The sequence below is a fragment of the Pseudomonas sp. GW821-FHT09H03 genome (assembly GCF_059415945.1).
The window spans coordinates 57672-173014 of sequence record NZ_JBWKOF010000007.1; the positions used below are offsets into that span (position 1 = coordinate 57672).

Consider the following 115343-nt stretch of genomic DNA (forward strand, 5'->3'; position numbering starts at 1 on the left):
GCGGGAGTATAAAGCTCCTGCGCCCTTTTTTACACATTGCACAGGTTGTGCTGGATCAGCGGACTTGTCCCGCCGCCAGCGCGATGTCCTGTTTGTCGAAGTCATCGACATCGATCACTTTGCGTCGGGCCGCTTCTGCTTCACGCAAGGTTTGCGCTTCCACCGGCTGCAATACGCCGGCCTCAAGCGCGGCATCGATCACATGCTCGCCCGCAACCGGTTTGACCTGACCACTCTTGAGCGCTACATGCAGTTTTTTCTGCAGCGGTTGTGCGGCAGTCAACAGATCACAGGCATGTTGCAGGGCGCCGACCGGATCATCGGCCGATTGTGGGCGATAGCAACCGAGCAGCATTTCTTCCAGTGCCGGATCACCCTTGGCGCGGCCAATGAGCGCAGCGACTTCGGCACCGAGTTTGTCCGACGGCCCTTTATGGCGGCGGCCGAATGGAAACACGATCACTCGCAGCAGACAGCCCAGTACCTTGTTCGGGAAGTTGCTCAGCAGTTCATCCATGGCTCGCTCGGCCTGCCCCAGGCTTTCTTCCATGGCCCAGGTGAACAGTGGCGTCATGTACTGCGGTGAGTCGAGGTCGTGGTAACGCTTGAGCGCGGCGGAGGCCAGGTACATGTTGCTCAACACATCACCGAGCCGCGCCGACAGGCGTTCGCGGCGCTTCAGTTCACCGCCCAGCAGCATCATGCTGAGGTCGGCGAGCAGGGCAAAGGCGGCGGCCTGACGGTTGAGGGCGCGGAAATAACCCTGGCTGAGTTTGTCGCCCGGAGCTGATTCCAGATGGCCGAAGCCCAGGTTCAGCACCAGGGTGCTGGCCGCGTTGCTCACGGCAAAACCGATGTGCTTGAGCAGCAGCCCGTCGAACTCGGTCAGTGCCTGATCCTTGTCCTCACGGCTGGCCAGTGCCATTTCCTTAAGCACGAAGGGGTGGCAGCGAATCGCGCCCTGGCCGAAGATCATCAGGTTGCGCGAGAGAATGTTGGCGCCTTCCACGGTGATGAAGATCGGCGCGCCGTGCCATTTGCGACCGAGGTAATTGTTCGGCCCCATGATGATCGCCTTGCCGCCGTGCACATCCATGGCGTCGCTGATGCAGTCGCGGCCGCGCTCGGTGAGGTGGTACTTGAGAATCGCCGACAACACCGACGGTTTCTCGCCCAGATCCACCGCGTTGGCGGTGAGCATTCGTGCGGCGTCCATCATCCAGGCGTTGCCGCCGATACGCGCCATGGCTTCCTGAATGCCTTCGAAAGCGGCAATTGGCACGTTGAACTGTTCGCGAATCTGCGCGTATTGGCCGGTCACCAGGCTGGTGAACTTGGCCATGCCGGTGCCCACCGCCGGCAGGGAAATGGAACGCCCGACCGACAGGCAATTCATCAGCATCATCCAGCCTTTGCCGAGCATTTCCTGGCCGCCGATGAGGAACTCCAGCGGTATGAACACATCCTTGCCGGAATTCGGGCCGTTCATGAACGCTGCGCCCAAAGGCAGGTGCCTGCGGCCGATTTCAACGCCGGGGGTGTCGGTCGGAATCAGCGCAAGGCTGATGCCCAGGTCTTCCTGGTCGCTCAACAGGTGATCGGGGTCGTAGGCTTTGAACGCCAGGCCGAGAAGGGTGGCCACCGGGCCGAGGGTGATGTAGCGCTTTTCCCAGTTCAGGCGCAGGCCGAGGACTTCGTTACCTTCCCATTGCCCTTTGCAGATCACCCCGGAATCCGGCATGCCACCGGCGTCAGAGCCGGCCAGGGGGCCTGTGAGGGCAAAGCAGGGGATTTCATCACCGCGTGCCAGCCGTGGCAGGTAATGATTGCGTTGTTCGTCGGTGCCGTAGTGCAGCAACAATTCGGCCGGACCGAGGGAGTTGGGGACCATCACGGTGGACGCCAGGTCGCCACTGTGGCTCGCCAGTTTCATTGCCACCTGCGAGTGGGCATAGGCCGAGAAACCCTTGCCGCCAAACTCCTTGGGAATGATCAGGGCAAAGAATCCGTTTTCCTTGATGAACGCCCAGGCTTCGGCAGGCAGGTCCATTGTCTGACCGATCTGCCATTCGCTGACCATGGCGCAGAGTTGCTCGGTGGGTCCATCGATGAACGCCTGTTCCTCTTCGCTCAATTGCACTTTCGGGTAGGCAAGCAACTTGTTCCAGTCCGGGCGACCGCTGAACAGTTCGCCATCCCACCATACCGTGCCGGCGTCGATGGCATCGCGTTCGGTTTGCGACATCGGCGGCAGGGTTTTCTGGAACCAGTTGAACAGCGGTGCGCTGAAGAATTTGCGCCGCAGGTCCGGCAGCAGCAATGGCGCGGCAACGGCGGCGATCAGCACCCAGAAAATCAGCAGCAGCCAGCCCGGTGCACGGCTGAACGCACCCATCGCCACGACGTAAATGGCAACGATGCCCAGGGCAGGCAGCGGGTCAATTCGGCGGTGAGCCAGATAAGCAACCCCGACTAGCAGTACCAGAATCCACAACAACAGCATATTTAATCCTCCGTGAAACCAGGGCAGACCAGCCCTCAGAGCTTAGACGGCATCCACAAAACGGGGTGGTCAGAGCGATGTGATTGAAATCGTAGGAAACCCTGGATGGTTTTCGTAGGCCCGAATGGCAGCAGGCGTGGGAAAAGCGTTGGTGGAGCGAGCGGCAAAGCGCCCATGTTTGGCCGAAATGTCGTTATCTCTGTGCTGAACCTCTCGCTAGACTCGGGGCTTCCCCAGGAGATTGTTCTCATGCACGAGTATCTGAGTCCCGGCCGCTTCATCGATAGTGACCACCCATGTGTGGTGGAGTTCGCCGAAAAACATCGTGGCGTCAGCCGCGATCCGCTTGGGCAGGCGATTAATCTCTACTACGCCGTGCGCGAGGCGGTGCGCTACAACCCTTATACCTTCAGCCTTGATCCACAGACCTTGTGCGGTAGTCATGCGCTGGCGGCGGGGGAAAGTTACTGCGTGCCCAAGGCCACGCTGCTGGCAGGTTGCGCCCGGCATTGCGGCATTCCCGCGCGGATCGGCCTGGCGGATGTGCGCAATCATTTGTCGACGCCACGCCTGCTCGAATTGCTCAAGAGCGACGTGTTCGCGATGCATGGATATACCGAGTTTTACTTGCAGGATCGCTGGGTCAAGGCGACTCCGGCGTTCAACCAGAAGCTCTGTGACCTGTTCAATGTGGCGCCGCTGGAATTCGACGGGGTCAATGACAGTGTCTTTCATCCCTTCAATCGCGATGGCGCGAAGCTGATGGAGTACGTTGCCGATCACGGCCAGTTCACCGACGTGCCGCAAGCGTTCTTTTTCGAGCACTTGAAAAAGTGCTACCCGCATCTGTTCGGTGAGCACCAGCAACCACTGCTGGGGGACATGCAGAGCGATTTGAGTCGCGCCTGATCCGGCGTATGCTGCCTGCCCACTTATCGAAAAAGAGGCGGTCATGCTGAAGATCTGGGGTCGGAAAAACTCATCGAATGTCAAAAAGCCGTTGTGGGCCGTCGAGGAACTGGGGCTTGCCTATGAAGCCATCGATGCGGGTGGTGCCTTTGGTGTCGTCGATACGCCCGAGTACCGCGCGATGAACCCCAACGGCCGGGTGCCGATGATTGAAGATGACGGCTTTGTCATGTGGGAATCCAATGCCATCGTGCGCTACCTGATGGCTCGCCACGCCCACGGCACGTCCTGGTATCCGGCGGACCCGCAAGGCCGGGCCAATGCCGACAAGTGGATGGACTGGACCTCCTTCAGCATTGCCGGCCCGTTCCGCACGGTGTTCTGGGGCGTGTTGCGCACCCCGGCCGAGCAGCAGGACTGGCCGGCGATCAAGGCGGCGATCAATGAGTGCGACATGCTGCTGGCTATGGCCGACCAGGCGCTGGCGGTCAAACCCTGGCTGTCTGGTGACGAGATTGGCATGGGTGACATTCCCCTCGGCAGTTTTATTTATGCCTGGTTCGAGATGCCGATCGAGCGTGCACCACAGCCTCATCTGGAGGCCTGGTACGAACGGCTCAAGCAGCGTCCGGCCTATCAGAAGGCGGTTATGACCGCGTTGACTTAATAATCACTATCGACACACTTGACTGTACTTGTGTGGCGGCGACAAGCACCATTGTGTGCATGCGACGTGGTTGCAATGCTCGCCGCCCGCCCTTATCTGGCCCATTCCCTCCTTCCTGGTGCGTAAATCCGATATGAGTTCCGCTCTGTCCATCCGGCAGCTAACCAAAACCTACGGCAACGGTTTCCAGGCCCTGAGTGGTATCGATCTGGAAGTGGCCGAAGGTGACTTTTTCGCCTTGCTCGGCCCGAACGGCGCCGGCAAATCCACGACCATCGGCATTCTCTCGACCCTGGTGAACAAGACCAGCGGAACAGTGAATATCTTTGGCCATGACCTGGACAAGAATCCTGCGGCGCTCAAGCGCTCGATCGGCGTAGTGCCCCAGGAATTCAACTTCAACCAGTTTGAAAAGACCTTCGACATCGTCGTGACCCAGGCGGGTTACTACGGCATCCCGGCAAAAATCGCCAAGCAGCGGGCCGAGCAGTACCTGACCCAGCTCGGCCTGTGGGACAAGCGCGATGTGCCGTCGCGTTCGCTGTCGGGCGGCATGAAGCGGCGACTGATGATCGCGCGTGCGCTGGTTCATGAACCGCGCCTGCTGATCCTCGACGAACCGACTGCCGGGGTGGACATCGAACTGCGTCGCTCGATGTGGAGCTTCCTCACCGAGCTGAACCAGAAAGGCATCACCATCATCCTCACCACTCACTATCTGGAAGAGGCTGAACAGTTGTGCCGCAACATCGGCATCATCGACCACGGCACCATTGTCGAAAACACCAGCATGCGTCAGTTGCTCAGCCAACTGCATGTCGAAACCTTCCTGCTGGACCTCAAAGGCAATCTGGCTGCCGCGCCGCAACTGCTCGGTTACCCGTCAAGGCTGCTTGATAGCCATACCCTGGAAGTCCAGGTGGACAAGTCCATGGGTATCACTGCGCTGTTCACTCAGCTCGCGCAGCAGAACATCGAAGTTCTGAGCCTGCGTAACAAAACCAATCGCCTCGAGGAGTTGTTCGTGTCCCTGGTGGAGAAAAATCTGTCGAAGGTGGCGGTATGAGTTCCGAGCTGCGCCCCAATCTCGTCGCCCTCAATACCATCGTTTACCGTGAGGTCCGGCGTTTTACCCGGATCTGGCCGCAGACCCTGCTGCCGCCGGCGATCACCATGGTTCTGTACTTCGTGATCTTCGGTAATCTGATCGGTCGGCAGATCGGCGACATGGGTGGCTTTACCTACATGGAGTACATCGTGCCGGGGCTGATCATGATGTCGGTGATCACTAACTCCTATGGCAACGTGGTCTCGAGTTTCTTCGGCAGCAAGTTCCAGCGTTCGATTGAAGAACTGATGGTATCGCCGTTGTCACCGCACACGATTCTGATCGGCTACGCCCTGGGTGGCGTGTTGCGCGGGTTGATGGTCGGGATCATCGTGACGTTGCTGTCGCTGTTCTTTACCGATCTGCAGGTGCATCACCTGGGGGTGACCGTTCTGGTGGTGGTGCTGACCGCGACGATCTTTTCGCTGCTGGGGTTCATCAACGCGGTGTTTGCGCGTAACTTTGATGATATTTCGATTATTCCGACCTTTGTGCTGACGCCTTTGACTTACCTTGGCGGGGTGTTTTATTCGATCTCGTTACTGCCGCCGTTCTGGCAGACGGTGTCTATGGCCAATCCGGTCTTGCATATGGTCAATGCGTTTCGGTATGGGATTCTTGGGGTTTCGGATATTCGGATCAGTATTGCTATCACCTTTATGCTGGTGGCGACTGTGGTGTTGTATGTGGGGTGTGCGCGGTTGTTGGTGAGTGGGCGGGGGATGCGGACTTGAGTTTCGGTTGTTTTTGACCGAGTACATATCCGTTGCTGCGGTAACGGCCGCTTATGGTTCCGCTCTTACAGCGGGTCACTTTTGGCAAACGCCCCAAAAGTAACCAAAAGGTCTTGCCCCACCATTCGGTGCCTCGCCTAGGCTCGGCATTCCCTCACTCCGGCATTGCTCCGGGGGCCCGCCGCCATCGGCCATCCATGGCCGAGGGCGGCTACCGCGGCATCCATGCCGCGGTGCCCCCTGCGCAACGCCTGCGTTCGGCCTCTGGAAACGGGGCAGGCAGATCAAAATCAAATGCCAAGCCAAAGCCAAAGCTTTTCTAACTGGGTTCGAATGCTTACGCAAAAACTGTAGGAGCTGGCTTGCCAGCGATTAGGCCGGCACGTCCAGCATCAATGTGGCCTGACCCACCGTCATCGCGAGCAGGCTCGCTCCCACAGAAAAGCTGTCGGGTGTACACCCATCCAAACAGGCCGAGCTACAGCTAGCATCGCTTTGCTTTTGCGGGAGGCGCCCCCTCACATCCGACGCTGCTTACGCCGCCGCCATTGCCGCGCCACCCACCATCGCCAATACATCATCACCAGAAAATACGCCAACGCCCCAAGGACCACGCCGGTCACTACTGACCCCAGTAGAAACGGCTGCCACAAGGTCGAGAGTTCGCCCCTGACCCATTCCCAGCTCAACTCATCCGGCAAGCTCCGGGCGGGGACGTCCATCAGCCAGGCGCCGGTCTGGTAGGTGCAATAGAACACCGCCGGCATCGTGATCGGATTGGTCAGCCAGACCAGGCTGACGGCAATCGGAATGTTGCCGCGCACCATGATCGAGAGAAAGGCGGCCAGCAGCATTTGCATCGGGATCGGCAGGAACGCCGCGAACAGGCCCACCGCCATGGCGCGGGCGACCGAGTGGCGGTTGAGGTGCCAGAGGTTCGGGTCATGCAGCAGGGAGCCAAGAAAGCGTAAGGATTTGTGTTCCCTGATGCTGGCCGGATCTGGCATGTAACGTTTGAATAAGCGCCGGGGCATAAGGCTTCTCGATCGGTGAAGGCGGCAAGTATGTCTGGATTCCATGACCTGACTATTCAGACTTTGTGACAATTGTTAACGGCAGACGTGCGATGAACCGGCTAAGCCTTGGGGGGGACTCTCAAGGACGAGCTTATGCGCACAGGGTTGATGGCGCTGGCGTTGGGTCTGCTGACCTTGCGTTTTTTGCCGGTATTACCGCCGGTCTGGTTGTTGCTGTTGCTACCGGTGATGGCTTTGATGCTATTGCCGTTCAGGACCTATCCGGTGGCGTTTTTCCTGTTCGGCTTGAGTTGGGCGTGTGCCAATGCCCAATGGGCGCTGGATGATCGCCTGATGGCGCGGCTGGACGGTGAAACACTCTGGCTTGAAGGGCGGGTTACCGGGTTGCCGCAGAACGCCGGCGCAGTGGTGCGATTCGAACTGAGCGACAGCCAGTCGCGGCGTGCGGCATTACCGCGACGCATGCGCCTGGCCTGGTATGGCGGGCCGCCGGTCATGGCCGGCGAACGCTGGCGGCTGGCGGTCAAATTGAAACGTCCCGCCGGGCTGCTCAATCCCCATGCCTTCGATTACGACGCCTGGCTGCTGGCGCAACGTATCGGTGCCACTGGATCGGTCAAGGATGGCAATCGACTGAGCGAAGCCCGATGGGCCTGGCGCGACGGTATCCGCCAGCGCCTGCAGGCTGTGGATGCCCAGGGGCGTACCGGTGCATTGATTGCGCTGGTACTGGGGGATGGCGCCGGCCTGAGCCGCGAAGACTGGCAAGTGCTGCAAGACACCGGCACTGTCCATCTGCTGGTGATTTCCGGACAACACATCGGTTTGCTGGCCGGGTTGGTGTACCTGCTGATCGCCGGGCTGGCGCGTTATGGGCTGTGGCCGGGTCGTTTGCCCTGGTTGCCCTGGTTGCCCTGGGCATGTGCACTGGCATTCGCCGCCGCACTGGGTTACGGGCTGTTGGCTGGCTTTGACGTGCCTGTGCGGCGCGCCTGCGTGATGATCGGCCTGGTGCTGCTTTGGCGCCTGCGTTTTCGCCATGTCGGCGCCTGGTGGCCACTGTTGCTGGCACTCAACGGCGTCTTGCTGATGGATCCGCTGGCCAGCCTGCAGCCGGGTTTCTGGTTGTCGTTCGCTGCAGTGGCGGTGTTGATTTTCATTTTTGGCGGGCGGCTGGGCCCTTGGCGGTGGTGGCAGTCCTGGACTCGCGCCCAGTGGTTGATCGCGATCGGTCTGTGCCCGCTGCTGTTGATTCTCGGACTGCCGATCAGCCTCAGTGGGCCGCTGGTCAATCTGCTGGCGGTGCCCTGGATCAGTATGGTGGTGCTGCCACCGGCGCTGCTGGGCACGCTGTTGTTGCCCATTCCGGTGCTAGGGGAGAGCTTGCTGTGGCTGGCCGGTGGGCTGATCGACTGGCTGTTCACCGGTCTGGGCCTGATGGCCGGACACCTTCCTGCATGGGTCCCGCCCGCAGTCCCGTTGTGGGCATGGGTGATTGGTGCGCTGGGCGCCGTTCTGCTGCTGATGCCCAAAGGCGTGCCGCTGCGCTGGCTGGGCTGGCCGATGTTGCTGCTGTTGGTTTTTCCGCCCCGACCACTGTTGCCGCCAGGCATCGCTGAAATATGGCAACTGGATGTCGGACAAGGGCTGGCTATCCTGGTGCGAACCCGCAACCACGCGCTTTTATATGACGCCGGCCCGCGTATGGGGGATTCAGATCTGGGCGAGCGAGTCGTACTACCGACCTTGCGCAAGCTGGGGGGGGACAAGTTGGACCTGATGCTGATCAGTCACGCCCACGCTGATCATGCTGGCGGTGCGCCGGCGGTGGCCCGGGGGCTGCGGGTCAAGCGGGTAATGGCTGGCGAGCCTGAGGGACTGCCGGCTGGATTGAATGCCGAGGGTTGTGACAGCGGTCGACAATGGGCGTGGGACGGGGTGAACTTCCAGCTCTGGCAATGGGCGTCGGCCGGCGACAGTAATCAACACTCCTGCGTGCTGCACATTGAAGCCGGTGGCGAGGGAATGTTGCTGGGCGGGGACATCGACGCCGCGGCTGAGCGGGCTTTGCTCGACAGCCCCCTTGGCGTCCCCACCGACTGGTTACAGGCCCCGCATCACGGTAGTCGCAGTTCGTCGTCGATGGCCCTGCTCGGGCGACTGCAACCCAAGGCAGTCCTGATTTCCCGGGGGCAGGGCAATTCATTCGGCCACCCGCACCCTACGGTTCTGGAGCGCTATCGCAGGCGTGGCGTGCAGATCTATGACAGCGCCGAGCAGGGTGCCATTCATCTGCAACTGGGGCGTTTCGAAGCGCCGTGGACAATGCGCCAGGAACGGCGCTTCTGGCGCAATCCGCCGCCTTCAAGTCCATGACCCGGTAATATTGATGCCCGACCGTATGCGACATGCCGGTCTTCGGTGCGCCGACCCCCTATGTTAGAGTGGCGAACTTTTTCGAGGGGACTGTCACTGTGTGGGAATTGGTCAAATCCGGCGGCTGGATGATGCTGCCGATTATTTTGAGCTCCATCGCGGCCATGGCAATCGTCGCCGAGCGTCTATGGACGCTGCGGGCCAGTCGCGTGACCCCGGAGCATTTGCTCGGGCAGGTCTGGGTCTGGATCAAGGACAAGCAACTCAATAAGGACAAACTCAAGGAACTGCGCGCCAACTCGCCCTTGGGCGAAATTCTGGCCGCCGGCCTGGCCAACTCCAGGCATGGTCGCGAGATCATGAAAGAGTGCATCGAAGAGGCCGCCGCCCGGGTCATCCATGATCTGGAACGCTATATCAACGCCTTGGGCACTATCGCCGCCATGGCGCCATTGCTGGGCCTGCTGGGCACGGTGCTGGGCATGATCGACATTTTCAGCGCATTCACAGGTTCCGGCATGACCACCAACGCCTCGGTGCTGGCCGGTGGTATCTCCAAGGCGCTGATCACCACGGCCGCCGGCCTGATGGTGGGTATTCCAGCGGTGTTCTTCCACCGTTTCCTGCAACGCCGGATCGACGAGCTGGTGGTCGGGATGGAGCAGGAAGCGATCAAGCTGGTCGAAGTCGTGCAGGGCGACCGTGATGTGGACCTGGCCGGGAGCAAAGCGTGAAATTCCGCCGCAAACCTCGGGAAACGGTGGACATCAATCTCGCGTCGCTGATCGACGTGGTGTTTATCCTGCTGCTGTTTTTTGTCGTGACCACCACCTTTACCCGTGAAACCCAGCTGCGCGTCGATCTTCCGGAAGCGGTCACCGGCTCACCGGCCGAAGACCAGAGCAAGCCGGTGGACATCACCATCAGCGCGGACGGCGTGTTCTCGGTGAACAACCAGATCCTGCCGAAAAGCGACCTCGCTTCGCTGATGGATGCGCTGCAAAAAGAGGCCAATGGCGATACCAGCCGGCCGCTGTCCATCAGCGCTGACGGCAAGACCCAGCATCAGTCCGTCATCACCGCCATGGATGCCGCCGGCAAGCTCGGTTTCAGCCATTTGCGCATGACCACTGTCGAGGCGGCGCCGCCCGCGCCCTGATGGCCATGTCCGATCGATTGCTCGCCGCCTGGTACGCAGGTCATCCGGCCCTGAAACTGTTGCAGCCTCTGGAGTGGTTGTACCGGCGCGTGGTCATCAACAAGCGCAAGCGCTTCCTGGCCGGTGAGGGCGAGATCTATCAGCCACCCGTGCCGTTGATCGTGGTCGGCAATATCACCGTGGGTGGCACCGGCAAGACGCCGCTGATCTTGTGGATGATCCAGCATTGCCAGCGCAGTGGCCTGCGGGTGGGGGTGGTCAGTCGGGGCTACGGCGCCAAACCGCCGCAGTTGCCGTGGCGGGTCGAGGCCCAGCAGGGCGCCGACGTTGCCGGCGATGAACCGCTGCTGATTGTCCAGCGTACCGGTGTGCCGTTAATGATTGATCCCAATCGCAGCAACGCCGTCAAAGCGCTGCTGGCCAGTGAACCGCTGGACCTGATTCTGTCCGACGACGGCATGCAGCATTACCGCCTGGCCCGCGACCTGGAACTGGTCTTGATCGACGCCGCCCGTGGCCTGGGCAACCGCCGCTGCCTGCCGGCCGGGCCCTTGCGCGAGCCGGTCGAGCGCCTGCAAAGCGTAGACGCGGTGCTCTACAACGGAGCCAACGCTGACCGCAACGATGGCTTTGCCTTCCAGCTGCAACCCACCGCGCTGGTCAACCTGAACAGTGGCGAACGCCGCCCACTTGACCATTTCCCGGCGGGACAAGCCGTGCATGCGGTGGCCGGGATCGGCAATCCGCAACGTTTCTTCAACACCCTCGAAACGCTACACTGGCAGCCTGTACCCCACGCATTTGCCGACCACGCTGAATACAGTGTGCAGGCCTTGAATTTCACGCCGTCATTGCCGTTGGTGATGACGGAAAAGGACGCGGTGAAGTGCCGTGCCTTCGCCGCCGCCGATTGGTGGTACCTGGCGGTCGATGCTGTGCCATCACCGGCCTTTGTGGCCTGGTTCGATACGCAGCTGATGCGCCTGTTGCCGAATCGTCTTTTGCCTTAAATCCGTTTTTATCCAGGGAATGCTCATGGACACCAAATTGCTCGACATCCTCGCTTGCCCGGTCTGCAAAGGCCCGCTCAAACTCAGCGCCGACAAGACCGAGCTGATCAGCAAGGGCGCCGGCCTGGCCTACCCGATTCGTGACGGCATCCCGGTGATGCTCGAATCCGAAGCGCGCACCCTGACCACCGATGAGCGTCTGGATAAATGACCACCGCCTTTACCGTCGTCATTCCGTCGCGTTATGCCTCTACCCGTCTGCCGGGCAAGCCGCTGCTGCTGATTGCCGGCAAGCCGATGATCCAGCACGTCTGGGAGCAGGCGAGCAAAAGCAGTGCCGAGCGTGTGGTCGTGGCCACGGACGATGCGCGAATAGTCGAGGCCTGCAAAGGTTTCGGCGCCGAAGTGGTGCTGACCCGAGAAGATCACAATTCCGGTACCGATCGCCTGGCTGAAGTGGCGTCGAAGCTGGGACTGGCCGCCGATGCCATCGTGGTCAACGTTCAGGGCGACGAGCCGCTGATTCCGCCGAGCGTGATCGATCAGGTGGCCGCCAACCTGGCTGCCCACACCGAGGCGCGCATGGCCACGTTGGCCGAGCCGATCGAAGACGTGGAAACCCTGTTCAATCCCAACGTGGTCAAGGTCGTCAGCGACCTCAACGGGCTGGCACTGACGTTCAGTCGCGCTACCTTGCCCTGGGCGCGGGATGCCTTCGCGAAAAGCCGCGAGCAGTTGCCGGAAGGCGTGCCGTATCGCCGCCATATCGGCATCTATGCCTACCGCGCCGGTTTCCTGCATGACTTTGTCAGCTGGGGCCCGTGCTGGCTGGAAAACACCGAATCGCTGGAGCAGCTGCGTGCCCTGTGGCACGGTGTGCGGATTCACGTCGCCGATGCATTGATCGCGCCGCCAACTGGCGTTGATACCGTTGAAGACCTCGAGCGCGTTCGTCGCCTGCTGGAGGCCTGATGCGGGTTCTGTTTGTCTGCCTGGGCAACATCTGCCGTTCTCCCACGGCCGAAGGGGTGCTGCGGCATAAGCTGCGCGAAGCGGGGCTGGCCACGCAGGTCGAAGTCGCTTCCGCCGGCACCGGCGACTGGCACGTCGGCAAGGCACCGGACAGGCGCAGCCAGGCGGCGGCAAAGCTGCGTGGCTACGATTTGTCTGCCCAGCGTGCCCGGCAAGTGAGCCGCGCCGATTTCGCCACGTACGACCTGATCCTGGCGATGGATAACAGCAACCTGCGCAACCTCAAGGCCTTGCAGCCGCCCAAGGGCAAGGCTGAGCTGGATTTGTTCCTGCGCCGTTATCAGTCGCCAATCGATGAAGTCCCGGACCCGTACTATGACGGCGACCAGGGTTTTGAGCAGGTGCTCGACTTGATCGAGCGCGCCAGCGATCTGTTGGTGATCGAATTGAAGGGACGGTTATGAGTTTGCAGGTTCGGTCACAGGTTTCGCTCAAGCCGTTCAACAGCTTTGGCGTGGACGTCCAGGCGCGCTGGTTTGCCGAGGCCCATAGCGACGCGGATGTGCGCGAAGCCCTGGCCTACGGGCTGGAACACAAGGTGCCGGTGCTGGTCATCGGTGGCGGCAGCAACTTGTTGCTGACCGCCGATATCGAAGCGCTGGTGTTGCGCATGGCCACGCGCGGGATTCGCGTATTGAGCGATGACGGCAGCAAGGTGGTGATTGAAGCGCAGGCGGGCGAGCCTTGGCATCCGTTCGTCCAGCACACCCTGGCACAGGGGTTGTCCGGCCTGGAGAATCTAAGCCTGATCCCGGGTACTGTTGGCGCGGCACCGATGCAGAACATCGGTGCCTATGGCGTCGAGATCAAGGATGTGTTCGCCGGCCTTACTGCTCTGGATCGCCATAGCGGCGAGCTTCGCGACTTCAGCCTGGAGGAGTGTAACTTCGCCTACCGCGACAGCCTGTTCAAACAGGACCCGGGACGCTGGCTGATCCTGCGTGTGCGTTTCACCCTCGACCGCGCTGCACATTTGCACCTGGAATACGGCCCGGTGCGTCAGCGCCTGACCGAGCAAGGCATCGAGCATCCCACCGCCAGCGATGTCAGCCAGGCGATCTGCAGCATTCGCAGCGAAAAGCTTCCAGACCCGGCCGTGCTTGGCAATGCCGGCAGCTTCTTCAAGAACCCCCTGGTGTCCGGCGCACTGGCCGCACGTCTGAAGGGTGAATACCCCGACCTGGTGGCCTATGCCCAAGCCGACGGGCAGATGAAACTGGCCGCTGGCTGGCTGATCGAACGGGCCGGGTGGAAAGGCTTCCGCGAAGCCGACGCAGGCGTACACAAGTTGCAGGCGCTGGTGCTGGTCAACTATGGCGATGCGACCGGTCTGCAGTTGCTGGACCTTGCGCAGCGCATACAGAAAGACGTTGCAGATCGTTTCCAGGTCGAATTGGAAATGGAGCCTAATCGGTATTGAGGCTAAGCTCTCAAGACTGATCCAAAAGCCCTGCACAAACTCAATTGTGCAGGGCTTTTTTGTTAATGCCGGGTTAATCCGGCGACCTGACGATCAAGCATTTGCTCTACCAAAGGCCCGGTCCGGACGAGTTCGTCCGTACAAGAGAGCCCATCAGCCTGAGTCGATCTGCGATAACCGAACCGCTTGGCAAAAGCGGCAGATTGCTCGACCCCATAACCTCATACTATGCGGGCGTGCCCATGATTACCCTGAAACTCAACGGTCAAGACCATTCGCTCGACGTCACCGAAGACATGCCGCTGCTTTGGGCAATCCGCGACGTGGCCGGTTACAACGGCACCAAGTTCGGCTGCGGTCTTGGTCTGTGTGGCGCCTGTACCATTCATATCGAAGGCGCTCCGGCGCGCAGTTGCATCACGCCGATCGGCTCGGTAGTGGGGCAGAACGTCACCACCATCGAAAACCTGAACGCCGATCCGGTCGGTAAAGTCGTACAGCAAGCCTGGCTCGACACGGCGGTTGCCCAATGCGGTTTCTGCCAGGGCGGGCAAATCATGTCGGCCACTGCACTGCTCAAAACCAACCCGGACCCCAGCGACGCACAGATCGAAGAGGCGATGGTTGGCAACATCTGTCGCTGCGGGACTTACAACCGCATCAAGACGGCTATCCGTCAGGCCTCCACCCACCTGAAGGAGGCCAAGGCATGAATCGGTTGCCAAATGATTTCGCCCTGAGCAATCTCAGTCGTCGCGGTTTCCTCAAAGGCGTGGGCGCTTCCAGTGCGCTGGTCATCGCCGCAAGTTGGGGTTGGCAGGATGCGTTTGCCGAAGAAAAAGACAAGAAGTTCGGCGCCGAAGGTATGCCCCATGGCTGGGTCGATGATCCCAAGGTTTACGTCAGCATCGCCGCCGATGGCACGGTGACGGTGGTCTGCAACCGTTCGGAAATGGGTCAGGGCGTGCGCACCAGCCTGACCATGGTGGTGGCCGATGAGCTGGAGGCCGATTGGGCGCGGGTCAAAGTGCAACAGGCACCGGGCGACGAGGTACGCTTCGGCAACCAGGACACTGACGGCTCGCGCAGCATGCGCCACTGGTACGAGCCGATGCGCCGCTGCGGTGCCGCTGCGCGAACCATGCTGGAGCAGGCCGCTGCCGATCAGTGGAAAGTGCCTGTCGGTGAGTGCCATGCGCAACTGCATAAAGTCATTCACAAACCGAGCGGTCGTGAACTCGATTACGGTGTTTTGGCCGCCGCTGCCGGCGCCTTGGCCGTACCGCCCCGTGACAGCTTGAAACTCAAGCAAGCCTCGGAGTTTCGCTACATCGGCAAGGAAAGCACCAAGGCCATCGACGGCGAGGACATCGTCAACGGCCGCGCGGTGTACGGCGCCGATGTGCATTTCGACGGCATGTTGTTCGCCACCATTGCCCGGCCTGCGGTGTATGGCGGCAAGGTCAAGACCTTCGATGCCAGTGCGGCGATGAAAGTCCCAGGTGTGGTCAAGGTGCTGCAGATTGAAAGTCGGCCACTGCCATCGGAGTTTCAGCCCCTGGGTGGTGTCGCCGTGGTCGCGAGCAATACCTGGGCGGCGATCAAGGGTCGCGAGGCACTGAAGATCGAATGGGATGACGGTCCCAATGCCAGTTACGACTCGATTGCCTACCGCAAGGAGCTTGAAGCCGCCTCGCTCAAGCCCGGCAAAGTGGTGCGCAACACCGGCAATATCGACGAGGCCATGGCCAGCGCGGCCAGTACGTTGGAGGCGTCCTACTATCTGCCACACCTGTCGCAATCGCCGATGGAACCGATGGTCGCCATCGCGCGGTACAAGGACGGGGTTTGTGAGGCCTGGGGTCCCAGTCAGGCGCCGCAGGTCAGCCGCACGCGCATTGGCGAACGACTGGGTATACCATTTGATAACGTAACGCTCAATGTCACGCTGCTGGGCGGCGGTTTCGGGCGCAAGTCCAAACCCGATTTCATCATTGAAGCGGCCATCCTTGCCAAGGAGTTCCCCGGCAAGGCGGTGCGGGTGCAATGGACCCGTGAAGACGACATCCACTGTTCCTACTTCCATACAGTGTCGGCCGAATACCTCAAGGCCAGCCTGAACAAGGATGGCCTGCCATCCGGCTGGTTGCACCGTACGGTGGCGCCGAGCATCACCGCGCTGTTCGCGCCGGGCATGAACCACGAGGCCGCCTTCGAGTTGGGCATGGGCTTTACCAACATGGCGTATGCGATTCCCAACATTCGCCTGGAAAATCCTGAAGCGACGGTGCACACGCGGGTTGGCTGGTATCGCTCGGTGTCGAACATTCCCCACGGCTTCGCGATTCAGAGCTTCATCGATGAACTGGCGCACAAGGCCGGGGAAGATCCGCTCAAGTACCAGATCAGACTGCTCGGCCCGGACCGCAAGATTGATCCACGTACCTTGAGCGAGGAGTGGAACTACGGCGAGTCTCCCGAGCGTTACCCGATCGATACCGCTCGCCTGCGCACGGTGTTGGAAACCGCGGCCAAAGCCGCCGGTTGGGGGCGCGAACTGCCCAAAGGTCGAGGCTTGGGCCTGGCGGTGCATTACAGTTTCGTCACCTATGTGGCGGCGGTGATCGAAGTCGAAGTCAAGGACGACGGTACCTTGATCGTGCACAAGGCGGACATCGCCGTCGATTGCGGGCCGCAAATCAATCCCGAGCGCATTCGCGCGCAATTCGAGGGCGCCTGCGTCATGGGCCTGGGTAACGCGGTGCTGGGGGAAATCAGCTTCAAGGATGGCAAGGTCCAGCAAGACAACTTCCATATGTACGAAGTGGCGCGCATGTCCCTGGCGCCAAAAGAAGTTGCCGTGCATCTGGTGACGCCGCCGGGCGACGTGCCGTTGGGGGGCGTCGGTGAGCCGGGTGTGCCGCCGATTGCGCCGGCACTGTGCAATGCCATTTTTGCCGCCACCGGCAAACGCATCCGTGATCTGCCGGTGCGTTATCAGCTGTCGGGCTGGCAAAAGGCGCAGGCTTGATGGACAGCGCCGACCTGAATGTCCTGCGCAGCGTGCTGCAATGGCGCCGTGCCGGGCAGCGCGTGATGCTGTACAGCGTGGTCGAAACCTGGGGCACCGCGCCCCGGGCGCCGGGGGCGATGCTGGCTTTGCGTGAAGACGGTGTGGTGATCGGGTCGGTCTCCGGCGGTTGTGTCGAGGATGACCTGATCGCCCGCCTGCACGACGGGCGAATTACCCCGGATGGGCCGCCGGTGGAGCTGATCACCTACGGCGTGACCCGCGAGGAGGCCGCTCGATTCGGTCTGCCTTGTGGTGGCACCTTGCGCCTGACCGAGGAGCGTATTGGCAATGCCGATTGGGTCGAGCAATTGCTGGCCCGTTGCGAGGCCCATGAAATTGTTGCCCGTGAGCTGAACCTGGCGACGGGCGAAGTGGTATTGCAGCCCGCTGGCAAAACCGACCTGTTGACCTTTGACGGCCAGACCTTGCGTGCAATCTACGGTCCGCGCTGGCGTCTGTTGCTGATCGGTGCGGGGCAGTTGTCCCGATACGTCGCCGAAATGGCACGATTACTCGATTTCGAGGTGCTGATCTGCGATCCGCGCACCGAGTTTGTCTACGGCTGGGAAGAACAGCACGGTCGTTTTGTCTCGGGCATGCCCGACGAGGCGGTGCTGAATATCCAGGCCGATGAGCGCACGGCCATCGTGGCACTGACTCACGACCCGCGCCTGGACGATATGGCGTTGCTCACGGCGCTCGACTCCAGGGCGTTCTACGTCGGCGCATTGGGTTCGCGGGTCAACAGCCAGAAGCGCCGGGAAAATCTGGTTCAACTGGGCTTGTCGCCACAGGCCATTGATCGTTTGCATGGGCCGATCGGTTTGCACATCGGCAGCCATAACCCGGCGGAAATCGCCCTGTCGCTAATGGCGGAAATCGTGGCGATCAAAAATGGTGTCGAACTGAAACAGAAGAAACCGTTGCAGGAGCGTGTATGACTGAATCCATCGGCGTCATTGTGTTGGCAGCGGGGCAGGGCAGTCGCTTTCGTCGGGTTGCCGGAGCCGACAAGGACAAATTACTGGCCGATTGCCCCGGTCGCGACGGTGCAGTTCGATCTGTCATCGAGCACGTTCTGAGGAATCTGCCACCCGCTCTCGACAAGCGTGTGCTGGTAACCACTGCTGACCGCCCTCAGGTCATTCGCATGGCCCAGGCCTATGGCTGCGAGATTGTGTTGATCGAATCGTCCGGCATGGGCGACAGCATTGCTGCGGGCATCGCTGAGTGCGCGCAACTCGATGGCTGGTTGATGGTGCTGGGGGATATGCCATTTATTCTGCCGTCCAGCGTCGAGCAAGTGCTGGTGGGGATTAGCCACGACAGTATCAGCGTGCCGGTACAGAATGGCGAGTACGGGCATCCGGTCGGGTTCGGGCGCGACTTTGCCGCAGGATTGATGGCGCTGTCGGGAGATCGTGGCGCCAAACCGCTGTTTGCGCAGGGGCGGGTGGTAGAGGTGGCAGTGGATGACCCGGGGGTGCTATGGGACGTGGATGTCCCGGAAAAGCTGACCTTCCTGTAAACACCGACTCCCTGCTCGCTCCTACAGGGGGGATTCGCGGTGAATGTGTGGACGAATTGCAGTCATAAAAAAGCCCCGCCAGGGTCACCAGGCGGGGCTTTTTAGTGGCCGATGGAATCAGACGAGAGGTTTAGGCTCGTGTTCTTTTTCCAGGGCTTGTTCCTGTTGCTCTACGGCTTCCTGAACGGAGCGAGGTGCTTCGTCGATCACCGACTCAACAGCGACTTCTGTAACCGGGGCAGGTGCTGCCTCGACCACTTCGGCAACCGGTGCTGCAGCGCCAGCCAGTTCGGCTTCCTTCTGCAGGCGTTCGGCTTCACGCTTGCGGCGACGCACTTCACGCGGATCGTTAGGTGCACGGCCGCTTGGCGTCAGGGCGCTGGCAGGGGCTGCTTCGGCCACAGGTGCTGGAGCTTCGGCAACAACCGGCGCTTCGACGACTGGCGCTTCAATCGCTGGTGCTGGAGCCGGCTCGGCAGCGGCAACCACAGGCTCGGAGACCATGGCTTGAGCTACTTCGGCCTCTGCAACCGGCGCAGGCGCTGGCGTTTCGGCTACGGCAGGCTCAGCCACCCAGTTGAACGCGGTCTGCTCTTCGCGAACTTCACGCACAGTCTCGGTCACGGTTTCAGTCACGGTCTCGACAACCGGTTCTGCAACCACGGCAGGTGCTTCAACCACTGGAGCTGGCTCGGCGGCGGCCTCGAACACAGGTTGTGCCTGAGGTGCAGGGGCGACTTCGATTTCCGGCGATGCGGTCACTTTTACCGGCGTAGTCGCTTCAACGACTGGCGCTTCGACCGGAGCGGTTTCCTGGGTAGAAGCAGTGGCGCGTTCGGCTTGCTCGTTAGCCTGGGCTTCGGCTGGCGCGCTGATCACGCTGCTGGCAACAGCGGCGGTAACAGCCAGGCCGGCGGCCAGATCGGCAGTGCTTGGCGCTTCGCTGGTGGTGGCGGTTTCGCTGGCTTCGCCGGACTCGGATTCTTCCGAACCCTCAATCACGTTGCCATTGGCATCACGTTGACGCTCGCGACGGTTGCTGCGACGACGCTGGCCACGGGAGCGGCGGCGTGGACGATCGCCTTCGGCGCTGTCCTGACCGTCTTCCTGCAGTTGCTCTTCGCTTGTGGTCAGTTCTTCTTCGGCGACGGCAGCAGCGGCTTGTTCGGCACGTGGCTGACGCTCTTCACGCGGTGGGCGTGGAGCACGTTCTTCACGTGGCTGACGGGCTGGACGCTCTTCAGCGACAACAGCGGCGGCAGCAGCAACAACGGCCGGAGCGGCATCCAGAGGCTCGCGCAGTTCGCGCACGCGCTCTTCACGCTCGCCACGTGGCTTGCGGTCTTCACGCGGGGCACGCGGAGCACGCTCTTCACGCGGAGCGCGTGGTGCGCGTTCTTCACGGGCTACTGCCGGAGTCTCTTCACGGGTCTCGCGAGGCTCGCGAACTTCCCGTGGCTGACGCTCTTCGCGTGGCTCACGTGGTGCGCGTTCTTCACGCGGTGCACGTTCTTCGCGAGGCTTGCGCTCTTCGTCGCGGCGACCGTTACGGTTGCGGCTTTGCTGACGACCGTTGCGACGCTCTTCGTTGCGGGCCGGACGCTCGCTCGCCGGTTTTTCAACCACAACCGGAGCCGCAGGCTCTTCCTTGGTGGCGAACAGGCTGACCAGGGACTTCACCAGGCCTTTGAACAGGCTTGGCTCCGGCACGGTGGCCGGTGCAGCAACCGGGGCAGCAACGACTTCAGTCGGAACAGGAGCGTTGGCGCGGGCCGGCGCGGTCTTGACCGCCGCTTCCTGGCGAACCAGGGTACGGGTCGCGGCAGCTGGCTGGACTTCTTCGACTTCGGCAGCGGCAGCGGCGATTTCGTAGCTGGACTGGTTGGTGGCAGCTTCCGGGCTGTCGTCACGCAGGCGCTGAACTTCGAAGTGCGGCGTTTCCAGGTGATCGTTCGGCAGGATGACGATACGGGCACGGGTGCGCAGTTCGATCTTGGTGATCGAGTTGCGTTTTTCGTTGAGCAGGAACGCAGCGACCGGGATCGGCACCTGGGCGCGAACTTCGGCGGTGCGGTCTTTCAGGGCTTCTTCTTCGATCAGGCGCAGGATCGCCAGGGACAGCGATTCAACGTCACGAATGATGCCGGTGCCGTTGCAACGCGGGCAAACGATGCCGCTGCTTTCGCCAAGCGATGGACGCAGGCGCTGACGGGACATTTCCAGCAGGCCGAAGCGCGAGATGCGACCGACTTGCACGCGAGCGCGGTCGGCTTCCAGGCATTCGCGGACTTTCTCTTCCACGGCGCGCTGGTTCTTGGCAGGGGTCATGTCGATGAAGTCGATGACGATCAGGCCGCCGATGTCGCGCAGGCGCAACTGACGGGCGATTTCTTCGGCGGCTTCAAGGTTGGTCTGCAGTGCGGTCTCTTCGATGTCGCTGCCTTTGGTGGCGCGCGCCGAGTTGATGTCGATGGACACCAGGGCTTCGGTCGGATCGATGACGATGGAACCGCCGGAAGGCAGCTCGACGACGCGCTGGAAAGCGGTCTCGATCTGGCTTTCGATCTGGAAACGGTTGAACAGCGGAACGCTGTCTTCGTACAGCTTGATCTTGCTGGCGTACTGCGGCATCACCTGGCGGATGAAGGTCAGGGCTTCGTCCTGGGCTTCAACGCTGTCGATCAGCACTTCGCCGATGTCCTGGCGCAGGTAATCGCGGATGGCGCGGATGATCACGTTGCTTTCCTGATAGATCAGGAATGGCGCGGAGCGATCCAGCGACGCTTCTTTGATGGCGGTCCACAGTTGCAGCAGGTAGTCGAGGTCCCACTGCATTTCTTCGCTGCTGCGGCCAAGGCCGGCAGTGCGCACGATCAGACCCATGTCGGCCGGGGCAACCAGGCCGTTCAGCGCTTCGCGCAGTTCATTGCGCTCTTCGCCTTCGATGCGACGGGAGATACCGCCGGCACGCGGGTTGTTCGGCATCAGCACCAGGTAACGACCGGCCAGACTGATGAAAGTGGTCAGGGCTGCGCCCTTGTTGCCACGTTCTTCTTTTTCCACCTGAACGATGACTTCCTGGCCTTCGCTCAGGACGTCCTTGATGTTGACGCGGCCTTCAGGGGCTTTCTTGAAGTATTCGCGGGAGATTTCTTTGAGGGGCAGGAAGCCGTGGCGCTCAGAGCCGAAATCGACAAAGGCAGCCTCAAGGCTTGGTTCGATGCGAGTAATCCGGCCTTTATAGATGTTGGCCTTCTTCTGCTCGCGTGCACCGGATTCGATGTCCAGGTCGTAGAGGCGCTGGCCGTCTACCAGTGCAACACGCAACTCTTCGGGTTGAGTTGCGTTAATCAGCATTCTTTTCATGTAGTACCGTCGGTTTCCGGGCTGCCGGATACGGCGTTCGGCACACACGACTTCTCATGGTCGGTGTCAGGTGCGTCGGGAGTGGTTGGCCATTCCCGTGTCCAGCGAAGTCCGGCCAATGTGGGCCTTCGTCGCGACGTACGCGTCCTGCTTGCTGTGGCTACTTAAGCACTCAGTCAGGAGGAGGAATCAACCGGCGGCTGTGGACGAGATGAAGCGTCTTGATAAAGCCTATTGCTACACAGTCCAGCGGTTGTGCATCTCCACCCTACACGTATCCCTGATAATTCGGGTGCTGCCGCGCGCAGAATCCGCAGCGGGTTGGCATTTACCGTGAGCTCCGAAAGGGGAGGTCACGCATCATGGCTAATTTAGGCGTTGTTTCCGAAGCATTCGCTCGGGGTCATCAGCAGCTGACTGCACTTTGTGAACTGGCCGTGAATATTGGCTCGCAAGGGAGTGGAAACTCTGCTTTACGGCTTGATTCAGGCCTCATGTCACCTGCGCTCGTTACACCTGCAAACTCCACCGTTACGTAGCGAAAGCCCCGTAGGACGGCCTCGCGTCCTGGTGAATTGCGTTGGTCAGGGTCGGTTTTTGACCGTTGTACCACTGTCCAGGCCGCTTTTGGCGGCGTTCGCGACTATAGCAGCAATGATTAAGTGCTTCAATTCCATAAAAAATTGTTATCATTCGCGGCATGACGACGACTACCCCCCCGACTCCAGGCGTACAACTGCTTGAGGTCTCGCCGGAATATGCCGGCCAACGCATTGATAACTTCCTTCTAGCCCGGCTCAAAGGCGTGCCCAAGACCTTGATTTACCGCATTTTGCGTAAAGGCGAAGTGCGCGTGAACAAGGGGCGGATCAAGCCCGAGTACAAGCTTCAGGCCGGCGACATCGTGCGCGTGCCGCCGGTTCGCGTGCCTGAGCGAGACGAGCCGGTGCCGCTGGCACAAGGCCTGCTGCAGCGCCTCGAGGCCTCGATTGTCTACGAAGACAAGGCGCTGATCGTGATCAACAAGCCTGCCGGCATCGCTGTCCATGGCGGTAGCGGCCTGACGTTCGGTGTCATCGAAGCTTTCCGTCAGTTGCGCCCTGATTGCAAGGAACTCGAACTGGTTCACCGTCTCGACCGTGACACGTCCGGCCTGCTGATGATCGCCAAGAAGCGCAGCATGTTGCGCCACTTGCACACCGCGTTGCGCGGTGATGGCGTCGACAAGCGCTACATGGCACTGGTCCGTGGCAATTGGGCAAGCTCGATCAAGCAAGTCCGTGCAGCGCTGGGCAAGAGCAATCTGCGCTCCGGCGAGCGCATGGTCGAGGTCGACGAAGAGGAGGGCAAGGAGTCCGTGACCGTGTTCAAGGTCCTGCGTCGCTTCGGCGACTTTGCCACCTTGATCGAAGCCAAGCCGATTACCGGTCGGACTCACCAGATCCGTGTGCATACCTTGCACGCCGGGCATTGCATCGCTGGCGATACCAAATACGGCGAAGAGGGTTTCAGCAAGGAGATCCGCGATCTGGGCGGCAAACGCTTGTTCCTGCACGCCTACATGCTGACCGTGCCGTTGCCGGATGGTGGCGAACTGAAGCTTTCGGCGCCAGTCGACGAGATGTGGGCCAAGACCGTGGAGCGATTGAGTGCGCCCATCTGATTACAAGCTGCTGATTTTTGATTGGGACGGCACCCTGGCTGATTCCATTGGTCGGATTGTCGAGGCGATGCACGTGGCATCCGAGCGTTCGGGGTTTGAGTTGCGCGATGATTTTGCCGTCAAGGGCATCATCGGCCTGGGTCTGCCGGAAGCCATCCGCACGTTGTATCCCGAAATCGGCGATACCGAGCTTGTAGCGTTCCGCCAGCACTATGCCGACCACTACATCGCCTCGGAGGCGGTGCCTTCGCCTTTGTTTGAAGGTGTGGTCGAGTCGCTCGAGGCGTTCAGGGAGGAGGGGTATCATTTGGCAGTGGCGACGGGCAAGGCTCGTCGTGGTCTGGATCGGGTGCTGAAATCCCATGGCTGGGAAAATTATTTCGATATCACCCGCGCGGCGGACGAAACCGCCAGCAAGCCCCATCCGTTGATGCTTGAGCAGATCCTCGCCCATTGCGAGGTTCGCCCGGAGCAGGCGTTGATGGTCGGCGATTCATCGTTCGATTTGCAGATGGCGCGTAATGCCGGCATGGATTCGGTGGCGGTCAGCTATGGCGCTCAATCGATCGAGGCGCTGAAGCTGTTCGAGCCGCGTCTGGCCATTGACCGTTTTTCACAATTGCATGCCTGGCTGAGTCAGCGGGCTTAATACGTTTTTGCAGGGGTAGATGGCATGGCCGACGAATGGAAGGCGCCCGCCGAGGCGAGCGCAGAGAGCGGTGACGAGAAAAGCTGGAAGCTGCTGGAAAAGACGCTGCTGGCCAGTGTGCAGGAGCAGCGCAGGTCTCGGCGCTGGGGGATTTTCTTCAAGTTGTTGACCTTCGTGTACCTGTTTGGCGCGCTGCTCCTGTTCACGCCGTTGATGGACATGGAAAAAGCCGCGACGCGCAGTACCAACTACACGGCGTTGATCGATATCACCGGCGTGATCGCCGACAAGGAACCGGCCAGTGCTGACAATGTCGTTGGCAGCCTGCGAGCGGCCTTCGAGGATGAAAAGGTCAAGGGTGTCATCCTGCGCATCAACAGCCCGGGTGGCAGTCCGGTGCAGTCGGGTTATGTCTACGACGAGATCCGCCGTCTGCGCGCCCTGCATCCGGACATCAAGCTGTACGCGGTGATTTCCGATCTGGGGGCTTCCGGCGCTTACTACATCGCCAGTGCGGCAGATCAGATCTACGCCGACAAGGCGAGCCTGGTCGGCTCCATTGGCGTGACGGCGGCCGGTTATGGTTTTGTCGGAACCATGGAGAAGCTTGGCGTCGAGCGCCGCACCTACACCTCTGGCGAGCACAAGTCGTTCCTTGATCCCTTCCAGCCGCAAAAGCCTGAAGAGACCGCATTCTGGCAGGGCGTGCTCGACACCACCCATAAGCAGTTCATCAACAGCGTCAAGGTGGGGCGTGGCGATCGCCTGAAGGACAAGGAGCATCCGGAGCTGTTCTCCGGCCTGGTCTGGTCGGGGGAGCAGGCGCTGCCGCTGGGGCTGATCGATGGCATGGGCAATGCCAGTTCGGTTGCGCGGGATGTGATCGGCGAGAAGGAATTGGTGGATTTCACTGTCCAGGAGTCGCCTTTCGATCGCTTCTCGAAAAAACTCGGGGCCAGCGTGGCTGAGCATCTGGCGATGTGGATGGGGTTTAACGGTCCGTCGCTGCGCTGATTCTTCGAATGTACAAAAAAACCGGCCATTGCCGGTTTTTTTTGTCATCTCACGTAACTCTGCGGGCGCTGGATTGCCGGCGATGGCGGCCTCGAGTTCGACGCAGGCTACAAGTAGGATCGCCAGCAAGCTGGCCTGCAAGGTGGGGTGATCAGGGGATTTGCACGCCCTCTGCGAGCAGCATGTCGATCAAGCGAATCAGCGGCAGGCCGATCAGGCTGGTGGCATCAGGCCCTTCGGTGCTCTGAAACAGGCTCACGCCCAATCCTTCGGCCTTGAAGCTGCCAGCGCAGTCGTAGGGCTGTTCTGCGTGCAGATAGCGCTCGATGCGCGCCGCGTCGAGCGTGCGCATGTGTACCGTGAATGGAATGCAGTCGACCTGGCAGTGGCCGGTCTGGCTGTTCAGCAGCGCCAAGCCGGTGAGGAAGGTCACGCTGGTGCCGCTGCTGGCCAGCAGTTGTTCCCGGGCTTTTTCGAAGGTGTGGGGCTTGCCGATGATGCAGTTGCCCAGTACCGCGACCTGATCGGAGCCGATAATCAGATGAGCGGTATGGCTGTCGGCCAGTGCCCGTGCTTTCTGCTCGGCGAGGCGTTTGACCAGGTCGATGGCAGACTCGTCAGGTCGATGGCTTTCATCGATGTCAGGCGAGCTGCAAGTGAATGGCAGCTGCAAGCGGGCCAGTAATTCCCGGCGGTACGCCGAGCTGGAAGCAAGTAATAAAGGCAGCATTGCACGTCTCCATAAGGCAGGCGCGAATTCTAGCGGGGCTTGCAAGTGACGGACAGGGCTGAATTTCCTTTGACATGGGCGGGGGCATCCCTATAATGCTGCGCCTATGTTGAATGACCCGATTCCACCTCACGTTGACCCGCGCAAATTGGCTGATCGTGGCACCACCCTTCAAGGTGAAATGCTGCTGGCCGATTTGGAGAGACTCTGCGACCCGCTTTCCGACAATGTCGGTACGGTGCAGGCGAAATTCGTTTTTGAACGAGATGAACGTAAATCTGTGGTCATCCACAGTTTTATCGACACTGAAGTCAAAATGGTTTGCCAGCGTTGTCTTGAGCTGGTCACCCTGCCGATCCATAGCGAATGCAGTTACGCTGTGGTGAAGGAGGGTGCGAATACCCAGTCGTTGCCGAAAGGTTATGACGTGCTGGAACTGGGCGAAGATCCATTGGATCTGCAGTCACTGATCGAGGAGGAGCTTCTGCTCGCCTTGCCCATTGTGCCTGCTCATCATCCGGAAGAATGCCAGCAGCCGGCGGGTCTCGATGAGCCCGAACCGAGCGAGGACGAGGTAACGCGGTCCAACCCGTTCAGTGTATTGGCGCAGTTAAAGCGTGACCCAAACGTTTAGGAGTTAATCAATTATGGCTGTTCAGCAGAACAAAAAATCCCGCTCCGCCCGTGACATGCGCCGTTCGCACGACGCTCTCGAGGCTAGCACCCTGTCTGTAGAAAAAACCACCGGTGAAGTTCACCTGCGTCACCACGTATCGCCAGAAGGCGTATACCGTGGCCGTAAAGTGATCGACAAGGGCGCTGACGAGTAATCACTTGTCCGCTCAAGTCATCGCGATTGACGCAATGGGCGGGGACTTCGGTCCCCGCAGCATTGTTCAGGCCAGCCTTGCTTGCCTGTCTGCTACCCCCTCGCTGCACCTGACCCTCGTCGGTCAACCCTCCCTCCTTGAAGAATTGATCGCAGGCCATCCGGCTGTGGATCGCGCACGCCTGTCGATTGCCCCCGCGAGTGAAGTCATAGGCATGGACGAAAAGCCTGCCCAGGCCTTGCGTGGCAAGCCTGATTCGTCGATGCGCGTGGCACTTGAGTTGTTGCGTGATGGCAAAGCTCAGGCCTGTGTCAGTGCTGGTAATACCGGGGCGCTGATGGCGCTGTCGCGGTTCGTGCTCAAGACTTTGCCGGGCATCGACCGGCCGGCCATGGTTGCGGCGATTCCGACAGAGAAAGGCTTCTGCCAGTTGCTCGACCTGGGCGCCAATGTCGATTGCACTGCCGAGCATCTGTTGCAATTTGCGGTGATGGGGTCGGTAGCGGCGCAGACCCTGGGCATCGCTAGCCCGCGGGTGGCGTTGCTGAACATTGGTACCGAAGACATCAAGGGCAATCAGCAGGTCAAGCTGGCGGCAACGTTGTTACAGAATGCCAAGGGCATCAATTACATCGGTTTTGTCGAAGGTGACGGCGTCTACAGGGGCGAAGCGGATGTGGTGGTGTGTGACGGTTTCGTCGGTAACATTATGCTCAAATCCAGCGAGGGCCTGGCGACCATGATTGCCGGGCGCATCGAAGCCTTGTTCAGGCAAAACCTCGCATCGCGCATGGTGGGGGCGCTGGCCTTGCCGCTGATGAAGCGCTTGCAGGCCGAACTGGCGCCTGCGCGACACAACGGCGCCAGTTTCCTCGGCTTGCAGGGGATCGTGGTGAAGAGTCACGGTGCTGCCGGCGTCCAGGGATTTCAAAGTGCCATCCAGCGCGCGCTGATTGAAATTCAGGAGAACCTTCCGGAGCGGCTTCACGGTCGTCTGGAGGATTTGTTGTCTTAGGCGTTTTTGTCGGACAATGCTTAAATGTGACCGCTCGACTGATCGGGCCATCCAACTGTCAGTTTCTTGCGTCCCCTCAAGGCGGACGTCATTTCTCCGACGACAAGATCATTAGGGGCTTGTTACATGTCTGCTTCCCTCGCATTCGTCTTTCCAGGACAGGGTTCGCAGTCCCTCGGCATGCTCGCCGAGCTGGGCGCACAACATCCGGTAGTCCTCGAAACATTCAAAGAAGCTTCCGATGCTCTGGGTTACGACCTGTGGGCACTAACCCAGCAAGGTCCGGAAGAGCAACTCAATCAAACCGATAAAACCCAGCCGGCCATTCTGACCGCCTCGATCGCCCTGTGGCGTCTGTGGCTGGCACAAGGCGGGGCGCGCCCGGCTTATGTCGCCGGTCACAGCCTGGGCGAATACAGCGCGCTGGTTGCCGCAGGCAGTCTGAGCCTGGGTGACGCGGTGAAGCTGGTCGAGCGTCGCGGTCAACTGATGCAGGAAGCTGTTCCTGCCGGGCAGGGCGGCATGGCCGCTATCCTCGGTCTGGAAGACGCTGACGTATTGGCAGCCTGCGCCGAAGCGGCGCAAGGCGAAGTGGTCAGCGCGGTCAACTTCAACTCCCCGGGCCAGGTGGTTATCGCCGGTGCCAAGGCTGCTGTCGAGCGTGCCATCGAGGGTTGCAAGGCTCGTGGTGCCAAGCGCGCCATGCCGCTGCCGGTCAGCGTGCCGTCCCATTGCGAGCTGATGCGTCCCGCTGCCGAACGTTTCGCCGAGTCGATCGCTGCGGTCGATTGGCAGGCGCCACAGATTCCCGTGGTCCAGAACGTCAGCGCCCAAGTGCCGGCCGATCTGGAAACCCTCAAGCGCGACCTGCTTGAGCAGTTGTACAAGCCCGTGCGCTGGGTCGAATCCGTCCAGGCGCTGGCCGCCAAGGGCGCGACCAATCTGGTCGAGTGTGGCCCGGGCAAGGTGCTCGCCGGTCTGAACAAACGCTGCGCCGAGGGCGTATCGACATCCAACCTCAATACCCCAGACGCCTTCGCTGCCGCTCGTGCAGCGCAGGCCTGAATCAGGAGAAGCTTGCATGAGTCTGCAAGGTAAAGTTGCACTGGTCACCGGTGCAAGCCGCGGTATCGGCCAGGCTATCGCGCTGGAACTGGGTCGTCAGGGCGCCATCGTCGTGGGTACTGCGACGTCTGCGGCGGGTGCCGAGCGCATCGCCGCAACCCTGAAGGAAAATGGCATCCAGGGCACTGGCCTGGAACTCAATGTCACCAGCGACGAGTCCGTGGCGGCTGTCCTGGCGAGCATCCAGGAGCAGTTCGGTGCGCCGGCGATCCTGGTCAATAACGCCGGTATCACCCGTGATAACCTGATGATGCGCATGAAAGACGACGAGTGGCATGACGTTGTCGATACCAACCTGAACAGTCTGTTCCGCCTGTCCAAGGGCGTTTTGCGCGGTATGACCAAGGCGCGTTGGGGCCGAATTATCAGTATTGGCTCGGTAGTGGGTGCCATGGGCAACGCAGGCCAAGTAAACTACGCTGCCGCCAAGGCCGGTCTGGAAGGTTTCAGCCGTGCGCTGGCGCGTGAAGTCGGTTCGCGTTCGATTACGGTCAACTCGGTGACTCCAGGGTTCATCGACACCGATATGACCCGTGAACTGCCTGAAGCGCAGCGTGAAAGCCTGACAGCGCAGATTCCGCTGGGCCGTCTGGGACAAGCTCAAGAGATCGCGTCCGTGGTCGCTTTTCTTGCTTCCGACGGTGCGGCTTACGTGACTGGGGCTACAATCCCGGTGAACGGCGGGATGTACATGTAATTCAAATGTGACGGATTGCTTCAAAAAAATGTCATACGAGCTGTCTAAAATCCGTTATAAAGCTGCAATCTATTTATAGGCAGAGGGTCGCAGGGTTCGAGGAGTGAAGCTTTCAGTTGAAAAGCTGAAAAGTCTTTCTATACACTTACCCACTGGCCAGCTGCCTGAATTTGTCCATTAGGAGTGAAAACAAGGTATGAGCACCATCGAAGAGCGCGTCAAGAAAATCGTTGCTGAGCAACTGGGCGTTAAAGAAGAAGAAGTGGTCAACACTGCTTCCTTCGTTGAAGACCTGGGTGCCGACTCCCTTGACACCGTTGAGCTGGTGATGGCTCTGGAAGAGGAATTCGAGACCGAAATCCCTGACGAAGAAGCTGAGAAGATCACTACTGTACAAGCTGCAATCGACTACGTTACTGCCCACCAGGCGTAATAGTTTGTAATCGTTGCTCGCTGTCATGGAAAAACCGCACTGCCATCATGGCGTGCGGTTTTTTCTTTAGGCCTGATGCAAAGTCGTCATTTGAAAAAAGGAGAGTGCTGTGTCGCGTAGACGCGTCGTAGTCACCGGTATGGGTATGTTGTCGCCACTGGGCACGGATGTGCCGAGCAGTTGGCAGGGCATTCTGGCTGGCCGCAGTGGCATTGGTCTGATCGAACACACCGACCTTTCTGCCTATTCCACCCGTTTTGGCGGCTCGGTAAAGGGCTTCAATGTCGAGGAATACCTGTCGGTCAAGGAAGCCCGCAAGCTCGACCTGTTCATTCAGTATGGTCTGGCGGCAGGTTTTCAGGCGGTACGTAACTCCGGTCTGGAAGTCACCGACGCCAACCGCGAGCGTATCGGTGTAGCCATGGGTTCGGGTATTGGCGGTCTGACCAATATCGAAGAAACCAGCCGCACCCTGCATGAAACTGGCCCACGGCGGATTTCTCCGTTCTTCGTGCCAGGCTCGATCATCAATATGATTTCCGGTTTCCTGTCCATCCACCTGGGTGCACAGGGGCCTAACTACGCGATCGCCACCGCTTGTACCACCGGCACGCACTGCATCGGCATGGCTGCCCGTAACATCATGTACGACGAAGCCGACGTGATGATTGCCGGCGGTTCCGAGATGGCCGCTTGCGGCCTGGGCATGGGCGGCTTCGGCGCCTCGCGTGCTCTGTCGACACGCAACGACGAACCGACCCGCGCCAGCCGTCCCTGGGACAAGGGCCGTGACGGCTTCGTGCTGTCCGACGGTGCCGGGGCGCTGGTTCTGGAAGAGCTCGAACACGCCAAGGCTCGCGGCGCGACCATCTATGCCGAGCTGATCGGTTTTGGCACCAGCGGCGATGCGTTCCACATGACTTCGCCACCGGCCGATGGCGCAGGGGCTGCCCGCTGCATCACCAACGCGTTGCGCGATGCCAGGATCAATAGCGATCAGGTCCAGTACATCAACGCCCATGGCACCTCGACCCCGGCCGGCGATCTGGCCGAAGCCAGTGCGATCAAGTCGGTATTCGGTGATCACGCCTACAAGCTGGCCGTCAGCTCCACCAAGTCCATGACCGGTCACCTGCTGGGTGCGGCGGGCGCGGTCGAAGCGATCTTCAGCGTGCTGGCGATCAATGGCCAGGTAGCTCCGCCGACCATCAACCTCGATGAGCCTGACGAAGGCTGTGACCTTGATTTCGTGCCGCACACGGCGCGCAACATGGATATCGATGTGGTGGTGTCCAACTCCTTCGGTTTTGGCGGCACTAACGGCTCGCTGGTGTTCCGCCGGTTCGCAGGCTGATGGACAGCTGGGTCGACGGTCAGCCGGCTGACGCTTTGTCGCTGAAGGATCGCGGCCTGGCTTATGGCGATGGTCTGTTCGAGACCATCGCTGTGCGCCACGGGCAGCCATTGTTGCTGGACCGTCACCTGGCGCGCCTGGCCGATGGCTGTTCGCGTCTGGCGATTGCCACTGATCAGGAGCTGATCCGCAGCGAACTGCTGGCCTACGCCGCGGCATTGGGCGATGGGGTACTCAAGCTCATTGTTACCCGCGGCGACAGCCTTCGCGGTTACGCCCCTGATCCTTCGGCCCAGGCCCGGCGCATTCTGTTGGGCGGTCCTGCGGCTGCCTATCCTGCTGCACATGGGGAGCAGGGCGTTCGTTTGTTCCCCTGCACCACGCGACTCTCCAGACAACCGCTGCTCGCCGGCCTCAAGCACCTGAATCGTCTGGAGCAAGTTATCGCCCGTTCCGAATGGCAGGACACCGAGCATGCCGAAGGCTTGATGCTCGATCAGGCCGGGCGGGTGATCGAAGGCGTATTCAGCAATCTGTTCATAGTGCGCGATGGCGTATTGATTACACCCGACCTCAAGCGCTGCGGCGTGGCGGGGGTGATGCGGGCAGAAATTTTGTTTCAAGCCGAGTCGTCGGCAATCCCGGTGCAAATCACCGATATCCCCCTTGAACAGCTGCAATGGGCTGACGAAGTCTTTGTCTGCAACAGCGTTTATGGTATTTGGCCGGTACGCGCCTATGCTGCTCTTCACTGGCCGGTTGGGCCGCTCACCCGTAAACTCCAAACCATTGCCCGTGCGCTACTGGATGCTTGATACGTGAGACGTAAACTCTTGCTGCTGCTGGAAACCGGAGTGGTTCTGGCGGGGCTGCTGCTGGGCACTTGTGCCTGGAAAATTCATTCGGCGCTGGTACAGCCGCTGAACATTGCTCATGAACAATTGCTGGACGTGCCCAAGGGCACCACGCCAACCCGTACCCTCTATCGACTCGAAGCCAATGGCGTCATCAAGGACGCATTCTGGCTGCGCGTTTATTGGCGCTTCAACCTCGCCAGGCAGCCGCTGCACAGCGGCGAGTACCGCATGCAACCCGGCATGACCGTCGAAGGGCTGATCGAGTTGTGGAAGCGCGGGGAAATGGTTCAGTACAGCCTGACCCTGGTCGAAGGCTGGAATTTCCATCAGGTACGCGCGGCATTGGCCAGGGAAGCAAAGATCGAGCAGACCCTCAACGGTTTGAGCGATAGCCAGGTCATGGACAAGATCGGCCATGCCGGAATTTTCCCGGAGGGACGCTTCTTCCCTGATACCTATCGATTCGTGCGCGGCATGTCCGACGTCGAGTTGTTGAAACTTGCCTACGAGCGACTCGATGACGTGCTCGCCAAGGAGTGGGCGCAGCGCTCGGCAGACGTGCCGTACACCGAGCCCTATCAGGCCTTGATCATGGCCTCGCTGGTTGAGAAGGAGACCGGCGTGCCGCAGGAGCGCGGGCAGATTGCCGGGGTGTTTGTGCGGCGCATGGCCCTGGGCATGCTGCTGCAGACTGACCCGACGGTGATCTACGGCCTCGGCGACCGCTACAATGGCCGGTTGACCCGGGCTCACCTCAGGGAGTCCACGCCTTACAACACCTACATGATTGCCGGTCTGCCGCCGACCCCGATCGCCATGGTCGGTCGTGAAGCGATCCACGCGGCGCTCAATCCGGTGGATGGCACCAGCCTTTACTTTGTGGCGCGCGGTGATGGCAGCCACGTGTTCTCCGATGATCTGGACGCGCACAACAACGCAGTGCGCGAATACCAGCTCAAGCGCCGCGCCGATTACCGCTCCAGCCCTGCGCCGATTTCCGTACCCGAGACGCCGGCTGAACCGCCTGCGCCAGATGCAACCCGGGAGGCCACGGCTCCGCAGTCCGAGGCTGCGCAAGCAGAGACGCCGCAAGCTGAAATGCCCATTCCGGCCGCTTCACCGAACCCCGCTGTGCAGGACGTGCCGCCAGTGCCGCCGCAAGAACCCGCGCCCGCACCTGAGGCCTCTGCACCCGATGCAGCCCCGGCCGATGCAACCGCGCCGCAAAGCCCGCAATGACTCTGATCAAGGACTGCCTGTGACTGGCTTGTTTATTACTCTGGAAGGGCCGGAAGGCGCCGGCAAAAGCACCAATCGCGAATACCTGGCCGAGCGTTTGCGCGCCGCCGGTATCGAGGTGGTGCTGACCCGTGAACCGGGTGGCACCCCATTGGCCGAGCGCATTCGCGAGGTCCTGTTGGCCCCGGTCGATGAGGTGATGAACCCGGACACCGAGTTGCTGCTGGTGTTCGCCGCCCGTGCCCAACACCTGGCGCAAGTGATTCGCCCGGCGCTGGCCCGCGGCGCCGTGGTCCTGTGTGACAGGTTCACCGATTCGACCTATGCCTACCAGGGTGGCGGTCGTGGCTTGTCGCTCGAGCGCATCGCCACCCTGGAGACTTTCGTGCAGGGTGATCTGCGCCCGGACCTGACGCTGATTTTCGATCTGCCCGTGGAAGTGGGACTGGCCCGCGCGAGCGCCCGTGGTCGCCTGGATCGCTTCGAACTCGAAGGCCGGAGCTTTTTCGATGCGGTACGCGGTGCCTTTCTCAAGCGTGCCGAGGCGGACCCGGCGCGCTATGTGCTGGTCGATGCCGCGCAACCGCTGACGCAGGTTCAGCGATCGCTGGATACCTTGCTGCCACGCTTGTTGGAGTTGACTCGTGGCTGAGGCCTATCCGTGGCAGGACACGCTCTGGCAGCAACTGGCTGGCCGGACCCAACACGCGCACGCTTACCTGCTGCATGGCCCGGCCGGGATTGGCAAGCGGGCGTTGGCCGAGCGCCTGATGGCCAGCCTGCTGTGCCAGCGTCCGAATGCGCTGGACGCCTGTGGCGAATGCAAATCCTGCCTGCTGTTGAAGGCCGGCAGTCACCCTGATAACTACATCCTGGAACCGGAAGAAGCGGACAAGGCGATCAAGGTCGACCAGGTTCGCGACCTGGTCAGCTTCGTGGTGCAGACCGCGCAGTTGGGCGGACGCAAGGTAGTGTTGATCGAGCCGGTCGAGTCGATGAACATCAACGCCGCCAACGCCTTGCTCAAAAGCCTTGAAGAACCCTCCGGCGATACCGTGTTGCTGCTGGTCAGTCACCAGCCGAGCCGCTTGCTGGCGACCATCAAGAGTCGCTGTGTGCAACAGGCCTGCCCCCTGCCAAGCCAAGCCATGAGCCAGGCCTGGCTGGCCAGGGCATTGCCGGACTGTTCTGCAGAAGAACGCGTTGAATTACTGACCCTGGCGGCGGGTTCGCCACTGGCCGCGGTCAATCTGCAGGCTCAGGGCGTACGCGAGCAGCGGGCGCAGGTGGTCGAGGGCGTGAAGAAACTGCTCAAACAGCAGCAATCGCCAACGCAACTGGCCGAAGGCTGGAATGCGATTCCCTTGCTGCTGCTGTTCGACTGGTTCTGCGATTGGTCGAGCCTGATTCTGCGTTATCAGCTGACCCAGGATGAAGATGGCCTGGGACTGGCGGACATGCGCAAGGTGCTCCAGTACCTGGCGCAGAAAACCGCCCAGGACAAAGTGCTGAATATCCAGGACTGGATTCTTGCCCAGCGCCAGAAAGTCTTGAGCAAGGCCAACCTCAATCGCGTGCTGTTGCTCGAAGCCCTGCTGGTGCAATGGGCGTCCTTGCCGGCCCAGAGATGATCGACAGCGCGTAGACTCCAGGTAACAGATCACCCGTCCCACTCATTCGATGCAAGTTGCAGACCCTTATGCTCGTAGATTCCCATTGCCACCTTGATCGTCTCGACCTGGCCGCCCACAACGGCTCCCTGGATGCCGCGCTGGATGCGGCTCGCCAGCGCGGGGTAGGGCACTTCCTGTGTATCGGCGTCAGCGCCGACAACGCCGCCGACGTTAAAGCGCTGGCCGAGCGTTACGACGATGTCGACTGTTCGGTCGGCGTCCATCCGCTGGATGTGCAGCCGGGTGCCGCGCCTGCGCTGGATTGGCTGTTGCAGGAGCTCAATCACCCGCGAGTGGTGGCGATCGGCGAAACCGGCCTGGACTATCACTACGAACCGGAAGCGGCGCAGCTGCAGCAGGAGTCCTTTCGCCTGCACCTGGAGGCCGCGCAGCAGACCGGCAAGCCAGTGATCATCCATACCCGTGGCGCCCGCGCGGACACCTTGGGTCTGCTGCGTGAGGCGGCGCTGCCCCAGGCGGGCGTGCTGCATTGTTTCACCGAAGACTGGGAGATGGCCAAGGCCGCGCTGGATATGGGTTATTACATTTCCCTGTCCGGTATTGTCACTTTCCGCAATGCCGACGCGTTGCGCGATGTGGCAAGCAAGGTGCCAGCCGACCGTTTGCTGGTCGAAACCGACTCGCCCTACCTGGCGCCGATACCCTATCGCGGCAAACCGAACCTGCCGCAGTACGTGCGTGAAGTAGCGGAATTTCTGGCAATGTTGCGTGGTGAACCGTATGAGCGATTTGCCGAGCAGACCACGGCGAATTTCAGACGGCTGTTTCCATTGGCGCATGTGAAGGCGTTGGCTTGAGGTTGTAAGAAGATCGCAGGCTGCGCCAGCTCCTGCAGGGGCTTTGGGTTAAATCGCAGGCAAAAAAAACCCGGGTTCTGGGGGGTGAATCCGGGTTAAGACCATTAGGAGTAAAACAAAGGCACGCGGTCCGTTGGTACCTTTATCGGCGTGACACTTGGGGGAGATGCCCCACCGACAGTTGAAGTATTGATCAGTATTGCGCTGAGTCCAGTTCGTCGGTCGCGGTTTTTAAACAAATTTGGAATACGGGCGCTTCGGAAGAGTTCTCATCAACTCGCCAGCCTGCGCGAAATGCTCATGAAACACATATATGCTCGGATGATCCGTGCATTTTTGCGCAAGTTAGGCATAATACGCGGCTTCGAATTTTGACCCCGACAGACCTTTTCTTATGCATAAAGAACCTCGTAAGGTCCGTGAGTTTCGCCGCCGCGAGCAGGAAATTCTCGATACCGCGCTCAAGCTGTTCCTCGATCAGGGTGAAGACAGTGTCACCGTCGAGATGATTGCTGATGCCGTCGGTATTGGCAAAGGCACCATCTACAAGCACTTCAAATCCAAGGCCGAGATCTATCTGCGCCTGATGCTCGATTACGAGCGCGATTTGAACGAGCTGCTGCATTCGGCCGACGTCGACAAGGACAAGGAAGCGCTGTCGCGCGCCTACTTCGAATTTCGCATGCGCGATCCGCAACGTTATCGACTGTTCGATCGCCTGGAAGAAAAGGTGGTCAAGGGCAATCAGGTACCGGAGATGATCGAGGAACTGCACAAGATTCGCGCCTCCAACTTCGAGCGCCTGACCCTGCTGATCAAGGGTCGCATCAGTGAAGGCAAGCTCGAAGACGTACCACCTTACTTCCACTACTGCGCTTCCTGGGCGCTGGTGCACGGTGCGGTGGCGCTGTATCACTCGCCGTTCTGGAGCAATGTGCTGGAAGATCAGGAAGGTTTCTTCCAGTTCCTGATGGATATCGGCGTACGCATGGGCAACAAGCGCAAACGCGATACCGACACTCCGAGCAGCTGAGTCATTCAGTTGCCTTATGGCGCCATGATATTCACACCATGGCGCCGTGCAGCAGGAATATACTCAGGCATGGGACTTGCTAAAACTTGATTTGTGAGTCAAGTTTTAGCGGCCCGAAATTTCTTCCGCCGGAGTGATCATGATCGTTGACCGTCAAGGCAGGCGTTTTCGCAATTTGCGCATCAGCCTGACCTCAGCCTGCAATTACGCTTGTACCTACTGCGTGCCCAACGGCAAGCGGCTGGTGGCTGCGCAGGATGAGTTGTCGGCCGAGGCCATGGCACGCGGTGTAGCCTATCTGATCGAAGCGGCGGGCATCGAGCGTTTGCGCATCACCGGCGGCGAACCGCTGGTCAGCCCGAAACTCGAGGCGTTCATGACCGCGGTCGGGCAGATGGGTTTGCAAGACATCAGCCTGACCACCAACGGCCAGTTGCTGGCCAAGAAGCTGCCACTGCTGGTGGATGCCGGTATTCGACGCCTCAACGTTTCCCTCGATACCCTCGACGCCAGTGCATTCCGCAGCATTGCCCGTGGCGGTGATCTGGCAACTGTGCTGGATGGCATGAACGCAGCCAGCGCCGCAGGCATGAAGATCAAGGTCAACATGGTGCCTCTGCGCGGGCAGAACCTCGATCAGGTCATGCCGCTGCTCGACTACTGCCTGGAGCGTGGTTATGAACTGCGTTTTATCGAGTTGATGCGCATGGGCCACCTGGCCAGTGACTCCAACACCTTCCTGCAACAGTTCGTCAGCCTCCAACAGTTGCTGAGCCTGATCGGCGAGCGCTACGAGTATCTGCAAGCCGATGCGCCGGTGGATGCGACCGCGGTGCGCTACGAAATTCCGGGGCAGGGCCATTTCGGCGTGATTGCCAACGAAAGCGTGCCGTTCTGCCGTACATGTTCGCGGCTGCGTCTGTCCTCCACGGGATGGCTGCATGGTTGCCTGTCGTCGAGCAATCGCCATTACGTCGGCGATCTGCTGGACAAGCCGCGTCACCAGGCATTGCCGGCGCTGCAGCGGTTGCTGGTGAAGGCCTTGGGTGACAAGCAGGAAGTGGCGTTTTCCGGTGGTGCGACAGTCATGAAGATTATTGGCGGCTGAACCGGCCTTTTGGCGAGGGGGCTTGCCCCCGTTGGATCGCGAAGCGGCCCCAAACCCTTCCTGCGCATCATTATCTGGATAACCGCATTCGCCGGTATTACGACTGCTGCGCAGCCCAACGGGGGCAAGCCCCCTCTCCACATGTGCTCATTCTCAAGTTTGAGGTGTGGAGCAGGTAAGGTCTGGCGCAAAATCTGCATCCCACGGCCATTCGCCGGTTTTCCGTCACCGGCCTCTGGAGGGTAAGGATGCGTAGCCTGGTTTTGCTGCTGGCCGTTTTGGCGCTTGGTGGCTGCATGAACGTCAGCGATATGGCCGAAGGGACTCGATACCATATGAGCGATGCAGGGTTGCTCGACCATAGCGACAGCCGCCGGGTGAACAACCTGCGCATACAGCCCGACTCATTTGTCTACATTGCCCAGGGTGCCTTCATGCCGCCGGGCAGCGACGTGTACCCACGGCCCAACGTGATTGCCGAAGTCGCCTTCGATGGTTTTGTCGATTATTTTCCGATGGTCCGTCGCGCCCGTGTGCCGGAGGGACTCGACCAGGCCATGGTCGAGGCGCGTGACGCCGGCGCCCACTATCTGCTCTACACCCGTTTCGCCAAGTCCGACGATCGCATCGGCAACTCCGACGAGTGGCTGGATCAGGAGGCGCTGGATCGACTCGGTATCGACAGCGGCGTGATTCAAATCATGTTGATCGAGACCAGCACCCAGTATTTGATTGATACTGCGAGTATCAAGAGTCGTGGCGGTTTGCTGACGTTCCATGACAAAAAACCGGAAGACCTGATGGGCCCGCCGCTCAAGCAATACGCTCGCAGCCTGCTCGGGCTCAGCGACCAGTAATTCAAAGGAGATCGCCATGAGTGACCCGCAAAAAGCCAACGACCTGTTGGGGCAAATCCCCAAGACCAAAGGCTTGCCGCCGGTGCACCTGTGGAACCCTGATTTCTGCGGCGACATCGACATGCGCATCGCCCGCGACGGCACCTGGTATTACCTGGGTACACCGATCGGGCGCAAGCCGATGGTCAAACTGTTCTCCACCATCATCCGCCGCGACGGCGATGATTACTTCCTGATTACCCCGGTGGAAAAGGTCGGGATCAAGGTCGACGATGCGCCGTTCGTGGCGATTGCCGTGGAAGTGGAAGGCGAGGGTGAGACGCAGGTCTTGCGCTTTACCACCAATGTCGATGAAACCACCGAGGCGGGCGTCGAGCATCCGATTCGTGTGGTGATCGACCCGGTGACGCAAGAGCCGGCGCCTTACGTCCATGTGCGAACCAATCTCGAAGCGTTGATCCACCGCAACGTGTTCTATCAATTGGTCGAGTTGGCGGTCAGCCGTGAAATCGACGGGCAGCGTTGGTTGGGTGTGTGGAGCAGCGGGGAGTTCTTCCGCATCGGTCTTGAACCCTGACATAACACTCACAGTGAATAGTTGCATCACTAAAAAATCGAATTGACACCCAATCATATGATGATTAGCGTGGGCACCCATCGCGATCGGCTTTGAGGTGTCCCATGTCCAGCAGTTTTCACGCCGCAACCGTCGACTGGCTGGGTTGCCGGATCGCCACGGGGCAGGTCAGCCCGGGTGAGACCCTCAAGGTCGAAGCTGATCTGGGCGAGCAGTTGGGGGTCAGTCGTACGGTCATCCGCGAAGCTATCAAGACCCTGGTCGCCAAAGGCATGCTCGAAGTCGGACCGAAGGTCGGCACCCGGGTGCTGCCGGTGCGACGCTGGAATCTTTTCGATCCACAAGTCGTCGGCTGGCTCTCGCGCAGTGGCCTGCCGGAAAACTTCGTCGACGACTTGCTCGACCTGCGCCGCACTATCGAGCCGATGGCCGTGCGCTGGGCCTGCGAGCGAGCGACGGTGGAACAGGTCGAAGCGATACTGCTGGCCTTCAACGCGCTGGAGAGGGCGGTGGACAATGGTATCGATTACAACCGTGCCGACCGTTTGTTCCACGAGTGCATCCTCGCCGCCAGCCACAATCAATTCATCGAGCAGATGGTCCCGGCCCTTGGCGCTTTGCTGGCCGTGTGCTTCGAGGCATCGGCCGCTGACCCCGACGAACTGCGCCGCACCTTGCCGATCCACAAGGACATGGCCGAAGCCATCGCCGCCCGGGACAGTGCGCGAGGTGTCTGGGCCTGCATGACCCTGATCGACAATGCCGACCTGGCGATCAAGCGCTATTACCCGCAAGTCATGGCCGACAAAAAAGCCGGCTGAAAAGCCCCTATGTGAAAGCCAGCCTGATGGCGATTTTGTGTCAGTCGAGATTGTTGTAGCTGACACGCCATCGCGAGCAGGTTCGCTCCTACAAAAAAAACAAAAACAAGAACAAAGCAGGAGGTTTCATGACGTGGACTGCAGTAACCGGTCACCGTGCGCAGTTGGGCGAAGGCCCGTTCTGGGATGCGCCGACCCAGGCGCTGTACTGGGTGGACATCGCCGGTCGACAAGCGCTGCGCCTGATCGGTGCCAACGTGCAGATCTGGCAGATGCCGGAACACGTATCAGCCTTTATCCCCTGCGAAAGCGGCGACGCGCTTGTTACGCTGAGTTCCGGGGTATACAGGCTCGACCTTGATTCGCCTGGACTCGAACCGCGCCTGACACTGCTTTGCGTCGCCGACCCGCAACCGGGCAACCGCGCCAATGAAGCCCGCTGCGATGCCCAGGGCCGACTCTGGCTCGGCACCATGCAAAACAACATAGGTGCCCAGGGCGAAGACCTGCCCATCGAGCGGCGTTCCGGTGGCCTGTTTCGCATTGACGGCGATGGCCGTGTCACGCCGCTACTGCGGGGCCTGGGCATTCCCAATACGCTGCTGTGGAGTGCTGACTCCACCCGCTTGTACTTTGGCGACAGCCTGGACGGCACCTTGTACCGGCATTTCATTCGCACCGATGGTGGTCTTGAACCGGCCCAGGCCTGGTTCGGCCCCCACCGACGTGGTGGCCCTGACGGTTCGGCGATGGATGCCCAAGGCTACCTGTGGAACGCACGCTGGGAAGGCAGTTGCCTGCTCAGGCTGGCTCCGGATGGCAGCGTCGACCGGGTGATCGAGTTGCCAATCAGTCGCCCCACCAGTTGTGTGTTTGGCGGCAAAGACCTGAAAACCCTGTACATCACCACTGCAGCGAGTCCGCTCAAGCATCCGTTGGATGGTGCAGTGTTAGCCATCGCCCTGGATGTTCCCGGGACACTATGTACACGTTTTTCTGGCTGAATCCCAGAATATGGGATGAGAATATATATATTGAGATTTATCGCGAGCCGGGTTTATAGTCGGCTCCACCGGTTTCACGCACTCACACTTAAAAAAACAAAACAGGTGAAGTGATGCAGCGATATTCCCCCGCACTCCATTGTGCAGTCAGTGCTTCAGCCATTTGCGAGCTGAAACCTGTACGCGCCCGCCTGTTTTTCCCTCAACGTCTTTTCGCCGGACATCGACAGATGCCCGGTTTTCGTCGTGCTGTCGAACAGGAGTCCTGATTCATGGCTGAACCCCTTTCCTTACCTCCCGTGCCCGAGCCGCCCAAGGGCGAGCGCCTGAAAAACAAGGTGGTATTGCTGACCGGTGCTGCCCAGGGCATCGGCGAAGCGATTGTCGCGGCATTTGCCTCCCAGCAGGCCAGGCTGGTCATCAGCGATATCCAGGCCGAAAAAGTCGAAAACGTCGCGGCGCAGTGGCGGGGCAAAGGCTTTGACGTGCAGGCGATCAAGGCTGACGTGTCCCGGCAACAGGACCTGCACGCCATGGCCAGGTTGGCGATCGACCTTCACGGGCGGATCGACGTGCTGGTCAACTGCGCCGGGGTCAACGTGTTCCGCGACCCGCTGGAAATGACCGAAGAAGACTGGCGTCGTTGTTTCGCGATCGATCTGGACGGCGCCTGGTACGGCTGCAAGGCAGTTCTGCCACAAATGATTGAACAGGGCATCGGCAGCATCATCAACATCGCCTCCACCCATTCCACTCACATCATCCCGGGTTGCTTCCCTTACCCGGTAGCCAAGCACGGCTTGCTCGGCCTGACCCGCGCCCTGGGCATCGAATACGCGCCAAAGGGCGTTCGCGTCAACGCCATCGCACCGGGCTATATCGAAACCCAGCTGAACGTCGATTACTGGAACGGTTTTGCCGACCCCCACGCCGAGCGTCAGCGCGCCTTCGATCTGCACCCGCCAAGGCGCATCGGTCAGCCCATTGAAGTGGCGATGACGGCAGTGTTCCTGGCCAGTGACGAAGCACCCTTTATCAACGCCTCGTGCATCACTATCGACGGTGGGCGCTCGGTGATGTACCACGACTGAACACCAGGCTTTGAGGTGTGTTTCTACGCCTGAAATCCAATCATCATACGATATGACTATTGCCTGCAGTTTGTGAACGCTTTTCAAATAACGCTCTAAAAAAATAACAAAGGAGTCAGCTTATGAATCGTCGTCGTGCCATCCGTTCCCTGTGCTGTGCCGCCCTGGCGGTCACTGCGGTCAGCCTGAGCAGCACACTGCTGGCGGCCGAAGAAGTGAAAATCGGTTTTCTGGTCAAGCAGGCGGAAGAGCCTTGGTTCCAGACTGAATGGGCATTCGCCGAAAAGGCCGGTAAGGAAAAAGGCTTCACCCTGATCAAAATCGCAGTGCCCGACGGCGAGAAGACCCTCTCGGCCATCGACAGCCTGGCGGCCAACGGTGCCAAGGGCTTTGTTATCTGCCCGCCCGATGTGTCCCTGGGCCCGGCGATCATGGCCAAGGCCAAGCTCAACGGGTTGAAAGTGATCGCCGTGGATGATCGCTTTGTCGACGCCAGCGGTAAATTCATGGAAGACGTGCCGTACCTCGGCATGGCCGCCTTCGAAGTCGGCCAGAAACAGGGGGCCGCCATGGCCACCGAAGCGAAAAAGCGCGGCTGGGACTGGAAAGACACTTACGCCGTGATCAACACCTATAACGAACTCGACACTGGCAAGAAACGCACCGACGGTTCGGTCAAAGCCCTCGAAGACGCCGGCATGCCCAAGGACCACATCCTGTTCTCGGCCCTCAAAACCCTCGACGTTCCGGGCAGCATGGACGCCACCAACTCGGCGTTGGTGAAACTGCCGGGCGCGGCGAAGAACCTGATCATCGGCGGGATGAACGACAACACCGTGCTGGGTGGGGTGCGCGCCACCGAAAGCGCCGGTTTCGCGGCGAAGAACGTGATCGGTATCGGCATCAACGGCACTGACGCCATCGGCGAATTGAAGAAACCCGATAGCGGCTTCTTCGGCTCGATGCTGCCAAGTCCGCATATCGAGGGTTATAACACCGCAAGCATGATGTACGAGTGGGTCACCAAGGGTACGGAGCCGGCGAAATACACCGCCATGGATGACGTGACGCTGATCACCCGCGACAACTTCAAGCAGGAACTGGAAAAGATCGGCCTGTGGAACTGAGGGACGGTTGATTTCAGCGGCGGCCTCGGCGACGGGGCTGCCTGATCTGCGAAAAGAGGTGGGGTTATGCACGCGCAATCAAAAACACAACATCACAACTGCAGTGGCAGCTTGCGCTTCAACGGGATCGGCAAGACCTTTCCCGGGGTCAAGGCGCTCGACGGCATCAGCTTCGTCGCCCATCCGGGGCAGGTTCACGCCCTGATGGGCGAGAACGGCGCAGGCAAATCGACGCTGCTGAAAATCCTCGGCGGTGCCTATACACCGAGTAGCGGTGCGTTGCAGATCGGCGAACACACGATGGACTTCAAGTCCACCGCCGACAGCATCGGCAGCGGCGTCGCGGTGATCCACCAGGAGTTACATCTGGTGCCGGAAATGACCGTGGCGGAGAACCTGTTCCTGGGGCACTTGCCGGCCCGTTTCGGCCTGGTCAACCGGGCTACCCTGCGTCAGCAAGCCCTGGCTTGTCTCAAGGGCCTGGCCGATGAAATCGATCCCCAGGAAAAAGTCGGGCGCCTGTCCCTCGGCCAGCGGCAACTGGTGGAAATTGCCAAGGCATTGTCCCGAGGCGCCCATGTGATCGCCTTCGACGAACCGACCAGCAGCCTGTCGGCGCGGGAGATCGAGCGCTTGATGGCGATCATCGGCCGACTGCGCGACGAAGGCAAAGTGGTGCTGTACGTCTCCCATCGCATGGAAGAAGTGTTCCGCATCTGCAACGCGGTGACGGTGTTCAAGGACGGCCGCTTCGTGCGCACGTTCGAGGACATGAGCCAGCTGACCCATGATCAACTGGTCACTTGCATGGTCGGTCGCGACATCCAGGACATCTACGACTATCGGCCTCGCCAGCGGGGCGCCGTGGCACTCAAGGTCGATGGCCTGCAAGGGCCGGGCTTGCGTGAGCCGGTGAGCTTCCAGGTGCACAAAGGCGAAATTCTCGGGCTGTTCGGTCTGGTCGGCGCCGGCCGCACCGAGCTGTTGCGCATGCTCAGCGGGCTGGAACGCAATAGTGCCGGACGTCTTGAACTGCGCGGCCATGAACTGAAACTGCGCTCACCCCGGGACGCGATTGCCGCCGGCATTCTGTTGTGTCCCGAAGACCGCAAGAAAGAGGGCATCCTGCCCCTGGCCAGCGTCGCCGAGAACATCAACATCAGCGCACGCGGTGCCCATTCCAGCTTCGGCTGCCTGCTGCGCGGCCTGTGGGAGAAGGACAACGCCGATCAGCAGATCAAGGCTCTGAAAGTGAAGACGCCCAATGCGGCGCAGAAAATCATGTACCTGTCCGGCGGCAATCAGCAGAAGGCCATTCTCGGCCGCTGGCTGTCGATGCCGATGAAAGTCCTGCTGCTCGACGAACCCACCCGTGGCATCGACATCGGCGCCAAGGCCGAGATCTACCAGATCATCCATAACCTGGCCGCCAGCGGCATCGCGGTGATCGTGGTGTCCAGTGACCTGATGGAAGTCATGGGCATTTCCGACCGCATCCTGGTGCTGTGCGAAGGCGCGTTGCGTGGCGAACTGAGCCGCGACCAGGCCAATGAATCCAACCTGCTGCAAATGGCTTTGCCGCGCCAACGCGCTGACGGCGTGGCGAACTGAGGGGTGACTATGATGACAATCCAAAACAACACATTGCCGGCGACTCGCAAACCTCTGGACCTGCGGCGTTTTCTCGATGACTGGGTAATGCTGCTGGCCGCGGTCGGGATCTTCGTCGCCTGCACCTTGCTGATCGACAACTTTCTTTCGCCGCTGAACATGCGTGGCCTGGGCCTGGCGATTTCCACCACCGGCATCGCCGCCTGCACCATGCTGTATTGCCTGGCATCCGGGCATTTCGACCTGTCGGTGGGCTCGGTGATCGCCTGTGCCGGGGTCGTTGCAGCCGTGGTCATGCGCGACACCGACAGTGTGTTTCTCGGTGTCAGTGCAGCCCTGGTGATGGGCCTGATCGTGGGACTGATCAACGGCATCGTGATTGCCAAGCTGCGGGTCAATGCGTTGATCACCACACTGGCGACCATGCAGATCGTGCGTGGTCTGGCTTACATTTTCGCTAACGGCAAAGCGGTGGGGGTGTCACAGGAATCGTTTTTCGTCTTCGGTAATGGCCAGTTGTTTGGCGTGCCGGTGCCGATCCTGATTACCATCGTCTGCTTCCTGTTTTTCGGCTGGCTGCTCAACTACACCACCTACGGGCGCAACACCATGGCCATCGGCGGCAACCAGGAAGCGGCGCTGCTGGCCGGGGTCAACGTGGACCGGACCAAGATCATTATCTTTGCCGTGCACGGCGTGATCGGCGCGCTGGCCGGGGTGATCCTGGCCTCGCGCATGACGTCCGGCCAGCCGATGATCGGCCAGGGTTTCGAACTCACAGTGATCTCGGCCTGCGTGCTGGGCGGGGTGTCGCTGAGCGGCGGGATCGGCATGATCCGCCATGTGATTGCCGGTGTGTTGATTCTGGCGATCATCGAGAATGCGATGAACCTGAAGAACATCGACACGTTTTATCAGTACGTGATTCGCGGTTCGATCCTGTTGCTGGCGGTGGTGATTGACCGTCTCAAGCAGCGCTGACAATTATTGCCCGCAGGAGCGAGCTTGCTTTCGAAAAGGCTCGCTAAGCCGGCACTTGAGTCAGCTTCGGTGCCGACCTGCATTCTATTGGCTGATCCCGCCTTCTTTGCCCGAACTGTCGGTAGTGGTCGAACCGAGTCCGCCTTGGGTGGGTGTTTTAGTGTCCGGTAGATTCATGCCACCCTGGCGACCAGGATCATTGCCCTGATCCCGTGGGTCGTTGCCGGTGGATGGTGGCAGGCCGCTGTCGAGGCCTGAACCGGTATGGGTCACGGGGGCGCTCTGGATAGCCGGAGCTTTGGGGTTTTCCACTGGATTGGTGGGGCCGGTGCTGGAGCCAATGTTCCCGGCGTAGGCACCGGAGGCCAACAAGGCGGTGAGGGCGAGGGCGGTCAACCTGGACAGGATCATGGTGTCGTCTCCAGCGAGTAGAGTGCTTAGTTGATTAGTCCGCCCCCGAATTGCATGGGTGCCAGACGTGCGACGAACGGCTTGGTATCAGGCTTGTGTGGCTCTGCGGCGGAGGTCCTCTATGGCGAGGAGCTCACTGTGGCGAGGGGGCTTGCTGTAGCGAGGGGGCTTGCCCCCGCTGGACTGCGCAGCAGTCCCCTTCCATGATCGGCGCCATCCAGATATTGGGGGTTGCTGCGCAACCCGACGGGGGCAAGCCCCCTCGCCACAGCAAGCCCCCTCGCCACAAATCCCGTGCCGACTTAGTATGGCGTTTTCAATTTTGACAAGGCACGTCCATGACGATCGAAATCCGCCCGGCGACCCCCAGTGACGCGCCGCAAATTCTCGCGTTCATCACTGAACTGGCCGACTACGAACGTGCCCGTCATGAAGTCATCGCCAGCGTCGCCGACATCGAGCGCAGTCTGTTCAGTGAAGGCGCTACTGCCCATGGCCTGATCTGCCTGCGCGACGGTGTGCCGATCGGGTTCGCGGTGTTCTTCTTCAGTTACTCCACCTGGCTGGGGAGCAACTGCCTGTACCTTGAAGACCTCTACATCACCCCTGATCAGCGCGGTGGCGGGGCGGGCAAGACCTTGCTGCGGCATCTGGCGAAAATCGCCTGCGCCAATGATTGCGGGCGCTTTGAGTGGAGCGTGCTGGAGTGGAATACCCCGGCCATCGACTTCTACAAATCCCTGGGCGCGCAGCCGCAGGAAGAGTGGGTTCGCTATCGCATGGATGGCAAGGTCCTTCGCGAGTTCGCAGACGGAAATTGAACCGTGATATTTCGCTGTAAACCCATTCCGTAGGAGCTGGCTTGCCAGCGATGGCGGGCTCAAGAGCAATGCAGCCCTTGAGCTTGAATCGCCAGCAAGCCGGCTCCTGCAGGGCAATGTAAGCTGTGAATATCGCAGAAATCGACGTCTGCGATTTTTTTTGCCTGGAGTCTATTAATCCCTATATATGGGAGTGATATTTATATATTGAGATTTAAACGCGTCAGGGTTTATAGTCCGGCTCACTCACTGCCAAAAACCAAAACAGGTGAAGCGATGCGGGCGCAATTGATCGCGCTGGATTGGGGGACAACCTCATTACGTGCTTACAAACTGGCCGAAGGTGGCAAGGTGCTCGAACAGCGTTCGCTGTCGTCGGGAATCATGCAACTGCCCAAGGTGCCGCGAATCATTGCCGGCCGGGAATGCACCGACGGTTTTGAACTGGCCTTCGATGAGGCATGCGGCGACTGGCTCGACGCGCAACCCGGCTTGCCGGTGATTGCCTGTGGCATGGTCGGCAGCGCCCAGGGCTGGCGCGAAGCGGCCTACCGCGATACACCGGCGAACGTCGCCACGCTTGGTACGTCCCTGCAAACCGTTCGCAGTATTCGTGGAATCGATGTGCACATCGTGCCGGGGGTGATTCAACGTTCGCGTCTGCCGAATGTGATGCGTGGCGAAGAAACCCAGGTGCTCGGCGTGCTGCAAAATCTGCCGGGCGAGGCGGGCGGGGATCTGTTGATCGGCCTGCCGGGCAGTCATTCGAAATGGGTGGAAGTGGCCGACGGCTGCATCGTCCATTTCGATACCTTCATGACCGGCGAAATCTTCGCCGTGCTCAGCGAGCACAGCATTCTGGGGCGCACCCAGCAGCGTAGCGCGACCTTCGATGGCGACGCTTTTGATCGCGGTGTACAGGTGGCGTTATCGGCGGACGGTGAAATCGGTCCGCTGTCGACCCTGTTCAGCGCCCGCAGCCTGGGCCTGACCGGCGAATTGAGTGCCACGGCGCAAGCCGACTACCTGTCCGGGCTGTTGATCGGCCACGAGTTGTCGGCCCTGGCCTGTGCTCAACGGCGCCGGCGCAACAGCGTGCACCTGCCTTCGATCATCCTCATCGGTAACGCCCAACTCTGCGCCCGCTACAGCCGCGCGCTCGACGCTTGTGGCTTTGCCCGGGTGACCCTGGCCGAGCAGGCCACCGAACACGGATTGTGGCAACTGGCGCTCGCCGCCGGTCTGATCACGCCCACCCTGTCCCCTTAATCCTGACTGGAGGTCTGACATGCTCAAACAAGCCCTGGCGCAAAACGGTCTGATCGCGATCCTGCGCGGCCTGCGCCCACAGGAAGCGGCGGCCGTCGGAGAAGTCCTGTACAGCGCCGGATTTCGCGTCATCGAGGTACCGCTCAATTCCCCTGAGCCGTACGAAAGTATTCGCATCCTGCGTAGCACCTTGCCCGCCGATTGCCTGATTGGCGCCGGCACGGTGCTGACGCCGGAGCAGGTCGGGCAAGTGAAAGCGGCGGGCGGTCAGGTGATCGTCATGCCACACAGCGATCCGCAAGTATTGCGCGCGGCGAAGGCTGCCGGACTGTACCTGTCGCCGGGTGTCGCCACGCCGACCGAAGCCTTCGCCGCACTGGCGCTGGGCGCCGATGTGCTGAAGATGTTTCCGGCCGAGCAGATGGGGCCGGCAGTCGTAAAAGCCTGGCTCGCGGTGTTGCCCACCGGGACGACTCTGGTGCCGGTCGGCGGCATCACCCCGGACAACATGCAGGTCTTTATCGAAGCAGGCGTCAAGGGTTTCGGTCTCGGTTCCGGCCTGTTCAAACCGGGTATGACCCCGGAGCAAGTGGCGGCCAATGCCAAGGCCTATGTCGCTGCATGGAACGCTCTGCGTTAAGACTTTTTCGGCGCCGAGCGCGCTGCATCCAATAAGAGAGCCAAAGATGAAAATCACTAAACTGACCACCTTCATCGTTCCGCCGCGCTGGTGCTTCCTCAAAGTCGAAACCGATGAGGGCGTGACCGGTTGGGGCGAGCCCGTGGTCGAAGGCCGCGCTCATACCGTCGCAGCGGCCGTTGAAGAATTGTCCGACTACCTGATCGGCAAAGACCCACGCAATATCGAAGATATCTGGACCGTGCTGTATCGCGGAGGCTTCTACCGGGGTGGCGCAATTCACATGAGTGCCCTGGCCGGTATCGATCAGGCGTTGTGGGACATCAAGGGCAAGGCGTTGGGGGTGTCGGTCAGTGATCTGCTCGGTGGTCAGGTGCGCGACAAGATTCGTGTGTATTCATGGATCGGTGGCGACCGCCCGGCGGACACGGCACGGGCTGCGAAGGAAGCGGTGGAGCGTGGTTTCACTGCGGTGAAAATGAACGGCACCGAAGAGCTGCAGTTCCTCGACTCCTTCGAAAAAGTAGACCTGGCCCTGGCCAACGTCGCCGCCGTGCGTGATGCGGTGGGGCCGAACGTCGGCATTGGCGTGGACTTCCATGGCCGGGTACACAAGCCCATGGCCAAGGTGCTGATGAAGGAGCTCGATCCGTACAAACTGATGTTTATTGAAGAGCCCGTACTCAGCGAAAACTATGAAGCGTTGAAAGAACTGGCACCACTGACCAGCACGCCGATTGCACTCGGTGAGCGCTTGTTTTCCCGTTGGGATTTCAAGCGTGTACTCAGCGAGGGTTACGTCGACATCATCCAGCCCGATGCGTCCCATGCCGGTGGCATCACCGAGACCCGCAAGATCGCCAACATGGCCGAAGCCTACGACGTCGCGCTGGCGCTGCATTGCCCGCTGGGCCCGATCGCCCTGGCGGCCTGCCTGCAGCTGGACGCCGCCTGCTACAACGCCTTCATCCAGGAACAGAGCCTGGGCATCCATTACAACGAAAGCAACGACCTGCTCGACTACGTCAAGGACCCACGGGTGTTCGACTATGACCAGGGCTTCGTGAAGATCCCGAATGGCCCGGGCCTGGGTATCGAGATCAACGAGGAATACGTGATCGAGCGCGCCGCCGTCGGCCACCGCTGGCGCAACCCGATCTGGCGCCATGCCGATGGCAGTTTTGCCGAGTGGTGAGTTCTCCCTGAACAACCACCAATCCCCTGTGGGAGCCAGCCTGCTGGCGATTCGGTAGGCACATTCAGCATTGATGGTGACTGACACACCGCCATCGCCAGCAGGCTGGCTCCCACAGTTGATCTCCATGGACAAGGAGATCTGCGTTTCACCTCGACCTCAATAAACATAAAAAGAGGCACTCCTCATGCAACCGCAAACCCTCACCGGGCAGGCGTCGTTGGTGGCGCCCAGCCGCAAGCGTTTTTTCATCATGGTCCTGCTGTTCATCACCGTGGTGATCAACTACCTGGACCGCAGCAACCTGTCGATTGCCGCCCCTGCGCTGACCAGCGACCTGGGGATTGACCCGATTCATGTCGGCCTGATCTTTTCCGCGTTCGGCTGGACCTACGCCGCCATGCAGATTCCTGGCGGCTGGCTGGTGGACCGAGTGCCGCCGCGCATTCTCTATACCGCTGCACTACTGCTGTGGTCGATTGCCACGGTGATGCTCGGTTTTGCCGCAAGCTTTATCGCGCTGTTCGTGCTGCGCATGGCGGTGGGTGCTCTGGAAGCGCCGGCTTATCCGATCAACAGCCGCGTCGTCACCACCTGGTTCCCCGAGCGCGAGCGCGCCACGGCCATCGGTTTCTACACCTCCGGGCAGTTCGTTGGTCTGGCTTTCCTGACACCGGTTCTGGCCTGGCTGCAACACGAATTCGGCTGGCACATGGTGTTTGTCGCCACCGGCGCAGTGGGCATTCTCTGGGCGGTGATCTGGTACGCGGTGTATCGCGAGCCACGGGATTTCAAAGGTGCCAACGAGGCAGAAATCGACCTGATCCGCGAAGGCGGCGGGCTGGTGGATATTCAGGCCGAGCAAGCCAAAGTCAAAGCCAAGTTCAGTTGGACCGACCTGGGCATTGTCCTGACCAAACGCAAGCTCTGGGGTATCTACCTCGGCCAGTTCTGCCTCAACTCGACCCTGTGGTTCTTCCTGACCTGGTTCCCGACCTACCTGGTGAAATACCGCGGCATGGACTTCATCAAGTCCGGCTTGTTGGCGTCACTGCCGTTTCTCGCGGCGTTCGTTGGCGTGCTGTGTTCCGGGTTCTTTTCGGACTTGCTGATCCGCCGCGGCTATACCGTAGGGTTCGCCCGCAAGTTACCGATTATCAGTGGCCTGCTGATTTCCACCTCGATCATCGGCGCCAACTTTGTCGAGTCGACGCCGCTGGTGATCGCCTTTCTCGCGCTGGCGTTCTTCGGCAACGGGCTGGCTTCCATCACCTGGTCGCTGGTATCGACGCTCGCCCCGGCACGTTTGCTGGGACTGACCGGTGGCGTGTTCAACTTCATCGGCAACCTGTCGGCCATCGCTACGCCTATCGTCATCGGTTTCCTCGCCAGCGGTGATTCTTTTGCCCCGGCGATCACCTATATCTCGGTGCTGGCGTTGATCGGTGCGCTTTCCTACATCTTGCTGGTGGGCAAGGTCGAGCGTATCAAGTTGTAGTCGCGGCACGCGGGCGACCATAATGCCGCCCGTTCACTCGCTCAACGGTAAAGGCTGGATATGCAGGAAGACGCCCCAAAAATCGCCAAGGACGCCGCGCCGACCGGTACCCAGACCCTGCTTCGCGGTTTGGGTGTGGTCCAGGCCGTGGCCAGTGGCGCCCGCGATCTCAAAGAGATAGCCCGGTTGATCGGAACCACGCGCAGCACTACCCATCGCCTGGCCAGTTGCCTGGTGGAGGAGCGTTACCTGCGGGTGGTGCCGCAGGTGGGTTACTTGTTGGGGCCCAAGCTGATCGAACTGGGTTTCCAGGCACGCGAAGAGCTGCCGTTGGTGACCCTGGCCGGGCCTTATCTGGATGAGCTGTCGGCGTTGACTGGCGACACTATCCACCTGGCGATTCGCGAGGGCGACGAGGTGCTGTACCTGCACAAGAATCCGGGGCGCAATGGCCCGGAAATGCGTTCGCGGGTTGGCCATCGCATGCCGTTGGCGCGTACCGGTATCGGCAAGGCACTGATGCTCGATGATTCGCCGCAGGAGTGGCAGCGGCTGTACGAAATCAGCCTGCCGGTGGGTGGGAAAAATCTGTTCTGGCCGCAGCACCCGGAGCAATCCTGGGAGCAGTTCCAGCAGCGCATGGTCGAGTATGTGGCCGGCGGCTACGCCTTCGACCTGGAAGACAACGAACCGTCGATCCGCTGCGTGGCGGCGCCGATTCGTGACGCGAGCAAGCGCATCGTGGCCGCCATCAGTATCGCCAGTACCGTGCCGTACATGCCGCTGGAAAAAATGGCCGAGCTGATTCCGTTGATAAAGGGCACTACGGCGCGTCTATCGGCAGAACTGGGTCTCAAGCTTTAAACACAACCCAATGTGGGAGCGGGCTTGCTCGCGAATGCGGTACTTCATTCAACACTGATGTCGACTTATACATCGCATTCGCGAGCAAGCCCGCTCCCGCATCGGCCGTGTTGTGCCCTGAATTGCGGGCAACAAAAAGGCCCCCATTCGGGAGCCTTTTCGATGTTTCGGCGTTCGGCTTACATGTTCGGGTAAGTCGGGCCGCCAGCGCCTTCCGGCGTCACCCAGGTGATGTTCTGTGCAGGGTCCTTGATGTCGCAGGTCTTGCAGTGAACGCAGTTCTGGGCGTTGATCTGGAAGCGCTTCTCGCCGTCTTCCTTGGTGATCACTTCGTATACACCGGCCGGGCAGTAGCGCTGGGCTGGTTCATCGTACATTGGCAGGTTCTTGCTGATCGGGATGCTCGGGTCGGTCAGCTTCAGGTGGCAAGGCTGTTCTTCTTCGTGGTTGGTACCGGAGATGAACACCGAGCTGAGTTTGTCGAAGCTGATCTTGCCGTCCGGTTTCGGATAGTCGATCTTCTTGCAGTCGGCGGCGAGCTTGAGGCACGCGTAATCCGGCTTGGTGTCGTGCAGGGTGAACGGCAGTTTGCCGCCGAAGATGTTCTGGTCCAGCCAGTTGAAACCGCCACCGACGATCGCGCCGAACTTGTGGATCGCCGGGCCGAAGTTGCGGCTGGCGAACAGTTCTTCGTGCAGCCAGCTGTTCTTGAAGGCGTCGACGTAGGAGGTCAGCTCTTCGGTACCGTCCTTCTCGGCGAACAGCGCGTCGGCTACCGATTCAGCGGCGAGCATGCCGGACTTCATCGCGGTGTGGCTGCCTTTGATCTTGGCGAAGTTCAGGGTGCCGAGGTCGCAACCGATCAGCGCGCCGCCCTTGAAGACCATCTTCGGCAGCGAGTTCAGGCCGCCCTTGCAGATGGCGCGAGCGCCGTAGCTGATGCGCTTGCCGCCTTCCAGGTACTGCTTGAGTACCGGGTGATGCTTGAGGCGCTGGAACTCGTCGAACGGCGACAGGTAAGTGTTGCTGTAGGACAGGTCGACGATCAGGCCCACTACAACCTGGTTGTTTTCCAGGTGATAGAGGAACGAGCCGCCGGTGTTCTCGGTGCCCATGATGTCCATCGGCCAACCGGCGGTGTGCACTACCAGGCCTGGCTGGTGCTTGGCCGGGTCGATTTCCCAGATTTCTTTCAGGCCGATGCCGTAATGCTGGGCGTCGGCATCGCTGGCGAGGTTGAAGCGCTGGATCAGTTGCTTGCCGATGTGGCCACGGCAGCCTTCGGCGAACAGTGTGTACTTGCCACGCAGTTCCATGCCCGGGGTGTACAGGCCTTCTTTCGGATGACCTTCGCGGTCAACGCCCAGGTCGCCGGTGATGATCCCGCGCACCACGCCGTTTTCGTCGATCAGCGCTTCCTGAGCGGCGAAGCCCGGGTAGATTTCTACGCCCAGGTTCTCGGCCTGCTGGGCCAGCCAGCGGCACAGATTGCCCAGGGAGATGATGTAGTTGCCTTCGTTGTGCATGGTCTTGGGCACAAAGAAGTCAGGAATTTTCTGCGCGCTTTCGGCGTTTTTCAGCACGAAAATGTCATCGCGGGTGACCGGCGTGTTCAGCGGAGCGCCGAGTTCTTTCCAGTCCGGGAACAGTTCGTTCAGGGCCCGTGGTTCGAACACGGCACCAGAAAGGATGTGAGCGCCGACTTCGGAGCCTTTTTCGACCACGCAGACGCTGATTTCCTTACCGGCTTGCGCGGCTTTCTGCTTCAGGCGGCAGGCAGCGGAAAGGCCAGCGGGGCCGGCACCGACGATGACCACGTCGAATTCCATGTATTCGCGTTCCACAGGCTATCTCCTACTCAAGGCTCAACAGTTTTTTTCTAATTTTGGAGTTTCGGTGTCGCATCCTTGAATCCCGATGTAACGTCGGGAGAGGACAATCGAGTGACCACCTTTCTCTTTGGGTGGCGCATTATATCTACACCACTCCCAGCGTCCAATACAAACGTTTGTTTGAATTGCCTCAAGGCCAGAGAAATCAAAGTCACGCGCCGTATGAACGGCTATTTTGGCGTATTGACCGGAATAGGCGTTCCGGTCAAGATACGGGCGGTTTTGCGCTCGCCGTAGGCTGACTGTTGGTTTCAAGAGCACCTCTAAAGACAGGGCGATGGCAGTAGAAGTGATGCGCAGTGCAGCTTGGACTCGCAGTTTACACGCCGCGATAAGGAATGACTCGATAGTCACCACTGACGAACGGTCATCAACGTCATGCGCGATGGTCACTTGACACTGTGCCGGCGTTTTTGGAGGTGCCCTTGCGCCCGATGAGTATCAACCGCCAGGTTCGCCTAGGCGACTTTCTTTTCACCGGAGAGTAACGAGGAATCCATGAAGGTTCTTGTAGCTGTCAAACGCGTTGTGGATTACAACGTGAAAGTTCGCGTCAAGGCGGACAATTCCGGCGTCGATCTTGCCAACGTCAAGATGTCGATGAACCCGTTCTGCGAGATCGCCGTGGAAGAAGCCGTACGCCTGAAAGAGAAGGGTGTTGCGACTGAAATCGTCGTCGTCTCCGTCGGCCCGTCCACCGCTCAAGAGCAACTGCGCACCGCGCTGGCTCTGGGTGCCGACCGCGCCATCCTCGTCGAGTCCGCCGAAGACCTGACCTCCCTGGCCGTTGCCAAACTGTTGAAAGCTGTAGTCGACAAGGAACAGCCTCAGCTGGTGATCCTTGGCAAACAAGCGATCGACAGCGACAACAACCAGACTGGTCAGATGCTCGCTGCATTGAGCGGCTACGGTCAGGGCACGTTCGCTTCGAAAGTCGAAATCAGCGGCGACAGCGTTGCCGTGACTCGCGAAATCGACGGCGGCGCGCAGACCGTTTCCCTGAAACTGCCGGCCATCGTCACCACCGACCTGCGTTTGAACGAGCCGCGCTACGCGTCCCTGCCAAACATCATGAAAGCCAAGAAGAAGCCTCTCGAAGTGCTGACTCCGGACGCTTTGGGCGTTTCCACCGCCTCCACCAACAAGACCCTGAAAGTCGAAGCGCCTGCTGCACGCAGCGCGGGTATCAAGGTCAAGTCTGTTGCTGAGTTGGTCGAGAAACTGAAAAACGAAGCGAAGGTGCTTTGAGCTAAGGAGCCGAAATGACAATCTTGGTTATTGCAGAACACGACAACAAAGTGCTGGCCCCGGCCACGCTGAACACCGTTGCTGCCGCCGCCAAAATCGGTGGTGACATCCACGTTCTGGTTGCAGGCCAGGGCGCTGGCGCCGTGGCTGAAGCCGCTGCGCAAGTGGCTGGCGTGAGCAAAGTATTGGTCGCTGATAACGCTGCCTACGCTCACCAACTGCCGGAAAACGTCGCTCCTCTGGTCGCAGAGTTGGGCAATGGCTACAGCCACATCCTGGCTGCCGCCACTTCCAACGGCAAAAACATCCTGCCGCGCGTTGCCGCTGCACTGGACGTTGACCAGATCTCCGAGATCATCTCGGTAGAAAGCGCTGACACCTTCAAGCGCCCTATCTACGCTGGTAACGCCATCGCTACCGTTCAATCGAACGCTGCAGTGAAAGTGATCACCGTGCGCGCCACCGGTTTCGATCCGGTTGCCGCTACCGGTGGTTCGGCGGCTATTGAAGCCGTTGGCGCTGCCCACGACGCTGGTATCTCCAGCTTCGTCGGCGAGGAACTGGCCAAGTCCGATCGTCCGGAACTGACCGCTGCCAAGATCGTCGTTTCGGGCGGTCGCGGCATGCAGAACGGTGACAACTTCAAACACCTGTACGCTCTGGCCGACAAGCTGGGCGCTGCCGTGGGTGCTTCGCGCGCCGCGGTCGACGCAGGTTTCGTACCTAACGACATGCAGGTCGGTCAGACCGGCAAGATCGTTGCTCCACAGCTGTACATCGCCGTCGGTATCTCCGGCGCGATCCAGCACCTGGCCGGCATGAAAGACTCCAAAGTGATCGTCGCGATCAACAAGGACGAAGAAGCGCCGATCTTCCAGGTGGCCGATTACGGCCTGGTGGCGGACCTGTTCGAAGCCATCCCTGAGCTGGAGAAGCTGGTTTAAACCGGCTGCTTCACTTATAAAAGAGCCCGACCGTCTGGTCGGGTTTTTTTTTGTTTTTTTTACCCTGTAGGAACGAGCAGGCTCGCGATGGACGTCAACGATGACGCGGGGAACCTGGATAAACGCGGTGCATTTGACACCATCGCGAGCCGGCTCGCGCCTACAGGGGATATAAACGGTCTGAACGGGAGCGTGTTGCTATGGATTTGCGTCGTGTATTTGGCTGGTCATTACTCCTGGGTTTGACGATATTTCCAGCACTGTCCGGTGCAGCAGGCAAGTGCGAACGCCTGGTGGTCACCGGCAGCCCCGATGCGCCACCGTACCTGTGGCAAGACCCGCAGAATCCCAGGCACCTGATCGGTGCCAGCGCCGATCTGTTGCAGCAGGTGGCGGGGGAGTTGGGGATCAAGGTCCAGATGCTGTATGCCGGCAAACGCTCCCAGGCCCTGGACGAAGTGCGCAGCGGACGCATGGACATGCTGGCCGACGCGCCATTGACGGTCAGCGCACTGGAATCGCTGGACTATATTCATCCACCGTTGCTGGAAAACGATTATCTGGTCTGGACTCGCAAAGACTCGTCATTGGTCTACAGCGACGCCCAGGACCTGCACGGTCACCCCGGCGCGCTGTCGGATAAGTCTCGATTGACCTCGCAATTCGGCACTTTCGCCGAGCAGCAATTGACCCTCGCACGTACGCCAAACCTTACCCAGGCCTTTCAGAAATTGCTCTTGGGCGAAGTGGAATTTGTCCTGGCCGGGCGATACTCCGGCATGGCGACTGCACAGACACTGGGCATGGCCAACGACCTTGTTGCGCATCCTCAACCGGTCGACCGGCCGGGCCTGTTCCTGGCGATTTCCCATGACTCGGCCTGCAACGATCCGTGGTTGCGCGGACAGTTGGCCAAAAAGATGACAGAATTGCCCGCGTCCGGACTGACGGAAGCCGTGTTGCAACGCAACATCGAGCTGTGGAAAGCGCAACAACAGACGCCTCGGCAGCTGCCCGCCAGTACCCCAAAACAGTAGGGATTTTTAGTGAGTATTCGACCTCTTTTCGCTGCCATGGCCGTTCTGGCCCTGGCGGGTTGTGCAAGCGATCCGGCGCCCAATGAACAGATGCGCCTGACCGAACAGGCACTCGAACAAGCCAGGGCCGTGGGCGCCACCGTAGACGATGTGCCGGAAATGAAACTGGCCGAAGACAAGTTCAAACGTGCCCAGGGCAACATGAACGATCAGTCCTTCAAGAACGCGCGCATGCGCTCCGAGCAGGCCGAACTGGATGCCCGTCTGGCTGAAGCCAAGGTGCTCACACTCAAGAGTGAAGAGCAGTTGACTCTGCTCAACACCCGCATCACCCGACTGCGCAAGCAAGTGGGAGATGCCCAATGAGCCTAAGGAGCAAAGCCCTCGGCGGTTTGATTGTGGCAGGTTGCGCCAGCCTTTATGGCTGCGCCGGGCAGCGCAGCGAGACCGCCTTGCAGCAGGCCGGTGCCGAATTCCAGACGGTCAAGGAAGATTCCAATGTGCTGCGTATCGCGCCTAAAGACGTGATTCGCGCCGGTGAATCCCTGGCCCGTGCCGATCGTCTGTCCAGCTATTGGGGCAGCGGTTCGGACGTGGTGCACTACGCCTACCTCAGCCAGCGCTACAGCGAGATTGCACGCGAGCACACCAACCAGGTGCTCAACGAAGAGCGCGCGGCGAAGCTAGAACTGGAACGCCAGCGCCTGCAACTGGCCTTGCGCGAATCCAAGCTGGCCAGCGTGCAGCAGCAAGGCAAATGGCTCGAAGAACAGATTCTCGCCTTGACTACTGCCCAGACTGATCGCGGCCTGGTGATGACCCTGGGCGATATGTTGTTCGATACCGGTGAGGCGGAACTGAAGAGTTCGGCCAATCGGGTGGTGTTGAAGATCGTGCAGTTCCTGCAACTCAATCCCAAGCGTGTAGTGCGCATCGAAGGCTATACCGACAGCACCGGGGGCAAGCAGGAGAACCTCAAGTTGTCCAAGGCCCGGGCGCAATCGGTGGCGGACGTGTTGATGGACCTGGGTATTGATGACAAGCGAATCCAGGTTGAAGGTTATGGCGATGAATACCCGGTGGATGCCAATGCCACTGAAAGGGGCCGTGCACAGAACCGTCGGGTGGAAATTGTGTTTTCCGACGAACAAGGCCAGCTAGGCGCTGCTCGCTAAGAGTTGCGTCACTGGAAACCCGGCCTGTCATGCAGCGCCGGGTTTTTTTGTGCCTGGCAAATGTTTCGCAAAACAGTACAGATCTTGCTGACACTGCACTGTATGGTCGACTATTGTGGTAACTGTCCCAGTACACTTCTAAACTGTTCCGGTATTGTTTATACAAGAATAAAATGCCCGTGAAACCGAGTGCTGCGTCATGACCAATCTTTTGCTCTACCAACGTATTGCTCAGCAACTGGCCGAAGACATCCGCCGTGGGGTCTATCAGCCGGGCGAGCGCGTGCCTTCGGTGCGCAAGATGAGTTCGCAGCTGAATGTCAGCCATGCCACGGTATTGCAGGCGTATGCCAACCTCGAGGACCAGGGGCTGATCCGTGCCCGGCCGCAGTCGGGTTACTACGTACACCAGACGCCGGCCCTGACCGCGCCGACGCCCGACATCGCCCGGGTCGAGCGCCCGGGGCTGGTGACCCGCAGCAGCATTATTCAACAAGTACTGGTCGAATCCCGTCGCGAGGGCGTCTTCCCTTTGGGCGCGGCAGTGCCGAGTGTCGATTATCTGCCGGTGCGCGCCTTGCATCAGCAGTTGGCCAAAGTCACGCGCTTCCATAGCCCGCGGGCGTTCAGCTACATGTTCAGCCCGGGTTTCGAGCCTTTGCGTCGGCAAGTGGCGATCCGCATGCGCGACGCCGGTGTGGTGGTCGACCCGTCGGAGGTGGTGATTACCCACGGCTGTGTCGATGCCCTGCAAATGTCATTGCGCGTTCTGACCCGACCGGGCGATCTGATCGCAGCCGAATCACCGACCTATTACGGCTTGCTGCAACTGGCCGATCTGCTGGGCCTGAAGGTCATCGAGATCCCCAGCGACCCAGCCACCGGCATGAGTCTGGAAGCCTTGCAGCTGGCCGCTAACCAATGGTCGATCAAGGCGTTGGTGCTGACCACGCGCCTGAGTAATCCCTTGGGCGGTACCATGCCCGAGGAGCGGCAGAAACAGTTGCTGCGCCTGGCGTCGGATTTCGACATCCAGATCGTCGAGGACGATATTTACGGCGAGTTGATGTTCGAACAGGGGCGCACCAAGTCGCTCAAGGCCTATGACCGGCTGGATCGGGTGATTTATTGCTCCAGCTTCTCCAAAACCCTGTCGCCAGGGGTACGGATCGGCTGGATGATTGCCGGCAAATATCAGCAGGAAATCCAGCGCCTGCAGACCTTCAGTACTCATTCTGCGTGCAGCGTGACCCAGATGGGCATCGCGGCCTATCTGGAAAATGGCGGGTACGACAGGCATTTGCGCTTTATTCGCCAGGAATACCGTAAAAACCTCAGCGCCTTCCAGCTGGCGGTGCAGCAGCACTTCCCGGAAGGCACGCAGATGACCCGGCCCACCGGCGGTTTCATTCTGTGGGTCAGTTTGCCCGGGCGGGTCAATACTCAGGAACTGCACGTGCGCGCATTGCAGCAGGGCATCAGCATTGCGCCGGGGCTGATTTTCAGTAATACCGAACAGTTCAATCACTGTATCCGGCTCAATTGTGGCATTCCATGGAACCGTGAAGCCGAACGTGCATTGATGACCCTGGGCATGCTGGCCACGCAACTCTGCCAGGAGGTGGCAGCCGGGTTGTAATGGGTATGGGGATGTTTCCCGCGCTTGTCTTGTTGGCGGCAAAGGGTGAGCATATACGCCTCTGCCGTTTGTACCGTTGGGTCCATGAAACAGTTTTTTCCTGTCGCCTGGCTATTGATCTGCCTGTTTGTCAGTGTCCAGTCGGCAACCGTCATTGCCGCTTCTGCGCAGAAAAAACCTGCCAGCGGCAGTCCCCAGGCCGTGCCGAAAAAAGATCCGTCGGGGCAAAAAGCCACCGAGGTGAAAAAAACACCTGCGCCGGTGAAAAAGCGCCCGCCCATTGCCGCCAAATCGAAACCGGCCAGTGAGGTCCTGAAAACCGAGATCCCGTCAGCCCACCTGGATCTGCGCCTGCCCAAGGGCATGGTCGACGAGTTGAAGCCGATCGGCACCGTGCCATTGCCCAAGCGCGAACCCTTGTTGCCACCGATGTTCGGTGACAAGAGCAGCGACAGTCCTTTCCAGCTCAATGGGCGATTGCTCAGCAACGAAATGCAGCTGCAATTGCGCAATGAAGAACGCCGGGACGTTGAGGGCGCGGCGCTGGATTTCGAATTCAAACAGTAATCCATCCTGATTCGCGACCCGCAGGGTAGACACTTTGTCGGAGACTGGCCGGTCACACACCTTTGTGCTGAAAAACCCGCCAGCGGGTAATTTAAAACAACTGTTTTAGCGGGTACTCTGTGTCACGTCTATTAACACATTGCTCGTCGCGAGGAGCTTGTCGTCATGAAATGCCGTGAGGGCTGTGGCGCCTGTTGCATTGCCCCTTCCATCAGTTCACCGATTCCCGGCATGCCCAACGGCAAGGCGGCCGGAGAGCGCTGCCTGCAGTTGTCGGCCGAAAACCTGTGCAATATTTTTGGCCAGCCGGAACGGCCGACGGTGTGTTCGGCGTTCGACGCCGACCCCGAGGTCTGTGGGAGCAGCAGTGAAGAAGCCATCAGGCTGATTGGCTGGTGGGAGCAAATGACGGCGGCGTGATGTGTGGGCTTGCACCTGCGATCACCTGCGAAACACCTGAAGGTGTTCGCCGGTGCAAGCCCAACGAACGGAACTTCAACAATAAGGAATAACACTATGGGTTCGCTGCATCGTATTGCTCTGTTGTGTGGTTTGACGGCTGTGCTGGCCACCTCGGTCGCCCAGGCCGAAGACTGGAAAGTCGCCAAGAACGAAGACGGCATCAAGATCTCCCTGAGTGAAGTGGCCGGGTCCGATTACAAGGCCTACCAGGGCGTGACGTTGATGAAGACCACCATGGCCAAGCTGCGCGCGTTGCAAGAGGATGTGTCGGGAGCCTGCGCCTGGATTCACGAATGTAAAACCCAGAAGCTGCTCAAGCACGAAGGTGATCAGAGCTGGACCTACACCCAGTTCAATACCCCGTGGCCCGTCACTCCCCGCGATTCGGTGATGCACATCACCACCGTCGAAGGCGCCGACGGCAGCCTGACCCGCAAGCTCGAAGGTGTACCCAAGTACCAGCCTGAGGAAAAAGGGTTTGTCCGCGTGGCCAAGGTCGAAGGTTTCTGGAAGTTCGTACCCAAGGGCGATCAGATTGAAGTGACCTATCAGGTGCACACCGAGCCTGGCGGCAGCGTGCCGTCGATGGTGGCCAACAAGTTCGTGGTGGATGCGCCATTCAATACCTTGAAAGCCCTCAAGGAACGCGCCGAGAAGTAACGGCGGGTTTTTTGAACAGGCTTGAGCGGATGCCCCGAATGTTTCGGGGCGTTTTGCATACGGGACTGCGCTTTTATTTTGTTTCCGAATTATTCGTTGCACAGAATTTTCACCAGCCCTCCAGGACAATTCTCCGCGCTCCTGCAATCTGCCGTGCATTGCAGTGACCTGGATGAAAGAACGGCAGGGGAGGGAGTAATCAATGGCAATGCTGCCGTTGATCGTGCAACATTTGTGCTCCGCGCAAACCCCGCAGCCAGGTAATGGCCAAAAGAGGGTAAGGCGCAGCTGTATTTTTGAAACTTCAACTTCCAATGGGTCCTAAAACGACATGGCAATCCCGGACGCCCTGAATCAGCAGCGAGCTTCTAATCGCCTGCTGCAACCGACCGTCAAATCACATCTGGCCTACACGCTGTTGTGTGCCCTGGTCATGATGGTCATGTTCAGCCTGCTGCGCGTCGCGCTGCTGGTCTACAACCGCGAAATGATCCTCGACACACCGGCCTCGACCTTTTTCGAAGCGTTCGCCAACGGCTTGCGTTTCGACCTGCGTCTGGTGGTCTACCTCAGTATCCCGTTGCTGTTGTCGCTGTTCAGCGTCCGGGCCATGGCAGCGCGCGGTTTTTTCCGCTTCTGGCTGACGGTCGTCTCCAGCATCGCGCTGTTCCTGGGCCTGATGGAGATGGACTTCTACCGCGAGTTCCACCAGCGCCTCAACGGCCTGGTCTTCCAGTACGTCAAGGAAGATCCGAAAACCGTGATGAGCATGCTCTGGTACGGTTTCCCGGTGGTCCGCTATCTGCTGGCCTGGGTCGTAGGCACCTGGCTGCTGAGCATGGCATTCAAGGGTGCCGACCGTGCGACCCGTCCCCGCGGCCCGTTCAGTGGCGGCAGCATCAGCACACGCCAGGTTGCCCCGTGGTATGCGCGCATCGGCGTGTTCGTGGTTTGCCTGCTGATCTGCGTGGTCGCCGCCCGTGGCACCCTGCGTCAAGGCCCGCCACTGCGCTGGGGTGATGTCTACACCACCGATTCGAACTTCGCCAACCAGTTGGGCCTCAACGGCACACTGTCGCTGGTTGCCGCGGCCAAGAGCCGGATGTCCGAAGATCGCGACAATATCTGGAAGGCCACCCTGCCGCAGCCGCAAGCCCAGCAAGTGGTGCGCGACCTGCTGGTGATGCCGGACGACAAGCTGGTGGATGCCCAGACCGCAGCAGTTCGCCGTGACTACACGCCGCCGGCCGACAAGACCCTGCCGATCAAGAACGTCGTCGTGATCCTGATGGAAAGCATGGCCGGTCACTCGGTGGGCGCACTCGGCGGGCCGGGCAACATCACGCCGTACCTCGACCAGTTGTCCAAGGAAGGCCTGCTGTTCGACCGCTTCTTCTCCAACGGTACCCATACCCACCAGGGTATGTTCGCGACCATGGCCTGCTTCCCGAACCTGCCGGGCTTCGAATACCTGATGCAGACCCCGGAAGGCAGTCACAAGCTGTCCGGCCTGCCTCAGTTGCTCAGCGCCCGTGATTTCGACGATGTGTATGTCTATAACGGCGATTTCGCCTGGGACAACCAGTCGGGTTTCTTCAGCAACCAGGGCATGACCAACTTCATCGGGCGTAACGATTTCGTCAACCCGGTGTTCTCCGATCCTACCTGGGGTGTGTCCGACCAGGACATGTTTGACCGTGGCCTGGTGGAGCTGAAGAAGCGTGAAGGTGGCAAGCCGTTCTATGCCTTGCTGCAAACCCTGTCCAACCACACGCCATACGCCTTGCCGACGCCATTGCCGGTCGAGCGCGTGACCGATCGTGGCAGCCTGAATGAACACCTTACCGCCATGCGCTACTCCGACTGGGCGCTGGGCCAGTTCTTCGAGAAGGCGCGCAAGGAACCGTACTTCAAGGAAACCCTGTTCGTCATCGTCGGTGACCACGGTTTTGGCAACGAGCGCCAGATCACCGAAATGGACCTGGGCCGCTTCAACGTGCCGATGCTGATGATCGCCCCGGGTGTTCAGGAAAAGTTCGGTCAACGTGATCATACCGTGGGCACCCAGATCGACATCGTGCCGACCATCATGGGGCGCATTGGTGGTGAAGTTCGTCATCAATGCTGGGGTCGCGACCTGCTCAACCTGCCTGAAGGCGATGTCGGTTTCGGTGTGATCAAACCGTCCGGCAGCGAGCAGACCACGGCCCTTCTCACGGCGGACCAGATTCTTGTGCTGCCCAAGGACAAGGACATGGAACCCAAGTTGTATCAGTACGAGTTGGGCGCCACACCGCGCACCGAGGTCATTGCCGATCCTGCGCGCACAGCCGAGTTGAAACTCAAACTCGAAGCGTTCCTGCAAACGGCGACCAAGAGCTTGCTGGACAACACCGCCGGTGTGGTTGACGGCACGCCTGACTAAGCGTTTCGGTAGCGAGGAACAAATGGGCTGATATCAGCCCTTCAAGCCTCGCTTGGGAACCCGGGCAGCAAAAAACAGAATCCGATGCCACAGGCATCGGATTTTTTTTATGCGTCGCGGGTGCTCAAGGGCGTAATCGAGGGGCCTACCTGTCAGGTTTGACAGTAGACAGCTTTGTGCAAAGTGCGTTTTATGACGCAGCCGGGTGCCTGATTCAGCGTTTGCAAGAGTGACGTTAGAGCGGGCCGCGTAGCAAGGATGAGTGAGGCTTTGCGTCATGAATAAGTCTGTCGGGATGGGGCGTACGCTATGGCTCGTGATGGCGCTGGGCGCAAATATCGTCCTGTTGGTTTCCTCCATGTCGGAAGTATCACCGGTGCAGCCTCCCTGGTGTCCGGCGCATGCCCATGAATCAGGCAAGGTCTATGACCAGGTGCAACAAGCAGAGCGCTCCGACCCGCCAATGGAGTGCTGGAGCGATGAATACGATCCGGCGCAATATCCTGACAGTTGGCAGTGGTGTCGGCGCATAACCAGCGAGCCACTTCTGGCAAGCCGGCAAAGATGCCTGAAATGATCCCGGTGACAAAAAACTTCAAAAAAAATGCCAGTCAGGTTATCTGACTGGCATTGAGTCTTGCGCGCTTGAGTGGGTCTTTTACATCTTCATATCTTGCCGAGCAGTAACAGGATCAGTATCACCACCAATACCACGCCGATAATACCGGACGGGCCATAACCCCAACTTCTGGAGTGCGGAAAGACCGGTAAACCGCCGATCAGTAACAGGATCAGAATGATCAGAAGAATTGTGCCCATGTCTATTTCCTTGTTGAAAGTGTTCGGGAAAGTTTTCGCCTTTTACTGTCAGCAGGAATGAATAAAATTCGCGCTGCCTAAAATTTCCGACTGGTGCGAAGCCAAGAAAATTCCATGTTTTTTTACTGTTTTTCGAAAAACACATTATTTCCTTTTGGCAATTTGAACGGCGCTCTTTCCCATTCAGGGGGGCTGTGGTTATCGCGCAGTTTGCCTGGGCCATTCAGCAATCTGATGGAGCGTGGGTCCGGCAATATCCTTCGCTACACTCGACACATCTTCCCCGGAACAACAAGGCTGTTTGCTATGCAAAATCGCATGATGATCACTGGTGCGGGCTCGGGCCTGGGGCGCGAAATCGCGCTGCGCTGGGCACGTGAAGGCTGGCAGCTGGCCTTGTCGGATGTCAGCGAACCCGGTTTGCAGGAGACGCTGAAACTGGTTCGCGAAGCCGGCGGCGACGGTTTTGTCCAGCGCTGTGATGTACGTGATTACAGCCAGCTGACAGCGTTCGCCCAGGCCTGTGAAATCAAGCTCGGCGGTATCGATGTCATCGTCAACAATGCCGGCGTGGCCTCGGGCGGGTTCTTCAGCGAACTGTCCCTGGAGGACTGGGACTGGCAGATCGCGATCAACCTGATGGGCGTGGTCAAGGGGTGCAAGGCGTTCTTGCCACTGTTGGAAAAAAGCCAGGGCAAGATCATTAACATCGCGTCGATGGCCGCTCTGATGCAGGGGCCGGCAATGAGTAACTACAACGTGGCCAAGGCCGGTGTGGTGGCGCTGTCGGAAAGCCTGCTGATCGAGCTGGCACATCAGGAAATAGGCGTGCATGTGGTTTGCCCATCGTTCTTCCAGACAAACCTGCTGGATTCCTTCCGCGGCCCGACGCCGGCCATGAAGGCTCAAGTCGGCAAATTGCTGGAAAGTTCACCCATCAGCGCTGCCGATATTGCCGACTACATCTATCAGCAGGTAGCCGCCGGCGAGTTCATGATCCTGCCGCACGAACAGGGACGCATGGCTTGGGCGATCAAGCAGAAAAACCCGCAATTGCTGTACAACGAAATGACCGTCATGGCCGACAAAATGCGCGCCAAGGCCAAGCAGACCGCGAGCTGATCTTGCCCGCCGGCAGCGCTGTCGTTAGGGTGGCCGTCATCGGTCATCCTCGCGAGGCGCTTGCATGCTCAACTATCTGTGGTTTTTTCTCGCGGCGCTGTTCGAAATTGCCGGTTGCTTCGCCTTCTGGATGTGGCTGCGTCAGGGTAAAAGTGTGTGGTGGGTGCTGCCGGCGCTGTTCAGCCTGACCTTGTTCGCGCTGTTGCTGACTCGTGTCGAGGCGACCTATGCCGGTCGGGCCTATGCCGCTTACGGTGGCATCTACATCATCGCTTCGATCGGCTGGCTGGCGCTGGTCGAGCGCATTCGTCCGCTGGGTTCGGACTGGCTCGGCATGGCGCTGTGTGTGATCGGGGCGGGCATCATCCTGTTCGGACCGCGGTTCTCTGCGTCCTGACTCAACCTTCGTGTCAGATCTTTCCTTCAGAGGGGCGAGTCATCGCTGTAGGGAAGGACTGATTTGCTGCCGTTGCATTGTAGGGACGCCGCACACGGGGCATCTTCAAGGGCCGGTAACCCCTGAAGGACACAGACAATGCTCGTACTCACCCGCGTTGTAGGCGAAGTGATTTCCATCGGTGACAACATTTCCTTGCGCGTTCTCGCTGTAAACGGCAATAGCATCCGTTTTGGCGTCGAAGCGCCTCGAGACGTCAGTGTGCACCGCTCCGAGATTTACGATCGCATCCAGGCCAAGCTGGCGAAAACCAAGGAGGGCTGAGATTGTCAGTCGAACAGGTGCTTGGGCACATCATGCTTGAGCATCAGCTGGCACTGCTCGCTTTCCGGGTCGAAAACAATCAGTGCCTGGCCTTTGGTCAGCGCCTGGCGCACGCGTAGCACGCGGGTTTCCAGTGGTGTGTCATCACCATTGTCGGTGCCGTCACGGGTCACGAAGTCCTCGATCAGGCGGGTCAGGGTGTCGACTTCAAGTTGGTCGTGGGGGATCAGCATAGGCACCTCGCTAAACAATCGCGCGATGCTACGGCGAAAGGCCCATGACGGCTACCCAAGATTCCCCAAGCACCTGCACAGGTGTTGTGTTTATTCAGTCAGCAGTTGAGTCATTCAGCTATCTGACCGCTGCCCTACCAGGCTGTCCACGGGCGGCACCCGCGTGTCGCTTTCCATCTGCGTGTCATGTTCGAGCTGATGACTGAACCGATCCAGTGATCCCTTGGCCGGTTGTGCATCGCTGGCGAACACCGGCGGGCTGAGAATGTAGGCGCCGAGCAGGCGGCTCAGGGCTGCGAGACTGTCGATGTGGGTGCGCTCGTAGCCATGGGTGGCGTCGCAGCCGAAGGCGAGCAGGGCGGTGCGTATGTCATGGCCGGCGGTGACTGCCGAGTGCGCATCGCTGAAGTAATAGCGGAACAGGTCGCGACGCGCCGGCAACTCGTTGTCACTGGCCAGGCGCAGCAGGTGCCGCGACAAGTGATAGTCATAGGGGCCGCCGGAATCCTGCATGGCAACGCTCACCGCGTGTTCACTGGAGTGTTGGCCGGGCGCGACCGGCGCGATGTCGATGCCGACGAACTCGCTGACGTCCCAAGGCAGTGCAGCCGCTGCGCCACTTCCGGTTTCCTCGGTGATGGTGAACAGTGGGTGACAGTCGATCATCAGCTCTTCACCGCTGTCGACGATGGCCTTGAGCGCCGCCAGCAGCGCTGCCACACCGGCTTTGTCGTCCAGGTGACGGGCACTGATATGACCGCTTTCGGTGAACTCCGGCAAAGGATCAAAGGCGACGAAATCGCCGACACTGATGCCCAGGGAATCGCAATCGGCGCGGGTGGCGCAATAGGCGTCCAGGCGCAGCTCGATGTGATCCCAACTGATCGGCATTTCATCGACGGCGGTATTGAACGCATGCCCGGAAGCCATCAGCGGCAACACGCTGCCACGGATCACGCCATTATCGGTAAACAGACTGACGCGACTGCCCTCGGCAAAGCGGCTCGACCAGCAACCGACCGGGGCGAGTGTCAGGCGCCCGTTGTCCTTGACCGCGCGTACCGCCGCGCCGATGGTGTCGAGGTGGGCGGAAACGGCGCGATCGGGGCTGTTTTTCTTGCCCTTGAGCGTGGCGCGGATGGTGCCGCGGCGGGTCATTTCGAACGGAATGCCCAGCTCTTCCAGGCGTTCGGCGACGTAGCGCACGATGGTGTCGGTGAACCCGGTCGGGCTGGGGATGGCGAGCATTTCCAGCAGGACTTTTTGCAGGTAGGCAAGATCGGGTTCGGGAATTTTATGGGTCATGGAAACTCCTGATGAGTTGAGGCCATCGATGGTTTCGATGAGGTGAATCTTTGTCGTCCGGACGGGTCCCTTCGCGGGCAAACCCGCCCTCACAGGTTTCAGTGGTGGACACAAAATTTGTGCGCGGCGCCGATCACTGTGGGAGCGGGCTTGCCCGCGAAGGGGCCAATCCGGACACCACACAACTACAAAACCGCCGGCTGACTATGGGGAAACAACAAATCCACAAACCGCTCCGCCGTCGGCTGCGGTTCGTGATTGGCCAGCCCGGCGCGCTCGTTGGCTTCGATAAACACATACTCCGGCTGATCGGCGGCTGGCACCAGCAGGTCGAGACCCACCACGGGAATGTCCAGCGCCCGCGCTGCGCGTATCGCCGCGTCCGCCAGGGCCGGATGGAGGATCGCCGTCACGTCCTCAAGAGTCCCGCCGGTATGCAGATTGGCCGTACGCCTTACGAACAGATGCTCACCGGCCGCCAGGATGCTGCTGTAGTCGTACCCGGCCGCATGCAAGGTGCGCTGGGTTTCATGATCCAGCGCGATTGTGCTTTCGCCGCCGGTAGCCGCCTGGCGCCGCCGGCTCTGGGCTTCAATCAGGGCGCCGATGGTGTGTTGGCCATCGCCGATCACTTCGGCCGGTCGACGAATCGCTGCGGCGACCACTTCAAAGCCGATCACCACAATCCGCAGGTCGAGGCCTTCGTGGAAGCTTTCCAGCAGCACATGGCTGTCGAACCCTTGGGCAGCGTCGATGGCTTGCTGGACCTCCTCGAAGGTTTGCAGATCCACCGCCACCCCTTGTCCCTGTTCGCCATCCAGCGGCTTGACGACCACGCGCTGGTGCTCGTCAAGGAACGCCAGGTTATCGTCGGCGTTACCTGCCAGTTGCTGGCTTGGCAGGTTCAGGCCCGCGGCCTTGAGCACCTTGTGGGTCAGGCTCTTGTCCTGGCACAGGCTCATGCTGATGGCGCTGGTCAGATCGCTGAGGGACTCGCGGCAGCGCACCCGGCGCCCGCCATGGCTGAGGGTAAACATTCCGGCTTCGGCGTCATCGACCTGTACATCGATACCGCGCCGATGAGCTTCCTCGACGATGATCCGCGCATAGGGATTGAACTCCGCTTGAGGGCCCGGCCCCAGAAACAGTGGCTGGTTGATGCCGTTCTTGCGCTTGATGGCGAAGGTCGACAGGTTGCGAAAACCAAGCTTGGCGTACAGGCTTTTCGCCTGGCGGTTGTCGTGCAGTACGGAGAGGTCTAGATAGGCCAGGCCGCGACTCATGAAATGCTCGATCAAATGCCGCACCAGTACTTCACCGACACCCGGCCGAGCACACTGCGGGTCGACCGCCAGGCACCACAGGCTACTGCCGTTTTCCGGATCGTTGAACGCTTTGTGATGATTGAGCCCCATGACGCTGCCGATGACCGCGCCGCTGTCTTCGTCTTCGGCCAGCCAGTACACCGGGCCGCCCGCGTGTCGCGGGGTGAGCAGGGTGGCATCGATAGGTAGCATGCCGCGCGCCTGGTATAGATGATTGACCGCCTGCCAGTCTGCTTCGCTTTGTGCACGGCGAATGCGGAACCCGCGAAACACCCGGGTCGCCTGACGGTAATCAGTGAACCACAGGCGCAAGGTGTCGGACGGGTCGAGGAACAGTTGGGCCGGCTCCAGCCCCAGCACTTGCTGCGGCGCGGCGACATACAAGGCAATGTCGCGTTCGCCGGGCTGTTCGTTGAGCAGTTCCAGGGCCAGGCTCGCCGCGTCTGCGAAGGTATGGCCAATCAGCAGCCGGCCCCAACCGCAATGCACGGCAATCGGCGCCGCGCCGAGTTCACTGCCGTCTTCGGCCAGGCGCGCCTGCAGGCGCTCGTAGGAGGGTGTCTGGCCGCGCAACAGGCGTTGGTTGATAGCCGTGGCGTGAGGTTTCATTGATCAGATTCCTTGTTCACTGAGCCACAGATTGAGGGCCGCCAGTTGCCACAGCTTCGAGCCACGCAACGGCGTCAATTGACCTTGCGGATCGGTCAGCAGACGGTCGAGCATGGCCGGCTTGAACAGGCCGCGATCCTGGCTCGGATCGAGCAGGAGTTCACGCACCCAATCCAGGGTGTCGCCCTGCAGATGCTTGAGACCCGGCACCGGGAAGTAACCTTTTTTGCGGTCGATGACTTCACTCGGAATCACCAGGCGAGCGGCTTCCTTCAGGACTTGCTTGCCACCGTCCGGCAGCTTGAATTTGCCCGGCACCCGCGCCGACAACTCCACCAGCCGGTAATCGAGAAACGGCGTGCGCGCTTCCAGGCCCCAGGCCATGGTCATGTTATCGACGCGTTTGACCGGGTCATCCACCAGCATCACCGTGCTGTCCAGACGCAAGGCCTTGTCTACCGCGGCGTCGGCACCTGGTTGGGCGAAATGCTCTTTGACGAAGTCGCCAGCGGCGTCATTGGCCATCAGCCATTTCGGCTGCACGGTGGCGGCGTATTCGTCGTAACTGCGGTCGAAAAACGCTTCGCGGTACGCCGCGTACGGATCGCTGGCACCGTCCACCTGGGGATACCAGTGGTAACCGGCGAATAGCTCGTCCGCACCTTGGCCGCTTTGCACCACCTTGCAGTGTTTGGCCACTTCCCGGGACAACAGGTAGAAGGCGATGCAGTCATGGCTGACCATCGGTTCGCTCATGGCGCGGAACGCCGCCGGCAATTGCTCGATGATTTCTTTTTCGTCGATGCGCAGTTGGTGATGCCGGGTGCCGTAGTGTCTGGCGATCAGGTCCGAATACTGGAACTCGTCACCGCGCTCGCCACCGGCATCCTGGAAGCCGATGGAAAAGGTCGACAGGTTGTCCACGCCGACTTCGCGCAACAGGCCCACGAGCAAGCTGGAGTCGACGCCGCCCGACAACAGTACGCCGACATCCACCGCCGCCCGTTGGCGGATGGCTACCGCGTCGCGGGTGCTGTCGAGCACGCGGTCGCGCCAGTCTTCGAGGGTCAGATTCATCTCGTCGGCATGTGGGCCGTAGGGCAGGGTCCACCAGGTTTTCTGTTCGGTGCGGCCGTCGGCTTCAATGCGCATCCAGGTGGCTGGCGGCAGCTTTTCGATACCTGCCAGCAGGGTGCGTGGTGCCGGAACCACCGCGTGGAAATTCAGATAATGATTGAGGGCCACCGGATCAAGGATCGGGTTGATATCGCCGCCCTTGAGCAGCGCCGGCAGCGCCGAGGCAAAGCGCAAGCGCTGGCCGGTGCGTGACAGGTACAGCGGCTTGACGCCGAGCCGGTCGCGGGCGATGAACAGGCGCTGGGCATCGCGCTCCCAGATGGCAAAGGCAAACATGCCGTTGAGTCTGGGCAGCAACGCTTCGCCCCAGGCGTGATAACCCTTTAGCAACACTTCGGTGTCACCACCGGAATAGAAGGCATAACCGAGCGCTTCAAGCTCGGCGCGCAGTTCCGGGAAGTTGTAGATCGCCCCGTTGAAGGCCAGGGACAAGCCCAGTTGGTTGTCGATCATCGGCTGCGCCGAGCCGTCCGACAGGTCCATGATTTTCAGGCGCCGGTGGCCCAGGGCGATCGGTCCCTGGCTGTGAAAGCCCCAGGCGTCGGGGCCACGAGGGGCCAGGTGATGGGTGATTCGTTCAACTGCCGCGAGGTCGGCAGGTTGATGATCAAAACGTAACTCGCCAGCTAATCCGCACATAAATTCCTTACCGGTTTTTCCGTTGGGGAGGGTCAATCGCTGCCACGCCAAAACGGCGGGCACTCAGAAACTGACCCGGCTGATTGCTCGGAGTTTTATATCGATCGGTTATAAGCAGCTGTGACGGACGAATGGCAGGCAATGCTCAAACGAGTGTTGAAGTGGCGGTAAATAATGCTGCGATGCATGGGAATAGTTGCTTGGATGCGCACGAATCGGACCCGGTATTCGAATTATTCATCGGCGTTCGCAAGCATTAGGCTGACAGATTCTGGACGCAATAAGGACATTGCACATGCTGCCTACCGCAATCACGGCACCCGCTGTCGTTACAGTCACTTCCGAACAACGCCTTGAGGCTTTACTGCTCCATACGGCTGACCTGGACAAAGCCCAAGCTCTACAGCAATCCATTCCCCAGTGGCTGATCGCGGCCGACCTGAGCGTGGTGCAGGGCCTGAAGACCGCGCTGGAACAGAGTCAGCCTTGTTACACCAAGGCCACGCAAGTACTCGCAAGACTCAAACCGCTGGATGAGTTCTGCAAGCAGGAACTGACGAGTAAGCTCAAGGAAAAGTGGAGCACCGAGGTCGACGTCGAGCGTGACACCCTGGAGATCATCAAATCGAAGTTTAACTCGACAGGGCTGGCTCCTATCGGTTTCCTGGAAGGGACCACCACCACATCCCGCAGTCTGCTTCAGGCTGCAATGGAGAACTTCACATCCGCGGAAACCAGGACTGGAGGCATCCCCACGCAGTCGTTGATAAAAATCAACGATCAGCCCCAGTCAGGCTCGCAAATCACCCCGGGCAATTTCGCCACGCTTTGCCGTGAGCTTGATCTCGGTACCCGCTACCAGACTCACATCAATGACGTTCTGAAATTGCCGGCCAAACCTGTCGCAGATGCCCCCGTCGATGTTCGCGCGTCCACCAGCGATATCCGGCAACTGAAGCTGCTGGACATGCAAGTCGCTGCTCATATCGCCTACCTGAAAAAGCACATCAGCAAAGATGCGTACACCATGCTGTTGAGTGTGATCGAACAGAATCTCCCGGCGGCGCAATGCACAGAGGCGCGCTTTGATGGCGCTGCGGTGATCTGGCAAGGCTTGACGGTTCACGACTGCTGCATTTGTAGCGCGCTGATATTCAGCAAGGCGTCGATCGATACCGCCCCCTTGGCCAAGTGTGTTGTGTATATGCCGAACGAACCCCGGCGCCCCTTGTATGAGTACCCCTCTCTGAAGGATTTCAAGGACTATCTCGAGCTCCACTTGCAAAGCAAGAGTTACAAAAAACACTTTGTCGAGCATTACCTTCCTGGTCCGGACAAGAGCGATTTCTTCACTCATTTCAACAAAGACCGCAAGTTAGGCACGCTCGTCGCCATGCCTGTCGACACTGACGTGGCAGACTTTTTGTTCAGTGCGTTTCTCAGCAAAACCCAGAAGGACGCGCGCAACCTTGCCGTACCGACGGCGGATGTCGATGAGCAGCAACGGGAAAAAAATATCCAGGCATTGCTGGATGCAGGCCTGTTACTGCTCAATGCCGCCGCGTTTTTTGTGCCGGTGATTGGTCAGGTGATGTTGACGGCGGCGGTGGTCGAAATCGTCAGTGAAGTCTATGAAGGTGTGCAGGACTGGTCGCACGGCGAGCATCATCAAGCGCTTTCGCATCTGCTCAATGTGGTGGAAAGCCTCGCGCAAATGGCTGCCTTTGCGGCAGGCGGCAAGATCGTTTCGGCAGCCATCAGCAAAGGCGTGAAAGAACAGGCGGCATTCTTCGACGGCTTCGAGGCAGTGACCCGCGCTGATGGTAAAGCGAGGCTTTGGAAGCCGGACCTTGAGCCCTATCGGCAAGCTTCGACGCAGGCCGCGGACTTGCAGGCGGATTCGCAGGGCATCTACCGCGATGGCGAGCTCACGTCGATCAGCCTGGATGGGGCCAGCTACCGCGTTTCCCGCAATGCTGCGCAGCAGACATGGCAGATCAACCATCCCGGGCACTCGGACAGATTCCAGCCAGCCATCGAAAGAACCGTGGAAGGCGGCTGGCGACATGCCTACGAGCATGCCCATGAATGGCCTGACGGCGCTTACGCGCTGCGGCGTACGGCTCCGCGCCTGAGCGATCTGGGTGACGATCTGACGGCGATTGCCGACATCACTGGAATGTCACCCGCCAGCTTGCACCGTTTGCACGAAAGCAACCTCAATCTGCCGCAGCGGTTCAATGATTGCGTCGAGCGTTTCAGGCTGAACCGCAGAGTCAACGCGGTAATCAGTGCCATGGAGCAGGGCGAGACCGCGAACACGGACTATGTGCAGGAGCAATTGCAGACCTTGCCAAGGTTGCCTGGCTGGCCAGCGGAGCGCTTCATTGAAGTGCTCGGAGAAGGAGAAGGAGAAGGAGAAGGAGAAGGAGAAGGAGACGGAGAAGCGAAAGGGAATGTCTCACGCTTTCCGCAAACCGCGTCAGCGGTTGATAAGGTTAACTGCCTGGAGGTTACCCAGGCGGAACTTGACTCGGGTCGGTTGCTCGATAGGGTCATCAGTGACCTGCACGAGAATGACGTCGAAGCGCTGATCGGCTCAGCGCAGACCGCCACGAAATCGCAACTGTTGGCCGGGAAAATCGCTGCGCACCTCAAAAGTGATCGCCAGCCATTGCTCGATTGGCTCTATAGCGCCCATGACGGCACCGCCACCGGTGACGTCGCTACGCTACGCGAACAGTTCCCTGACCTTCCCAACCGGGTCAGTCAGGAGTTGCTCGATAATGCCTCTGCCCGAGATCGCACCTTTCTCAAAGAACGCAGGATCGGGTTGGACCTGGCGCAACAGGCCCGGGAGACCCAGTTCGCAATCAGGCAGGATCGAGCACTTGCCGGATTGCACCAGCCACAATTGGCAAATGCCGACACTGACAATCTGGCCCTGAGATTGATGGATCAGTTGCAGGGCTGGGATGACGATTTGCGCCTGGAAGTACGCCAGGACTCGGAAAGTGGCACGCTGCTGGACAGCGTGGGCAAAGAAGGGGCGTCACAGCGCAAAATCATCGTCAAAACCTCCGGCGGCTACCAGGTCACCTCAATCGATGGTGCTTCGTCGCACAGCAAAACTTCCAGGCACCTGGTTGAGTCGATCTACCATGCATTGCCGCAAAGCCAGCGCACGCGCATGTCCTTCACGGGCGTCGACACCGTGGATATCCACACGCTGCGCTCACGATTGTTTGTGGCCGCCGCTCGTGACCCTCAGCGTACCGGCAAGGTGCTGCGCAATGAGCGCAGTGAGGTCGCGCAACACCTTGCCGGGTGTACCCAGGCGGATCCGCCCGCTGCGGGTTCTTACGCAAGAGCGCTGGTTCGCAAAGTCAGAAAACTATACCCCACGTTCAATGATGCCCAGGTGTCAGCCTTTCTCGATGAGGCGGGCAGCGATATGACGTCACGGGTAACCCGGCTCAAGGAGCTAAAGCAGCAGCTCAAGGCCTTCCTCAAGGGGCTGTATGCATGGCGCGACGATGAGGTGCAAATGGCCAAATTGCCGGGGCAGCTCAATGATATTCGGGTCGGCCGACGCCATGTGGCCAATGCCATCGAAAATTGCTGGCGCCGTGTAACGCCGCCGCGCTGGCCGCAAAACCCGGCGCTGACCACGCTCAAGCTTGAGGGCGAACCGGTAGGGCAACTGCCGACACTGACCGAGCAGGATGTCGCCCATGTGCGCATCCTTTCCATCAAGGATATGCAAGCGGACGATGAGCTGGCGTACTTCCTCAAGCCTTTCAAAAACCTGACCCGACTGGATCTGGACCGCAACAAGCTCACGCGATTGCCCGAAGCGCTCTCGCACATGCCGGCGCTGCAGCACTTGAGTCTGGATGGCAATCAGGTGGCACTGACCGAGCACACGCTGCGCAAGCTGGCCGATATGCGCGAGCTGCGTACCTTGAGGCTTACCGGCAACCGTCTGGGGGCTACGCTCGATGTTGGTAAAATGTTCAATTTGCAGGCGCTGTACCTGAACGATACCTATGCCACGGAGTTTCCCTTGGGGATAGGTAGTCTGCCCAATCTGGACATGGTGGACTTGCGTGGCAACGAGATTCGGGAACTGCCGCAGTGGGTGTTTCAACTCCCGGATCGAGTCGCCCAGGCTATCAACCTTCGTCTGAACCCATTGTCCACCGCAAGTCGAGCGAGTCTGATCACCCATAGAGACGCCACGGGTCAGGGGATGGGGTTTATCGCTAATGATGAGGCAATGATCAATGAACAAAGGGCCAGAGACTTGTGGATACCAAAATCGACCGAAGAACTTTATGCCAGTCGTAACCGCACGTGGCTCGCGCTGAAAAATGAACCCGCTGCCGGTGAGTTCTTTCGACTGCTGGCACAGGTCGGAGGCACGGCGGATACCCGTCATGTACGCGAAGACATGACTCGCCGGGTATGGACTGTGATCGACGCCGCTCAGGCCGATTCGGCTCTACGCGAGCAATTGCTGCCGATGGCCATGAGGGCCAACTGCTCCGATTCGGCGGCCATCATTTTCAGTAAACTTGAAGTGGCCGTCGAAGTCGACAAGGTGGTTCGCCAGGCCGTCAACGCTCACGACAGGGCGGCTCGCTTGTTGCAACTGGGCAGACGCCTGTTTCGCCAGGACTATCTCTCCAAAATAGCCAAGGAGGAGTTCACGGCCGATCCCAAGCTTGATCCGGTTGAGGTGGAGCTGGCTTATCGTACCGGTCTGGCCGAAAGGCTCGACCTGATCGGTCAGCCCAAACATATGAGGTATGCATCGCTTGCCGGTGTCACCCCGGCGAAACTCGATGCGGCGTATAACCGGGTCGTCAGCGCGGAGCTCGCGCCAGGGCTGGTGGAGTTCCTGAGCAAGCGCCCGTTCTGGAGCGACTTTTTGCGTGAGCACCACCCCAGGCAATTCACCGATGCCGCCGCACCCTTCCACCCCCGTGTACAAACGGCCTTCGAAAATCAGGCAACGCTTGGAGAAAATTATCGCAAGAAGGTCGACGGCATCATGGCAGAGATGCAAAAAGCTGAATCGCAGTTGCTGCAAAAATTGACCCGGGAGGCTATCAAGGCCGAGGACTTGAAGACCTGCTTCGCCCTGGATTGAGCCTTCAGGACTTGCCGCGGATCAAACGTCGCAAGGCAAAACGGTTGGGGTGACAGGCCTCTGCCACGGCCTTTGGCAGTGGCAGAGGCTCATCATCAAGCCACGCAGCCAGCAGTTCGCCGGATAATGGCGCGGTAATCAACCCTCGCGAGCCGTGACCGCTGTTGACGTACAGGCCATTGAGCCACGGGCAAGGGGTGTCCGGGGTTTGCCGGGCATCCTTGCTCAGGGCTTTATAGACGTCTGCAAATTCCGAGCTGTCTGCCAACGGACCGACAATCGGCAGGTAATCGGGGCTGGTACAGCGAAACGCTGCACGGCCTTCGAGCGCTTCGGGTTGCAGGTTCGCGGCACCGAGGCGTTGGAGCAGGTCGAGGGAAATTTCCTCGAGCATCTTCAGATTGCCTTCGTGTTCGGCGGCAGTCGGTGTCAGGTCGTCATTGTTGAAGTCAAAACTTGCGCCCAAGGTGTGTTCGCCCAGCCGTGCCGGGGCGACATAGCCCTCGGCGCAGACTACGGTGCTCAGGCTCTGGCTGGCAGAAGTCTGGGACAAGCGGGTGATCTGTCCGCGAATGCGTTTGAGTGGCAGATCGCGACTGAAGGAAAACCGCTTGATCTCGGCAGCACCGGCCAGCACCACCACCGGGGCCTCGGCGAGGAGCCTGTCTCCCTCCCAGGCCTGCCATTTTCCGTTTGTCTGGCGCAGCTCGAGTACATCGTGGTGGGTCAACAGCTGGATGTTCGGGTGTGCGGCTTGCCATTGGCACAACGCGGGGGGATGCACCCAACCGCCTTCGGGATAGAACAGCCCTCCCGATTGCAAATGGACGCCGGCGCGGATTTCGGCGTGTTCCCGATCGAGCACCTGCAGCAGATCGTCGGGAAACGCCGCCGCCAATTGCGCCTGACGCTCGGCTTCCTTGGCATTGAAAGCCAGTTGCAAAACACCGCAAGCGTCCCAGTCGACCCCGCGTTGCAGGGACTCCAGCAGACGACGGGTGTAGCCGAAGCCGCTGACGATCAATTGCGACAAGGCCGTCCCGTGGGCGGACAGCTTGAGATACAAAACACCCTGCGGATTGCCCGACGCTTCCCGGGCGAGGGCGTCGTGACGCTCCAGCAGACTGACCTGCCAGCCCCGCGCGGCGAAACTGGCGGCGCTGGCGCATCCGGCCAGGCCAGCACCGATTACCAATGCACGACGCTCACCGGCCAAGGGGGCGGGGCGGGCGAACCAGGGTTTGGCCTGTGCCGGTGGCGCTACATCCAGCGGCCAACCGAGGAACTCACCGCGAAGGATTTCCCATTTGTGGCCGATACCCGGCGTGCGTTTCATCTTGAAACCGGCAGCGTTGAGCAAGCGGCGTACCCAACCGGTGCTGGTAAAGGTGCTGATGGTCGAGCCTGGGGCGGCGAGACGTGCCAGTTCGGCAAACAGTTCGGCGGTCCACATGTCCGGGTTTTTCGCCGGGGCGAAGCCGTCGAGGAACCAGGCGTCGATTCGTGCGTCCAGTTGCGGCAGTTGTTCAAGGGCATCGCCGATCAGCAGGGTCAGGGTGACGCGGCCGTTGGCCAGGGTCAGACGCTGAAAGCCCTGATGGATCGCTACGTACTGCGCGAGCAATTGATCGGCAAACACCTTGAGTTCCGGCCACAGCGCCAGGGCGCGTTGCAGGTCGGCGGGGCTCAGCGGGTATTTCTCGACGCTGACAAAGTGCAGTCGCGCACCGGGCGCTGCGTGTTGCTCGAAAACCTGCCAGGCACACAGGAAATTCAGCCCCGTGCCGAAACCCGTTTCGCCGATGACCAGGCGCCCGCCCTGCGTCAGGGCGGCGAAGCGTTCCGCCAGGCGATTCTGCTCGATGAACACGTAGCGTGTTTCGTCCAGCCCCGACTTATCGGAGAAATAGACATCGTCGAACACTCGCGAATACGGGCGACCTTGGTCGTCCCAGTCGAGCTGGGCGTGGGGCAGTACAGGTTTCATGACAGGCTCGGCAACGGCAAGAGCGCCATTCTAGCTGATCGGCGTGCTGCCCAAGGTCGCGATCTTTTGACCTTTTTGCTCAACCGTGACTCTTTATCTCCGCTAGTCTTGCTCACATCTGGAAGGGAGTTACCCATGTTTGAGTCTGCCGAAATCGATCACGCCATCGACAAAGAAACCTATGACGCTGAAGTACCGGCGCTGCGCGAAGCGCTGCTCGAAGCGCAGTTCGAGTTGCAGCAGCAGCGGCGGTTTCCGGTGATCATTTTGATCAATGGTATCGAAGGCGCCGGCAAGGGTGAGACGATCAAGTTGCTCAATGAGTGGATGGACCCACGCTTGATCGAGGTCCGCACCTTCGATCAGCAAACCGATGAAGAACTGGCGCGACCAGCGGCCTGGCGCTACTGGCGGATGTTGCCGGCCAAGGGCCGCATGGGGATTTTCTTCGGCAACTGGTACAGCCAGATGTTGCAGGGGCGGGTGCATGGCGAGTTCAAGGACCCGCGGCTCGATCAGGCCATCAACGCCGCCGAGCGCCTGGAGAAGATGTTGTGTGACGAAGGCGCGCTGATCTTCAAATTCTGGTTCCACCTCTCGAAGAAGCAAATGAAGGCGCGTCTCAAGGCCTTGGCCGACGACCCGTTGCACAGCTGGCGCATCAGCCCGCTGGACTGGCAACAATCGCAAACTTACGACAAGTTCGTGAAATACGGCGAGCGTGTCTTGCGCCGTACCAGCCGTGACTACGCACCCTGGCATGTGATCGCCGGGATGGATGCGCACTATCGAAGCCTGGCGGTGGGCAGGATACTGCTCGAGGGCCTGCAGCAAGCACTGAAACGGCCCCGGGTTCACCCGGAGAAAGTCAGCGCCGCCCCGGTAGTTCCCAGTGTCGATCAAGTGAACCTGCTCGACAGCCTGGACCTGACCCTGCACCTGGAAAAGCAGGATTACGAGCAACAGTTGATCACCGAGCAGGCGCGGCTTTCCAGGTTGATGCGTGACAAGCGCATGCGCCGCCACGCGCTGATGGCCGTGTTCGAAGGCAACGACGCCGCAGGCAAGGGTGGGGCGATTCGCCGGGTGGCGGCGGCACTGGACCCACGTCAGTACAGTATCGTGCCGATCGCCGCGCCCACTGAAGAAGAGCGCGCGCAGCCGTATCTGTGGCGTTTCTGGCGGCACATTCCGGCGCGGAGCAAGTTCACCGTGTTCGACCGCTCCTGGTATGGCCGGGTGCTGGTGGAACGTATCGAAGGTTTTTGCAGCGCGGCGGACTGGTTGCGTGCCTACAGTGAAATCAACGATTTCGAAGAACAGCTGGAGGAGGCCGGGGTAATCGTCGTGAAGTTCTGGCTGGCCATCGACAAACAGACCCAACTGGAACGTTTTCAGGAACGCGAGGAAATTCCCTTCAAACGCTTCAAGATCACCGAAGACGACTGGCGCAACCGCGACAAATGGGACGACTACCGCGCAGCGGTCGGTGACATGGTCGATCGCACCAGCACGGAAATCTCGCCGTGGACGCTGATCGAGGCAAATGACAAGCGCTGGGCGCGGGTCAAGGTTCTGCGCACCATCAACCAGGCGCTGGAAGAGGCCTTCGAAAAATCCGACAAGCACAAAGGCCGCAAGTGAGCCGATGGTTACGCATACGCGGGGTGAATGATTGTCGCGGTCGGTGAAGGGCTGGACTTATGCTCGGTCCACTCTCAACCGACAACAACAATGAGGTATGCCATGCGTGAAGTGGTGATCGTCGACAGCGTGCGGACCGGGCTGGCCAAATCCTTTCGCGGCAAATTCAACATGACCCGCCCGGACGACATGGCGGCGCATTGTGTCGACGCCTTGCTGGTGCGCTCCGGTATCGACCCGGCCAGTGTCGAGGACTGCATCGTCGGCGCCGGTTCCAACGAAGGTGCCCAGGGCTTTAACATCGGTCGCAATGTCGCGGTGCTGTCGCGCCTGGGCATCGGCACGGCCGGCATGACCCTCAACCGCTTCTGCTCGTCGGGCTTGCAGGCGATCGCCATCGCCGCCAACCAGATCGCCTCGGGTTGCAGCGACATCATCGTCGCTGGCGGCGTCGAGTCCATCAGCCTGACCATGAAAAGCGTCAACACCGACAACCTGATCAATCCGCTGCTCAAGGAACAGGTGCCGGGCATCTACTACCCGATGGGGCAGACCGCTGAAGTCGTCGCCCGACGCTATGACGTCAGTCGCCAGGAGCAGGACTTGTACGCCCTGCAGAGCCAGCAACGCACGGCCCGGGCGCAGGCCGCCGGGCTGTTCGATGATGAGATCGTGCCGATGGCGGTGAAGTACCGCGTCGAAGACAAGGCCAGCGGCCAGGTGCAGATCCTTGAGGGCATTGTCGATCGTGATGACTGCAACCGTCCTGACACTACCCTGGAGAGTCTGGCCGGGTTGAAACCGGTGTTCGCCGAAGATGGGTCGGTGACGGCCGGCAACTCTTCACAACTGTCGGACGGCGCTTCCATGACGCTGGTGATGAGCCTGGAAAAAGCCCTGGAACTGGGGCTCAAGCCCAAAGCGTTCTTCCGTGGGTTTACCGTGGCTGGATGCGAACCGGACGAGATGGGTATTGGCCCGGTGTTTTCGGTGCCGAAACTGCTCAAGGCCAAAGGCTTGCAGGTTGCCGACATCGATCTGTGGGAACTCAACGAAGCATTCGCTTCGCAGTGCCTGTACAGCCGTAACCGGCTGGAGATCGACAATGACCGGTACAACGTCAATGGCGGTTCGATTTCCATCGGCCATCCATTCGGCATGACCGGTTCGCGCCAGGTCGGGCACCTGGTTCGCGAGTTGCAGCGACGTAATCTGCGTTATGGCATCGTCACCATGTGTGTAGGTGGCGGGATGGGGGCTACCGGGTTGTTTGAGGCGGTGCGTTAAGCCTGGATGTTCCTCGTTGTCAGTTAGATAGCCATCGCTGGCAGGCCAGCTCCCACAGGGGATTTGTGGCCGTACGCAAATTTTGTGTGCGCGGCAGATTCACTGTGGGAGCGGGCTTGCTCGCGAAGGCAGGCGCCGCGGTCTTTCACGTTACGACCCGCACAGTTTCATTCGCGGCGAGCACCCAACTGTCCCTGTGTGCCAAACGCCTCTGCCCTTAGAATGACCACTCTTGCCACTTGGGCTTTTGGGGTTCGCATGCACATTTCTTCGGGTCGCTGGGTGTACGGTCTGTTCCTGGCCTTGTTGACCGCTCTGCTGTGGGGAATCCTGCCGATCAAGCTCAAGCAAGTGCTGCTGGTGATGGACCCGGTGACCGTGACCTGGTTTCGCCTACTGGTCTCCGGTGGTTGCCTGTTCATCTATCTGGCGGCGACCAGGCGCCTGCCCAGCCGCAAAGCCCTTGGCCCGCGCGGTGGCTGGCTGGTGCTGATGGCGGTGCTCGGTCTGGTCGGTAACTACGTGTTGTATTTGATGGGCCTGAACCTGCTCAGCCCCGGCACGGCACAACTGGTGGTGCAGATGGGCCCGATCATGCTGCTGATCGCCAGCCTGTTTGTGTTCAAGGAGAGGTTCAGCCTGGGGCAGGGCATTGGCTTGCTGGTGTTGCTTATTGGCTTCGTGCTGTTCTTCAACCAACGCTTGAGCGAGCTGTTGAGTTCGCTGACTGATTACACCGCCGGCGTCCTGCTGGTGCTGCTGGCGTCCACCGTCTGGACCTTTTATGCCCTGGGGCAGAAGCAGTTGCTGTCGGTGTGGAATTCATTGCAGGTGATGATGGTGATCTACCTGTTTTGCGCGCTGTTGCTGACGCCCTGGGTGCATCCGCTCGAAGCGCTGCAACTGAGCCCGCTGCAAGGCTGGCTGTTGCTGGCGTGCTGCATGAACACCCTGATCGCCTATGGTGCGTTCGCCGAGGCGTTGGCCCACTGGGAAGCTTCACGGGTGAGTGCGACATTGGCGATCACGCCGTTGGTGACCTTCGCGGCCGTCGCGATGGCTGCGTGGTTATGGCCGGACTATGTGCACGCCGAGGCGATCAATGGTCTGGGGTATGGTGGCGCGGTGCTGGTGGTGCTGGGGTCGGCGCTGGTGGCGTTGGGGCCGTCGTTGATTGCCGGGGTCAAGGCGCGGCGTGTGCGCATGGCGGTGGGGCGGTAGACCGCGTTATCGTTCATCGCTGGCAAGCCCACACAAGGTTGTGTTGATCACAATTTTTGTGAACGACACAACCTTGTGGGAGCGGGCTTGCTCGCGAAGACGGACTAACAGGCGCTACAAGACTCAGCCCTTGGCCCCAGCCTCGAGCATATTCTCCGGCCTTACCCAGGCATCGAACTGTTCATCGGTCAGATACCCCAGCTGCAGTGCCGCTTCACGCAAGGTCAACCCTTCGCTGTAGGCCTTCTTGGCAATTTCCGCTGATTTGTCATAGCCAATGTGCGGGTTGAGGGCAGTCACCAGCATCAAGCCACGCTCCAGGTGCTCAGCCATTTTCTCTGCATCCGGTTCCAGGCCGGCGATGCAATGCTGCTGAAAGTTGCTGCAGCCATCGCCCAACAGACGGATCGACTGCAGCAGGTTATGGATGATCACTGGTTTGAACACGTTCAGTTGCAGGTGGCCCTGACTGGCGGCAAAGCCGATGGCAACGTCGTTGCCCATCACCTGACAGGCCAGCATCGACAGCGCTTCACACTGGGTCGGGTTGACCTTGCCCGGCATGATCGAGCTGCCCGGCTCGTTGGCCGGCAGTCGAACCTCGGCGAAACCTGCGCGCGGTCCGGAACCCAGCAGGCGCAGGTCGTTGGCGATTTTCATCAGGGTCACGGCGAGGGTTTTCAGCGCGCCGGACAACGTGGTCAGCGGCTCATGCCCGGCCAGGGCGGCAAACTTGTTCGGCGCGGTAACGAACGGCAAACCGGAAAGGGCTGCCAGTTCGGCGGCGATGGCTTCGCCGAAACCGTGGGGCGAATTCAGCCCGGTGCCGACCGCAGTGCCACCCTGGGCCAGTTCACACACAGCGGGTAATGCGCTGCGGATCGCCCGTTCGGCGTAATCCAGTTGCGCGATGAATGCCGATACTTCCTGGCCAAAACTGATCGGCGTTGCATCCATCATGTGGGTGCGACCGGTCTTGACCAGTTTCATATGACGGGCGGATAGCTCCGCCAGACCACCGGACAGTTCACTGATGGCCGGCAAAAGATGCTGCTGCACGGCCTGGGCCGCGGCGATGTGCATGGCCGTGGGGAAGCAGTCGTTGGAACTCTGGGAGCGATTGACGTGATCGTTGGGATGCACCGGCGATTTGCCCCCCCGGGGGTTGCCCGCCAGCTCATTGGCGCGACCGGCGATCACTTCGTTGACGTTCATGTTGCTCTGGGTGCCGCTGCCGGTCTGCCAGACCACCAGCGGGAACTGGTCGTCGTGCTCGCCGGCGAGCACTTCGTCGGCGGCCTGTTCGATCAGCCGGGCAATATCGGCCGGCACATCCCCATTGCGGTCATTGACCCGTGCCGCGGCTTTCTTGATCAGTGCCAGGGCATGCAGTACCGCCAGCGGCATACGTTCGGTGCCGATGGCAAAATTAATCAGCGAGCGTTGTGTCTGAGCGCCCCAATAGGCGTCATCGGGGACTTCCACCTGGCCAAGGCTGTCGGTTTCGATACGGCTCATCTTGCTCACTCCTGTAGGTCCGATTGCGCAGTTTAGGCCGTGCTGGACGGCCGGGGTTCCATCAATGTCGATTTGATCCATTCAACCCCTCTAATTCAGGCGCGACAAGGCTTGGGGTTGAGCGACACACTTTTTTAGGCGCAGAATGGACGCCCTTGGGGTTTTACCTCGCCTGCTAGAAAAGGAAACTCGATGACTCGTCTACGTGCCATCTGTACCGCGGTTGCACTGGTTTGCGCCAGCGGCCAGGTTTTTGCCGATACCGCCAGCCACAACGCCAGTGCCGAGGCTTTTCTGACCATGGCGCACGCTGACAAACTGGGCACTCCGGTGTACATGCAAGTTCAGCAGATGTTTGCTCAGCGTTTCGCACAGACCAAAGCCCCTGAATCGAAAAAAGCCGTACTGGAAACCTACCAGGCCAAGGCCAACGCCGCTCTGGACCAGGCCATTGGCTGGAACAAGCTGAAACCGGACATGGTCAAGCTCTACACCAGCAACTTCAGCGAATCCGAACTCAAGGATCTGGTTGCCTTCTACCAGTCGCCACTGGGCAAGAAAGTCCTGGAGAAAATGCCGCAACTGACCCAGCAATCGGCCCAGATGACCCAGGCCAAGCTGGAAAGCGCGGTGCCTGTGGTCAACAAGCTGCTGGCGGACATGACCACTGAGCTGACGCCAAAAGACGCAGCCGCGCCAGCCAAGAAAAAGCCTTAAGCGGAGTTCGGTATGACCATGCAACAACGCATCGAATCGACGCTGGGCCTGCTGCAGCCCGAGCATCTGCAAGTGCTGGATGAGAGCCACATGCACAGTCGTGGGCTTTCGTCCCACTTCAAGGCTGTGGTTGTCAGCGCGCAGTTCGAAGGCCTGAGCCGGGTCAAGCGCCACCAGAAAGTCTACGGCACGCTTGGCGAGCTGATGGACGAGTTCCATGCGTTGGCGCTGCATACCTACACGCCGGAGGAATGGGCACAGATCGATGCGGCTCCGGCGTCGCCGACCTGTGCCGGTGGCAGCAAGCATTGATGTCAAGGGCTGGAGGTCTGAGGGCTGAGGGCTGATGATTGCAGGGCTGTTGTGGTGAGGGGGCTTGCCCCCGTTCGGCTGCGCAGCAGTCGTAAATCCGGATATCTCGATTGGTCTGAACTGATGGTGGGGGGCCGCTCCGCGGCCCAACGGGGGCAAGCCCCCTCGCCACAGTCCAAATGCCTCAGTATTTTTGTTAGACTAAGCAGCGCGCCGCTAACCCGGCGCGTTTTTTTTCATATCCGGTTCACCCTTTGCGAGGGTAGCCACCTGGAGATTTACCCATGACACAACAGATTGTCGTGGCGGCACTGTATAAGTTCGTCACCCTGCAAGATTACGTCGCCCTGCGCGAGCCGCTGCTGCAAGCTATGGTCGACAACGGCATCAAGGGCACCCTGCTGATTGCCGAAGAAGGCATCAACGGCACGGTGTCGGGCAGCCGCGAAGGTATCGACGGGCTCATGGCCTGGCTCAAGAACGACCCGCGCATGGACGACATCGATCACAAAGAATCGTATTGCGACGAGCAGCCGTTCTATCGCACCAAGGTCAAGCTCAAGAAAGAGATCGTCACCCTCGGCGTCGAAGGCGTGGACCCGAACAAAAAGGTCGGCACCTACGTCGATCCGCAGGACTGGAATGCGCTGATCAGCGACCCTGAAGTTCTGTTGATCGATACCCGTAACGATTACGAAGTCTCGATTGGTACCTTCGAAGGCGCCATCGACCCGAAAACCACCAGTTTTCGCGAGTTTCCCGACTACATCAAAGCCAACTTCGACCCGGCCGTACACAAGAAGGTCGCGATGTTCTGCACCGGTGGTATCCGCTGCGAGAAGGCGTCGAGCTTTATGCTCAGCGAGGGCTTCGATGAGGTCTACCACCTCAAGGGCGGCATTCTGAAGTACCTCGAAGAGGTACCGCAGGAACAGACCAAGTGGCAGGGCGACTGCTTCGTGTTCGATAACCGCGTGACCGTGCGCCACGACTTGAGCGAAGGTGACTACGATCAGTGCCATGCCTGCCGTACACCGGTCAGCGTGGAAGACCGTGCGTCCGAGCATTACGTGGCCGGCATCAGTTGCCCGCATTGCTGGGATAAGCTGAGTGAAAAGACCCGTCGCAGTGCCATCGACCGGCAAAAGCAGATCGAACTGGCCAAGGCTCGTAACCAGCCTCACCCGATCGGCTACAACTACAAGCAAGCAACCTCCGAGGCCTGAACCATGTCCGCGCGCCTGCTCTATGTGATGGACCCTATGTGTTCCTGGTGCTGGGGCTTTGCCCCGGTAGCCAACGCACTGGTGGAGCAGGCGCAAGCTGCTGGCGTTGACGTCCACCTGATCGTGGGCGGGCTGCGTACCGGCAACGGCGCAGCGCTGGAGCCAGGCACCCGGCGTTATATCCTTGAACATTGGCAGGCGGTCACCGAAGCCACCGGCCAACCGTTCAAACTCGAAGGTGCGTTGCCTGACGGCTTTGTCTACGACACCGAACCTGCCTGCCGGGCGCTGGTGACGGCGCGCGGCCTGGCGCCGGATTGCGCGTGGACACTGTTGGGGCTGATTCAGCAGGCGTTTTATGCCGAAGGTCGCGACGTCACCCGTGCCAGTGTGCTGGTGGAGTTGGCCGAGCAGGCCGGCGTACCACGGATCGAATTTGCTGCAGCCTTCGATCGTGCCGATATGCACGCTGCAACCAATGCGGATTTCAGCTGGGTGCAGGACTTGGGCATAGCCGGTTTCCCGACCCTGCTGGCTGAGCGTAACGGTCAGTTGGCATTGTTGACCAATGGCTATCAACCGCTCAGTGAGCTGTCCCCGCTGCTCGGCCGCTGGCTGGAGCGTGCTGCCTGTGCCTGATTTGCCCGACGATAGCCCTGCTGCAAAACGTGTCGACCGCCTGAGCTGGGCGGAAATCCGCCGCCTGGCCCTGCATCACAAGAAATCCCTGTGGATCGCCAACGGCGTGGCCGTGCTGGCAACCTTGTGCAGCGTACCGATTCCGTTGCTCCTGCCGTTGCTGGTAGACGAGGTGTTGCTGGGCCACGGTGACGCGGCGTTGAAGGTCATGAACCACGCCTTGCCCGACGCCTGGCAGAAAGCGGCGGGTTACATCGGCCTGATGCTGCTGGTGACCTTGATCCTGCGTTGCAGCGCCCTGCTGTTCAACGTGGTGCAGGCGAAATTGTTCGCGGGGCTGGCCAAGGACATCGTCTATCGTATCCGCATACGCCTGATCGAACGGCTCAAGCGTATCTCGCTGGGCGAATACGAAAGCCTGGGCAGCGGCACGGTCACGACCCATCTGGTCACCGATCTGGATACCCTGGACAAATTCATCGGCGAAACCCTCAGTCGTTTCCTCGTGGCCATGCTGACCCTGGTCGGTACCTCCGGCATCCTGATGTGGATGCACTGGAAACTGGCGCTGCTGATTCTGCTGTTCAACCCGCTGGTGATCTACGCCACGGTGCAGTTGGGCAAGCGCGTCAAACACCTTAAGAAGCTCGAGAACGACAGCACCTCGCGCTTCACGCAGGCCTTGACCGAAACCCTCGATGCGATTCAGGAAGTACGTGCCGGCAACCGCCAGGGGTTCTTCCTTGGTCGCCTGGGGCAGCGCGCCCGGGATGTGCGCGATTATGCGGTCAATTCGCAGTGGAAGACCGATGCGTCGAACCGGGCCAGCGGCTTGCTGTTCCAGTTCGGCATCGATATTTTTCGTGCTGCCGCCATGCTCACCGTATTGTTCTCCGACCTGTCCATCGGCCAGATGCTCGCCGTGTTCAGCTACCTGTGGTTCATGATCGGCCCGGTGGAACAATTGCTGAACCTGCAATACGCCTACTATGCCGCCGGCGGAGCGCTGTCACGGATCAATGAGCTGCTGTCCCGTGCCGACGAGCCCGAATACCCGGGCGGAGTCGACCCGTTTCACGGTCGCGAAACCGTCGGGATCGAGGTCCAGGGGTTGAGCTTCGGCTACGGTGAGGAACTGGTCCTGAACCAGATGAACCTGTCCATTGCCCCCGGTGAAAAGGTCGCGATCGTCGGCGCGAGTGGCGGCGGCAAGAGCACCCTGGTGCAGCTGCTGTTGGGTTTGTACACGCCATTGGCCGGAACCATTCGCTTCGGCGGTTCGACTCAACAAGAGATCGGCCTGGAAACCGTGCGGGAAAATGTCGCCGTGGTCCTGCAGCATCCGGCTCTGTTCAACGACACCATCCGCGCCAACCTGACCATGGGCCGCGAGCGCAGTGACGAAGCCTGCTGGCAGGCACTGGAAATCGCACAACTGCACATTACAGTCCGACAATTGCCCAATGGCCTGGACAGCATCGTCGGGCGCTCCGGCGTCCGTTTGTCCGGCGGTCAGCGGCAACGCCTGGCCATCGCGCGGATGGTGCTGGCCGAGCCTAAAGTGGTGATCCTCGACGAGGCCACCTCCGCGCTGGACGCCGCCACCGAGTACAACCTGCACCAGGCCCTGGCGCGTTTCCTGAGCAATCGCACCACGCTGATCATTGCCCATCGACTTTCTGCGGTAAAACAGGCGGACCGGGTACTGGTGTTCGATGGCGGTCAAATCGCCGAAGATGGCGACCACCAGCAGCTGATTGCCGATGGTGGCTTGTACGCAAAGCTGTATGGGCATTTGCAGCAGTTGTAGCGCAGCCGGCAGGGTTTATCGATCTCCGTTTGAATACAGCAAGCCGTTGCGCACCCGAAGTTCACCACCATGGCGAATCGTCCGGGCAAGAGCTGAAGCTTGCCGGGAATGGATTCGCCACCTAGTCTAGCGATAGCAATTATCGTCCGGATGGCGATTGAGCAGTGCTAAGACAAGGGACCTCATGAATCAAACGCGGACTCTCGGAACGCCACGGTTGTTGGGCATCGTCTGGCCATTCATTGCCGTTGTGCTATTTCAGGCCCTGCTGGGTGGGGTCAGCCTTTATGTGCTGTCGGCGGTCCGTGGCTACGTTGCTGGTGAAAGCCTGTGGTCCAAGGGACAGAAAGACGCCATCTATTACCTCAACCTCTACGCTGACAGTCGCGATGAGGCAATTTTCCGCAAATATCAGAACGCCATCGCGGTGCCCCAGAGTGGTCATGAGTTGCGCTTGGCGCTGGACCAGCAACCCCCGGACATCGAGGTTGCGCGACTGGCAATCCTCAAGGGTGGCAACCACCCGGACGACGTCTCCAGCGTGATCTGGCTTTACCTCAATTTTCGTCATTTCAGTTATCTGGAAAAAGCTATCGAGCGGTGGATGGTCGGTGATACCTATCTGGTCCGGCTCGAAGAAGTTGCACAGCAAATGCATCTCGGCATCAGCGCCGATCAGGCATCCGAGGCTGATATCCGGCGCTGGAAGGAGCAGATTTTCGTTATTAACGATGGCGTGACTCCAGCGGAGAAAGCCTTCAGTGACGCCCTGGGCGAAGGCTCGCGGATGATTCTGCGTCTGCTGCTGGTCACGAACCTGGCCACAGCGCTGGGCCTGATCGTATTGGCCTTGTTGCGCACCCGTAAACTGCTCAAGCAACGCCATGCTTTCGCCGATGCCCTGCAGTTGGAGAAAGACCGCGCACAAATCACTTTGCAGTCGATTGGCGATGGGGTGATCACCACGGATGTTTCAGGCGCTATCGCCTACATGAACCCGGCCGCCGAAGCGTTGACCCACTGGAAAGCCGAGCAAGCCACAGGGTTGCCGCTGGCGGCGCTGTTCAATCTGCTGGACGAAAATGCCCAGACGGATGGCTTTACCCTGATCGAACATATCTTGAGCGGTCAGTTGAGCGGTGGCAGTGACCATTCCCGGCTGATCCAGCGCCTGGACGGCAGCACGGTGGCGGTTACCCTGGTGGGGGCGCCGATCCTTAACGCGGGTAAAGTCAGCGGCACTGTGCTGGTGCTGCACGACATGACTCAGGAGCGGCAGTACATCGCCAATCTGTCCTGGCAGGCGACCCACGACGCCTTGACCGGGCTCGCCAACCGTCGCGAATTCGAGTACCGCCTGGAGCAGGCGCTGCACAACCTGACACGGCACGCCGGACGCCATTCGCTGATGTTCCTGGATCTGGATCAATTCAAGCTGGTCAACGATACCTGCGGTCACGCGGCGGGTGATGAGTTGCTGCGACATATCTGCGCGCTGTTGCAATCGGGTCTGCGTGAAGGCGATACCCTGGCCCGGTTGGGCGGCGACGAGTTTGGCATCCTCCTGGAAAACTGTGCGCCAGAGGCCGCGGAAAAGATTGCCGAGAGCCTGCGCCAGACTGTGCAGAACCTGCATTTCGTGTGGAAGGGGCGTCCATTCGTCACCACCGTCAGTGTCGGGCTGGTGCATGTTACGCAGATCCCGACAACGCTCGAAGCTTCACTGCGTGCTGCCGACATGGCCTGCTATATGGCCAAGGAAAAGGGGCGTAACCGCGTTCAGGTCTATTACCCGGAAGATTCGGAGTTGTCCCTGCGTTTTGGCGAAATGGCCTGGGTACAGCGCTTGCACATTGCGCTGGAAGAGGACCGGTTCTGCCTGTACGCCCAGGAAATCGCACCCTTGGGCCATACCGAACACGGCAGTGGACATATCGAAATCCTGCTGCGCCTGCATGATGAAGCCGGGCGCATGATCCTGCCCGACAGTTTCATTCCAGCGGCCGAGCGCTATGGTCTGATGAGTTCCCTTGACCGTTGGGTGGTAGAGAACGTGTTCAAGATCATTGCCCAGTGTCAGGCCGAGCAGAGCGCGGCGGCGCTGGCCATGTGTGCGATCAATCTGTCAGGCACGACCATTGGTGATGAGGCCTTTCTGGACTTCCTCCGTGAACGGTTTGTTACGTACTCGATTCCCCCTGAAATGATTTGTTTTGAAATTACTGAAACCAGTGCAATCTCAAATCTTGGCAGCGCTATCAGATTTATTAATGAACTCAAAAGCTTAGGCTGCCATTTTTCGCTCGACGACTTTTGTGCCGGAATGTCCTCGTTCGCGTACCTGAAACATTTGCCTGTAGACTTCCTGAAGATCGACGGGAGTTTCGTAAAGGATATGCTGGACGACCCGATTAACCGCGCCATGGTCGAAGTGATCAATCACATCGGTCATGTCATGGGTAAGCGTACGATTGCAGAGTTTGTCGAAACGCCTCAAATCGAGCAGGCATTGCTGGAAATCGGGGTGGATTATGCTCAAGGGTATGTCATTGAACGCCCGCATCGGTTTACCTGCGATAGCTTGCTAAGTCGTCCTGCCAGGCCCCAGCCTTTGTTGTTCAAGGCCCCTGGCACGTTCCGTTGAAGTCTCTTGTCGATCTGAACAATCACAATCAAAAGGAGCTCGACAGTGATCGACACATTCAACAGAACCGGACCCCTCATGGAAGCTGCAAGTTATCCCGCCTGGGCCCAGCGCCTGATACAGGATTGCAGCGAGAGCAAACGCCGGGTAGTCGAACACGAACTGTATCAGCGCATGCGAGACAACAAGCTCAGTGCGAGGACCATGCGCCAGTACCTGATCGGTGGCTGGCCGGTGGTAGAACAGTTCGCGTTGTACATGGCACAAAACCTGACCAAGACCCGCTTTGCCCGTCATCCCGGTGAGGACATGGCGCGGCGCTGGCTGATGCGCAACATTCGCGTCGAATTGAATCACGCCGATTACTGGGTGCACTGGAGTCGTGCCCACGGTGTCAGTCTGGAAGAACTGCAGGCGCAACAGGTGGCCCCGGAGCTTCACGCCCTGAGCCATTGGTGCTGGCATACCAGTTCGGCCGATTCGCTGATCGTTGCCATTGCCGCCACCAACTATGCCATCGAAGGAGCCACCGGTGAGTGGTCGGCGGTGGTCTGTTCCAACGGCGTCTATGCGGCTTCCTTCCCTGAGGAAGATCGCAAGCGGGCGATGAAATGGCTGAAAATGCATGCCCAGTACGATGATGCCCATCCCTGGGAGGCGCTGGAAATCATCTGTACGTTAGCTGGCATGAACCCGAGCAAATCCCTGCAAGCGCAATTGCGTCAGGCCGTGTGCAAGAGCTACGACTACATGTACCTGTTTCTTGAGCGTTGCATGCAGTTGGAGCACTCGGAGCGAACGCCGCTCGCTCGTGAGCGCATGGCACTGGCCGAAGGCTGATTCAATGGCTGGTTGATGTAGGAGAAACTGTGGAGAGGGGGCATGTGTGGCGAGGGGGCTTGCCCCCGTCGGGCCGCGAAGCGGCCCCAAAACACTGTTCCTGGGGGCTACTGCGTAGTCCAACGGGGGCAAGCCCCCTCGCCACACATTGATTATTTGCTGGTACTAATCGATCACCCAGCCATCGCCAACCGGTTGCGCCCCTCGCGCTTTGCCACATACAGCGCGCTATCGGCTCTTCGCAGCAGGCTGTCGGCAGACTCACCGGGCTGCAGGGTCGAGCAGCCGAGGCTGACGGTCAGTTCGATCGAGTTGCCTTCGGCCAGATAATGCTCGGCCTCAATGGCAAACCGCAGGCGTTCGCCGACCATGGCCGCTGACTCCCGGGTGGTGTTGGACAGAAGAATCAGAAACTCCTCGCCGCCGTAGCGGAACACCATGTCCACGTTACGCAACTGGTGCTTGATCGAGGCAGCAACCGCCTTGAGCATGTCATCGCCAACGCCGTGGCCATAGCTGTCGTTGATTCTCTTGAAGTGATCGATATCGAGCATCAACAGTGACAGCGGTTGCAGGTGGCGCCGTGAAAGCTCGGTTTCCCGTAGCAGCGTCTGATCCATGGCGATGCGGTTGCCAATGTCCGTCAGTGGATCGCGCAAGGCACTTTGGGTGGCGGTACGGTAGAGCAAGGCATTGCGCATCGGATACAGCAACGCCGCCAGCAACGACTCAAGGTTTCCCTGTTCCTGCTCATCGAAACGCCGATTGCGACGAAAGACCAGCTCGCCCAGATGCTCGCCCTCATGACTCAAGCTGTAGCTGACCGAGTGGTGGCCGCGCTCGCCGAACTCCAGGCGCAGGTCGCAGCTATTGTGCTGATAGCTCAGAGCGTCGAGGGGCACCATTCGCTGAATTTCCCGATAGAAAATTCCGAGAATGCGTTGCGGCTCGAGACTGGTTTGCAGTTGCATGCTCAATTGTTGACGCAACTGCGCAAGGCTGAGGGGCCTTTCCAGAAGGGGAGATTGCTGACCAAAGCCCAGGCGTTGCAATTTGGCGCTATCGAAGTCAATTGCATTGGTCTGGGAAGGTGTTTTCATAAGGCGTGCGCCCCTAAGCGGTAAGACAGTCTTACAAGCTGGGTGAGAGCGGCTATGGGCTGCGCGTCGTACTGGTCCATCAGTCCCGTAGGACATTTCGTACAAGTTTAATCTGCTTTGTCGAACATGAGTAACTATCGACGTAAACGACGCCCACCTGCTTTCACGTTGCATGTTGAGCAATTTTAGAGCGAAAGGCGTGTCATTCAGTTCAGTTTAATAAAAGTCTTTATTAATCAATCTATTAAAGAGTCATTAACTTTGACGATTGGGCTGGCAGGGGGAGTACTTGATTGAACTTGCGTTGAGTGTTGCGAGGGCAGGCCGGCGCAACACTCAACGCAATACGCATATCTACTGTGCGTTGAAAGCCTGGCCGTTGATGCCTGTGCTGTCTGGTCCCATCAGGTACAGGTACACGGGCATGATCTCTTCGGGCGTCGGGTTGTTCAGCGGGTTTTCCCCTGGGTAAGCCTGGGCACGCATGCTGGTGCGGGTGGCTCCCGGGTTGATGCTGTTGGAACGCACTGGCGCCACGGTATCGACTTCGTCAGCCAGGGTCTGCATCAGACCTTCAGTGGCGAATTTGGAGACGCCATAAGCGCCCCAGTACGCACGCCCCTTGCGACCGACGCTGCTGGAAGTGAACACCACCGAAGCATCCTGAGACAGCTTCAACAACGGCAGCAGGGTGCTGGTGAGCATGAACATGGCGTTGACGTTGACTTGCATGACTCGCATGAAGTTTTCGCCGGAGAGCTGTTCGATCGGCGTGCGCGGGCCGATGATCGATGCGTTGTGCAGCAAGCCGTCGAGATGTCCGAATTCACTTTCGATCATCGCTGCCAGCTCATCGTATTGATGGGGCAGGGCGGTTTCGAGGTTAAACGGAATGACCGCCGGTTGTGGATGGCCGGCGGCTTCGATTTCGTCGTAGATCTGGGTCAGGTTGGCTTCGGTCTTGCCCAGCAACAGCACTGTAGCGCCGTGGGCTGCATAGGTTTTCGCAGCGGCCGCGCCAATGCCGCGACCAGCGCCCGTGACCAGGATGACCCGGTCCTTGAGCAATTCGGGGTGAGCGGAGTAATCAAACATAAAAAACCTCACAACAATTCAGTAGGCAGGCAACGCGCTCATGGCGAGGAAGTTCCTGTGGCAAGGGGGCTTGCGGCGAGGGGGCTTGCTGTGGCGAGGGGGCTTGCCCCCGTTGGGCTGCGAAGCGGCCCCAAAAAACTGGGACTAATGCGTAGTCCAGCGGGGGGCAAGCCCCCTCGCCACAAAGCACTCTGCAGTCAGTCCGCTCAGCAACCACAAAGCGCGCTATCAAGCACCTTGCGCAACTCCAGCGGATGATCCACCACCACATCCGCTCCCCAATGCCGCGGGTTATCGTCCGGGTGTATATAGCCGAAGGTCACGGCGGCGGTCCTGGTACCCGCATCACGCCCCGACTCGATATCGCGCAGGTCATCGCCGACGAACAGCACGCTGGCCGGGTCCAGGTCGAGCATCTTGCAGGCCAGGATCAGCGGCTCCGGATCCGGTTTGCTGTTCTTCACATGATCCGGGCAGATCAGCAGCGCCGAACGCTCGGCCAGCCCCAACTGCTGCATGATTGGTTCGGCGAAACGCAGCGGCTTGTTGGTGACCACGCCCCAGATCAGATTGGCCTTCTCGATGTCGGCGAGCAATTCACCCATGCCGTCGAACAACTTGCTGTGGACGGCACAACCGACGAGGTAGCGCTCCAGAAACTCCAGGCGCAGTTCCTCGAACCCCGGCGATTCCGGGTCCATGGAGAAGGTCGCCGCGACCATCGCCCTGGCGCCGCCCGAAATCTCGTCGCGGATGTGCTTGTCGTTCATCGGCGGCAAGCCGCGGTCGGCACGCATCGCCTGACAGATCGCAATGAAGTCCGGCGCGGTGTCGAGCAGGGTGCCGTCCATGTCGAAAAGAACTGCTCTGATTCGCATCGGCTTACTCCTCGCGCAGGGTCTGGATCATGTAATTGACGTCCACGTCGGATGCCAGTTTGTAGTGCTTGGTCAGCGGGTTGTAAGTCAGGCCGATGATGTCCTTGACGGTCAGGCCGGCCATGCGACTCCAGGCGCCGAGCTCGGAAGGACGAATGAATTTCTTGAAGTCGTGGGTGCCGCGTGGCAGCAGCTTCATGATGTATTCGGCGCCGACAATGGCGAACAGATACGCTTTCGGGTTGCGGTTGATGGTGGAGAAGAACACCTGGCCGCCGGGCTTGACCATGCGGAAGCAGGCACGAATGACCGAGGACGGGTCCGGTACGTGCTCGAGCATTTCCAGGCAGGTGACCACGTCGAACTGCTCGGGCATTTCTTCGGCCAGGGCTTCGGCGGTGATCTGCCTGTACTCGACGTTGACGCCCGACTCCAGCTGATGCAGTTGCGCGACCGCCAGGGGTGCTTCGCCCATGTCGATGCCGGTTACCGTTGCGCCGCGCTGGGCCATGGCTTCGCTGAGAATGCCGCCACCGCAACCGACGTCGAGAACTTTCTTGCCGGCCAGGTTGACCCGCTCGTCAATCCAGTTCACCCGCAGCGGGTTGATGTCGTGCAGTGGTTTGAATTCGCTTTCACGGTCCCACCAGCGATGAGCCAGGGCCTCGAATTTGGCGATTTCGGCGTAGTCGACGTTGCTCATGGTTTAAATCCTCGAAAAACTTGAAAAATCCTGTTGCCCCGATGTTGAGGTCGAGTGCTTACGATTCGGTACGACCGCTGATGCGCTGGCCCCAGCTCTTGGCGGTGGCGCAGAGCTGTTCTTCATCAAGCCGCGTCAGGCGACGGTCGTCGAGCAATTGCTTGCCAGCGACCCAAAGGTGTTTCACGCAGTCCCGGCCAGAGGCATATATAAGCTGCGAAACCGGGTCATAGACTGGTTGCTGGGCCAGGCCGGAAAGGTCGAATGCCACCATGTCGGCAGCTTTACCGATCTCCAGCGAGCCGACCTCGGCTTCCATGCCCAGTGCGCGGGCGCCGTTGAGGGTGGCCATGCGCAAGGCGCGGTGGGCATCCAGCGCAGTGGCGGAGCCGGCGACAGCTTTGGCCAGCAAGGCGGCGGTGCGGGTTTCGCCGAGCAGGTCCAGATCGTTGTTGCTGGCCGCGCCGTCGGTGCCGACAGCCACGTTTACCCCGGCTTGCCACAAACGTTCGACCGGGCAGAAACCACTGGCCAGCTTCAGGTTCGACTCCGGGCAATGAATCACATTGGTGTTGCTTTCGACCAGAAGCGTCAGGTCTTCCGCGCTGATCTGGGTCATGTGAACCGCCTGAAAGCGCGGCCCCAGCAAACCGAGGCGGGCAAGTCGGGCCAATGGGCGCTCGCCGCGCTGTTCGACTGACTGTTGCACCTCAAAGGCGGTTTCATGCACGTGCATGTGGATCGACGCATCCAGTTCCTCGGCAATTACCCGGATTTTTTCCAGGTTTTCATCCCCTACGGTGTACGGTGCGTGAGGCCCGAAAGTCACTTTGATGCGTTCGTGGTGCTTGAGATCGCCGAACAGCTCGACGCCCTGACGAATGGCATCGTCCGGCGTGCTGGCTCCCGGTATCGGGAAATCGAGGATCGGAATGGCGATTTGCGCGCGGATGCCGCTGTTATGCACGCGTTCGCTGGCAACTTTCGGGAAAAAGTACATGTCAGAGAAGCAGGTGATGCCACCTTTTATCTGTTCGGCGATGGCCAGGTCCGTGCCATCACGCACAAATGCCTCGTCGACCCATTTGGCTTCCGCCGGCCAGATGTGGTTCTCCAGCCAGGTCATCAGCGGCAGGTCATCGGCCAGGCCACGGAACAGCGTCATCGCTGCATGCCCGTGGGCATTGATCAGGCCGGGGCTGAGCAACATATCGGGAAGTTCGCGGATTTCGGTTGCATTGAGCTTCAGTGCAGCGGAACGTGGTCCGATAAACACAACGCGCCCATCACGGATGCCTACGCCATGTTCCTTGAGGACGACACCAGCGGGTTCGACGGGTACCAGCCAGGTCGGCAGCAATAACAAGTCGAGCGCAGCGGCAGTGTTCGGCATCGAGGGTTGGTTCCAGTGCTTTTGTAAAGGATGGCGAAGTATACCCGAGCGTCTTCGCGGGGGGATCGCTATAATCGGCGGCTTTTGTTACTGAGTACGGGGTGAGGGATGCGCGATCGACTGTTGGCTGCAGAGAAAGTGAAGGCCATCGATTGGCGTGACGGCGCTCTTTATCTGCTGGATCAGCGTATTTTACCTTTCGAGGAAACCTGGATTGCCTACACCGACGCAGCCGGTGTGGCCGAGGCCATTCGCTCGATGGTGGTGCGCGGTGCGCCGGCCATTGGCATCAGTGCCGCGTATGCCATGGTGCTGTCGGCTCGCGCGCGGATTGCCGAGGGCGGTGACTGGCAGGCTGCGTGGGAAGAGGATTACGCATTGCTGGCCGACTCCCGTCCAACGGCTGTGAACCTGTTCTGGGCCTTGAGCCGCATGCGCGACCGCCTGGATCGCCTGAAGGAGGATGCAGATCCGCTGGCGGCGCTGGAGGCGGAGGCCATTGCCATTCACGAAAGTGATCGCGAAGCCAACCTGACCATGGCGCAGTTGGGCGTGGACTTGATCCGCAAGCATCAGGGCAATGCCCAGGCATTCCTGACCCATTGCAATACCGGTGCGCTGGCCACCGGTGGTTTCGGCACGGCACTCGGGGTGATTCGCGGTGCGTTCATCGAGGGCATGGTCGAGCGCGTTTATGCCGACGAAACCCGTCCCTGGCTGCAAGGTTCGCGATTGACGGCATGGGAATTGGCCAACGAAGGCATTCCCGTGACCCTCAATGCCGACTCCGCCGCAGCGCACATCATGAAGACCAAGGGCATCACCTGGGTTATCGTCGGCGCTGACCGGATAACCGCCAATGGTGATGTGGCCAACAAGATCGGCACCTATCAGCTGGCCGTCAATGCCATGCACCATGGTGTGCGTTTCATGGTGGTGGCACCAAGTTCGACCATCGACATGAACCTGGCCAGCGGTGACGACATTCCGATCGAAGAGCGAGACGGGCGCGAGCTGCTGGAAGTCGGCGGCAAGCGTGTGGGTGCTGATGTCGATGCGTTCAATCCGGTATTTGACGTGACTCCGGCGGACTTGATCGATGCCATCGTCACGGAGAAAGGCATAGTCGAGCGTCCGGATACGGCGAAGATGGCGCAGTTGATGTGCCGCAAGCGTCTGCATTGATTGGCCGTGGCGTTCGAAAGGACGCCATCGCCAGCAGGCTGGCTCCCACAGGGTTTGTGGTCACCGCGGATCAAATGTGGGAGCCAGGCTGCTGGCTATCAGGGGCTGAAAGTCAATAAACATCCGTAATTCTGCTCCGAATTCGGCATTCGCAGCAGCTCTAAGCCCCTCTGATCCCCGTCAAGCCTGTCACCGGTCAACTTACTATGCTCCATGCGCATCTGGGGGATAGGTGCGTGGCGGCTCTTGTGATAACATCCGGCGGTTTCCAGGGTTGTCCTATGGGGCAACCTTTACTGCGCAGATCCTTGGCATAACTCGTTGATTTGTCGTAAGTCGGTGCATGGCACTCAGCCTGCATCGGCGAGCTTCGTTCGTCCCATATGGATGTGACGAAGTTTCACCAGAAAAAGGAATCAGGCTTCTCATGGGCGAACTGGCCAAAGAAATCCTCCCGGTCAATATCGAAGACGAGCTGAAGCAGTCCTATCTCGACTACGCGATGAGCGTAATCGTCGGGCGGGCACTGCCGGATGCGCGCGATGGCTTGAAGCCCGTGCACCGGCGCGTGCTGTTCGCGATGAGCGAGCTGGGCAACGACTTCAACAAGCCGTACAAGAAATCTGCCCGTGTTGTCGGCGACGTGATCGGTAAGTATCACCCGCACGGTGATACCGCGGTGTACGACACCATCGTTCGGATGGCGCAGCCATTTTCCCTGCGCTACCTGCTGGTAGACGGTCAGGGCAACTTCGGTTCCGTGGACGGCGACAACGCCGCAGCCATGCGATACACCGAAGTGCGCATGACCAAGCTGGCGCACGAACTTCTGGCCGACCTGCATAAAGAAACCGTGGACTGGGTGCCGAACTACGACGGCACCGAAATGATCCCGGCGGTCATGCCGACCCGTATTCCCAACCTGCTGGTCAACGGCTCCAGCGGTATCGCCGTGGGCATGGCGACCAACATCCCGCCACATAACCTCGGTGAAGTCATCGATGGTTGCCTGGCACTCATCGACAACCCTGAGCTGACTGTCGACGAGCTGATGCAATACATTCCCGGTCCGGACTTCCCGACCGCTGCGATCATCAACGGTCGCGCCGGCATCATCGAAGCCTACCGCACCGGTCGCGGACGCATTTACATGCGCGCCCGCTCGATGATCGAAGACATCGACAAGGTCGGTGGTCGCCAGCAGATCGTCATCACCGAGCTCCCTTACCAGCTCAACAAGGCGCGTCTGATCGAAAAGATCGCCGAGCTGGTGAAAGAGAAGAAACTCGAAGGCATCACCGAATTGCGTGACGAGTCCGACAAGGACGGTATGCGCGTCGTGATCGAGCTGCGTCGCGGCGAAGTGCCTGAGGTCATCCTCAACAACCTCTACGCCCAGACCCAGCTGCAAGCGGTATTCGGTATCAACATCGTTGCGCTGATCGATGGCCGTCCACGCATCCTGAACCTCAAGGACCTGCTGGAAGCCTTCGTGCGTCACCGTCGCGAAGTGGTTACCCGTCGAACCGTGTTCGAACTGCGCAAGGCGCGCGAGCGTGGTCACATTCTTGAAGGTCAAGCAGTAGCCCTGTCGAACATCGACCCGGTCATCGCCCTGATCAAGGCATCGCCAACCCCGTCGGAAGCCAAGGAAGCGCTGGTCAGCACCCCTTGGGAATCCTCGGCCGTGGTAGCGATGGTGGAGCGTGCCGGTGCCGATTCGTGCCGTCCGGAAAACCTCGATCCGCAGTACGGCCTGCGCGAAGGCAAGTACTTCCTGTCGCCGGAGCAGGCGCAAGCCATTCTGGAATTGCGTCTGCACCGCCTGACCGGCCTGGAACACGAAAAGCTGCTGGCCGAGTATCAAGAGATCCTCAACCAGATCGGCGAGCTGATTCGCATCCTCAACAGTGCCACGCGCCTGATGGAAGTGATCCGCGAAGAGCTGGAAGTGATCCGCGCCGAATACGGCGACGTGCGCCGCACCGAAATCCTTGATGCCCGTCTCGACCTGACCCTGGGTGACATGATCCCGGAAGAAGAGCGCGTCGTGACCATTTCCCACGGTGGCTACGCCAAGACCCAGCCATTGGCTGCTTACCAGGCCCAGCGTCGTGGCGGTAAAGGCAAGTCGGCGACCGGCGTCAAGGACGAGGACTACATCGCTCACCTGCTGGTAGCCAACAGCCACACCACGCTGCTGCTGTTCTCCAGCAAGGGCAAGGTGTACTGGCTCAAAACCTATGAAATCCCTGAAGCGTCCCGCGCTGCCCGTGGTCGTCCGCTGGTCAACCTGCTGCCGCTGGATGACGGTGAATACATCACCACCATGCTGCCGGTTGAGGAATACACCGAAGGTCATTTCATCTTCATGGCCACCGCCAACGGCACCGTCAAGAAGACCCCGCTGGAATCCTTCAGTCGTCAACGCAGCGTCGGTCTGATCGCGCTGGAGCTGGACGAAGGCGACGTGCTGATTTCTGCTGCCATCACCGATGGCGAGCGTGAAGTCATGCTGTTCTCCGACGGCGGCAAGGTAACGCGCTTCAAGGAATCCGACGTCCGTGCCATGGGCCGTACCGCCCGCGGTGTTCGCGGCATGCGTCTGCCGGAAGGGCAGAAGCTGATTTCGATGCTGATTCCGGAAGAAGGCAGCCAGATCCTCACGGCTTCGGCCCGTGGTTACGGCAAGCGTACGGCGATCACCGAGTTCCCTGAGTACAAGCGTGGCGGCCAGGGCGTTATCGCCATGGTCAGCAACGAGCGTAACGGCCGTCTGGTCGGCGCTGTCCAGGTGCTCGATGGCGAGGAGATCATGCTGATTTCCGACCAGGGCACCCTGGTGCGTACCCGTGTCGACGAAGTGTCGAGTCTGGGTCGTAATACCCAGGGCGTGACCCTGATCAAACTGGCCAACGACGAGACGCTGGTCGGTCTGGAGCGGGTTCAGGAGCCGTCGGAAGTCGAGGGTGAAGAGCTTGAGGGTGAAGAGGGTGCAGTGTTCGACGGTGAGGTCGTGATCGACGATGTTGCCCAGGACCAGCAACTCGACGCCGCTGCTGACGAAGAACCGCAGGAATAAGCAGGAAAGCAGGGGGCGGATGAAAATTCGCCCCCTTGTTGTTTGTCCGGTATGAAATGTCGACGCCTATGATCCCTTGTGGGTGCCGGGCTTTTGTGGCGAGGGGGTTTGCCCCCGTTCGATTGCGCAGCAATCGTAAGCCGATCACTGTCGTCTCATGCGAGGCTGCGGTGACTGGTTTCCAGGGGCGCTTCGCACCCCAACGGGGGCAAGCCCCCTCGCCACAGGCAAGTCCGCTCCCGCATTCGATTCGTGTCGGCTGATGATGTAATGCGTGATACCACCAAATCAGAGCGAGATTGGATGTGAGCAAGAGAGCCTATAACTTCTGTGCCGGTCCTGCGGCGCTTCCTGAAGCTGTCCTGCAGCGCGCCCAGGGTGAACTTCTCGACTGGCACGGCAAGGGCCTGTCGGTCATGGAAATGAGCCATCGAAGTGATGAGTTCGTGTCCATCGCCACCAAGGCCGAGCAGGACCTGCGTGATCTGCTGAATATCCCGTCGAACTATAAAGTGCTGTTCCTGCAAGGCGGCGCTAGCCAGCAATTCGCTCAGATCCCGCTGAACCTGTTGCCGGAAAGCGGTACTGCCGACTATATCGACACCGGTATCTGGTCGCAGAAAGCCATTGAAGAAGCTTCGCGCTATGGTCACGTCAACGTTGCCGCCACCGCCAAGCCGTATGATTATTTCGCCATTCCTGGTCAGAACGAGTGGCAGTTGTCCAAAGACGCGGCCTACGTGCACTACGCGCCGAACGAAACCATCGGCGGCCTGGAATTCCAGTGGATCCCGGAAACAGGTGATGTGCCGCTGGTGGCCGACATGTCTTCTGACATCCTCTCGCGTCCGGTGGATGTTTCGCGCTTTGGCATGATCTACGCCGGCGCGCAGAAGAACATCGGTCCGAGCGGCATTGTGGTTAACATCGTCCGCGAAGACCTGCTGGGTAATGCTCGCTCCCTGTGCCCGACCATGCTCGACTACAAGGTCGCGGCCGACAACGGCTCGATGTACAACACCCCGCCGACTCTCGCCTGGTACTTGTCCGGCCTGGTGTTCGAATGGCTCAAGGAGCAGGGCGGCGTCGAGGCCATCGGCAAGCTCAATGAAGTGAAACAGCGCACGCTGTACGGCTTCATCGACGCCAGCGGCCTGTACAGCAATCCGATCAACAAGTCGGACCGCTCGTGGATGAACGTACCGTTTCGTCTGGCTGATGACCGTCTCGACAAGCCGTTCCTGGCTGGCGCCGACGAGCGTGGCTTGCTGAACCTCAAGGGTCACCGTTCCGTGGGTGGCATGCGCGCTTCCATCTATAACGCCGTCGACCTCAACGCGGTCAATGCGCTGGTGGGCTACATGGCAGAGTTCGAGAAGGAACATGGCTAATGTCTGAGCAAGAACTCAAGGCACTGCGCGTTCGCATTGATGCCCTGGACACCAAAGTCCTGGAGCTGATCAGTGAGCGTGCGCGTTGCGCCCAGGAAGTCGCGCGGGTAAAGATGGCCTCGCTGGCCGAAGGCGAAGTGCCGGTGTTCTATCGACCTGAGCGTGAAGCTCAGGTGCTCAAGCGAGTCATGGAGCGTAACCAGGGGCCCCTGGGCAACGAAGAGATGGCGCGGCTGTTCCGTGAAATCATGTCTTCTTGCCTGGCGCTGGAGCAGCCGCTGAAAGTGGCTTATCTCGGCCCTGAAGGCACCTTCACCCAGGCGGCGGCCATGAAGCACTTTGGCCACGCGGTGATCAGCAAGCCGATGGCGGCGATCGACGAAGTGTTCCGTGAAGTGGCGGCCGGGGCGGTGAACTTTGGCGTGGTCCCGGTGGAAAACTCCACCGAGGGCGCGGTCAACCACACCCTCGACAGTTTCCTTGAGCACGATATGGTGATCTGCGGAGAAGTCGAGTTGCGCATTCACCATCATCTGCTGGTGGGTGAAAACACCAAGACCGACAGCATCAGTCGTATCTACTCCCATGCCCAGTCCCTGGCCCAGTGCCGCAAGTGGCTGGACGCGCATTACCCGAATGTCGAGCGCGTGGCGGTATCAAGCAACGCTGAAGCGGCCAAGCGGGTCAAGGGCGAGTGGAACTCGGCAGCGATCGCTGGCGATATGGCGGCCAGCCTGTATGGGCTGACGCGATTGGCCGAAAAAATCGAGGATCGTCCGGATAACTCCACGCGTTTCCTGATGATCGGCAATCAGGAAGTACCGCCGACCGGCGACGACAAGACGTCGATCATCGTCTCGATGAGCAACAAGCCGGGCGCGCTTCACGAGTTGCTGGTGCCGTTCCACGACAATGGCATCGACCTGACGCGGATCGAAACCCGTCCTTCGCGCAGTGGTAAATGGACCTACGTGTTCTTCATCGACTTCGTCGGTCACCACCGCGATCCGTTGATCAAGGGTGTGCTGGAAAAAATCAGTCAGGAAGCAGTGGCACTCAAGGTGCTGGGTTCCTACCCGAAAGCAGTTCTCTAAGGGGCGGTAGCAAATGAGTGGCAACTTCCTCGCTCTGGCACAGCCGGGCGTGCAACAACTTTCGCCTTACGTTCCGGGCAAGCCCGTGGACGAACTGGCCCGTGAGCTGGATCTCGATCCAGCCAGCATCGTCAAGCTGGCGAGCAACGAAAACCCGCTGGGTGCCAGCCCCAAGGCGCTGGCGGCGATCCGTGACGCGTTGGCCGAGCTGACCCGCTATCCGGACGGCAACGGTTTCGCGCTCAAGTCCCTGTTGGCCGAGCAGTGCAGTGTCGAGCTGAACCAGGTGACCCTGGGCAACGGCTCCAACGACATTCTGGAACTGGTCGCGCGCGCGTACCTGGCGCCGGGTCTGAATGCGGTCTTCAGCGAGCATGCGTTTGCGGTGTATCCGATCGCCACTCAGGCGGTCGGCGCTCAAGCCAAGGTCGTTCCGGCCAAGGAATGGGGGCATGACCTGCCGGCGATGCTCGCCGCCATCGATGCCAACACCCGCGTAGTGTTCATCGCCAACCCTAATAACCCGACCGGGACCTGGTTCGATACCGAAGCACTGGACGAATTTCTGCAGGACGTGCCGGAGCACGTGTTGGTAGTGCTGGACGAGGCCTACATCGAGTACGCCGAAGGCAGCGATCTGCCGGACGGCCTGGACTTCCTCGCGGCCTATCCGAACCTGCTGGTTTCGCGCACCTTTTCCAAGGCCTATGGCCTGGCGGCGCTGCGTGTCGGCTATGGTCTTTCCACCGCGGTCGTGGCGGATGTGCTGAACCGCGTGCGTCAGCCGTTCAACGTCAACAGCCTGGCGTTGGCTGCGGCTTGTGCGGCGCTGAAGGATCAAGAGTATCTGGCGCAAAGCCGCCAGTTGAACGAGTCCGGCATGCAGCAACTGGAAGCCGGTTTTCGTGAGCTGGGGTTGAGCTGGATCCCGTCCAAAGGCAACTTCATTTGCGTCGATCTCGGTCAGGTCGCGGCGCCGGTGTTCCAGGGCTTGCTGCGCGAAGGCGTGATTGTGCGTCCGGTGGCCAACTACGGCATGCCGAACCACCTGCGCGTCACCATTGGCCTGCCGGCAGAGAACAGCCGCTTCCTGGAAGCGCTGAGCAAGGTTCTGGCTCGTGGTTGATGTTACTGCGCTGCAATCTGCTGAACCTGTGATCGATCGCCTGGTGGTGGTCGGTCTCGGGTTGATCGGCGGTTCGTTTGCCAAGGGTTTGCGCGAAAGCGGTCTGTGCCGTGAAGTGGTCGGGGTCGATCTCGACCCGCAATCGCGCAAGCTTGCGGTCGAGTTGGGGGTGGTGGATCGCTGTGAAGAGGATCTGGCTGCTGCATGCCAGGGCGCTGACGTGATTCAACTGGCCGTGCCGATCCTGGCCATGGAAAAGCTCCTTGGTCGCTTGGCCGCCATGGATTTGGGGCAGGCGATTCTGACCGACGTTGGTAGTGCCAAGGGCAATGTGGTGCGCGCCGCTGCCGAAGCGTTCGGTGGCATGCCGCCGCGTTTCGTGCCGGGGCATCCGATTGCCGGGTCCGAGCAGAGTGGGGTGGAGGCCTCGAATTCCGAGTTGTTCCGCCGCCATAAAGTTATCCTGACGCCGCTGGATCAGACCGAGCCTGCCGCCTTGAGCGTGGTCGACTGTTTGTGGCGTGAATTGGGCGCCGATGTCGAGCACATGCAGGTCGAGCGTCATGACGAAGTGTTGGCGGCGACCAGCCACCTGCCGCATCTGCTGGCGTTCGGACTGGTCGATTCGCTGGCCAAGCGCAATGAAAACCTTGAGATCTTCCGTTACGCTGCGGGCGGCTTCCGTGATTTCACAAGAATCGCCGGAAGCGACCCGGTGATGTGGCACGACATCTTTCTCGCCAACCGCGAAGCTGTCCTGCGCACACTCGATACATTTCGCAGCGACCTCGACGCCTTGCGCGACGCGGTCGATGCAGGGGATGGGCACCAATTGTTGGGCGTTTTCACTCGCGCCCGGGTTGCCCGCGAGCATTTCAGTAAAATCCTGGCCCGCAGGGCCTATGTGGACGCTATGAATTCCAACGATCTGATTTTCCTGGCTCAACCTGGTGGCCGCCTGTCCGGTCGGATTCGCGTACCAGGTGACAAATCGATTTCCCACCGCTCGATCATGCTCGGCTCCCTGGCCGAAGGCGTCACCGAGGTCGAAGGCTTCCTTGAGGGTGAAGATGCCCTGGCGACCCTCCAGGCGTTCCGCGACATGGGCGTGGTCATTGAAGGCCCGCACCATGGTCGCGTGACCATCCATGGCGTCGGCCTGCATGGCCTCAAGCCTGCGCCGGGCCCGATCTACCTGGGTAACTCCGGTACTTCCATGCGCCTGCTGTCCGGCTTGCTGGCTGCGCAGGACTTCGACAGCACCCTGACCGGTGACGCGTCGTTGTCCAAGCGCCCGATGAATCGCGTGGCCAACCCGCTGCGGGAAATGGGTGCGGTGATCGAGACCGCCGCTGAAGGCCGTCCGCCGATGATCATTCGCGGTGGCAACAAGCTCAAGGGCCTGACCTACACCATGCCGATGGCCAGCGCTCAGGTGAAGTCCTGCCTGCTGCTGGCGGGTCTGTATGCCGAGGGCAAGACTACCGTTACCGAGCCGGCTCCGACCCGTGACCATACCGAGCGCATGCTGCGCGGTTTCGGCTACCCGGTAAGCGTTGATGGCGCGACCGCTTCGGTCGAGTCCGGCAACAAGCTGACGGCGACCCACATTGAAGTGCCGGGCGATATCTCGTCTTCGGCGTTTTTCCTGGTGGCGGCATCGATTGCCGAAGGTTCGGAACTGGTGCTCGAGCACGTCGGCATCAACCCGACCCGTACCGGTGTCATCGACATTCTGCGTCTGATGGGCGCCGACATCACTCTGGAAAACCAGCGTGAAGTGGGTGGCGAGCCAGTAGCTGACCTGCGCGTACGTGCAGCTAAACTCAAGGGTATCGAGATTCCTGAAGAGCTGGTCCCACTGGCTATCGATGAGTTCCCGGTGCTGTTCGTCGCTGCCGCCTGTGCGCAAGGGCGTACCGTGCTGACCGGCGCCGAAGAGTTGCGGGTAAAAGAATCCGACCGCATTCAGGTCATGGCGGACGGCCTGCTGGCGTTGGGCGTCAAGTGCGAGCCGACCCCGGACGGCATCATCATCGACGGCGGCCAGATTGGCGGTGGCGAGGTGCACGGTCACGGCGACCACCGCATCGCCATGGCATTCAGCGTCGCTTCGCTGCGCGCAAGTGCACCGATTCGCATCCATGATTGCGCCAACGTCGCGACGTCGTTCCCCAACTTCCTGGCGCTGTGTGCCCAGGTTGGTATCCGTGTTGCCCAAGAGGCTGAGTCGTGAACAACATTGCACCGGTCATCACCATCGATGGGCCAAGCGGCTCGGGCAAGGGCACGGTAGCCGGGATACTGGCCAAGCGCCTGGGCTGGAACCTGCTGGATTCCGGTGCCTTGTACCGACTGCTGGCGTTCGCTGCGCATAACCATGGTGTCGACCTGACCAATGAAGAGCTGCTGAAGAAACTCGCCGCTCATCTGGATGTGCAATTCATTGCGGCGACCGACGGTCAGCTGCAGCGCATCATCCTGGAAGGCGATGAAGTCAGTGATGTCATCCGCACCGAAAGTGTCGGCTCCGGTGCTTCCCAGGTGGCTGCGCTACCGGCTGTGCGTGAGGCGCTGCTGCAACGCCAGCGCGCATTCCAGGAAGCGCCAGGCCTGGTAGCCGATGGTCGCGACATGGGCACCGTGGTTTTCCCTGGCGCACCGCTGAAGATTTTCCTGACGGCCAGTGCCGAGGAACGGGCCCGTCGTCGATATTTGCAGTTGAAGGGCAAGGTCGAGGGTGTTAGTCTGTCGAGTCTGCTAGATGAGATACGTGCGCGCGATGAGCGCGACACCCAGCGAGCGGTAGCCCCGCTCAAGCCGGCGGCTGACGCCATACAGCTGGATTCCACGGAATTATCCATCGATCAGGTGCTTGCACGCATCATGAGCGAGATCGCCATTCGCGATATCGTCGGGTGACCAAGAGGGTCGCGGGGGACCAGTCATAGTCCTGCGACGCTTCTTTTATTTGAAACTAACCCACACCGTCTGGGGTGTGGAGATGGGCGTATTCTTCGCCCTCATCAACAGGAATTAAAATGAGCGAAAGCTTTGCGGAACTCTTTGAAGAAAGCCTAAAAACCCTGAACCTTCAGGCAGGCTCCATCATCACCGGTGTTATCGTTGATATCGATTACCAGGCTCGCTGGGTAACCGTTCACGCTGGCCTGAAGTCTGAAGCACTCATCCCGCTTGAGCAGTTCTATAACGACGCTGGCGAACTGAACATCAACGTCGGTGACGAAGTTCACGTTGCTCTGGACTCGGTTGAAGACGGCTTCGGTGAAACCAAGCTGTCCCGTGAAAAAGCCAAGCGCGCTGAATGCTGGATTGTTCTGGAAGCAGCCTTCGCAGCTGAGGAAGTGGTCAAGGGCGTTATCAACGGTAAGGTTAAAGGCGGCTTCACTGTCGACGTTAACGGCATCCGTGCGTTCCTGCCAGGTTCCCTGGTTGACGTCCGTCCAGTGCGCGACACCACGCACCTGGAAGGCAAAGAGCTGGAATTCAAGGTCATCAAGCTGGACCAGAAGCGCAACAACGTTGTCGTTTCCCGTCGTAGCGTCCTGGAAGCCGAGAACTCCGCCGAGCGCGAAGCTCTGCTGGAATCCCTGCAGGAAGGCCAGCAAGTCAAAGGTATCGTCAAGAACCTCACCGATTACGGCGCATTCGTCGATCTGGGTGGCGTCGATGGCCTGCTGCACATTACCGACATGGCCTGGAAGCGTATCAAGCATCCTTCCGAAATCGTCAACGTTGGCGACGAGATCGATGTCAAGGTTCTGAAGTACGATCGCGAACGCAATCGTGTTTCCCTGGGCCTGAAGCAACTGGGTGAAGATCCATGGGTTGCTATCAAAGCCCGTTACCCAGAAAGCACTCGCGTTACCGCTCGTGTAACCAACCTGACCGACTACGGCTGCTTCGCTGAGCTGGAAGAAGGCGTTGAAGGTCTGGTACACGTTTCCGAAATGGACTGGACCAACAAGAACATCCACCCTTCGAAAGTCGTACAAGTCGGCGACGAAGTGGAAGTCATGGTTCTGGACATCGACGAAGAGCGTCGTCGTATCTCCCTCGGCATCAAGCAGTGCAAGTCCAACCCATGGGAAGACTTCTCTGGCCAGTTCAACAAGGGCGATAAAATCTCCGGCACCATCAAGTCGATCACCGATTTCGGTATCTTCATTGGTCTGGACGGCGGCATCGACGGTCTGGTTCACCTGTCCGACATCTCCTGGAACGAAGTGGGCGAAGAAGCCGTTCGCCGCTTCAAGAAGGGCGACGAGCTGGACACCGTTATCCTGTCGGTTGACCCAGAGCGCGAGCGCATCTCCTTGGGTATCAAGCAACTGGAAAGCGATCCGTTCTCCGAGTACGTTCAAGAGAACGACAAAGGCGCAATCGTTAAAGGCATCGTGAAAGAAGTTGACGCCAAAGGCGCCATCATCACTCTGGCCGACGATATCGAAGCGACTCTGAAAGCCTCCGAAATCAGCCGTGACCGCGTTGAAGACGCGCGCAACGTTCTGAAAGAAGGCGAAGAAGTAGAAGCCAAGATCATCAGCGTTGACCGTAAGAGCCGTGTAATCCAGCTGTCGATCAAGTCGAAAGACGTTGAAGACGAGAAAGAAGCAATCCAGAGCTTGAAAGACAAGCCTGCTGCTGACGTCGCTGCTGGTCCTACCACTCTGGGCGACCTGTTGCGTGCACAAATGGAAAAACAGAACTAAGTTCTGATTTTCTGTAAAAAAGGGCGACTTCGGTCGCCCTTTTTTGCGCCTGTAATTTAGTGTAACTGGATCTCCTTGCGGGAGATGAAACCAAGGGTACGCACAATTGTCTCTTTCTTTAGTCGGATCAAACGCTTATTTGCAGCTAGGCTGTAGCACAAGAGGGTAGAGTCGGGCGGGATGCCCGGCATAAGGAAGTGAATGAACAGACTCATTGTCGTAATGGCGGTACTGACATTGGCGGGTTGCACTACTAATGCCAAGACTCACGCCGTGCGTGGTGTCAGTGGCATTGAGGTCGATTGTTCGGGGCTCGGCTCGAAGTGGGAAAGGTGCTACAAGCGCGCGGCTAAGGAGTGCCCTGGGGCAGGCTACAAGATTCTGGCAAGGTCCGACGATGCCAGGGACGAAGATGAATTTCCTTTTGGGTTTAATCCCGCGGGTTATTTTACGAGGACAATGCTGGTGATCTGCCGATGAGCGCATGTCCCAGGATTCTTCACTAACCGTCCTGGAATCGAGCATTCCTGTTCGGGTGTGGGCAAGGTTAAGGTCGGGCTGTTCAAATTCATTCCGGCGTGCTAAAACCTTTGGAGCGCTGATCTAGCTGCTTGAAAAAGAAGGGAAAAATATGACGAAGTCGGAGTTGATCGAACGAATTGTCACCCATCAAGGGCTGCTCTCATCCAAGGATGTGGAGTTGGCCATCAAGACCATGCTTGAACAAATGTCCCAATGTCTGGCTACCGGGGATCGTATCGAGATCCGGGGGTTCGGCAGCTTCTCCCTGCACTATCGGGCACCGCGTGTCGGTCGTAACCCGAAAACCGGTCAGTCAGTTAGCCTCGACGGAAAATTTGTTCCGCATTTCAAGCCGGGTAAGGAATTGCGTGATCGAGTGAATGAAGAGGAGGAGGGCTACGGTGAGGAGTAGTTGGGGCGCCAAGAGTCGCTTCAGTCGGTTGGCGATCACGGGGCTCGTCGTGTTGGTGGCGCTAGCGTGCTTGCTTTTTGTGCTGGAAAACCAGCAGCTAGTCGTCGTTTCCTTTTTCGGTTTTTCATCCCCCCAGTTGCAGGTGTCAATTGTCGGGGTTATCTCATTTCTGGTCGGGATGATCGTGGGTGGGTTGATGGTCGCCGCTTATGCCTTGAGATCCAGGAGGAGAGCGAGGCAGGTTTCCCGTTAATATTGTTACTTTGTTTTCGAGCGTGCAGCCGGGGTGTCGTGATGCGATATCCTGCAAGTATTCTTTAAGAGAGAGGGTATTATACAGTTTCGGCAGGAGTCGCGGAGTTCGCGTTGATGGCCTGCCCTTAAGTAATGCGCTCTCGGAATGTAAAGTACTCTTTAAGTAAAGGCTTCCAGTATATGCACGTTGACTCCAAAGAAGAAAATAGTCTAGGTGATTTTGAGTTTCAAAGATTTGTTAAGGCCATATTGCGACAAAAGTTTATCGTTTTAGGTTTTACCGTCCTGGGTGCTGTTGTTGCAGCGAGCTATGCGTTTGTCGTAACGCCAATTTATGAGGCACGGGCATTCGTGATCCCGCCCACGCAGAACGATATCGCTAACTTTAATTACGGCCGGACAACAGAGGCAGAGCTGGTTCCTTATAGCGTAAAGGATGTCTACGATATATACACTCGTCGTTTGCAGGCGGAGTCGCTGCGTCGAGATTTTTTTTATAGAGTCTATGTGCCAAGTTTGTCCGGGGATGAGCGCAAAAGCCCTCAGGACGTTTTGTATGCGAATTTCTCTCAGGTGCTTCGCGTTGTCTCCCCGCTAAGGGAGGGCTCGGACAGATATCTGGTTGTCGTGCAGACCAGTAACCCTGAACAGGCAAAGAGTTGGGCTGCCGAGTTCATCTCCGAAGCTGGTGAATTGGCTAAAAACGAAATGATACGGAACCTTTCGGTCGAGTCCGAGGTTCGTGCGCGGAATTTGGAGCAGCAGATAAATTCCGCCAGAGAGAATAGCCGAAAGGCGAGAGAAGACTCGATCGTCAAGTTGGGTGAGGCGTTGCGTATTGCTGAAGCTATTGGTCTGGAACGGCCGCCTGCCATTACTGTGAATCAGGCGGTAATTGCGGGTGGGGAGTCTGGTCAGCTTACGTACATGCGTGGTTCGAAAGCGCTGAAGGCGGAAATTGAGAACTTGCAGGCTCGTACCTCAGATGACCCGTTTATAGGAAATCTGCGAGAACTTCAGGAAGAGTATAGTTTTTTCAAAGGATTGAAGATTGACGCGGCCGCAGTTTCTGTCTATCGGCAGGACGGAGATGTGGAGCTGCCGGACAACCCAATCAAGCCTAACAAGGCATTGATCATTGTGTTAGGCATTATTTCCGGGTTTATCCTGGGTATGGCTTTCGTAATGTTGCGCGGGTTCTTCGTCACGAAACTGGAAGATTAGATTTAGATTCTCCTCGTCCCCGGTACTATTTCAACATCCTGTCGCCCAGAGTGGATGGGCTGGGGAGGCCTGATGCCTGATGGTCTGTTCCAGCTGGATCGATTGGGCATCCGGTGGTCGGTCTTGGTGAGGAAGGGGCATGGGTGAGTGGTATGTTGCCCGCATTCAGCCTTCGTCCGGATTTTTCGACGGGTGGGGTCGGGATTTTCCTGATAGTGTGATACGCGGCGATGATCCCAGATGATCGTTGGTAGTTTTCAGTCGTTTCACAGGCAGCTATTATCCTTGCCATCGAGGTTGCACCCGCATTACGCCAAGGAAGGACGCAGATTCTTTCCCTGGCTGCTGAAATGATTGTGGTTCTCAGCGGAGCTTTCGGTATAATTTCAAATTTACGTAGCTATCTCGTGCGTTTCTGACGCGCGAGATAAGAAGTGGTTTTTACCATCGACTTAATATTGATGAATGGCAAGGGAAAACAATGCTTAAACTCGAAGACGTGAAGTTGGCCATAGTGGGTCTCGGTTATGTGGGCTTGCCGCTGGCGGTTGAGTTTGGCAAAAAAATGCAAGTGGTTGGTTTCGATATCAGCCAGCGTCGAATTGATGCGCTGAAAGCTGGACATGACGCTACTCTCGAGGTGTCCGATGATGAGTTGAAGTCGGCGTCGGGCTTGAGTTTTAGCTCAGCTCTGGATGAATTGTCTGCCAGCAATGTATTTATTGTTACCGTGCCTACCCCGATCGATGAGCACAAAAGGCCGGACTTGACGCCTTTGGTTAAGGCGAGTGAGTCCATTGGTCGAGTTCTGAAAAAGGGCGATATCGTTATTTATGAGTCAACCGTCTATCCTGGCGCTACCGAGGAAGACTGTGTGCCGGTGCTGGAAAAAGTATCTGGCCTCAAATTCAATGTTGATTTTTTTGCAGGTTATAGTCCGGAGCGTATAAATCCTGGCGATAAAGAACACCGCGTTACTACCATTAAAAAAGTTACAGCCGGTTCAACTCCGGAAGTCGCCGATCTCGTCGATGCACTCTATAACACAATTATTATTGCCGGGACTCACAAGGCCAAGAGCATCAAAGTTGCCGAAGCGGCGAAGGTCATTGAAAATACTCAGCGCGATTTGAATATTGCGTTGATCAATGAGTTGGCATTGATCTTCAATAAAATGGGTATCGATACCGAGGCAGTGTTAGAAGCCGCCGGGACCAAGTGGAACTTCTTGCCGTTTCGCCCGGGCCTGGTAGGTGGGCATTGC

The 115343-nt window shown here is 59.6% G+C and carries 104 protein-coding genes (1 of these 104 only partly in view); 85 read left to right on the forward strand and 19 right to left on the reverse strand.

Features of this window, described 5'->3' with window-relative positions; translation table 11 throughout:
- Window positions 1-55: 55 nt before the first annotated feature.
- Window positions 56-2503: an acyl-CoA dehydrogenase gene (locus AC07OG_RS11600; RefSeq protein WP_495067090.1), complete on the reverse strand. Its 2448-nt coding sequence runs from the start codon at window positions 2501-2503 to the stop codon at window positions 56-58.
- Window positions 2504-2752: 249 nt separating this feature from the next.
- Here AC07OG_RS11600 and AC07OG_RS11605 point away from each other — a divergent pair, with 249 nt between their 5' ends.
- The 4 genes from AC07OG_RS11605 to AC07OG_RS11620 all read left to right on the forward strand — a co-directional run bounded on the left by AC07OG_RS11605 (window position 2753) and on the right by AC07OG_RS11620 (window position 5921).
- On the forward strand, window positions 2753-3412 hold the full coding sequence (locus tag AC07OG_RS11605; RefSeq protein ID WP_060540799.1) for a transglutaminase-like domain-containing protein: 660 nt from the start codon (window positions 2753-2755) through the stop codon (window positions 3410-3412).
- Between the two features lie 43 nt (window positions 3413-3455).
- Complete coding sequence (locus AC07OG_RS11610; RefSeq protein WP_495067091.1) at window positions 3456-4079, forward strand: glutathione S-transferase family protein; 624 nt, start codon at window positions 3456-3458, stop codon at window positions 4077-4079.
- A 133-nt stretch (window positions 4080-4212) separates the two neighbouring features.
- Window positions 4213-5145 carry an ABC transporter ATP-binding protein gene (locus AC07OG_RS11615; protein WP_060540801.1) on the forward strand — a complete coding sequence of 311 codons (933 nt, stop codon included), beginning with the start codon at window positions 4213-4215 and terminating at the stop codon, window positions 5143-5145.
- On the forward strand, window positions 5142-5921 hold the full coding sequence (locus tag AC07OG_RS11620; protein WP_495067092.1) for an ABC transporter permease: 780 nt from the start codon (window positions 5142-5144) through the stop codon (window positions 5919-5921). The genes AC07OG_RS11615 and AC07OG_RS11620 overlap by 4 nt, the downstream gene beginning before the upstream one ends.
- A 518-nt stretch (window positions 5922-6439) precedes the next feature.
- Here AC07OG_RS11620 and AC07OG_RS11625 read toward each other — a convergent pair.
- Entirely contained in the window at window positions 6440-6955 is a 516-nt protein-coding gene (locus AC07OG_RS11625; RefSeq protein ID WP_060540803.1) for a DUF2062 domain-containing protein, read from the reverse strand.
- A gap of 135 nt (window positions 6956-7090) precedes the next feature.
- Between AC07OG_RS11625 and AC07OG_RS11630 the strand changes: the two genes are divergently transcribed.
- The 12 genes from AC07OG_RS11630 to AC07OG_RS11685 all read left to right on the forward strand — a co-directional run bounded on the left by AC07OG_RS11630 (window position 7091) and on the right by AC07OG_RS11685 (window position 18556).
- The gene (locus AC07OG_RS11630; RefSeq protein ID WP_495067093.1) at window positions 7091-9334 is read left to right on the forward strand and encodes a DNA internalization-related competence protein ComEC/Rec2; all 2244 of its coding nucleotides are present in this window, start codon (window positions 7091-7093) and stop codon (window positions 9332-9334) included.
- Window positions 9335-9432: 98 nt separating this feature from the next.
- Window positions 9433-10068, forward strand: coding sequence for a MotA/TolQ/ExbB proton channel family protein (locus tag AC07OG_RS11635; protein WP_218425231.1), 636 nt, complete (start codon window positions 9433-9435; stop codon window positions 10066-10068).
- Window positions 10065-10493, forward strand: a complete 429-nt coding sequence (locus AC07OG_RS11640; protein WP_060540805.1) for an ExbD/TolR family protein — start codon at window positions 10065-10067, stop codon at window positions 10491-10493. Before AC07OG_RS11635 ends, AC07OG_RS11640 begins: the two co-directional genes overlap by 4 nt.
- Window positions 10493-11503: a tetraacyldisaccharide 4'-kinase gene (gene lpxK / locus AC07OG_RS11645; protein WP_060540806.1), complete on the forward strand. Its 1011-nt coding sequence runs from the start codon at window positions 10493-10495 to the stop codon at window positions 11501-11503. The genes AC07OG_RS11640 and lpxK overlap by 1 nt, the downstream gene beginning before the upstream one ends.
- A gap of 25 nt (window positions 11504-11528) precedes the next feature.
- The gene (locus AC07OG_RS11650; RefSeq protein ID WP_003179363.1) at window positions 11529-11714 is read left to right on the forward strand and encodes a Trm112 family protein; all 186 of its coding nucleotides are present in this window, start codon (window positions 11529-11531) and stop codon (window positions 11712-11714) included.
- On the forward strand, window positions 11711-12475 hold the full coding sequence (gene kdsB / locus AC07OG_RS11655; RefSeq protein ID WP_060540807.1) for a 3-deoxy-manno-octulosonate cytidylyltransferase: 765 nt from the start codon (window positions 11711-11713) through the stop codon (window positions 12473-12475). The genes AC07OG_RS11650 and kdsB overlap by 4 nt, the downstream gene beginning before the upstream one ends.
- Complete coding sequence (locus tag AC07OG_RS11660) at window positions 12475-12939, forward strand: low molecular weight protein-tyrosine-phosphatase (RefSeq protein WP_060540808.1); 465 nt, start codon at window positions 12475-12477, stop codon at window positions 12937-12939. Before kdsB ends, AC07OG_RS11660 begins: the two co-directional genes overlap by 1 nt.
- Complete coding sequence (gene murB, locus AC07OG_RS11665) at window positions 12936-13955, forward strand: UDP-N-acetylmuramate dehydrogenase (RefSeq protein WP_495067094.1); 1020 nt, start codon at window positions 12936-12938, stop codon at window positions 13953-13955. Before AC07OG_RS11660 ends, murB begins: the two co-directional genes overlap by 4 nt.
- Before the next feature lie 242 nt (window positions 13956-14197).
- On the forward strand, window positions 14198-14668 hold the full coding sequence (locus AC07OG_RS11670; RefSeq protein WP_060540810.1) for a (2Fe-2S)-binding protein: 471 nt from the start codon (window positions 14198-14200) through the stop codon (window positions 14666-14668).
- Entirely contained in the window at window positions 14665-16986 is a 2322-nt protein-coding gene (locus tag AC07OG_RS11675; protein ID WP_495067095.1) for a xanthine dehydrogenase family protein molybdopterin-binding subunit, read from the forward strand. The genes AC07OG_RS11670 and AC07OG_RS11675 overlap by 4 nt, the downstream gene beginning before the upstream one ends.
- Complete coding sequence (locus AC07OG_RS11680) at window positions 16986-17969, forward strand: XdhC family protein (RefSeq protein ID WP_495067096.1); 984 nt, start codon at window positions 16986-16988, stop codon at window positions 17967-17969. The genes AC07OG_RS11675 and AC07OG_RS11680 overlap by 1 nt, the downstream gene beginning before the upstream one ends.
- Window positions 17966-18556 (forward strand): nucleotidyltransferase family protein, encoded by a 591-nt coding sequence (locus AC07OG_RS11685; protein ID WP_495067097.1) that lies wholly within the window; start codon window positions 17966-17968, stop codon window positions 18554-18556. The genes AC07OG_RS11680 and AC07OG_RS11685 overlap by 4 nt, the downstream gene beginning before the upstream one ends.
- Before the next feature lie 117 nt (window positions 18557-18673).
- Here AC07OG_RS11685 and rne read toward each other — a convergent pair whose 3' ends face one another.
- Window positions 18674-21922 carry a ribonuclease E gene (rne, locus tag AC07OG_RS11690; RefSeq protein ID WP_495067098.1) on the reverse strand — a complete coding sequence of 1083 codons (3249 nt, stop codon included), beginning with the start codon at window positions 21920-21922 and terminating at the stop codon, window positions 18674-18676.
- A 700-nt stretch (window positions 21923-22622) separates the two neighbouring features.
- On the opposite strand from rne, the gene rluC reads away from it, so the two are divergent.
- From rluC to AC07OG_RS11705, 3 genes are read left to right on the forward strand one after another with little or no spacing between them, the layout of a single operon-like run.
- On the forward strand, window positions 22623-23585 hold the full coding sequence (rluC, locus tag AC07OG_RS11695; RefSeq protein WP_060540815.1) for a 23S rRNA pseudouridine(955/2504/2580) synthase RluC: 963 nt from the start codon (window positions 22623-22625) through the stop codon (window positions 23583-23585).
- On the forward strand, window positions 23572-24234 hold the full coding sequence (locus AC07OG_RS11700; protein ID WP_060540816.1) for an HAD-IA family hydrolase: 663 nt from the start codon (window positions 23572-23574) through the stop codon (window positions 24232-24234). The genes rluC and AC07OG_RS11700 overlap by 14 nt, the downstream gene beginning before the upstream one ends.
- Before the next feature lie 24 nt (window positions 24235-24258).
- Window positions 24259-25248, forward strand: coding sequence for a S49 family peptidase (locus AC07OG_RS11705; RefSeq protein WP_060540817.1), 990 nt, complete (start codon window positions 24259-24261; stop codon window positions 25246-25248).
- A 151-nt stretch (window positions 25249-25399) separates the two neighbouring features.
- Here the strand turns inward: AC07OG_RS11705 and AC07OG_RS11710 are convergent, their stop codons facing one another.
- On the reverse strand, window positions 25400-25978 hold the full coding sequence (locus tag AC07OG_RS11710; RefSeq protein ID WP_495067099.1) for a Maf family protein: 579 nt from the start codon (window positions 25976-25978) through the stop codon (window positions 25400-25402).
- 106 nt (window positions 25979-26084) lie between these two features.
- Here AC07OG_RS11710 and AC07OG_RS11715 point away from each other — a divergent pair, with 106 nt between their 5' ends.
- The 22 genes from AC07OG_RS11715 (at window position 26085) to araH (ending at window position 46229) form a co-directional block, all read left to right on the forward strand.
- On the forward strand, window positions 26085-26612 hold the full coding sequence (locus AC07OG_RS11715; RefSeq protein ID WP_008050439.1) for a YceD family protein: 528 nt from the start codon (window positions 26085-26087) through the stop codon (window positions 26610-26612).
- A 13-nt stretch (window positions 26613-26625) separates the two neighbouring features.
- Window positions 26626-26808, forward strand: a complete 183-nt coding sequence (gene rpmF, locus AC07OG_RS11720; protein WP_003179396.1) for a 50S ribosomal protein L32 — start codon at window positions 26626-26628, stop codon at window positions 26806-26808.
- A 4-nt stretch (window positions 26809-26812) separates the two neighbouring features.
- Window positions 26813-27823 carry a phosphate acyltransferase PlsX gene (gene plsX, locus AC07OG_RS11725; protein WP_495067100.1) on the forward strand — a complete coding sequence of 337 codons (1011 nt, stop codon included), beginning with the start codon at window positions 26813-26815 and terminating at the stop codon, window positions 27821-27823.
- 126 nt (window positions 27824-27949) lie between these two features.
- Window positions 27950-28888, forward strand: coding sequence for an ACP S-malonyltransferase (fabD, locus tag AC07OG_RS11730; protein WP_495067101.1), 939 nt, complete (start codon window positions 27950-27952; stop codon window positions 28886-28888).
- Window positions 28889-28904: 16 nt separating this feature from the next.
- Entirely contained in the window at window positions 28905-29645 is a 741-nt protein-coding gene (fabG, locus tag AC07OG_RS11735; protein ID WP_060540821.1) for a 3-oxoacyl-ACP reductase FabG, read from the forward strand.
- Window positions 29646-29841: 196 nt separating this feature from the next.
- Complete coding sequence (acpP, locus tag AC07OG_RS11740; RefSeq protein WP_007987170.1) at window positions 29842-30078, forward strand: acyl carrier protein; 237 nt, start codon at window positions 29842-29844, stop codon at window positions 30076-30078.
- Between the two features lie 109 nt (window positions 30079-30187).
- A complete protein-coding gene (fabF, locus tag AC07OG_RS11745; protein WP_060540822.1) occupies window positions 30188-31432 on the forward strand; it encodes a beta-ketoacyl-ACP synthase II in 1245 nt (414 codons plus the stop codon).
- Window positions 31432-32247, forward strand: coding sequence for an aminodeoxychorismate lyase (gene pabC, locus AC07OG_RS11750; protein ID WP_218425241.1), 816 nt, complete (start codon window positions 31432-31434; stop codon window positions 32245-32247). The genes fabF and pabC overlap by 1 nt, the downstream gene beginning before the upstream one ends.
- Window positions 32248-32250: 3 nt before the next feature.
- Window positions 32251-33528 carry an endolytic transglycosylase MltG gene (mltG, locus tag AC07OG_RS11755; RefSeq protein ID WP_495067102.1) on the forward strand — a complete coding sequence of 426 codons (1278 nt, stop codon included), beginning with the start codon at window positions 32251-32253 and terminating at the stop codon, window positions 33526-33528.
- A gap of 19 nt (window positions 33529-33547) precedes the next feature.
- On the forward strand, window positions 33548-34180 hold the full coding sequence (gene tmk, locus AC07OG_RS11760; RefSeq protein ID WP_218425242.1) for a dTMP kinase: 633 nt from the start codon (window positions 33548-33550) through the stop codon (window positions 34178-34180).
- Window positions 34173-35159 (forward strand): DNA polymerase III subunit delta', encoded by a 987-nt coding sequence (locus AC07OG_RS11765; protein WP_495067103.1) that lies wholly within the window; start codon window positions 34173-34175, stop codon window positions 35157-35159. Before tmk ends, AC07OG_RS11765 begins: the two co-directional genes overlap by 8 nt.
- Before the next feature lie 68 nt (window positions 35160-35227).
- The gene (locus AC07OG_RS11770; RefSeq protein ID WP_060540826.1) at window positions 35228-36019 is read left to right on the forward strand and encodes a TatD family hydrolase; all 792 of its coding nucleotides are present in this window, start codon (window positions 35228-35230) and stop codon (window positions 36017-36019) included.
- A 394-nt stretch (window positions 36020-36413) separates the two neighbouring features.
- Complete coding sequence (locus tag AC07OG_RS11775) at window positions 36414-37052, forward strand: TetR/AcrR family transcriptional regulator (protein ID WP_008031613.1); 639 nt, start codon at window positions 36414-36416, stop codon at window positions 37050-37052.
- Window positions 37053-37191: 139 nt separating this feature from the next.
- On the forward strand, window positions 37192-38160 hold the full coding sequence (locus AC07OG_RS11780) for a GTP 3',8-cyclase MoaA (RefSeq protein WP_060540827.1): 969 nt from the start codon (window positions 37192-37194) through the stop codon (window positions 38158-38160).
- Between the two features lie 248 nt (window positions 38161-38408).
- A complete protein-coding gene (locus tag AC07OG_RS11785; RefSeq protein ID WP_060540828.1) occupies window positions 38409-39017 on the forward strand; it encodes a DUF4823 domain-containing protein in 609 nt (202 codons plus the stop codon).
- A gap of 16 nt (window positions 39018-39033) precedes the next feature.
- Window positions 39034-39594 (forward strand): DUF1285 domain-containing protein, encoded by a 561-nt coding sequence (locus tag AC07OG_RS11790; RefSeq protein ID WP_060540829.1) that lies wholly within the window; start codon window positions 39034-39036, stop codon window positions 39592-39594.
- A gap of 104 nt (window positions 39595-39698) precedes the next feature.
- On the forward strand, window positions 39699-40415 hold the full coding sequence (locus AC07OG_RS11795) for a FadR/GntR family transcriptional regulator (protein WP_060540830.1): 717 nt from the start codon (window positions 39699-39701) through the stop codon (window positions 40413-40415).
- A gap of 128 nt (window positions 40416-40543) precedes the next feature.
- A complete protein-coding gene (locus AC07OG_RS11800; RefSeq protein WP_495067104.1) occupies window positions 40544-41419 on the forward strand; it encodes an SMP-30/gluconolactonase/LRE family protein in 876 nt (291 codons plus the stop codon).
- 272 nt (window positions 41420-41691) lie between these two features.
- Entirely contained in the window at window positions 41692-42510 is an 819-nt protein-coding gene (locus AC07OG_RS11805; RefSeq protein WP_218425247.1) for an SDR family oxidoreductase, read from the forward strand.
- Window positions 42511-42632: 122 nt separating this feature from the next.
- Window positions 42633-43637 (forward strand): substrate-binding domain-containing protein, encoded by a 1005-nt coding sequence (locus AC07OG_RS11810; protein ID WP_218425248.1) that lies wholly within the window; start codon window positions 42633-42635, stop codon window positions 43635-43637.
- Window positions 43638-43703: 66 nt separating this feature from the next.
- Window positions 43704-45248, forward strand: a complete 1545-nt coding sequence (araG, locus tag AC07OG_RS11815; RefSeq protein WP_495067105.1) for an L-arabinose ABC transporter ATP-binding protein AraG — start codon at window positions 43704-43706, stop codon at window positions 45246-45248.
- Between the two features lie 12 nt (window positions 45249-45260).
- A complete protein-coding gene (araH, locus tag AC07OG_RS11820; RefSeq protein ID WP_060540895.1) occupies window positions 45261-46229 on the forward strand; it encodes an L-arabinose ABC transporter permease AraH in 969 nt (322 codons plus the stop codon).
- A gap of 84 nt (window positions 46230-46313) precedes the next feature.
- Here araH and AC07OG_RS11825 read toward each other — a convergent pair whose 3' ends face one another.
- Window positions 46314-46640: a hypothetical protein gene (locus AC07OG_RS11825; RefSeq protein WP_060540835.1), complete on the reverse strand. Its 327-nt coding sequence runs from the start codon at window positions 46638-46640 to the stop codon at window positions 46314-46316.
- Between the two features lie 338 nt (window positions 46641-46978).
- Here AC07OG_RS11825 and AC07OG_RS11830 point away from each other — a divergent pair, with 338 nt between their 5' ends.
- From AC07OG_RS11830 to AC07OG_RS11855, 6 genes are all read left to right on the forward strand, one after another.
- Window positions 46979-47461: a GNAT family N-acetyltransferase gene (locus AC07OG_RS11830; RefSeq protein WP_060540836.1), complete on the forward strand. Its 483-nt coding sequence runs from the start codon at window positions 46979-46981 to the stop codon at window positions 47459-47461.
- Window positions 47462-47737: 276 nt separating this feature from the next.
- The gene (locus AC07OG_RS11835; RefSeq protein ID WP_495067106.1) at window positions 47738-48730 is read left to right on the forward strand and encodes a 2-dehydro-3-deoxygalactonokinase; all 993 of its coding nucleotides are present in this window, start codon (window positions 47738-47740) and stop codon (window positions 48728-48730) included.
- 19 nt (window positions 48731-48749) lie between these two features.
- Entirely contained in the window at window positions 48750-49370 is a 621-nt protein-coding gene (locus AC07OG_RS11840) for a 2-dehydro-3-deoxy-6-phosphogalactonate aldolase (protein WP_495067107.1), read from the forward strand.
- Window positions 49371-49416: 46 nt separating this feature from the next.
- A complete protein-coding gene (dgoD, locus tag AC07OG_RS11845; RefSeq protein ID WP_060540839.1) occupies window positions 49417-50565 on the forward strand; it encodes a galactonate dehydratase in 1149 nt (382 codons plus the stop codon).
- 187 nt (window positions 50566-50752) lie between these two features.
- The gene (locus tag AC07OG_RS11850; protein ID WP_218425253.1) at window positions 50753-52063 is read left to right on the forward strand and encodes an MFS transporter; all 1311 of its coding nucleotides are present in this window, start codon (window positions 50753-50755) and stop codon (window positions 52061-52063) included.
- Between the two features lie 60 nt (window positions 52064-52123).
- Complete coding sequence (locus AC07OG_RS11855) at window positions 52124-52927, forward strand: IclR family transcriptional regulator (RefSeq protein WP_060540841.1); 804 nt, start codon at window positions 52124-52126, stop codon at window positions 52925-52927.
- Window positions 52928-53106: 179 nt separating this feature from the next.
- On the opposite strand, the gene AC07OG_RS11860 is transcribed toward AC07OG_RS11855, so the two are convergent.
- Window positions 53107-54771 (reverse strand): electron transfer flavoprotein-ubiquinone oxidoreductase, encoded by a 1665-nt coding sequence (locus AC07OG_RS11860; protein WP_060540842.1) that lies wholly within the window; start codon window positions 54769-54771, stop codon window positions 53107-53109.
- Window positions 54772-54792: 21 nt separating this feature from the next.
- Window positions 54793-55212 (reverse strand): hypothetical protein, encoded by a 420-nt coding sequence (locus tag AC07OG_RS11865; RefSeq protein ID WP_156465482.1) that lies wholly within the window; start codon window positions 55210-55212, stop codon window positions 54793-54795.
- A 105-nt stretch (window positions 55213-55317) separates the two neighbouring features.
- Here AC07OG_RS11865 and AC07OG_RS11870 point away from each other — a divergent pair, with 105 nt between their 5' ends.
- The 11 genes from AC07OG_RS11870 to AC07OG_RS11920 all read left to right on the forward strand — a co-directional run bounded on the left by AC07OG_RS11870 (window position 55318) and on the right by AC07OG_RS11920 (window position 65553).
- Window positions 55318-56067, forward strand: coding sequence for an electron transfer flavoprotein subunit beta/FixA family protein (locus AC07OG_RS11870; protein ID WP_218425254.1), 750 nt, complete (start codon window positions 55318-55320; stop codon window positions 56065-56067).
- 14 nt (window positions 56068-56081) lie between these two features.
- Window positions 56082-57011 (forward strand): electron transfer flavoprotein subunit alpha/FixB family protein, encoded by a 930-nt coding sequence (locus tag AC07OG_RS11875; RefSeq protein ID WP_060540844.1) that lies wholly within the window; start codon window positions 56082-56084, stop codon window positions 57009-57011.
- Between the two features lie 200 nt (window positions 57012-57211).
- The gene (locus tag AC07OG_RS11880; RefSeq protein WP_060540845.1) at window positions 57212-58048 is read left to right on the forward strand and encodes a substrate-binding periplasmic protein; all 837 of its coding nucleotides are present in this window, start codon (window positions 57212-57214) and stop codon (window positions 58046-58048) included.
- 9 nt (window positions 58049-58057) lie between these two features.
- Complete coding sequence (locus AC07OG_RS11885; protein WP_082457502.1) at window positions 58058-58414, forward strand: DUF4398 domain-containing protein; 357 nt, start codon at window positions 58058-58060, stop codon at window positions 58412-58414.
- A complete protein-coding gene (locus AC07OG_RS11890; protein WP_060540847.1) occupies window positions 58411-59223 on the forward strand; it encodes an OmpA family protein in 813 nt (270 codons plus the stop codon). The genes AC07OG_RS11885 and AC07OG_RS11890 overlap by 4 nt, the downstream gene beginning before the upstream one ends.
- Window positions 59224-59422: 199 nt before the next feature.
- On the forward strand, window positions 59423-60862 hold the full coding sequence (locus AC07OG_RS11895) for an aminotransferase-like domain-containing protein (RefSeq protein ID WP_060540848.1): 1440 nt from the start codon (window positions 59423-59425) through the stop codon (window positions 60860-60862).
- A gap of 84 nt (window positions 60863-60946) precedes the next feature.
- Window positions 60947-61429 carry a translation initiation factor 2 gene (locus AC07OG_RS11900; protein ID WP_495067108.1) on the forward strand — a complete coding sequence of 161 codons (483 nt, stop codon included), beginning with the start codon at window positions 60947-60949 and terminating at the stop codon, window positions 61427-61429.
- A gap of 165 nt (window positions 61430-61594) precedes the next feature.
- Complete coding sequence (locus AC07OG_RS11905; RefSeq protein WP_060540850.1) at window positions 61595-61849, forward strand: YkgJ family cysteine cluster protein; 255 nt, start codon at window positions 61595-61597, stop codon at window positions 61847-61849.
- A 96-nt stretch (window positions 61850-61945) separates the two neighbouring features.
- A complete protein-coding gene (locus AC07OG_RS11910) occupies window positions 61946-62551 on the forward strand; it encodes an START domain-containing protein (RefSeq protein WP_060540851.1) in 606 nt (201 codons plus the stop codon).
- Between the two features lie 331 nt (window positions 62552-62882).
- Window positions 62883-64976 carry an LTA synthase family protein gene (locus tag AC07OG_RS11915; RefSeq protein WP_495067109.1) on the forward strand — a complete coding sequence of 698 codons (2094 nt, stop codon included), beginning with the start codon at window positions 62883-62885 and terminating at the stop codon, window positions 64974-64976.
- A 277-nt stretch (window positions 64977-65253) separates the two neighbouring features.
- Window positions 65254-65553, forward strand: coding sequence for a hypothetical protein (locus AC07OG_RS11920; protein ID WP_495067110.1), 300 nt, complete (start codon window positions 65254-65256; stop codon window positions 65551-65553).
- A gap of 89 nt (window positions 65554-65642) precedes the next feature.
- Here AC07OG_RS11920 and AC07OG_RS11925 read toward each other — a convergent pair whose 3' ends face one another.
- The gene (locus AC07OG_RS11925; RefSeq protein WP_170948722.1) at window positions 65643-65801 is read right to left on the reverse strand and encodes a DUF3309 family protein; all 159 of its coding nucleotides are present in this window, start codon (window positions 65799-65801) and stop codon (window positions 65643-65645) included.
- 300 nt (window positions 65802-66101) lie between these two features.
- Between AC07OG_RS11925 and AC07OG_RS11930 the strand changes: the two genes are divergently transcribed.
- From AC07OG_RS11930 to csrA, 3 genes are all read left to right on the forward strand, one after another.
- Entirely contained in the window at window positions 66102-66917 is an 816-nt protein-coding gene (locus tag AC07OG_RS11930; protein ID WP_060540853.1) for an SDR family oxidoreductase, read from the forward strand.
- Between the two features lie 64 nt (window positions 66918-66981).
- The gene (locus AC07OG_RS11935) at window positions 66982-67314 is read left to right on the forward strand and encodes a YnfA family protein (RefSeq protein WP_060540854.1); all 333 of its coding nucleotides are present in this window, start codon (window positions 66982-66984) and stop codon (window positions 67312-67314) included.
- Between the two features lie 138 nt (window positions 67315-67452).
- Entirely contained in the window at window positions 67453-67638 is a 186-nt protein-coding gene (gene csrA, locus AC07OG_RS11940; RefSeq protein WP_060540855.1) for a carbon storage regulator CsrA, read from the forward strand.
- A gap of 5 nt (window positions 67639-67643) precedes the next feature.
- On the opposite strand, the gene AC07OG_RS11945 is transcribed toward csrA, so the two are convergent.
- The 4 genes from AC07OG_RS11945 to AC07OG_RS11960 form a co-directional block, all read right to left on the reverse strand.
- Complete coding sequence (locus AC07OG_RS11945; RefSeq protein WP_003199186.1) at window positions 67644-67871, reverse strand: YheU family protein; 228 nt, start codon at window positions 67869-67871, stop codon at window positions 67644-67646.
- Between the two features lie 114 nt (window positions 67872-67985).
- On the reverse strand, window positions 67986-69176 hold the full coding sequence (locus tag AC07OG_RS11950) for an osmoprotectant NAGGN system M42 family peptidase (RefSeq protein ID WP_495067111.1): 1191 nt from the start codon (window positions 69174-69176) through the stop codon (window positions 67986-67988).
- A gap of 185 nt (window positions 69177-69361) precedes the next feature.
- Window positions 69362-71110 (reverse strand): N-acetylglutaminylglutamine synthetase, encoded by a 1749-nt coding sequence (gene ngg / locus AC07OG_RS11955; protein WP_495067112.1) that lies wholly within the window; start codon window positions 71108-71110, stop codon window positions 69362-69364.
- 3 nt (window positions 71111-71113) lie between these two features.
- Window positions 71114-72886 (reverse strand): N-acetylglutaminylglutamine amidotransferase, encoded by a 1773-nt coding sequence (locus AC07OG_RS11960; protein WP_218425260.1) that lies wholly within the window; start codon window positions 72884-72886, stop codon window positions 71114-71116.
- 295 nt (window positions 72887-73181) lie between these two features.
- On the opposite strand from AC07OG_RS11960, the gene AC07OG_RS11965 reads away from it, so the two are divergent.
- Complete coding sequence (locus AC07OG_RS11965) at window positions 73182-78041, forward strand: NEL-type E3 ubiquitin ligase domain-containing protein (protein ID WP_495067113.1); 4860 nt, start codon at window positions 73182-73184, stop codon at window positions 78039-78041.
- A 4-nt stretch (window positions 78042-78045) separates the two neighbouring features.
- Here the strand turns inward: AC07OG_RS11965 and mnmC are convergent, their stop codons facing one another.
- The gene (mnmC, locus tag AC07OG_RS11970) at window positions 78046-80028 is read right to left on the reverse strand and encodes a bifunctional tRNA (5-methylaminomethyl-2-thiouridine)(34)-methyltransferase MnmC2/FAD-dependent 5-carboxymethylaminomethyl-2-thiouridine(34) oxidoreductase MnmC1 (protein ID WP_495067114.1); all 1983 of its coding nucleotides are present in this window, start codon (window positions 80026-80028) and stop codon (window positions 78046-78048) included.
- 135 nt (window positions 80029-80163) lie between these two features.
- Between mnmC and pap the strand changes: the two genes are divergently transcribed.
- From pap to AC07OG_RS11985, 3 genes are all read left to right on the forward strand, one after another.
- Window positions 80164-81672: a polyphosphate:AMP phosphotransferase gene (pap, locus tag AC07OG_RS11975; RefSeq protein ID WP_495067115.1), complete on the forward strand. Its 1509-nt coding sequence runs from the start codon at window positions 80164-80166 to the stop codon at window positions 81670-81672.
- A 102-nt stretch (window positions 81673-81774) separates the two neighbouring features.
- A complete protein-coding gene (locus AC07OG_RS11980; RefSeq protein ID WP_218425264.1) occupies window positions 81775-82959 on the forward strand; it encodes a thiolase family protein in 1185 nt (394 codons plus the stop codon).
- Between the two features lie 258 nt (window positions 82960-83217).
- Window positions 83218-84180 (forward strand): DMT family transporter, encoded by a 963-nt coding sequence (locus tag AC07OG_RS11985; protein ID WP_495067116.1) that lies wholly within the window; start codon window positions 83218-83220, stop codon window positions 84178-84180.
- A 123-nt stretch (window positions 84181-84303) separates the two neighbouring features.
- Here AC07OG_RS11985 and AC07OG_RS11990 read toward each other — a convergent pair whose 3' ends face one another.
- On the reverse strand, window positions 84304-85698 hold the full coding sequence (locus AC07OG_RS11990) for a class II fumarate hydratase (RefSeq protein WP_495067117.1): 1395 nt from the start codon (window positions 85696-85698) through the stop codon (window positions 84304-84306).
- Between the two features lie 192 nt (window positions 85699-85890).
- On the opposite strand from AC07OG_RS11990, the gene AC07OG_RS11995 reads away from it, so the two are divergent.
- The 7 genes from AC07OG_RS11995 to AC07OG_RS12025 all read left to right on the forward strand — a co-directional run bounded on the left by AC07OG_RS11995 (window position 85891) and on the right by AC07OG_RS12025 (window position 93886).
- Window positions 85891-86415 carry a DUF2059 domain-containing protein gene (locus AC07OG_RS11995; protein ID WP_495067118.1) on the forward strand — a complete coding sequence of 175 codons (525 nt, stop codon included), beginning with the start codon at window positions 85891-85893 and terminating at the stop codon, window positions 86413-86415.
- A gap of 12 nt (window positions 86416-86427) precedes the next feature.
- Window positions 86428-86727 (forward strand): BolA family protein, encoded by a 300-nt coding sequence (locus tag AC07OG_RS12000; protein ID WP_060540865.1) that lies wholly within the window; start codon window positions 86428-86430, stop codon window positions 86725-86727.
- Window positions 86728-87011: 284 nt separating this feature from the next.
- Window positions 87012-87953, forward strand: coding sequence for an oxygen-dependent tRNA uridine(34) hydroxylase TrhO (gene trhO, locus AC07OG_RS12005; RefSeq protein ID WP_218425267.1), 942 nt, complete (start codon window positions 87012-87014; stop codon window positions 87951-87953).
- 3 nt (window positions 87954-87956) lie between these two features.
- Window positions 87957-88592, forward strand: coding sequence for a DsbA family protein (locus AC07OG_RS12010; protein ID WP_495067119.1), 636 nt, complete (start codon window positions 87957-87959; stop codon window positions 88590-88592).
- Window positions 88585-90402, forward strand: coding sequence for an ABC transporter ATP-binding protein (locus AC07OG_RS12015; RefSeq protein WP_060540868.1), 1818 nt, complete (start codon window positions 88585-88587; stop codon window positions 90400-90402). Before AC07OG_RS12010 ends, AC07OG_RS12015 begins: the two co-directional genes overlap by 8 nt.
- A 184-nt stretch (window positions 90403-90586) precedes the next feature.
- Entirely contained in the window at window positions 90587-93046 is a 2460-nt protein-coding gene (locus AC07OG_RS12020; protein ID WP_495067120.1) for an EAL domain-containing protein, read from the forward strand.
- A gap of 78 nt (window positions 93047-93124) precedes the next feature.
- Window positions 93125-93886: an iron-containing redox enzyme family protein gene (locus AC07OG_RS12025; RefSeq protein ID WP_256352754.1), complete on the forward strand. Its 762-nt coding sequence runs from the start codon at window positions 93125-93127 to the stop codon at window positions 93884-93886.
- 173 nt (window positions 93887-94059) lie between these two features.
- Here the strand turns inward: AC07OG_RS12025 and AC07OG_RS12030 are convergent, their stop codons facing one another.
- From AC07OG_RS12030 to AC07OG_RS12050, 5 genes are all read right to left on the reverse strand, one after another.
- Window positions 94060-94986 carry a GGDEF domain-containing protein gene (locus AC07OG_RS12030; RefSeq protein ID WP_060540871.1) on the reverse strand — a complete coding sequence of 309 codons (927 nt, stop codon included), beginning with the start codon at window positions 94984-94986 and terminating at the stop codon, window positions 94060-94062.
- Window positions 94987-95340: 354 nt separating this feature from the next.
- Complete coding sequence (locus tag AC07OG_RS12035) at window positions 95341-96081, reverse strand: YciK family oxidoreductase (RefSeq protein WP_060540872.1); 741 nt, start codon at window positions 96079-96081, stop codon at window positions 95341-95343.
- 206 nt (window positions 96082-96287) lie between these two features.
- Window positions 96288-96959 carry an N-acetylmuramic acid 6-phosphate phosphatase MupP gene (mupP, locus tag AC07OG_RS12040; protein WP_495067121.1) on the reverse strand — a complete coding sequence of 224 codons (672 nt, stop codon included), beginning with the start codon at window positions 96957-96959 and terminating at the stop codon, window positions 96288-96290.
- A 4-nt stretch (window positions 96960-96963) separates the two neighbouring features.
- Entirely contained in the window at window positions 96964-97662 is a 699-nt protein-coding gene (gene ubiG / locus AC07OG_RS12045; RefSeq protein WP_008065228.1) for a bifunctional 2-polyprenyl-6-hydroxyphenol methylase/3-demethylubiquinol 3-O-methyltransferase UbiG, read from the reverse strand.
- 58 nt (window positions 97663-97720) lie between these two features.
- A complete protein-coding gene (locus AC07OG_RS12050) occupies window positions 97721-99055 on the reverse strand; it encodes a TRZ/ATZ family hydrolase (RefSeq protein ID WP_495067122.1) in 1335 nt (444 codons plus the stop codon).
- Between the two features lie 108 nt (window positions 99056-99163).
- Here AC07OG_RS12050 and mtnA point away from each other — a divergent pair, with 108 nt between their 5' ends.
- From mtnA to tviB, 13 genes are all read left to right on the forward strand, one after another.
- On the forward strand, window positions 99164-100240 hold the full coding sequence (mtnA, locus tag AC07OG_RS12055; RefSeq protein WP_495067123.1) for an S-methyl-5-thioribose-1-phosphate isomerase: 1077 nt from the start codon (window positions 99164-99166) through the stop codon (window positions 100238-100240).
- A 427-nt stretch (window positions 100241-100667) separates the two neighbouring features.
- A complete protein-coding gene (gene gyrA, locus AC07OG_RS12060; protein WP_218425273.1) occupies window positions 100668-103322 on the forward strand; it encodes a DNA gyrase subunit A in 2655 nt (884 codons plus the stop codon).
- A 305-nt stretch (window positions 103323-103627) separates the two neighbouring features.
- On the forward strand, window positions 103628-104713 hold the full coding sequence (serC, locus tag AC07OG_RS12065) for a 3-phosphoserine/phosphohydroxythreonine transaminase (RefSeq protein ID WP_218425274.1): 1086 nt from the start codon (window positions 103628-103630) through the stop codon (window positions 104711-104713).
- Window positions 104713-105807: a prephenate dehydratase gene (gene pheA / locus AC07OG_RS12070; RefSeq protein ID WP_060540878.1), complete on the forward strand. Its 1095-nt coding sequence runs from the start codon at window positions 104713-104715 to the stop codon at window positions 105805-105807. The genes serC and pheA overlap by 1 nt, the downstream gene beginning before the upstream one ends.
- Before the next feature lie 13 nt (window positions 105808-105820).
- Window positions 105821-106933, forward strand: coding sequence for a histidinol-phosphate transaminase (gene hisC / locus AC07OG_RS12075; RefSeq protein ID WP_495067124.1), 1113 nt, complete (start codon window positions 105821-105823; stop codon window positions 106931-106933).
- A gap of 28 nt (window positions 106934-106961) precedes the next feature.
- On the forward strand, window positions 106962-109169 hold the full coding sequence (locus AC07OG_RS12080) for a bifunctional prephenate dehydrogenase/3-phosphoshikimate 1-carboxyvinyltransferase (protein WP_495067188.1): 2208 nt from the start codon (window positions 106962-106964) through the stop codon (window positions 109167-109169).
- Complete coding sequence (gene cmk, locus AC07OG_RS12085) at window positions 109166-109855, forward strand: (d)CMP kinase (protein ID WP_495067125.1); 690 nt, start codon at window positions 109166-109168, stop codon at window positions 109853-109855. Before AC07OG_RS12080 ends, cmk begins: the two co-directional genes overlap by 4 nt.
- A gap of 119 nt (window positions 109856-109974) precedes the next feature.
- Window positions 109975-111666, forward strand: coding sequence for a 30S ribosomal protein S1 (gene rpsA, locus AC07OG_RS12090; protein ID WP_046031753.1), 1692 nt, complete (start codon window positions 109975-109977; stop codon window positions 111664-111666).
- Window positions 111667-111867: 201 nt separating this feature from the next.
- On the forward strand, window positions 111868-112146 hold the full coding sequence (locus AC07OG_RS12095) for a hypothetical protein (protein WP_495067126.1): 279 nt from the start codon (window positions 111868-111870) through the stop codon (window positions 112144-112146).
- 151 nt (window positions 112147-112297) lie between these two features.
- Window positions 112298-112600, forward strand: a complete 303-nt coding sequence (ihfB, locus tag AC07OG_RS12100) for an integration host factor subunit beta (RefSeq protein ID WP_218425278.1) — start codon at window positions 112298-112300, stop codon at window positions 112598-112600.
- Window positions 112569-112853 carry a LapA family protein gene (locus AC07OG_RS12105; protein WP_218425279.1) on the forward strand — a complete coding sequence of 95 codons (285 nt, stop codon included), beginning with the start codon at window positions 112569-112571 and terminating at the stop codon, window positions 112851-112853. The genes ihfB and AC07OG_RS12105 overlap by 32 nt, the downstream gene beginning before the upstream one ends.
- 182 nt (window positions 112854-113035) lie before the next feature.
- On the forward strand, window positions 113036-114079 hold the full coding sequence (locus tag AC07OG_RS12110) for an LPS O-antigen chain length determinant protein WzzB (RefSeq protein WP_495067127.1): 1044 nt from the start codon (window positions 113036-113038) through the stop codon (window positions 114077-114079).
- A gap of 481 nt (window positions 114080-114560) precedes the next feature.
- Window positions 114561-115343 carry the 5' portion of a Vi polysaccharide biosynthesis UDP-N-acetylglucosamine C-6 dehydrogenase TviB gene (tviB, locus tag AC07OG_RS12115; protein WP_218425281.1) on the forward strand. The gene runs 495 nt beyond the window's last position, so the window shows 783 of its 1278 coding nt (coding positions 1-783); the start codon lies at window positions 114561-114563; its stop codon lies beyond the right edge, outside the window.

What these genes read in the sequence shown, in the direction of transcription:
- AC07OG_RS11950 (WP_495067111.1), bottom strand. Translation starts at nt 69,176, where the DNA reads ATGACCCATAAAATTCCCGAACCCGATCTTGCCTACCTGCAAAAAGTC.
- murB (WP_495067094.1), top strand. Translation starts at nt 12,936, where the DNA reads ATGAGTTTGCAGGTTCGGTCACAGGTTTCGCTCAAGCCGTTCAACAGC.
- araH (WP_060540895.1), top strand. Translation starts at nt 45,261, where the DNA reads ATGACAATCCAAAACAACACATTGCCGGCGACTCGCAAACCTCTGGAC.
- lpxK (WP_060540806.1), top strand. Translation starts at nt 10,493, where the DNA reads ATGGCCATGTCCGATCGATTGCTCGCCGCCTGGTACGCAGGTCATCCG.
- AC07OG_RS11660 (WP_060540808.1), top strand. Translation starts at nt 12,475, where the DNA reads ATGCGGGTTCTGTTTGTCTGCCTGGGCAACATCTGCCGTTCTCCCACG.
- trhO (WP_218425267.1), top strand. Translation starts at nt 87,012, where the DNA reads ATGACACAACAGATTGTCGTGGCGGCACTGTATAAGTTCGTCACCCTG.
- AC07OG_RS11910 (WP_060540851.1), top strand. Translation starts at nt 61,946, where the DNA reads ATGGGTTCGCTGCATCGTATTGCTCTGTTGTGTGGTTTGACGGCTGTG.
- mtnA (WP_495067123.1), top strand. Translation starts at nt 99,164, where the DNA reads ATGCGCGATCGACTGTTGGCTGCAGAGAAAGTGAAGGCCATCGATTGG.
- AC07OG_RS11625 (WP_060540803.1), bottom strand. Translation starts at nt 6,955, where the DNA reads ATGCCCCGGCGCTTATTCAAACGTTACATGCCAGATCCGGCCAGCATC.
- AC07OG_RS11685 (WP_495067097.1), top strand. Translation starts at nt 17,966, where the DNA reads ATGACTGAATCCATCGGCGTCATTGTGTTGGCAGCGGGGCAGGGCAGT.
- AC07OG_RS11825 (WP_060540835.1), bottom strand. Translation starts at nt 46,640, where the DNA reads ATGATCCTGTCCAGGTTGACCGCCCTCGCCCTCACCGCCTTGTTGGCC.
- AC07OG_RS11680 (WP_495067096.1), top strand. Translation starts at nt 16,986, where the DNA reads ATGGACAGCGCCGACCTGAATGTCCTGCGCAGCGTGCTGCAATGGCGC.
- AC07OG_RS11855 (WP_060540841.1), top strand. Translation starts at nt 52,124, where the DNA reads ATGCAGGAAGACGCCCCAAAAATCGCCAAGGACGCCGCGCCGACCGGT.
- AC07OG_RS11615 (WP_060540801.1), top strand. Translation starts at nt 4,213, where the DNA reads ATGAGTTCCGCTCTGTCCATCCGGCAGCTAACCAAAACCTACGGCAAC.
- pheA (WP_060540878.1), top strand. Translation starts at nt 104,713, where the DNA reads ATGTCTGAGCAAGAACTCAAGGCACTGCGCGTTCGCATTGATGCCCTG.
- hisC (WP_495067124.1), top strand. Translation starts at nt 105,821, where the DNA reads ATGAGTGGCAACTTCCTCGCTCTGGCACAGCCGGGCGTGCAACAACTT.
- AC07OG_RS11895 (WP_060540848.1), top strand. Translation starts at nt 59,423, where the DNA reads ATGACCAATCTTTTGCTCTACCAACGTATTGCTCAGCAACTGGCCGAA.
- fabD (WP_495067101.1), top strand. Translation starts at nt 27,950, where the DNA reads ATGTCTGCTTCCCTCGCATTCGTCTTTCCAGGACAGGGTTCGCAGTCC.
- AC07OG_RS11810 (WP_218425248.1), top strand. Translation starts at nt 42,633, where the DNA reads ATGAATCGTCGTCGTGCCATCCGTTCCCTGTGCTGTGCCGCCCTGGCG.
- AC07OG_RS11850 (WP_218425253.1), top strand. Translation starts at nt 50,753, where the DNA reads ATGCAACCGCAAACCCTCACCGGGCAGGCGTCGTTGGTGGCGCCCAGC.
- AC07OG_RS11880 (WP_060540845.1), top strand. Translation starts at nt 57,212, where the DNA reads ATGGATTTGCGTCGTGTATTTGGCTGGTCATTACTCCTGGGTTTGACG.
- AC07OG_RS12105 (WP_218425279.1), top strand. Translation starts at nt 112,569, where the DNA reads ATGAAGAGGAGGAGGGCTACGGTGAGGAGTAGTTGGGGCGCCAAGAGT.
- AC07OG_RS11770 (WP_060540826.1), top strand. Translation starts at nt 35,228, where the DNA reads ATGCTCGTAGATTCCCATTGCCACCTTGATCGTCTCGACCTGGCCGCC.
- AC07OG_RS12030 (WP_060540871.1), bottom strand. Translation starts at nt 94,986, where the DNA reads ATGAAAACACCTTCCCAGACCAATGCAATTGACTTCGATAGCGCCAAA.
- kdsB (WP_060540807.1), top strand. Translation starts at nt 11,711, where the DNA reads ATGACCACCGCCTTTACCGTCGTCATTCCGTCGCGTTATGCCTCTACC.
- AC07OG_RS11835 (WP_495067106.1), top strand. Translation starts at nt 47,738, where the DNA reads ATGCGGGCGCAATTGATCGCGCTGGATTGGGGGACAACCTCATTACGT.
- AC07OG_RS11620 (WP_495067092.1), top strand. Translation starts at nt 5,142, where the DNA reads ATGAGTTCCGAGCTGCGCCCCAATCTCGTCGCCCTCAATACCATCGTT.
- AC07OG_RS11830 (WP_060540836.1), top strand. Translation starts at nt 46,979, where the DNA reads ATGACGATCGAAATCCGCCCGGCGACCCCCAGTGACGCGCCGCAAATT.
- AC07OG_RS11780 (WP_060540827.1), top strand. Translation starts at nt 37,192, where the DNA reads ATGATCGTTGACCGTCAAGGCAGGCGTTTTCGCAATTTGCGCATCAGC.
- AC07OG_RS12020 (WP_495067120.1), top strand. Translation starts at nt 90,587, where the DNA reads ATGAATCAAACGCGGACTCTCGGAACGCCACGGTTGTTGGGCATCGTC.
- AC07OG_RS11600 (WP_495067090.1), bottom strand. Translation starts at nt 2,503, where the DNA reads ATGCTGTTGTTGTGGATTCTGGTACTGCTAGTCGGGGTTGCTTATCTG.
- AC07OG_RS11945 (WP_003199186.1), bottom strand. Translation starts at nt 67,871, where the DNA reads ATGCTGATCCCCCACGACCAACTTGAAGTCGACACCCTGACCCGCCTG.
- AC07OG_RS11805 (WP_218425247.1), top strand. Translation starts at nt 41,692, where the DNA reads ATGGCTGAACCCCTTTCCTTACCTCCCGTGCCCGAGCCGCCCAAGGGC.
- AC07OG_RS11935 (WP_060540854.1), top strand. Translation starts at nt 66,982, where the DNA reads ATGCTCAACTATCTGTGGTTTTTTCTCGCGGCGCTGTTCGAAATTGCC.
- rluC (WP_060540815.1), top strand. Translation starts at nt 22,623, where the DNA reads ATGACGACGACTACCCCCCCGACTCCAGGCGTACAACTGCTTGAGGTC.
- AC07OG_RS11775 (WP_008031613.1), top strand. Translation starts at nt 36,414, where the DNA reads ATGCATAAAGAACCTCGTAAGGTCCGTGAGTTTCGCCGCCGCGAGCAG.
- AC07OG_RS11605 (WP_060540799.1), top strand. Translation starts at nt 2,753, where the DNA reads ATGCACGAGTATCTGAGTCCCGGCCGCTTCATCGATAGTGACCACCCA.
- dgoD (WP_060540839.1), top strand. Translation starts at nt 49,417, where the DNA reads ATGAAAATCACTAAACTGACCACCTTCATCGTTCCGCCGCGCTGGTGC.
- AC07OG_RS11790 (WP_060540829.1), top strand. Translation starts at nt 39,034, where the DNA reads ATGAGTGACCCGCAAAAAGCCAACGACCTGTTGGGGCAAATCCCCAAG.
- AC07OG_RS11980 (WP_218425264.1), top strand. Translation starts at nt 81,775, where the DNA reads ATGCGTGAAGTGGTGATCGTCGACAGCGTGCGGACCGGGCTGGCCAAA.
- AC07OG_RS11995 (WP_495067118.1), top strand. Translation starts at nt 85,891, where the DNA reads ATGACTCGTCTACGTGCCATCTGTACCGCGGTTGCACTGGTTTGCGCC.
- AC07OG_RS11675 (WP_495067095.1), top strand. Translation starts at nt 14,665, where the DNA reads ATGAATCGGTTGCCAAATGATTTCGCCCTGAGCAATCTCAGTCGTCGC.
- AC07OG_RS11960 (WP_218425260.1), bottom strand. Translation starts at nt 72,886, where the DNA reads ATGTGCGGATTAGCTGGCGAGTTACGTTTTGATCATCAACCTGCCGAC.
- ngg (WP_495067112.1), bottom strand. Translation starts at nt 71,110, where the DNA reads ATGAAACCTCACGCCACGGCTATCAACCAACGCCTGTTGCGCGGCCAG.
- AC07OG_RS11795 (WP_060540830.1), top strand. Translation starts at nt 39,699, where the DNA reads ATGTCCAGCAGTTTTCACGCCGCAACCGTCGACTGGCTGGGTTGCCGG.
- AC07OG_RS11985 (WP_495067116.1), top strand. Translation starts at nt 83,218, where the DNA reads ATGCACATTTCTTCGGGTCGCTGGGTGTACGGTCTGTTCCTGGCCTTG.
- AC07OG_RS11610 (WP_495067091.1), top strand. Translation starts at nt 3,456, where the DNA reads ATGCTGAAGATCTGGGGTCGGAAAAACTCATCGAATGTCAAAAAGCCG.
- araG (WP_495067105.1), top strand. Translation starts at nt 43,704, where the DNA reads ATGCACGCGCAATCAAAAACACAACATCACAACTGCAGTGGCAGCTTG.
- AC07OG_RS12110 (WP_495067127.1), top strand. Translation starts at nt 113,036, where the DNA reads ATGCACGTTGACTCCAAAGAAGAAAATAGTCTAGGTGATTTTGAGTTT.
- AC07OG_RS12035 (WP_060540872.1), bottom strand. Translation starts at nt 96,081, where the DNA reads ATGTTTGATTACTCCGCTCACCCCGAATTGCTCAAGGACCGGGTCATC.
- pap (WP_495067115.1), top strand. Translation starts at nt 80,164, where the DNA reads ATGTTTGAGTCTGCCGAAATCGATCACGCCATCGACAAAGAAACCTAT.
- ihfB (WP_218425278.1), top strand. Translation starts at nt 112,298, where the DNA reads ATGACGAAGTCGGAGTTGATCGAACGAATTGTCACCCATCAAGGGCTG.
- AC07OG_RS11785 (WP_060540828.1), top strand. Translation starts at nt 38,409, where the DNA reads ATGCGTAGCCTGGTTTTGCTGCTGGCCGTTTTGGCGCTTGGTGGCTGC.
- AC07OG_RS12095 (WP_495067126.1), top strand. Translation starts at nt 111,868, where the DNA reads ATGAACAGACTCATTGTCGTAATGGCGGTACTGACATTGGCGGGTTGC.
- csrA (WP_060540855.1), top strand. Translation starts at nt 67,453, where the DNA reads ATGCTCGTACTCACCCGCGTTGTAGGCGAAGTGATTTCCATCGGTGAC.
- AC07OG_RS12050 (WP_495067122.1), bottom strand. Translation starts at nt 99,055, where the DNA reads ATGCCGAACACTGCCGCTGCGCTCGACTTGTTATTGCTGCCGACCTGG.
- mnmC (WP_495067114.1), bottom strand. Translation starts at nt 80,028, where the DNA reads ATGAAACCTGTACTGCCCCACGCCCAGCTCGACTGGGACGACCAAGGT.
- gyrA (WP_218425273.1), top strand. Translation starts at nt 100,668, where the DNA reads ATGGGCGAACTGGCCAAAGAAATCCTCCCGGTCAATATCGAAGACGAG.
- rpsA (WP_046031753.1), top strand. Translation starts at nt 109,975, where the DNA reads ATGAGCGAAAGCTTTGCGGAACTCTTTGAAGAAAGCCTAAAAACCCTG.
- AC07OG_RS11670 (WP_060540810.1), top strand. Translation starts at nt 14,198, where the DNA reads ATGATTACCCTGAAACTCAACGGTCAAGACCATTCGCTCGACGTCACC.
- acpP (WP_007987170.1), top strand. Translation starts at nt 29,842, where the DNA reads ATGAGCACCATCGAAGAGCGCGTCAAGAAAATCGTTGCTGAGCAACTG.
- AC07OG_RS11840 (WP_495067107.1), top strand. Translation starts at nt 48,750, where the DNA reads ATGCTCAAACAAGCCCTGGCGCAAAACGGTCTGATCGCGATCCTGCGC.
- AC07OG_RS11905 (WP_060540850.1), top strand. Translation starts at nt 61,595, where the DNA reads ATGAAATGCCGTGAGGGCTGTGGCGCCTGTTGCATTGCCCCTTCCATC.
- mupP (WP_495067121.1), bottom strand. Translation starts at nt 96,959, where the DNA reads ATGCGAATCAGAGCAGTTCTTTTCGACATGGACGGCACCCTGCTCGAC.
- AC07OG_RS11920 (WP_495067110.1), top strand. Translation starts at nt 65,254, where the DNA reads ATGAATAAGTCTGTCGGGATGGGGCGTACGCTATGGCTCGTGATGGCG.
- AC07OG_RS11715 (WP_008050439.1), top strand. Translation starts at nt 26,085, where the DNA reads ATGTTGAATGACCCGATTCCACCTCACGTTGACCCGCGCAAATTGGCT.
- AC07OG_RS11890 (WP_060540847.1), top strand. Translation starts at nt 58,411, where the DNA reads ATGAGCCTAAGGAGCAAAGCCCTCGGCGGTTTGATTGTGGCAGGTTGC.
- ubiG (WP_008065228.1), bottom strand. Translation starts at nt 97,662, where the DNA reads ATGAGCAACGTCGACTACGCCGAAATCGCCAAATTCGAGGCCCTGGCT.
- AC07OG_RS11930 (WP_060540853.1), top strand. Translation starts at nt 66,102, where the DNA reads ATGCAAAATCGCATGATGATCACTGGTGCGGGCTCGGGCCTGGGGCGC.
- AC07OG_RS11705 (WP_060540817.1), top strand. Translation starts at nt 24,259, where the DNA reads ATGGCCGACGAATGGAAGGCGCCCGCCGAGGCGAGCGCAGAGAGCGGT.
- AC07OG_RS11875 (WP_060540844.1), top strand. Translation starts at nt 56,082, where the DNA reads ATGACAATCTTGGTTATTGCAGAACACGACAACAAAGTGCTGGCCCCG.
- AC07OG_RS11710 (WP_495067099.1), bottom strand. Translation starts at nt 25,978, where the DNA reads ATGCTGCCTTTATTACTTGCTTCCAGCTCGGCGTACCGCCGGGAATTA.
- AC07OG_RS11990 (WP_495067117.1), bottom strand. Translation starts at nt 85,698, where the DNA reads ATGAGCCGTATCGAAACCGACAGCCTTGGCCAGGTGGAAGTCCCCGAT.
- AC07OG_RS11650 (WP_003179363.1), top strand. Translation starts at nt 11,529, where the DNA reads ATGGACACCAAATTGCTCGACATCCTCGCTTGCCCGGTCTGCAAAGGC.
- AC07OG_RS12010 (WP_495067119.1), top strand. Translation starts at nt 87,957, where the DNA reads ATGTCCGCGCGCCTGCTCTATGTGATGGACCCTATGTGTTCCTGGTGC.
- AC07OG_RS12025 (WP_256352754.1), top strand. Translation starts at nt 93,125, where the DNA reads ATGGAAGCTGCAAGTTATCCCGCCTGGGCCCAGCGCCTGATACAGGAT.
- fabG (WP_060540821.1), top strand. Translation starts at nt 28,905, where the DNA reads ATGAGTCTGCAAGGTAAAGTTGCACTGGTCACCGGTGCAAGCCGCGGT.
- pabC (WP_218425241.1), top strand. Translation starts at nt 31,432, where the DNA reads ATGGACAGCTGGGTCGACGGTCAGCCGGCTGACGCTTTGTCGCTGAAG.
- AC07OG_RS11630 (WP_495067093.1), top strand. Translation starts at nt 7,091, where the DNA reads ATGCGCACAGGGTTGATGGCGCTGGCGTTGGGTCTGCTGACCTTGCGT.
- AC07OG_RS11800 (WP_495067104.1), top strand. Translation starts at nt 40,544, where the DNA reads ATGACGTGGACTGCAGTAACCGGTCACCGTGCGCAGTTGGGCGAAGGC.
- rpmF (WP_003179396.1), top strand. Translation starts at nt 26,626, where the DNA reads ATGGCTGTTCAGCAGAACAAAAAATCCCGCTCCGCCCGTGACATGCGC.
- AC07OG_RS11965 (WP_495067113.1), top strand. Translation starts at nt 73,182, where the DNA reads ATGCTGCCTACCGCAATCACGGCACCCGCTGTCGTTACAGTCACTTCC.
- AC07OG_RS11915 (WP_495067109.1), top strand. Translation starts at nt 62,883, where the DNA reads ATGGCAATCCCGGACGCCCTGAATCAGCAGCGAGCTTCTAATCGCCTG.
- AC07OG_RS11870 (WP_218425254.1), top strand. Translation starts at nt 55,318, where the DNA reads ATGAAGGTTCTTGTAGCTGTCAAACGCGTTGTGGATTACAACGTGAAA.
- AC07OG_RS12000 (WP_060540865.1), top strand. Translation starts at nt 86,428, where the DNA reads ATGACCATGCAACAACGCATCGAATCGACGCTGGGCCTGCTGCAGCCC.
- AC07OG_RS11900 (WP_495067108.1), top strand. Translation starts at nt 60,947, where the DNA reads ATGAAACAGTTTTTTCCTGTCGCCTGGCTATTGATCTGCCTGTTTGTC.
- rne (WP_495067098.1), bottom strand. Translation starts at nt 21,922, where the DNA reads ATGAAAAGAATGCTGATTAACGCAACTCAACCCGAAGAGTTGCGTGTT.